Source organism: Marinifilum sp. N1E240, from assembly GCF_009295825.1.
Lineage (GTDB): Bacteria > Bacteroidota > Bacteroidia > Bacteroidales > Marinifilaceae > Marinifilum_A > Marinifilum_A sediminis.
Map to the genome: position 1 here is coordinate 616291 of NZ_WHKF01000001.1, position 115343 is coordinate 731633.

A 115343-nucleotide genomic window follows, 5' to 3' on the forward strand; every position below is an offset into this window, starting at 1 on the left:
CATCAACATCAATAAATGAAGTGACATGAGGCGAAACTTGTTTAGAATTGACCATGTATTGCGCAATTAATTTACGCATACGATCCATTTCAATAATTTCCACATTTTCACCATCATAAGATTTCTGAACAGGAGCAACAACTGAAGAACTTACAGGAGCAACAATAGGCTCTTTCACTATAGGAGTCGACTTTTTATCTTCGATAAATTGCAGAATATCCTTTTTTGTAATTCTCTTGTGTTCCCCCGAACCTTCTAAGGAATTCAATTCTTGTAAACTGATGTTTTCTTCTTGAGCAATTTTGCGGACTAAAGGAGAAATGAACGATCCGTTCTCGGTTTTGCTTGTTAGTTTTGGTTCCGATTCTGAATTCGAAATTTCCTTCGGAATTTCAAATACTATTTCTTCTTCAACTGGCTTTTTTACAGAAACAGTAGCTTCCTCTTCATTTAGATCTTCTCCTTCAGGTACTATAATTGCGACTATCTCACCAACTTGGGCAACATCTCCCTCTGCAACAAGGAATTTTGCGATTTTACCACTTTGTGGTGCAGGAATTTCAGAGTCAACTTTATCAGTTGCAATTTCCATTAAGGATTCTTCTTCTTCTACAAAATCACCCTCTTTTTTTAGGAATTGAGTAACGGTTGCTTCAGTGATTCCTTCCCCCATAGCAGGAATCAGAATTTCTATTTTAGCCATGTGTGATTGTTTTTTTGATACCTATGAAGATAGGCAAAGCCGATGGATATTTAAAATTGTTAATCACAGAATCTAAATACAAATCGGAGTTAGTGTTGTTTATGATTGTGTTTATTTAGTCTAAATACTATGCGAATTTAATAAAAATGCAGAAAAAGACAAACGTATCTTAAGATTCTATTTATCGATAAGCAGATAGTAAAAAGTTATAAGATGAAAGCAAAAAGTTGGTGGGGCTATTAGGAACCTTACGAATTACTGAATTTTTAGAATTGTTTATTTTAAATTCTGATCAAAAGGAGTTCTATGAAGAATTGATCTACCTAAAGTAATTTCATCGGTATATTCCAATTCGTCACCAATGGAAACACCTCGTGCAATTGTAGTGATATTCAGTTCGAATTTGTTCATCTTTTTGTAAAGAAAAAAGTTGGTAGTATCGCCTTCCATTGTGGTGCTTAAAGCTAAAATTACTTCTTTCATTTTACCTTCTTTGGCTTTTTTAATAAGGGGATCAATTTGCAAATCGCTAGGACCAACACCATCCATTGGTGAAATAATGCCACCTAATACATGATAAATTCCATTGTATTGCTGAGTTCTTTCTATAGACATTACATCTCGAATACTTTCTACAACACAGATTGTTTCGTGATCACGTTTTGGATTGGCACAAATGTCGCAAACCTCAGTATCTGAAATGTTATAGCAGGAAGTACAATGTTTTATTTCATCGCGAAGTTGGGTGATGGATGCGCCAAAACGATGTACATCTTCCTTGGGTTGGTTTAGCAAATGTAAAACCAAGCGCAGAGCTGTTTTTCTTCCAATGCCAGGAAGTTTTGAAAATTCAGCAACTGCATTCTCAAGCAATTTAGAAGGAAAATTAGTGTAGCTCATCTGTCATCAATTCGTTTCTGTCACCAAAAGTAACAATTTATACGAAAATCGTAGGATTTTCTCTAATCCATGGGATTTGATTAAATCAACGCTTTGCCTATTTTTGAGATTCATTCTAAAATTTAGCCTGTGTCACCAATTACCATTCTATCTGTAGTTGTTGGGTATTTTGCCCTTTTACTGTTGATTTCATATTTCACCGGAAGAAAAGCTGATAACAAAGGATTTTTTGTGGGTAACAAACAATCGCCTTGGTATGTTGTGGCTTTTGGAATGGTTGGCGCTTCCTTATCTGGTGTTACTTTTATTTCGGTTCCTGGCTGGGTAAAGTCTATTGATTTTACATACATGCAAATGGTTTTGGGATACATGTTAGGATATATAGTCGTAGCTAATATTCTATTGCCGCTTTATTACAAATTAAATCTTACTTCAATCTATACTTATTTAGATGGGAGATTTGGCAAAATAGCTTATAAAACCGGTGCGTCTTTTTTCTTACTCTCACGAACCATTGGAGCTTCTTTTCGGTTGTTTTTAATGGCAAATGTATTGCAAATTACAGTGTTCGATGCCTGGGGAATTCCTTTTGCCGTAACAGTAATCATAACAATTTTACTGATTTGGCTGTACACTTTTAAAGGTGGGATTAAAACGATAGTATGGACAGATACTTTACAAACGCTTTTCATGCTATTAGCTGTTGGTGTGAGTATTTATTTGATAATGGATAAACTTCAACTCGATATATCTGGCTTAAGCGCTATGATTAGTAAAAGTGAATATTCGCAAGTATTTATATTTGATGATTGGCAAAGTAAACAGAATTTCTTTAAGCAGTTTTTAACTGGAGCCTTTATTACAATTGTAATGACTGGATTAGACCAGGATATGATGCAAAAAAACTTGAGTTGTAAAAATTTAGGTGAAGCCAAAAAGAACATGTACTGGTATGGATTTGCTTTTATACCAGCAAACCTATTATTTTTAGTATTAGGAGCTCTTCTTATTCTTTTTGCTCAACACGAAGGCATTGCCATTCCTGAAAGAGGAGATGACTTGTTTCCGATGTTAGCAACTCAGCATTTAGGACCTGTTGTAAGTCTTTTCTTTTTAGTCGGTTTAATGGCTGCGGCATACTCAAGTGCCGATTCGGCTTTAACTTCCTTAACAACTTCCTTTACGGTTGATATTTTAGGAGCAGATGAAAAGGATGAGGCAAAAACTCGAAAACTGCGTCGACAATCACATATTTTATTTTCAGCTTTATTACTTGTTGTAATAATGATTTTTAGAATTATAAATGACGATTCGGTAATTGCAGCCATATTTACTGTTGCCGGATATACTTACGGTCCTTTACTTGGTTTGTATGCATTTGGCTTGTTTACTAAATTAAAAGTAAAGGATCAATTGGTTCCATATATTGCAATTTTGTCACCTATTGTCTGCTACATTTTAAAGGATAATTCTATGGACTGGTTTGGCATTTCAATTGGATTTGAATTGCTAATGATTAATGGACTATTAACCTTTATTGGTTTGTTGTGTATTAGTAAAAAAGCAAATCAAATTTCTTGAAACTTGTATAAGTTTTTCTTTTTTGATGCGATGGTTTATTATTCATATCGAAAAAATTCGATTGTAAATATTTATCTTTTTGTTTATCAGGTCGACTTTTCCTAAATTCAAACTTTACGAATCAAAACTCCAAAATAATGAGAATTTTTCTTCTAAGCTTATGCCTTGTTTTAGTGACATCTTGTTATGACAAAACTGAGGTCGTGTTTAATCAATCAGATAAAGATAATTCTGAAAACATTGCATTAACAAATGATAATAAAATCCTTTCGAGTTTGCCTTTTACTTTCGAAGATTTGGATTATTTGTATTTTCCAATTGGTTATTCTGAAGAAAGTTTTCGTAAAAGTGTAAGGTTGAAAGGATCTTATTCAGGGAGTAGTGGATCATATAAAATGGGTTATGTAAGTGGGAATTATTTAGGAGGGATATTGGATAATTTAATGATCAGATCCAAAGGGAAACAGGAATTTAAATTGCTTACCAATAAAACTCTTAAGATTGATGGAGTTAATTACCTGTATCGTTTAGATACCATTCATGCAAAAGATCGATTTGTATATCGGGTTATTGAAAATGATACAAGCATGGATAACATTCTTGATGAAAATGATATGGCTGTATTGTATTTATCGGCATCGGATGGTAGTAATTTTAAAAGATTAAGTCCATCATCGGAGCATTTGAAAGATTGGAGTGTTAAACCCGTATCAGGCTTAATGTACTTTAGAACAATGATTGATTTAAATAAAAATGGAAAATTCGATAAAGGAGATGGAATCAATTTATACGAATACAATTTACTAACCGAAGAGGATCCAATCGTAATTTTTAACGATGAGGTTTATGAAGAACTAATAAAATAAAAAGCACAGTATTTTTTATCCACTGCCCATGAATTAATTCAAGGGCATTTTTATTAATATTTTCAATATCTTAGATAGGTTCATAAAACCTATCACCAATGAGAAAAATCTTATTCCTCGCTATCATTTGTTTTGCTTTCAGTAATGGAAATCCTACTTACAGAATATTTAAAGAGAACGGTAAACCGATCCGTTATCAGAAAATGATTAAGCAGATTGCCGATGTCGATGTGGTTCTGTTTGGAGAACTGCACAACAATGCCATTGCTCATTGGCTGGAATTGCAGGTTACAAAAGATTTGTTTGAGTTAAAAGAAGAAAGTCTGGTGCTTGGAGCTGAAATGTTCGAAACGGATAATCAGGAACTTCTTACGGCTTATTTGAAAGAAAAGTTATCGGTAGAGGAATTTGTAGATACTGCTCGTTTGTGGAAAAATTTCAAGACCGACTATAAGCCATTGCTAGATTTTGCAAAAGATAACAATCTGCATTTTGTAGCAAGCAATGTTCCAAGACGATATGCATCTAAAGTATTTAAAGGTGGATTTAAAGTACTTGAAGAACTAAGCGATGAGGAAAAAGCATGGATAGCTCCTCAACCAATTGCTTACGATGCAGAATTGCCAGGCTACAAGGCAATGAAAGAAATGGACATGCACATGAGTAGCGAAATGATGGATAATTTCCCAAAAGCACAGGCAATAAAAGATGCTACTATGGCACATTTTATATTGGCGAATTGGAAGCAAGGTCAGCAATTCCTCCACTACAATGGAGCTTATCATTCAAATAACTACGAAGGTATTGTTTGGTACTTGAAGCAGGCGAATCCAGATTTGAAAATTGCAACAATTTACACCGCAACAGCCGATCAACTTAAAAAAATGGATTCCAAACTAAAAGGCAAGAACAATTATGTGATTGTAGTTCGCGAGGATATGACAAAGACTTATTAAGAAACCCGGTTGGTATAATTTGTTACGTGTTCTAAAAATATTTAAATCAAGCCTTGATAATATTTTAAGCGTGATGTTTGTGTATGGAGCTGAAAACATGAAGTATAGATAAAAAATATTGCTGAGTTTTCCAATTAAATTGTTATATTAAGTTAGTGTTTTTAATAAATGAAAACTAACTGTACCGACCCCTATTCTTCTGATACAAGAGAACTGACTAGTTTAAGTTGGTAATCTGTGTATAACCTAAATATTGTTTGTAAAAGAGCACCGAAATTAAGGATGTGGTTATGAAATCCAATAAACAGAAACCTAAAGAAGCCGAACAAAAATTAATAGTAGCCTATCAAAAGTTAGAAGAGAGCGAGGAACGATTTAAGCTTGCTATGAAAGCTACAAATGATGGATTATTCGATTGGAATCTTAAGGACAATTCTATTTATTTTTCGCCGGGTTGGAAAAAGATGTTGGGATATGAGGATCATGAGCTTTCAAATGTTTTTTCTGTTTGGGAAAATTTAACCGACCCTGAAGATGTTAGAAAATCATTAGAATTAACCCAAAAGCTTATTGCAAAGGATATTGATCGTTTGATTCTCGAATTTAAAATGAAACACAAGGCAGGGCATTGGGTCGATGTTTTATCACGATCTGAGGCTATTTTTGATGCTACCGGGGTGGCTATAAGAATTGTTGGAACACATACCGATGTAACAGAACGTAACAAGGCTGAAATTAAACTAAAGGATAGTCAGAATTATTTGTCCGCAGTTTTTAATAACACACAGGATGCACAACTTTTATCAGAATATGAGGGGTACAAAAGGTTTATTGTTGTGGCAGCAAACAAGTCTTATATCAATACTGTAAATCGGTTTGGATTAAATGTATTGGAGCAGGACTTGGTTGGGAAAAATTTGAAAGAAGTGCTCGTGGATATCTTACATCTTGATGAAGAGGTTTTTGAATATACCCTCAACTATTATCAAAAAGTTACAGATACTCAAAAACAGATCAAGTATATCGAAAGTATCGACCTAAATGATAAACCTTATCATTCAGAAACATCATATACTCCTATTCATAAAGTAGAAGATGAAACAAAATTTGTTCTTTTCACTTCTCATGATATTACAAAAGAGACTGAATCGTATAAACTACTAAGAAAAAGCGAAGAAACGCACCGCCTAGCCATGGAAGCAACTACTGATGGATTGTGGGATTGGGATGTGCCAACCGGTCATGTTTATTTTAATCCGGCTTATGCAAGAATGTTAGGCGAGCAGGATATCGCACCCAAATATGAATCGTGGGGAGATAGAATTCATCCTGATGATAAAGAGTTAATATTACGAAGTTTGAATGAACACATGGTGGGAAAGAAAGAGTTTTGGCAAGAGGAACACCGCCTAAAAACAAAATCGGGTAAATGGAAATGGGTGTTGGGACGTGGAAGTGTTGTAAAGCGGCATACCAGTGGGCAGGTATTGCGCATGGTAGGAACCATGACAGATATTTCGGAAAGAAAGAAGACAGAATCAGAAATGATTAAAGCCAAGAACAGAGCTGAAGAAAGTGACCGTTTAAAATCAGCATTTTTGGCGAATATGAGTCACGAAATACGCACTCCAATGAACGGTATTTTAGGTTTTGCCGATCTATTGAAAGGACACAAATTAAGAAAAGATAAGAAGGAAAAGTATATTGATATTATTGAAAAAAGCGGAAATAGAATGTTGAATATCATTAATGATATTATTGATATTTCGAAGATTGAATCCGGATTAGTGGAGGTGGAATTAGCTGATTCAAATATCAACGAACAAATGGAATATATCCATACATTTTTTAAGCCCGAAGTTGAAGAAAAGGGAATAAAACTAAATTATAAAAATGAATTATTAGATAATGAGTCGATTATTACGACCGATAGGGAAAAGTTGTTTGCAATTTTAACCAATTTGGTTAAAAATGCGATTAAATACACGACAAAAGGCACTATTGAGTTTGGTTATAATAAGAAAGGTGATGAACTTGAATTTTATGTGAGAGACACTGGTTACGGAATCGCTTCAGATCGTATTGATGCCATTTTTGAACGCTTTATTCAAGCTGATATTAAGGATGTAATGGCACGACAGGGTGTTGGTTTGGGTTTATCGATTACTAAATCGTATATTGAGATGTTGGGGGGTAAAATTTGGGTTAAAAGTGAGGAAGGAGTAGGCTCTATCTTTTATTTTACGTTGCCATATCAATCACATTCGAATAGTAAAGCAATTGTTAATGTCGATAAACGAAGGAGTGTTCAATAGTTTAAAAAAGAATGGTATTTGGTCAATAATTGTTTAGCTTTTATTGTTATCATAGAGTGTTGAAATTACTATTATAAGAAACAGCTCCACCAAGCTGTTTCTTATTTCTATGCAATTGTAAATGTATAATTAGTATAAAATTGATTGAAGATCTTCATCTAACTTTAGGGTTTTACGTCTACGGACTTTAATGTTCAAATTATCGATTTCTTCACAAATATTATTAAAGGTTTCCTCATATACTTTTGGAAAAACAATTGATGAGTTTTCAAGATGAGGAATCAGATTTTCATTTATAATTTTGCGAACCGTATTTTTTTGAATAGAGGGAGTTATCACACTTCTTGTTTTAGAATTATGTTTGTTAATTTTAGAATAGGCATCTTCTAGTTTAGCTGTAGATTCTGAAAATTTATTAATTCTTTCCGCAATACCTATTAAACGATCAGTTTTGGACTTAAATTTATCGCTTTGAAGGTTGGCTAATAGGGTATTACTTAGGGATATTTGTCTTTCGAAACTCAATTTATGCAGCATTAAATCATGCGAACTGGTTAACTCCCAAAGGTCCATTGCATCCTTAGCCATTTCTTTATCGGGCAAGTAAGTGTTTGCTTTCACAAACTTTTTATAACAAACAAAATCATCATTGGCAATTTCGTTTTCTACTCTTAAATTTTCTTTTAGAACATCCTGGCAGGTTTGCTGGATGGCAAAATTTAGGCTTTCTTTCTCGGTGGTAAGTTCTTTAATAATATTGCTAATGATAAGATCTGATGACCAATTTTTACTGTTAAGCTCTGTAAGTATATAACTAGCTAAAGTTTCAATTTCATTGCTATCGCAATAACTCAATATGGACTTGTCCATTAAAATCATGTTTTGTGAATCGAATTGCCTCATGTTAGTCAAACTAGGATTAATTCTTTTCTGGTGAATGTATAATATTAATATTTCGGGTAATCGATACTCAATTTAAGAAAAATATACATAACAATAAAAAATAATTATTTATCAATTTATGATTTGTTAGGACAATATCTTGGCAGAAATGGTCGAATCTCAATAGGAAGAACACTTGAAAATACTAGCTTTTATATGGGAAATAAACAGTATAGTAAGGATGTGTTGAAATATAGCCAACTTAAAATTATGAGTGGAATAAAATATTAACACCGCATAAACAAATACTTGATCGCGACATTTCAAGGAGGGGTACAAAAAATTCTAGATTCTAGAAGAATTAAAAAAGGGAAGTCCTCCAGTGATGCTATTTATGAGAACAGTCAAAATATGACTGGATATCTTAAGATCGGAATTTCTATCAATCCGTTTGATTAAAGAATTCAAATAAAAACAACCTCACTTCAAGAGTAGGGCTGTTTTATTTGGTTTCGATTTACAGGTAAGATTATACCTTATAAACTTTTATTAATTTTTGAAAGTGTTTCGTTAATTTCAAATACTCTTCCCCTAATATTGGTGTAGCCCATTTTTGAAAGTCTTTCGGAATGCATTGCTAAATATTTCTTTGCATTTTCTCTTGTGTCAAAAGAATAAACTCCACCTGCAGTTCTTGCCTTTTCATCCTGCGTCCAGTATTTCCAAATAAAACCAGGTTCTTCGTTAATACTTCTAGCTAAGTCTCCTAACATTGCCGACATTTCCTCTCCGAATGGTCCTGCATGTGGAAAATCTACGTACATAATTACTGCCATTTTTTTCTAAATTTTAATTGTAAAACTATAATTTTTTAATTTGAATATTGCTCCATGTGAAATAGGATATTAAAAGCCTAGCCATCTTGATTTAGACTCAGGCTCTTCTCTTGGCGTGGGTGCCAACTCCATGTCCGCATAGCCAATTGGAATAATACCAGCAATTTTTCTGTTATTAGATAATCCTAGAATACTCTTTACTTTTTCAGAATGATTCAACCTACTTCCAATCCAAACTGTAGCCAAACCTATATCATTTGCTTGTAAGAGCAGATTTTGGATAGCTGCAGAACTTGCTTTTAAAGCTTCTTCTCTTTTTACATCATCATCAAAATTTGGGTAGCTAACAATTATGTGATATGGAGCACCACCAAAATTTTCAGCATATTTCAACATCATTTTTTTCTTTTCTTCAGGAATATACGATGCAGTAGGAATATAATCTTTTGCAAAGTTGTAGAACTCATGACAGATTTTTTCACGGAATTCACCTTTGATAATTGTGAATTCCCATGGTTGACTGTTACCTGCCGATGGAGCCATACTTGCTGCTTGTAACACTTCTTTTATTAATTTGGTATCAGGTTCTATATTCTTGTACTTTCTAATACTTCTTCTATTCCGAATCACCTCTAACATTTCCTTCATCTCTAATTTCTGTTTTGATATCACACAAAAATATCTTTGTAATTTTCTGCATTCTAGTGTGTTTGTAATTTCGATTTCAAAATTAAGGAAGAATAGTATACTTTTGCTATGTGTTTCCCTTAGGAAACTAGTTACTTAAAGGATACTACTCTGTAATGATTAAAATAATGAATAAGAAAAGTGATCAAATAATATCGGAGCAATGTCGTCAGCAGATAAGAGCTCTTACAGATACAATGGAACTGTTATCAGGTAAGTGGAAAATCGTAATATTGGGAACTTTATTGCGGAATGGCACTCTACGATTTATGGAATTGAAAAGAGTTTTGGATGGTATTGCACCTAAAAAACTTTCTAAGGATTTACAAGAGTTAGAATTAAACCAATTAGTAAGAAGAGAGGTGAAAGATACAAAACCAATTACAGTGGAATATTCATTAACAGATCATGGTAGAACTTTAGATGTATTTATAGGAGAAGCAATTCATTGGGGATTAGAGCATCGTAAAGAGATTATAAAGTAGGATAGGAATTTATATTGTGTCCATCGTGACAAAGAGTTTAATGATGTTCTTGCAGATCCTGTAATCCCTAATGATGATTTTAAATTGATTATAAAAATTTACTGAATTGAACTTGCAATAATTTGCACTAGTTTTTTTTTTGTACAAAAAAGAGACGCATTTGCGTCTCTTTTTGATATTATTCATACAAAGTATCTATTATGCCTCAGACTCTTCGGGCACATAGTTGTGTTTTTTGTAACTAAAGAAAGCTGCAATACTTAGTGCTAATACAATAATTACAGTATAGTAAACCCATGTTGGCACCGGAACCGGATCCCCTTTTGCGTAAGAATGTAATCCTGCCAAATAATAGTTTACCCCAAAGTAGGTCATTAAAATGGCACTGTATCCCCAAACCGATGCAATATTAAATGCATAAACCGATTTTAATCCAGGAATAAAACGCATGTGTAGTATAAAGCTGTAAACTAAAATACTTACAAGTGCCCAGGTTTCTTTTGGGTCCCAGCCCCAGTAGCGTCCCCATGATTCATTTGCCCAAATACCACCAAGAAAAGTTCCAATGGTAAGGAAATACAAACCAATAGTCATGGTCATCTCACTTATTCGACTTAGATCGTTGATATTGTTTGTTATACGATCAATGTTTACCTTGTTTTGTAAATTGTATAATACCAGATTGATAATTCCTAAAATAGCCGCTAAAGCCAGAAACGAATAGCTCGAAGTAATAATTGCTACGTGTATAGTCAACCAGTAAGATTTTAGTACAGGAACCAGATTGGTTACTTCGGGGCTCATCCAACTAAGATGAGCAACAAATAAAGCTAAACCAGCTAAAATTGCAGTGGCAGCTAAAGCAAAATCTGATTTTTTCACAAATATAAATCCTGCTAATAGGCAACCCCAGGCAATAAAGGTCATGGTCTCAAAACCATTACTCCAGGGAGCATGACCTGAAATGTACCAGCGAGCAGCCAAACCTCCGGTATGAAGAATAAATCCGACACCTAATATCAGCATGGCAATTCGAACCATCCACTTAATTGGAAATCCGGGTTTCATTAAATGCACGACAAGAAAAATGATTAGGAAGAATCCGACCATTAAGTAAATAGGGAAGAGTTTCTTAAAAATGTTGATGTTGTTGTATTGAATTTCGATATTCTGTTTGGTTGCCGATGGCATAACCTCGCTACCAAATTTTTGTTGATATTTTTTAATACCCGAAATGTAGCTATCTGCTCCAGCCAAGTCGTTATGATTTAAGGCTTGCCCCAGCATGACGATAGATTTTTTAATGAATAAGGAATCATCGCCTCTAACATCAATCTGTGCTGTTGGGTTGTACCATTCTCCCATACTATCATTTGGATTAGGGAATATTTTAAGGAATTCACCAGTAAACACCATGTAGGTAATGTTAATTCGTTCGTCAACTGATATAATTTCTTTATCGTACCCTTTGCGCTGTGCAGGTTTTTTTGAGTAAGCATCTTGTACCTTCTTGCTTAGCTTGTATTGACCTTTTTCATCTAAAAAGTCGGTAAATGAGGCATATTTTCCACTTACACCTAGCTCTCGAGCCAACTCGCTATTCCCAACTTTAATCATTTGCACCTGTTGCCACTGTTGAGGGCTGGCAATCATACTCAAAAATACTTGTTCGGCAGGATATCCTTTAAATTGTCCTTTTTTAGTGATTTTTCTAATTACTTCGCTTGCTAAAGTATTTACGGGTTCGAATCGTCCACCTTTGTCTTGGACTACAATTTTACCAAAGCTTTTAGCCTGTTCTAAAGGTACAACTTTTAGATCTTGAGCTGATGCAGGTAGCAAGCTTCCACTCATAATGCAGGCTATAACGGCAAGTGTTTTAATTTTTCTTGACTGACGACCCAAAAGTTTGAATCTAGTATATGGGTTAAATAATGACCAAGCCATTCCCAACATCAATATACCATAACCAAAATAGGTAACCATCATTCCCCAAAGATCATGATTTACCGAAAGAATTGTTCCTTTTTCATCCGTATCATACGATGCCTGGAAAAAACGGAATCCTTCATGTTTCAAAATATTATTCATATAAATACGATAATCTTTCTCTATGGATTTTCCTTCGTCGTAAAGAGTTACTTCACTTGCAAAAGATGAAGGACTGTTTGAACCAGGATATCTTTCCAAAATAAAATCGTTTAATTTGATAGAGAAAGGAAGATCAATAATTTTTGATCCATAAGCAACAGAAACATTCATATCGTTAAAAGCAATGGTGCTGGCATTTCCAACGTAATCTTTCTGTCCTTTCACCATTAACTCTTTACTTTCATTTCCTTTTTTTACATCAAATACCAATATGTTTGGAGCATTTTTATCTTCTCCCTGTACATATCTGTAAATTGCTGCAGGATAAAAATTCTTAATTACTAATTTGGTTCCACCAATATCATATAGTTTTCTTGGCACAATGGAATGCCATTTTTTTGCTTCCATTGGAATTGGATCTCCGCCCATCATACTAACTTCCTGCATAGGCATTGGTGACATCATGCGTAAACTATCCGTATAATCGATAAGAATTGCATTGGGATGAGGATTCGTGCCAAAAGCCAGTAAATGATCTCCAACCATTCTGTTTCCTCGGTACTCTATGGTAAAATTTTGCATTCCCGACATGCCTGCACTTCCTACGGCAACCATCTCTAAAACTGGAGCACCTTTGGCATCTTGAACCAAAGTGGTTTGAGCATTTGGAATAAAAGTTCTCAGTTTCAATTCTACCTCTTCGTTACCAAGCTTAAGTGTTTCATCGTATTTTACTTCCTTAACTGTAGAGAAACTAATTTTTTCGCTTTCGCGGATATGTTTACCATTTTTATCAAGAATCACATCTATATAGGAATCCATACTTGTGATTTTGTTGGTAGTTTGTCCTTCACGAATGTGCATGTTTCCTTCATAGCCAACATATCGTGTGATAGCAGAACCAATAAATATGACAATAAATGAAACATGAAATAAAAAGATTGACCACTTTTCTCTTTTGTATAGGTTGTATCTAAAAATATTGGCGACCAAATTTGCTACAATTAGTGTAAGCATAATTTCAAACCAAAGAGCATCATAAACAAGGGCTCTTGCAGCAGGTGTACCAAAATCATTTTCGATAAAAGTTGCCGCTCCAATCGAGAAGGCAAATAAAATGATGAGAACACCCATCATTTGCATAGAGAAAAGAAAATTCAGAAACTTCTTCATCTGTTTAGTATAGTTATATGAATATTTAGTGTGCTTACGCGGATAAACAAGTTGTAAAGATCTTGTAAATTGGAGTTCAAGATACGCTTTTCTTTATAAATTCAAAATAAGCAATTGGCTAAGCTTTTAGCTTAAATTTTTATTGTTTTTTTTATTGAAAGGTGTAACTTATTGCTAATTAGAGATTCTTTAATTTAAGATGACATATTCCATTATTTACATCGGAATATGTCTTTAAATTTTTAGAAATGAAGGAATCAATTAGTATTCTTATTAAGACTAAAAATAAATTGATTTTTTTCATATTCTGTTTCATCAATATGAAATGATTGAAAACCAAGCGTAGAAAAGGATAAAAAGGTATTAAAATTTAAATATAATGAATTCAAATAATCCCTTAATCTTGAAATAATTCAAGAATTCGGTTAGTATTGCAGTGTTATCACTTAATTATTGAATTGAAAAACAGATTTTTAATTTAAAATCTAACCTAGCTATGAAAAAACTATTTCGCCTATTTTTAGTCCTGTTTTTGGGCTTGGTGCCAACTGTATTAATGGCTCAGCTTACCTTTACAGGGGAAATCCGTCCGAGAACAGAGTATCGTCACGGATTAAAATCATTGTTTGATTCAGCAGATGATGCTGCTTTTGCAACTTCACAAAGAACTCGTTTAAATTTAAATTACGGAGAAGAGAAATTCCGTGTTGGTTTATCGGTTCAGGATATACGTACCTGGGGTGACGTGAAGCAATTAAATATGTCTGATAAAAACCAGTTGATGCTTCATGAAGCATGGGGAGAGCTTATTTTTAATGAAAACTTTTCATTGAAAGTGGGGCGTCAGGAATTGGTTTATGATGACTCTAGAATTCTAGGTAATGTAGGTTGGGCTCAACAAGCGAGAAGCCACGATTTGGCATTATTAAAATTCAAAACTGATGAGAAAGGGAAATTTCATTTAGGTTTTGCTGTGAATAACGATGCTGAAACATTATCAAGACAACTTTACACAACTAATTACAAGAGCATGCAATTCGCATGGTACAACAGAAAATCAGAGAAATTTGATTTTAGCTTGTTGTTCATGAATGTTGGACAGGAAAGAGATGCGGATGCTACAGATGCTGTTGATCGTGATACAAGATACAGTCAAACTTTCGGTACGCACATGAATTACCGTCCTGGTAAAATTTCTTTTACAGGTTCTTTATATGCACAGTCAGGTAAAGATGCAGGGGATAATGATTTAAGTGCTTACATGTTTAATGTAGGTATGAAATTTCCTGTTGCCGATACTTGGAAAGGTAATGTTGGAGTAGAAATGCTTTCAGGTTCTGATTATGATGGAGCTAGTAATTCTCGTTTAGATTCAGATAATGACTCATTTACTCCACTTTTTGGAACAAATCATAAATTCAATGGTCATATGGATTACTTCTATGTAGGTAATCATGTTGGAAGTGCAGGGTTAACAGATATTTATGGTGGATTGAATCACTCAAAAGGACAATGGTCTTTCGGATCAACAATTCACTTGTTCTCAACTGCAGCTGATTTGTATTTAGGTTCTGAAAAACAAGATAAATATTTAGGTACTGAGGTTGATCTATCAGTTGGATACAAATATTCGAAGAGCGTATTGATTAAAGCTGGATACTCTCACATGTTCGCAACCGATTCTATGGAAGCATTAAAAGGTGGTGATAGTGGAGAAATTCAGAACTGGGGATGGGTAATGTTAGTATTCAAACCAAATTTCTTGAAAAAATAAGGCAAACTCCATACATCAAAACTTTTGCTAATGGTAAGATTATTTAAATTTTTAACACCACCTCCAAAATGGAAGCTTCCGGTATATGTGTCGCTTGGAATATTTTTCGGGTTGGGATTTTATGTGCTTTATTTATCTAAAGCCGCATCCTACCTGTCAGATGCTCCCGAGACATGTGTGAACTGCCACGTTATGGCTCCTCAGTATGCTACCTGGGGTCACAGTTCACATCGTGAAGTTGCCACTTGTAACGATTGTCATGTTCCACACAACAATGTATTCAACAAATACTTTTTTAAAGCGAAAGACGGTTTGCGTCACGCGAGTATGTTTGCATTGAGAATGGAGCCTGAGGTAATCTTTATTTTGGATGAAGGTAAGGAAGTAGTTCACAATAACTGCGTCCGTTGTCACAGTCAACAGCTGACTGATCCGAAACTGGCAGCTAAAGTGCCAAACCACGCTCACAATACTCAGGATAGAGTATGTTGGGAATGTCACCGTGAAGTTCCTCACGGAAGAGTGAACAGTTTATCTAGCGTTCCGAACGCAAGAGTTCCACTTCCTGAAAGTCCGGTGCCAGACTGGTTAAAAGAGTATTTGAAAGAAACAGAATTAGAAAACGAATAAAACTTAAACTAAATATACTATGAAACCAATACAAGAATCTGTAGGCAAAAAACCAATGTTGGGATGGCTTATCTTCCTGGTAACTTTGGTTGTTGTATTCCTACTTGGGTTGTTAGCTTCATCGATTATGGAGAGAAGGGCAGAATCTGTATATGCCTATACTCCTCAGGTAAAGTACGATCAGTGGGAACCACGTAACGAAGTTTGGGGCGAAAATTTCCCAAAAGAATTTCAATCTTACTATGAAACTGCTGATACTATGTTCCGCAGTAAATTTAACGGTGGAGCAATGATCGATATGCTTGAAGTTGATCCTCGTTTAGTAGTGCTTTGGGCTGGATATGGTTTTGCTAAAGACTACAACCAAGGTCGTGGTCACTATTATGCAGTGGAAGATCTTAGAAATACTTTAAGAACAGGTGGTCCTGTTGATGATAAGACTGGTCCTATGCCATCTACTTGTTGGACATGTAAATCTCCTGATGTACCTCGTTTGATGAACGAAATTGGAGTAGCAGAATACTATAAGGGAAAATGGTCTTCGAAAGGTCACGAAGTAGTTAATCCTATTGGTTGTGCAGATTGTCACGATGCTGAAACCATGAACTTAAGAATTTCTCGTCCATATTTAATCGAGGCTTTCGAACGTCAGGGAAAAGACATTAATAAGGCAACTCATCAGGAGATGCGTTCATTGGTTTGTGCTCAGTGTCACGTTGAGTACTACTTTAACAAAAATCGTGTTAAAGGATCTGCTTTTGTTCAGTTACCATGGGATAAAGGTATGGGCGTTGAAGAAATGGAAGAGTACTATGATGAAATGGATTTTAAAGATTGGACTCATAAGTTAAGTAAGGCTCCAATGTTGAAAGCTCAGCATCCAGGATACGAAGTATATCTAAAAGGTATTCATGCGGATCGTGGTGTTTCTTGTGCTGATTGTCATATGCCATACAAATCAGAAGGTGGACAGAAATTTACAGATCACCATATTCAATCTCCTTTGAATAATGTTGCTAATTCATGTCAGGTATGTCACCGTGAGGAAACTGATAAGTTGATTGAGAATGTTTATACTCGACAGGATCAGATTATTGAGAACCGAGATAAGCTTGAAGAATTGTTAGTACGTGCTCACGTTGAAGCTAAGAAAGCCTGGGATTTAGGTGCCAATGAAAATGAAATGAAGCCAGTATTAAAAATGATCCGTCACGCACAATGGCGTTGGGATTATGCAGCTGCTTCACATGGTGGATCTTTCCACGCTCCAACAGAAATTGGTCGTATTATTACTACTGGTGTTGATCGCGCACAGGAAGCTCGTATTGCTTTGGTTAGAATTTTCCACAAGTATGGTTTTGATGGAGAAGTTCCTTATCCAGATATCGCAACAAAAGCAAAAGCTCAGAAGTTTATTGGTTTAGATATGGATAAACTAAATGCTGAAAAAGAAACATTCAAGAAGAATCTTCTTCCGGAATGGGATAAAAAAGCAAAAGAACGTGAAGCTACTTATCAGGTTAAAAAGTAATAATTTACAGTTCAAATTATAGGTTCAAATATGCCGTCCAATTTAGGGCGGCATATTTTTTAATAACTAAATGGTTGAATTAGGATAAGATATGTATTCCTGGTTTTATTAAAGTCAGATAGAAATTGTATATACTGTTTAGAATTGTTTTTGAGCTACCATAATTCAAAAATTGTTGCGATCTTAACGGAACTTGTTGAAAAAAGAAATACGATCATATGAATAAACCTACCAAACCATTTTGGCAAACACCCTGGGGGTATGCCGAAGCTTTTTTGATTGCCTTTGGCTTATTGGTCATTGGATTCTTTCTTGAAATTGCAATTCAAACTTCCTCTGACACGCAAATAAGGTATCCTTTCAATTTGATATTAGGAGGAGGTTTTTTACTTGTCTTAATGTCTTTTTACTTTTTCATTAGAAAAACAAAGCTGTATCAATTCCTATCTGGAATTCCTGCTTCAGTGGGGGCGATAGTTGCCTTAACTTTTTTGGTGATTATAATGGGGATCTTACCTCAGGTACCCATGCAAGAAGAGAATTTGATAACTAAACTAAGTTTGAATCAACTGACCACTTCCTGGCCATTTCTTTTAATCAATTTCTACTTGTTGATTGTTTTAGGATTGGTAATTATCCGTAAATGTATTCCATTTAAATTAAAGAACTGGGGTTTTGTTTGTAGTCATTTGGGTTTATGGATAACTGTATTTGCAGCAGGACTGGGATCTGGTGATTTAATGCGCCTAAGAATGGATTTGCACGAGAATAAAACCGAATGGAAAGCTTACGATGATAAGGGCAACTATTACGAATTACCTTTAGCCATAAAGTTAAACGATTTTATTATCGAGGAGTTCAATCCAAAAATGGCTGTGGTTGAAAATACAACCGGTAATTTGTATGAGCCTACCAAACCATCAATGATTATGATTGAAGACGAACTTACGTGTCAATTGCACGATTGGTCGGTGAAGGTAGATGAGTTTTTGGTATTGTCGGGAAGGGCAGGAGATAAGTATCACCCATTGCACGATTTTGGTGCTGCTCCGGCTGCAAAGGTTCAGATTTATTCCAATTCAAATGATACCATATCTGGATGGATATCCTGCGGAAGCTTTAACCGTCCTCATGAATCATTAAAGATTAACGACGACTATTCTCTGTTGATGACGGTTCCTGAACCGAAGAAATTTTCATCGGAAGTAACCATTTATACACCCGATGGATCAAAGGAAGATCAGGTGTTGGAAGTAAATAAATCGCATACGGTAAACGGATGGAAGATTTACCAATTGAGTTACGATGAGAAGATGGGTAAATACTCTACTTTGAGTGTAGTTGAGGTGGTAAAAGATCCCTGGCAAATTTATGTGTACATCGGTATTTTCATGATGATGATAGGATCTATTTATATGTTTTGGCGTGGAAATAAAGTAACAATTAGCAGTGAGTAGTAATACTACTGATAACTGTTTACTGATAACTGTAAACTGAGAAAGATGATTTGGAATTACTTTTTATTGACAGCAGGTGTAAGTTCTGCAAGTTGGATTTTATCTGCTTTTGTGCCTAAAAAAGATGTGATAAGAAATGCACTGGTTCTTATCGGCATACTGAGTATGGCGATCTATATCGGCTTTTTATGGACTAGCTTGGAGCGTCCACCATTGAGAACATTGGGAGAAACAAGATTGTGGTATTCACTTTTTGTATCCATTATAGGTTTGATTACTTACTTTAGATGGAGATATCTTTGGATGCTTTACTATTGCTTGTTTATGTCTCTGTTATTTTTGTTCATTAACTATTTACACCCAGAGAACTTTTCTAAAACCTTAATGCCAGCCTTGCAGAGTCCTTGGTTTGTACCTCATGTGGTAGTATATATTATTTCCTATGCGTTTCTCGCGGCTTCTACATTGGTTGCCATATACGGATTATACCAGATTAAAAAGGAAAAGTTTGACAAGAACTTAATGTTTGTTGCCGATAATTTGGTTTATCTGGGATTTGCCTTCCTTACTTTAGGCTTGTTATTCGGTGCTCTTTGGGCAAAAGAGGCTTGGGGACATTATTGGACCTGGGACCCGAAAGAAACCTGGGCATTCATCACCTGGATGGGCTATTTGGTATACATCCACCGCCGATATCAAATGCCATCGAAATATGTATCATCTCTTTGGATATTGGCTTTGGCATTTGTGATACTAATGGTGTGTTGGTTTGGAGTAAATTATCTGCCATCTGCTCAGTTTAGTGTGCATACTTATAGTCAGCAACCTTAGGTTTACTTTAACAGAAAACGAATTTACACTGAGGGTATCTGATGGTATCGAAAAAACGCCAATTCAATTGAATTGGCGTTTCGTATTTTATATAGAGTGTTTACTATTATTTTAGACCAGCTGGTCCTTGATAAGTTGCACTTCCTAAGCCAAGAATTGGATAGAAAATGAAAGGTAAAAAGATCAAACCAAAGGTGAAGCCTGTGCCTTTTCCAAAACTTTTAGAAAGTAGGTTTACCATCCAAATCAACCAAATTAAATTAATTCCTGGTAAGAAGATGATTAATAAAATCCACCACCATGGCTTACCAATAATTTCTAGTGTAACAATTGCGCTATAAATTGGGATTAAACATGCCCAACCCGGTTGATTAGCTTTGGTATTGATCTTCCATGCTGAAGCAATCATCAAGACAACAAATCCAAGGTAAAAAAGAATTCCTATTATCGATAGCATCTTATAAAACAATTAAATTCCTACTCGTAAGGCTTTTCGGATTCGCCCCGTTCTGTGGTTTCTGGTCTCCATTAAAATTAGCAGGCGCGAAAGTAATAAATTTAATTATTATGCTTGGTAATGATTTGTTGATTTATCTTAAATTACTGTATTTATGGACCCTTTAGTTGATAAAGTCAGATTCCCATATAAGTAAAAACGCCGACTCAATAGAATCGGCGTTTTTAATATTTTCAATTATAAGCTTGTGACTTGTAGCTGATAATTTATTCTTCAATTTTGTGTAATACCATTTTCTTGGCAACTTCGATAGCTTGATCCAATCCTTTAGGGTCTTTACCACCAGCTGAAGCGAAGAATGATTGTCCACCTCCACCACCTTTGATTTCTTTGGCAGCTTCGCGAACAATATTTCCTGCATGCAGGTCGTACTCTTTCACTAAGTTATCAGAGAACATGATGGTAAGATTTGCTTTTCCACCCAAATCGGCACCAGTTATGAATACCAAATTGTCAATTTCTCCTTTCAATTGGAATGCGATATCTTTTAAATCTGCGGCACTTGAAACAGTTAAGGCTTCTGTAATAAAGTTCACACCTTTAGTTACTGATACATTTCCTTTAAGATCATTTTTCATCACCTTTAAACGATCTTTCATGAACCCATCCAAATCTTTCTTCAATCCTGAATTTTCAGACATGATGTCTTCAATGTTCTTAAGTAAGTTTTGGCTTGATTTAAATATCTTTTCGATATTACGTAAAGTGTTCAACTTATCGTTGATATAATTTTCAGCCTTGTCAGCAGTTATAGCTTCGATACGACGAATACCAGCCGAAATAGCACCTTCTGATGTTATTTTGAAGAGCCCAATTTGTCCGGTAGCATCAACATGAGTACCACCACACAACTCAACAGAATCGTTATATTTTACTACACGAACCAAATCGCCATATTTCTCTCCAAATAAAGCCATAGCACCCATATTTACCGCTTCGGTCATCGGAATGTTATTCTTTATCTCAACAGCAATATTTTCTCTGATTTTTTGGTTTACGATTGCCTCCACTTTTGCAATTTCCTCTTCGCTTACTTTCTGGAAGTGCGAGAAGTCAAAACGCAAATGATCAGGATTTACCAATGAACCCTTCTGCTCAACATGATCACCCAAAACTTCACGAAGTGCATGATGCATTAGGTGTGTTGCTGTATGGTTATTTGCAGTTAAGGTTCTGTTTTTATTACTCACAGCAGCTTTAAATGTAGCTGTAGGATCGGTTGGTAATTGTTTAGCAATATGAACAATTAAACCATGTTCCTTTTTGGTATCGACAATAGAGATTTTTTCTCCATTCGATTCAATATATCCAGTGTCTCCAACTTGCCCACCACTCTCACCATAGAAAGGTGTAATGTTGAATACCAATTGGAATAAATCTTTTCCTTTTTGTGTGATTTTTCTGTAACGGGTAATTCTTACATCAGTTGAAAGGTAATCGTAACCGATAAACTCTTCAACATCATCTTTCAGGATTTCAACCCAGTCACCAGTATCAACAGAAGTTGCAGAACGTGAACGATTCTTTTGTTCTTCCATTTCAGCATTGAATTCTTTACGATTTACAACTAAATCTTGTTCCTTAAGAATCAATTCAGTTAAATCTAATGGGAATCCGTAGGTATCGTACAATTCAAAAGCAAGTTTGCCTGATACCACTTTAAAATCGTCTGCTTTTGTCTTTTCAATAATTTGATCCAACAAACGAATGCCATTTTCTAAAGTTCTAAGGAAAGAGTTTTCTTCTTCCTTAACCACTTTCTCGATTAAAGTTTGCTGCTTGATTAGCTCCGGGAAATGTTTGCCCATTACTTCAATCATTACAGGAATCAAACGATACATGAAAGGCTCCTTAAATCCTAAGAAAGTATATCCGTAACGAACCGCTCTACGCAGAATTCTACGAATTACGTAACCTGCTTTGTTGTTCGATGGTAAAGTTCCGTCGGTAATAGCAAAAGCAATAGTTCTAATATGATCGGCAATTACACGCAGTGCAATGTCAATTACTTCATCTTTACCATATTCTTTACCACTCATTTTAGCAATGGCTTGAATAATTGGTTGGAATACATCTGTATCGTAATTAGAGGTTTTACCTTGCATCGCCATACACAAACGTTCAAATCCCATTCCCGTATCAACATGTTGATGAGGAAGAGCTTCTAGTGAACCATTCGCCTTACGGTTGAATTGCATAAATACAAGATTCCAGATCTCAATCACCTGAGGATGATCCATGTTTACAAGATCTCTACCAGATGTGATTTTTCTTTCTTCATCGCTTCTAAGGTCGATGTGGATTTCTGAACAAGGTCCGCAAGGTCCTGTTTCACCCATTTCCCAAAAGTTATCTTTCTTGTTTCCATTTATAATATGGTTTTCAGGAAGATATTTCATCCAGTAACCTGCAGCTTCATTATCGCGATCCAGATTGTCTTCTTTGCTACCTTCAAAAACAGAGGCATACATTCTGTCAACAGGAAGTTTATACACTTCAGTTAAAAGTTCCCAGGCCCAGTCGATGGCATCTTTTTTAAAGTAATCACCAAACGACCAGTTTCCCAACATTTCGAACATAGTATGATGATAGGTATCATGACCTACCTCTTCTAAATCGTTATGTTTTCCCGATACACGAAGGCATTTTTGGGAATTTGTAATCCTGTTATACTTGATTGGTGAATTCCCAAGGAAAATATCCTTAAACTGGTTCATCCCTGCGTTTGTAAACATTAAAGTAGGATCATCTTTAATTACCATCGGTGCCGATGAAACTATTTTATGTTGTTTTGAATTGAAAAAATCCAAAAATGCTTGTCTGATTTCGCTAGAATTCATGAGTCTATTATGTTTTAAATAGATGAGATTTCAATACTTAGCTTGCAAAGTTAGATTAATTCCTTAATTTTGTTGACTTAAATGAGCAAAAATTTAGGCTTTTTCTTTAAAAATTAACCTAAGAACACTACATGGCGAAGACGAAGTATCAGTTTAATCCTGAGTCTATTAGCTACGAAAAGGTAGAAATCAACATTAAGACTCGAATTGTTAACGGTCTTAAACACATGGCTTCCAGTTCAGTACTTGCAATTGTAATGGTGGCAGTCTTGTTCTATTTTTTCGGATCTCCCAAAGAAAGATCACTTCAAAGGGAAAACCAAAAGCTTCTTACTCAATATAACCGGTTGAATACCGAATTGCAACAAGTGCAAACCGTACTTGGTGATTTAGAACAGCGAGATGACAATATATATCGTGTGATTTTTGAAGCGGAACCTATTCATTCAAATATCCGAAAGGCTGGAGTGGGAGGTGTTAACCGCTACAAGCAGCTCGAGAATATGGAGAATGCTGATCTGGTTATAAAAACGACTAAAAAACTGGATCAATTATCGAAATCTTTATATGTTCAAACTAAATCTTACGACGATGTTGAAGAGATGGTGAAGAATAAGTTTAAGTTGCTTTCAGCTATTCCTGCCATTATGCCATTGGCGATAAAAGATTTTGGAAGAATATCTGCTGGTTATGGATGGAGAATTCACCCAATTTACAAAACGAAAAAGTTCCACGATGGAATGGATTTTACCGGAAAAATTGGAACACCTATATATGCTACAGGAGATGGAGTTGTTAAAGTTGCCAAAAAGGAGAGAGGTTACGGAAAAAAAGTAGTTATCGATCATGGATATGGTTATACTACAGTTTATGCTCACCTGGATAGTTACAGAGTAAAAAGGGGACAAAAGGTGAAAAGAGGTGAAATTATAGCCGAACTTGGAAATACTGGAGTTTCAACAGGACCTCATTTACATTACGAGGTTAGAAAAAATAGAAAAACTTTAAATCCGATTAATTATTATTTTAATGATATTACAGCCGATGAATATGACAGTATGGTAGCCTACGCTGAAAACACCGGTCAAACAATGGATTAGTTCTACCGATAAAAAATAGGAAAACATAAAAAAATGGCACAGAAAATCATATTCTGTGCCATTTTATTTATTACTTTAGGTAATAAATTATTCCGTTATAATTATTTATCTCTTCATGAGATTTGAAATTTTATAAAATCAAATAGAGTGCCTTATAAAGAACAGAAAATAGAAAAGCTATATTATTCGATTGGAGAAGTGGCTGAAATGTTTAAGGTTAACACATCTTTGATTCGTTTTTGGGAAAAAGAATTCAATATTATAAAGCCCAAAAAGAATAAGAAAGGCAATCGTTTTTTTACTCAGCTTGATATTGAGAACTTTCACTTGATTTTTCATCTGGTGAAGGAGAGAGGAATGACATTAAAAGGTGCAAAACAGAAGCTAAAGGAAAATAAAGAGGATACCGAGAATAATTTTAGCGTGGTAACTCGTCTGCAAGAAATAAAAGATCTTCTGCTTGAAATTAAAGAAGCCCTATAATCATTAAATTTATTAAAATTGAGAATACGAGATATTGTTTCATCTATTGAGCAGATTGCTCCCATGTCGTATCAGGAATCATATGACAATTCTGGCTTAATTGTAGGAGACTACAATCAGGAAGTAAGTGGTGTTGTGATCTGCTTAGATGTTATAGAGAGTGTAGTGGAGGAAGCAATTCAGTTGGGGGCGAATATGATTATCGCTCATCATCCTATTGTTTTTAAGGGATTGAAAAGGTTTAATGGAAACAATTATGTGGAGCGTACAGTAATGTTAGCCATTAAAAATGATATTGCAATTTATGCAGCTCACACTAATATTGATTCAGTTCGTGGTGGAGTGAGCGAAAAAATTTGCGATTTAATAGGATTGAAAAACAAGAAGATTCTTTCTCCAGTGAGTGAAGATTTGAAGAAACTAGTAACATTTGTTCCTGTTGATCATGCAGATAAAGTTCGAGAGGCTTTGTTTATTGCAGGTGCTGGGAATATTGGGAACTATGATGCTTGTAGTTATAGCACAGAAGGTATTGGAACCTTTCGAGGAGGCGAAGATGCTAAACCTTTTGTAGGAGAAAAGGGAGAAGTGCATCAAGAGATAGAAGTACGATTCGAAACAATATTTCCAAAACATTTAAAAGGAAAAATTATTGGTGCATTATTAGATCATCATCCATATGAGGAGGTAGCTTACGACATTTATGCACTCGAAAATAACAATTCTCAGGCAGGATTAGGAATGATTGGAGAGCTTGAAACTCCTGAAAATTCAGTGGATTTTTTGAAGCGAATCAAGGAAATCTTCCGTTCTGGTTGTGTGAGACATACCGAAATTGTAAAAAAAGAGGTAAAAAAAGTTGCTGTTTGTGGTGGAAGTGGAAGCTTTTTGCTACATAAAGCTATGTCAGCAAAAGCAGATATTTTTGTTACCGGAGACTTTAAATATCACGAGTTTTTCGATGCTGAGGGCAAATTGATAATTGCTGATATTGGACATTATGAAAGTGAACAATTTACTCGAGATATTTTTTATGAGATAGTTACAAAAAAATTCCCTAACTTTGCGGTTCATATTTCTGAGATAAATTCGAATCCAATAAATTATTTGTAAACATATGACAACAAAAGATCCAAAAGCTTCAGATTTTAAGGATATTTCAGTTGAAGAAAAATTACGCACATTGCATGAAATGCAATCTGTTGATTCTGAGGTAGACCAAATTAGAACGCTAAGGGGAGAGCTTCCTTTGGAAGTGCAGGACTTGGAAGATGAGATTGCCGGACTTGATACCAGAATCGCGAATCTAAATAGTGAAGTAAAAGAGCTTGTTGAAACTGTTGCGAAGAAGAAGCAAGAGATTAAAGAAGCTGGTTTGCTGATTAAAAAGTACGAAGCTCAACAAATGAATGTTCGTAATAATCGTGAGTTCGATTCTATTTCAAAAGAAATCGAATTTCAGAACCTTGAAATTGAATTGTGTGAGAAGCGCATCAAGGAGTTTACTGCGGAGATGAATAACAAAAAAGCTTTAATCGAAAATTCAGAATCGAATTTCACAGAGAAAAAAGCTGATTTGGAATCTAAAAAAGGAGAATTGGATGAGATTGTATCTGAAACTCAAAAAGAAGAGGACAAATTAATTGAGAGGTCAGAATCTTTCCAAGGTAAGATTGAAGAAAGATTGCTTACTGCTTATTCAAGAATTCGTTCTAATGCTAGAAACGGATTAGCTGTTGTAACAGTTGAACGTGATGCTTGTGGAGGTTGTTTTAATAAAATTCCACCACAGCGTCAAATGGATATCCGTTCTCGTAAGAAAATTATTGTATGTGAGTATTGCGGACGTATTTTAGTTGATAAGTATATTTGCGATTACGATCACAGTTTGGAGGAAGCTGATAAAGCTGCTGCAGCTGCTAAGCCAAAGAGAAGAACTCGTAAAAAAGAATAATACGATTTCAAGATATTATAAAAGGGTCATCTTACTTAAGATGACCCTTTTTGTTTAAATGATAAGAGTTGATTAAAATCATATCAAAAGAGATGATTTCACCTATTGATTTTAAAAATATTTCCTATATTGCGCACACAAATTCAAGCCATTAGTTTGAAATGAGATTCAAGAAAGAATTAAGAAAAAGATACCCATGAATTCTTCAAGGATGTTTCCATAACATCCACTGCTAAGTCATATCTGTACTTGGCATTTATTTTCAGATGACAATTTTATGAATATATAGGATGCTTTTTTAGTATCATAAATTATTCAAGTGTATAGATTTAGTATTGCAATCAGAATAATTGATTCAATAATTCGACTAATTTACGCGTAAAAGCAATTAAATCATTCATTTAATTGTCTCAAAGTTGTATTTTTAATCCACGATATAAATAAACACAAAATACTATCATGATAACGACAAAAACTGAATTTCAGCAAATGATTTTGGAAGGAATTCCAGAACAATTGCCAGCTCCTCAGAAGTACGATCCTGAAATCAATCACGCACCAAAGCGTAAGGAAATCTTAAATGGAGAAGAGAAAAAGCTTGCATTAAGAAATGCATTGCGTTATTTCGATCCTAAAGATCATGCAGAATTGATTCCTGAGTTTGTTAAGGAATTGGAAACCTACGGTAGAATTTACATGTATCGTTTGCGTCCTACCTATGAAATGAAAGCTCGCTCTATTAATGACTACCCAGGTAAATGTGATCAGGCAAAGGCAATCATGCTAATGATTCAAAATAATTTGGATTATGCAGTTGCTCAGCATCCACATGAGTTAATTACTTATGGTGGAAATGGTGCTGTATTCCAAAACTGGGCTCAGTATCGTTTGTGCATGAAATATTTGTCAGAAATGACTGATGAGCAAACCTTGGTGATGTATTCAGGACATCCAATGGGATTGTATCCATCTCATAAAGATGCTCCTCGTGTTGTTGTTACCAATGGTATGGTGATTCCTAACTATAGCAAGCCAGATGATTGGGAAAAAATGAATGCTTTGGGAGTTTCTCAGTATGGACAAATGACTGCAGGTTCTTATATGTATATCGGACCACAGGGCATTGTTCACGGAACAACTATCACAGTACTAAATGCTGGTAGAAAAATTAGTGAAAACGGAGAGGGTTTAGAAGGTAAACTTTTTATTACTGCTGGTTTAGGTGGTATGTCTGGAGCTCAGCCTAAGGCTGCTAATATTGCTGGATGTATTTCTATCACAGGAGAAATCAATCCAAAAGCAACCACTACACGTCACTCGCAAGGTTGGGTTGACGAGAAAATTGATAATCTGGATGAGTTGATGACAAGAGTTTGTAAAGCGAAAGCTGATAAGGAAGTTGTTTCAATCGCATATCAAGGTAATATTGTTGATGTTTGGGAGCGTTTTGCTGAAGATGATGTAAAAGTTGATTTAGGATCGGATCAAACTTCATTACACAATCCATGGGCTGGTGGTTATTATCCTGCTGGGGTTGGGTTTGAAGAAGCCAATGATATGATGGCAAATAATCCTGAGTTATTTAAAGAGAAGGTTCAGGAATCACTTCGTCGTCATGTTGCAGCAATCAATAAGTGTGTAGATAAATTTGGAACTTATTTCTTCGATTACGGAAATGCATTCCTTTTAGAATCTAGTCGTGCTGGCGCTGATATTATGGCTGAAGGTGATAAATTCAAATATCCTTCTTACGTTCAGGATATTATGGGACCTATGTGTTTCGATTATGGTTTTGGACCATTCCGTTGGGTATGTGCAAGCGGCAAACCGGAAGATTTGGCTGAAACGGATCGTATTGCAACTGAAGTATTGGAAGAAATTCGCAAAAATTCGCCTGTGGAAATTCAGCAGCAAATGGCTGATAATATCCGTTGGATAAAGGGAGCACAGGAAAATAAATTGGTTGTTGGATCTGAGGCTCGTATCTTATATGCTGATGCAGAGGGTCGTATCAAAATTGCTGAGGCTTTTAATAAAGCAATTGCAGCTGGTAAGATTGGTCCTGTTGTATTAGGTCGCGATCATCACGATGTATCAGGTACTGATTCTCCTTTCCGCGAGACTTCAAATATTTATGATGGATCAAGCTTTACATCAGATATGGCAATCCAAAATGTAATTGGAGATTCATTCCGTGGTGCTACTTGGGTATCTATTCACAATGGTGGTGGAGTAGGTTGGGGTGAAGTAATCAACGGTGGATTCGGTATGTTACTGGATGGAACTGATGATGCTGATCGCAGATTGAAAAACATGTTATTTTGGGATGTAAACAATGGTATTTCTCGTCGTTCATGGGCAAGAAATGAAGAGGCTGTGTTTGCAATTAAACGTGCAATGCAAGCTGAGCCGAACTTAAAGGTAACTCTTCCTAATTTTGCAGATGATAAATTGATTGACGGAGCTTTCTAGTCAACTTAAAATATAGAATTTAAAAGGAGACCTTGTGTCTCCTTTTTTGTTATACTTGCATTTGATATATTATGAATTATGGGAAAATTAGATCTGGAAAAACTACAGGAATTACAAGATGATCAACAATCATTTTTCATCTACTTTTCAGCACCTAATTGTGGAGTATGTGAAATTCTAAAACCAAAAATATTTGAAATGTTCCAGCAGTGTTTTCCTAAATTGGAGGCATATCACGTTGATACGGCATTGCAGCCTGAATTAGCTGCTCAATTAGGTTTGTATACTAATCCTTCTCTATTGGTCTTTATTTCCGGTCAGGAAGTGTTAAAACGTAGCAGAGTTATTGGTGTTGATGAGGTGGAAAAATCCTTGGAAAGATATTATAAAATGATTTTTTAACAAATGAGCAATGCATAGTACCAACCTGATACTATGCATTTGTGATTTAATCTTTTAATATACCCCAGTATTTAGCATTACCAACGGACATGCTTCTTCTGTTTCAATGCCGTGAGCATTTGCTTTTTTATAAAATTCAGGATTTTCTGTTCCAGGAGGAAACAATATTCTTTCTGGTTTTAAGCCAATAATATAATCGTAGAATGACTCCTGGTTTTTCGGAGAAAGATAAATGGCTACCGTTTCTACTTTAGATTCACAAGGTCGTCCTGTTTGAATCTCTACATCCTCTATTTTACCTGATCTGTTTCCTACTGCAATGGTTTCTATGTTGTGTTTACGAAGAAGTTTAATGCATTTGTAGGAATATCTGTCTTCTTTAGTACTTGCTCCAATAACTACTGTTTTTCTCATATCATTATATTTTAACGTATTCAGATATGTGAATATACTAAATGAACTTGATTCGTACTCAATAAATGCATTTTAACTTTAATTATTTATTTAAAAATCATCTTTAGCATTACCGAATAGTTTGAAGTTGTATGTAACTGTTACTATAGGTTTACCAAATATTGACATTTTGTATCCATTAACTTTCTCGCCTTCGGTTCTGAAGAAGATGTTATATGCATTTTGACGACCAAGTACATTGTAAACAGCTATTGTCCAAGAACTATGATTTAGTTTTTTGGCTTTTAAATTTCCATTTATGGTTGCTGCTATATCTAATCTTACATAGTCAGGCATTCTCATTGAGTTTCGATCCGAATAGTGTACCTTATCTGTGCCTGCAAAGTTATAGTAGGCAACAGGGGCTGTAAAAGGTCTTCCTGTACTGTATGAGAAATTGGTTGATACATTCATTCTTCGACCTAATTTGTAATTGGCAACAAATTTAAAATCGTGAGGTTTATCGTAATTAGCAGGAAAGTAATCACCATCATTAACTTTTTCTTCATCAAATTCACTATCTATTTTATGCAATATTTTTGAATAAGTGTAATTAACCCACCCTGTCAATTTACCTCTTTTCTTTTGAAACATTAATTCTAAACCATATGCTTTTCCTTTGCCATTTAATACGTCGGTTTCAAGGTGTTCGTTCATTACCAATTTGGCTCCACCTTTGTAATCCAAAACGTTATCTAATTTTTTATAGTAAGTTTCAATCGAAGCTTCAAATTTATTTTGGTTTATTTTTCGATATAATCCTATGGAGTATTGATGACTTTTTTGAGGTTTCAAGTATTTGTCACTAAGTTTCCATATATCTGTTGGAGTCATTGATGCAGTGTTTGAAATCATTTGAACATACTGACTCATTCCATTGTAACTTGCTTTTAAAGAACTATTGGATCCAAGTCTTACGTTTGTAGAAATTCTAATTTCAGGCTCAGAATAAGTTGATATGAATCCTGATTTATGGTAGGTTGATCCATCCATTGATTCAAGGTTTCTAGGTTGACCTTTTATGTAATTGTATTCAGTTTTTGGACCAAGATTTCCATAAAAGGAATAGCGTAGACCAACTGATAGTGACATAAAATGAGAAAGTTCAAATTCATCACTAATATAAGCTGCCATTTCTAAGGCTTGTTCGCCTTCAAGTTTCTTTGCATTTATTAAAGACTCAGGATTGCTTGGCTTTTGATCTCCAGGGGCTAAGTCGTAATAGGTACTATTGATTCCAAAATCAATTTTATGATTCAAGCTAGATAGATAGGAAAAATCTGCGTTAAAAATATACTGATCGAATTTATATTTAACGGAGTAAGATTGACTCTGTTCTTGTCTTGATTCTGTAGTGTAATCATATTTACTAATTGCTGCTGAAAAAGTGGAAAATAATTTTGGACTAAATATATGTTTCCACTTAATTGTAGATGCAATAGTATTGTATTCAAACTTATCTTCTTGATAATAATCAAATTTATCATGGCTGTAGTAGCCAGATAAATATAGACTGTTTTTTTCATCTAAGTCCCATGAGAAATTTCCTTGAAAGTCATAGAAGTTTGCACTACTTTTTTGAAGTTTTTTGTCATCCAAAAGTTTAAGAACCCAGTCAGAATATGTTGTACGTCCAGCAAGTATAAATGAACCTTTGTCTTTTTTTAGTGGTCCCTCTATTGTTAGTCTTCCAGATACAGGGCTAATTCCACCGTTAACACTATATTTTTTTCTATTACCATCCTTTAAACTAAGGTCCATTACTGAAGATACCCTACCTCCATATTTTGCTGGGATTCCACTTTTATAAAGAGTGATGTCCTTAATGATATCTGAATTAAAGCCTGAGAAGAATCCAAAAAAGTGAGAGGTATTATTTATTGGAGCTTGGTTTAATAAAACTAAATTTTGATCTGTATTTCCGCCTCTAACGTTAAATCCACTTGAAGCCTCACCTACACTCTGTACGCCAGGTAATAATAATGTACTTTTTATGATATCTGCTTCACCCATTCCTAGAGGTAATTGCTTTAATGCTTTAACAGTAATTTTCTCCATTCCCATTCTTAGGTTACGAACGGGATCTTCAGTTTTAGCCGTTACAACTACTTCCTTTAAAGAGGTAGGTTTGTTTTTCATTTCGACGTTCAATTTTCCATTAGAATGAATTACGATATTACGAAATGTAGTTTTCATTCCAACAGATCGATATTCTACTTTATACTTTCCAATAGGGATTGAAATTGAGTATTGCCCATATTGATTTGTAACAGTTCCTTTTTGGATATCCTTAATGTAAATTACGGTACCAATTAAAGATTCTCCACTTTCAACATCTGTAATTTTCCCACCAAAAGTTACCTTAGTTTTATTTGGATTGTGGGCTCTATCACCAATTGTAAATAGTTTATATTCATTACCAATTTTATTGTTTATCTGTTTTTTTATTATTGGTGATTTATAAAAAATAGTATCGATTTCTTTTATTTTGTTTTTTGAAAGATAATTATTGTATGCTTGGGCATAATTAGTCTTTATGCGATAGTTTTTAGTAAAAACAACTTTGGTTTCTTTTATTATTTGATAATTCAAATTACTTTTTTTTCCAAGCCAGTTAATTATTTTTTTGACATCTGTATTTTTAAAGTTTGGATTAAAATTTTGATCTTCAACCCAATTAGATATGTAGTAAAATTTATAGGTGGAAGATTTTTCTATTTTTGAAATAATCTCATGGAATGAGATTGAATCTTTTTGTAGTGTGATTGATTGCCCTATTACTGTCAAGTGAAATGACACAATTAGCAATGTGATAAGTATTTTACGCATAGGATTTGATTTATAAAGTTTCTGCGTATTTGATTAATTCAACGAATCGATCATGATTAGGCTTTTTAAAGTTTATTTCCAGAGACTTCAATTTTTTCTTCAACTGTTTATTCTTTTCGGGAAAGAGTGATAAAAATTTCTTTTTTGAGCTAATGTTATGAAATTGCTCGTGTTTTCGTAGGTATAGAATTAGTTTCTGTTTGTATGTAGTTAAACTATTGTCTTTCCCTTTTCTTACTGTGTGTTTAATTAATAGTTGGAATTTGTGATTATAAGGAATTTCATAAAAACCACTAGAAATATTATTTGATCTAATTAAATTAACAAAATGATAATGTTGATTATTTAAATTTATAGAGAAGGAATCAATTTGTACTTTGTTTATTTTAATGTATGAGTTTTTAATTACTTCATCGTTTAAATTAACAATTACTTCATCATGGAATAAATCGTAATATATTATGCTAGTTGGATAAGTTCTACCTTTACTAAAAATAATTCCAGAACCATGGCTAGAATTCAAATAAGGATTAGCTTGGTTGTAGTTATGATATGGTTTATATTCTTCTCCTGAAATATAATCATATTTTGTATGCATATGTTCATTGTAAAATGATTTAATATCATTTTTTCTAAAAGCATATGATTTACTATGATTTTGAGAAACAGTTATAAATGAAGAAAAAAGTAGTAATGTCAAAATAATTAGCAACTCTTTCATTGTTTGATTTAATATTATATGGTTAGTGTGATTACAAAAATAACTAATAATTTATTGTATGAAAATTATTAATTAGCAAATATTATTATTTATTTTATATTTTATCTTTAATCTGTAATATTTTAATTGTTGATCTTGTATTTTAAGTTTAGTTGTATGTATTTCTATAAAATGAAAATAAAATATTTATTGTTATTATTGGTTGTTCCAATATGGTCTTGTATGGACCCATATAATGTTGATGTTAGTAATTCTGAAAATTTATTAGTGGTAGAAGCTCTAATAACGGATGAAACCAAATCACATGAGGTTAAGTTATCAAGATCTATATCTAATATAGGAGAAATGCCTAATCCAGAGGAAAATGCTACTGTAACGATTCTTTGTGATAATGGAAATGAAGAAGTTTTGCAAGAAAAAGCTCCTGGTGTTTATAAAACTGATAGTATAAAATTTAAAGCAGTTGTTGGCAAATCGTATAAGTTAAAAATTAAAACAGAAAATGGTGATGTTTACGAGTCGAACGAGTGTGAGATGTTAGAACCAAGTAAAATAGATCGCCTTTATTATAAGAAAGGTACGACAATTGATGTAAATAACAAGGAAGTAGAAGGTATTCAATTTTATGTAGATGGTGAAAGCTCGGTTGACTCATATGTTAGATGGTTATATGAAGAGGATTGGAAGTTTTCTATTACGCATCCGCAATATATTGATTTTGATGAAAATAAAGAGTTAATTTATATACCAGTGGAAAATTTTTATTGTTGGAAAAATTCAATTTCTAATGAAATTATTGTTCAGTCATTAGAAAATCAGAATTCTACTTCGATAGATGGGAAGAAAGTTTGTTTTATTCCTTCTGGAATTAATGACAAGTTTAATATTAAATATAGTATTTTAATTAAGCAGCTATCCATATCCAAAGAGGAGTATAATTACTGGAATAAATTGAAAGAATCAACAGAGGATGTTGGTGATATTTTTGGGTCACAACCATATTCAACAGAAGGCAATATTAAAAATATTACAAATAGCAAGGAAACTGTATTAGGGTATTTTCAAACAGGTGCTGTTACATCTAAGAGAATATTTATTACCTGGGAAGATGCAGCTGAAATCGGATTAAAAGATGTTATAGTAATTCCATATTGTCATCAGGATACTGTTGATGTGGACAATAATTATTTTCATAATTTGTATGATATATACGAATATTATGTGCTTAATGGTGATTTTAGAATTCATGATAAGCCTATGGAGCGTGATGCGTTAATTATTGTAGAACCAACGTGTGTTGATTGTTCACTAACAGGTTCACTTAAAAAACCAAAGTTTTGGGAGGATTAATTATGGAATCTAGAAAAAAAATGAGATATATTAAGTGGTTTGCAAGTATTATATATTTATTATTTTGTAATATATTAATTGTAAAAGCACAGGAGAAAGTTGCTTTAACCACTGATAGGGATATTTACATTGCGGGGGAGGATGTCTGGTTTGGTTTAGGTGCATTAGAGCCGTGCTCAAATAATAATTCACAATTGAGTAATGTATTATATCTAGAATTGTTAAATAAAAAACATGTTCCTATTGTCCAATTAAAATATTGTATTGAAGATTCATTTGTTCAATCAAAATTTCAATTACCTGACAGTTTGTCAAGTGGTAAGTATTATATACGAGTTTATACTCGTTGGATGAGAAATAGAGATGTAAGTTTATTTGCTACAAAATCACTCGATGTAATAAACCCATTTGTAAAAAATAGCATGCCTAAGGGAGATCATTATCATTTGGGAGATACTGTTTTTTGTTATGTTGAAGGTGGAAAAATAGTTCCAGATATTAGAAATAAAGTAATTCTTTATGCTTGTGATAAAAAAGGAAATCCAATAATGTTAAGAGGTAGTATTCAGGATGGTAGGTCTAATATTTTACATGAGTTTGTAACTGAAGAATCTGGATATGATGTAGTAAATATTATACCTAATAAATTAAATAAATATATACTATCCTATGGTGATGAAAAAGTAATTTTGCCACCAGTTTCAAATAATAAGTATTTATTACAATTAAAAGATTCATATGATGATATTGTTTTCAAAATTAATGGATTTTGTGATGATAATATGAGATTGGATATTTTAAGTACAGGAGGACATTATCTAAGAACTTATGAAATACCAAATAATGGTATTGTCAGACTTGCTAGGAATGAATTCCAAACAATTGATATGTATGCTTTGCTAGTTGATGATTCGAAAAAGATTTATGCATTTCGTGGATTTTCGAATTTATATAAGGAGAATCAATTAAGTATATCTATGGATAAAGAGAAATATGGATTGAGGAGTAAAGTAAATGTCTCGATTAGAAATGTAAGTGCATTAAAACATTTATCGGTTACAGCTGTAAAAACTTGTTTGCTAAATAAGACTTTTAATAATATTAATGCACTGTCTGCTGATGATAAAATGTTATTGAAAGATAAGCCTGATTTATTTTTAAATGATAGTATTATATTGCCGGAGATAGAAGGGGAATTATTAGAAGGAAAGATCATAGATTTAGATACAGGCAATGCTATAACAAACGAAAAGTTTATGTTGGGATTTGTTTCGAATAAACCTGCTTTAGAGTTTTCTAAAACGGATTCGTTGGGTAGATTTAGATTTGTTTCAAATCGATATGGTGATGAAGAAATGGTAATTCAACCTAAATCAACAGATACAACCAGTCTGAATTATAAAGTAATACTGGATGATGATTTTTCAACAGTATATTCCAATGAACAAGTTGGAGATCTTGTTATGGATAGCATACAAATGCAGAGTTTAAATGAAGCAATTATTAATATGCAGATTAATTCGATATATGGAGAATATAAGACAGAGCTTGAAATAAGTGATTCTATCATTAAGAATAACTCCTTCTATAATAATCCACATTATATTGTTAAAATAGATAAGTACATTGAATTGCCTACAATGGAGGAGGTTATTCGTGAGCTTGTGCCTCTTACAAGCTTAAGGAAAAATCAAAAAGGATATGAATTTAAGGTGTTTGAGGATTATTCATTATATCCCAAATATGCTAAAACTTTGGTTTTTGTTGATGGTATTCCTATAAAAAATACCCAGAATGTATTTGATATTAAACCACAAGATTTGGAACGAATAGAGGTAGTAAATCTACAGTCTTTTTTGAAAGATGAAAATTTAGGATACTTGTTGTGCTTCTATACTAAAGATGGTAATATGGCGGATATGGAGTTTGATAATCGAATTTTCAGACAAGTGCACAAAGGGTATAATTCTGAGTACGAATTTAAAAGTCCTGATTATTCTGATCCTAAATTAAAAGAATCTCGTTTGGCTGATTTTAGAAATGTATTGTATTTTGATACAGTTGATGAAAGCAAGAATGGAGAAAATTATGATTTTAGTTTTTATACCTCTGATGATCAATCAGAATATACTATCGTTGTAAAAGGAATAGATGAGAATGGAAATTGGGCTACAGGTAGAGCTAATTTTGAGGTGACAAATTGATTTCACTTACTAATTGATAAGAATTTAAAAAGCCTTTTGAACTAATGTTCAAAAGGCTTTTTTGTATGAAAATTTTGTAAATTACTTTTCAATAAGAACGGTTGCATATGCTGAAATTCCATCTTCAGTACCTACAAAACCTAATTTTTCTGTTGTTGTAGCCTTTATTGCTAAATCATCTGTATCTATTTCCATTACTTTAGCAAGTACTTCTTGCATTTCTGGAATTAGTGGTTTAATTTTTGGTTTTTGTAAGGCAATAGTAGAATCAATATTTCCAATTGAATATCCTTTTTCTGCGATTATTTTAACGGTCTTCTTTAACAATATTTTACTGTCAATACCTTTAAAATCGTTAGAAGTATCAGGAAAATGATAACCAATATCACGCATATTAGCTGCACCTAGAAGGGCATCGCAAATCGCATGTATTAAAACGTCTCCATCAGAATGAGCAATGCATCCTTTACTATGCTCAATTTTAATGCCTCCTAACCAAAATTCCTCACCTTTGGCTAACTGATGAACATCGTAACCAAATCCTACTTTAATCTTCATTACTTAATAATTTTATCAAGATTGGCAGTTAAACTAAATCTTAAAGTATTTTTTAAAGGATTGTTTTGAGTTGTTGGGATTAGGTAAGAAAAATCCAAATCAAACATGTTTAGTTTAACTCCTAAACCTGCAGTAAAGTATTTACGATTACCTTTATCTTCATGCTCGTAGTAGTATCCTGTGCGAAGAGCAAACTGCTCTTGATACCAATATTCCAAACCAAGTGACCATGCCACTTCTTTAAATTCTTCACTCATCCCGTTAGGAGCATCGCTAAAAGAGCTAAATATACCACTAACAACAGATTTATCTGAAGATTCACTTCCAACAATTACACCGCCATTATTGTCATCTTCATCTAAGTTTCCACCTGATGGAGTTGGAACCAATAATTTATTCATATCGGCGGCAATAGTTAAGCTATTGTAGCGATCCAATTCAAATTTTAAGGCAGTACCCAATTTTAAATTAGTTGGTATAAATTCTTTTTCATCATCGTTGGTATAGCTAATTTTTGAACCTATGTTCGAGATATTAATACCCCAGGACCAAACCATATCTCTACGATTTCTTCTAAATTCATTTTGATAGTATACAGAAATATCCGCAGCAAATGCATTACCAGCCTGAGTTTCTAATCCAGCAACATATTGCGATTGAGTTAAATCAGATCGAATATATCTGAATGCAATACCTCCTGATAGTTGATCTGTTAACCTTCTTGAATAAGCGATGTCAAATGCCCATTCATTAGGGTTTTTAGCTACAGGAATATCTTCTGCTCTTTCCAAAAAGGCAATTTCACCTAATGAAAAATAACGAAGTGAAGCACCAATTACTTGATTTTTATCTAAACGATAATAACCTGTAAGGTAAGCAATGCTCATATCGTCAACCAGATCGCGTAGCCATGGTGTATAAGAGGCAGAAACACCATATTGTCCATCGATCATTGCATATTTTGCCGGATTCCAATGCATGGAATTTACATCCGGCGATGTAGCTACACCAGCATCTCCCATTGCACCAGCCCTTGAATCGGGAGTAATGGTTAAAAAAGATACGGCAGTTGAAATGTAATTGGCTCCTGAAGTAGAAGTCTGGGCCGAGGTTTTACTAGTGTTAGTAAAAAGCAAAAGGCCTAATAAGCTTGTGATTAGAGTTAGTCTATAATTCATAACATATTTATATAATAGTCTGCAAATATAATTCAAATAACTACAATTACTCTTTTTTATTATTTGAGGATCACTAATTTTTGAAATTTATTTACTGTTTTTCCATTATCGGCTCTTACTTTTACACGATAGAAGTAAACGCCACGACCAATGGAGTTTCCAAAATCATCTTTCCCATCCCATTGTATTGGTCCTACTCGCTTGCTTGTAGCGTTAAAACTTGTTTCGATGGTTTTGATTAATTTACCTGAAACGGTTAAAATTTGTATTAAAACATCCAGATCGCTTGAAGTTTTGTTGTGTTCAAAATAAAAGCCTGTATTTGTAGTAAATGGATTAGGGTAATTCAGAACATGCTTAATTACTAAATCAGCGTTTTCAGCGACAACAAATTCTAAACTGCTTTCCGAAGAATTATTAACATTGTCCCAAACTTTTAATTGAATTTCATGTTCGCCTGTCTCTAGTTCGCTAAGTTGATAGGTAATTTTACCCTTTTTATAATTGTCTAAATCAGATTCATAAAAATCATTAAGATCAATTGCTTGATCTGTGTTTCGATCAAGAATTGCGATGATATCGTGTCCAATTGAAGTGCCGGTTGTATTGATTCCACTTGAATCTCTAACAACAGCAAGAAGGAGTGGGTTAAGATCAGTTATTCCACCTGGAGTAAATTGCTCATCATTCATATACAATTCGATATCAGGACCTAAATTATCATTTGATGCGTTAGGATTGGTACCACCAACAACAATTGTATTGGTAAATCCGGCAGCATCCGAATTGCCATCAGTAGCATAATATGAAATTTTTCCATAGCCAAACTGATAGTTTATATCCTTTGGAACAAAGAATGTAAATTCAAAATTGCCATTGTTAACGCTTGCTTTCCCTTTGTATAAAACATTAGATTGTTCGGAATACTCAAAAGGATTTCCATCGTTACCCTTAGTTATTTTATCAACTTTTTTATCCAGAACTGTTGGGTACAGGGTTCCATTAAAACTATTTAAATCACTACCTGTACTTGCAATAATTTTGCCTGATATTTTAATTTCGCTCAAAGCTTTTAGAGTATCAACTGCTTGCGAAATATCAACATCGTTGATCATAGATGTAATTGCATTGTGTTGAGGGTAATTTAATTTTAAAGCAGGATCACCTAACAAAGTAAAATTTCGCTTATTAATTCCCGAAGCAGTAGCATTTTTTGTATTTCGCATAATATCGCCTAAACGATAAAATTCACCTTCTTCATCTTTCTCAAATACGAAATTGTAAAAGTTTTGATTCAGGCTGAAGTTAGGAGATGAAAAGACAAGGCGAGTAGTCGTGAAAAGTCCAATACCACCGCCGTTATCTCTCAGAAAAACGATCTCACCGGCTGATAATTTTTTATAATTATCGAACCTGCTAAATTCACAAGTCGCAGTCATGAAAAGAGGCAATCGATCCGAATTTTGCCATGAAAGAATATCATCGGTCATAAGAATGTGTTCATGGGCTAAACCATTTTCATTTCCATGCCCAGTATAATTTATGATCAAACTTCCTTTATTAACATTTTCGTTAATTTCAATATTAACATCAGGATATTCCTGACCAGCTGAACTGGTTATTTGTTCGTAATCGTCTAAAAAAATACGTTGAACTTTATATTGTGGATAATTGTCTTCCACCTGTACAGCCAAATAATTGGCATCTCTCATATGAGTATTGTTGTCCTCATCATCACCAATAATACAAATAGCAGTTTGCCAATCTCCTTTTGTATTGTTATTGTAATTTGTGATTTTTGAAGTAACAATTTGTGCTTCTTCACTTGTATTAACAGGTAATCGACCAATTCCTATGTCAACTAAACCGCTTGCTTCTCCTTCGTTGTCATCCAATAGTCCAAAAAAATCATCGGTAACAAATGATTGTGTTGGACTGAGAGAATTTTCCGATTGGTAGGTTAAAATTTTATTCGTGTTGCTTTCACTTGACAATTTGTTATCGAAAGAACCATCACCAAATAGAAGTAGATATTTAATCATATCCGATTCATTAGTAGATCTATCGTAAAACATCTTTACAAAATTTCTAATCGCCGCAACATCAGGAGCACCTGACGAAAATTCATTAAAAATACTTTCCTGATCAATAACACTAACCTTTAGATTGTCGTTATTTTTATGGTAATTGGCTATTTGCTCGGCATAACTCATAAACCTTGAATTGCTAATGATTAGCATATCCAACTGATCTAATGAGTGTAAGTTTTGATTTTGAATGCTGCCTACAATTTCAGGGTTAGGAAATTCACCATCTGGATTCAGAACAACAAATTCTTTTAGATTGGTTGTACTGGTGTTAAATTCTCCTACAGTACCAGCTATTGATAATTGTATTTGTTTGATATTGCTATGATCTGTAATATCCCAAACCAGAGTTGATGCCTTGCAATTTTGAATCTGAAATTTAGAAATAAGTCCTGCGCCAACAGATTCTTTATCTCGAAAAGACATTTGAGAATCAGTAAAAATTAACTCTCTTCGTGCATTTACTCTTAAAAAATCTAACCAGCCAATTGATGAAGCCGAACTTTTTTGATAGTTAATAGAGATGCTAAAGTTATCAGAGTTGGGAATAAATTCGGTAAAAACCTCTTCTTTAAGGGATGCATAATTTGCGGTATAGCTACCAGTATTGACGGCTGTAAGATTGACTTCTCCTATGTTTTGAGATCCGGAAATTAATTCAAATTTTGTTGTTGATGATGATCGAGCTGCCAGGTTAACTCCTATTTTTATTGGAGAATTGGCTTTTAAATTAGGAAATGAAAATTCGAAATGATGTTCTGTCGAGACATCAAATTCGGTTCCCAACCACAATCTACCTGATTCTAAAAGATTGGTTTTATCCACATCAAAAACACGGTAATCGTTAAAAGAATTAACAGTAGTATTAAATGTACTTTCGGAATTGTTAATGGGTATGATTGATGGATTGCCTTTGTCCGAAGTTAAAAAATAGAATGATTTATCTGAGTATAAGTGATTTTTATGAATAAATTCAGATTTACTATTATCAAAGGACCATGATCTTGGACCAGAAGCATAAAACAGAATAAAATCACCAGAATTAAAAACTCCATCATTACCATTATTCATATATATTGGAACAAGAGGAAGATCATCGATTGTTTCTTCTGAGTTGATTTTTGAAAGCATACCTCCATATCCATAAACTCGCACTTGTGCAGGATTGCTTATGCCCATATGTATTAATTGGTCATAGGTGATTTTATGAACAGCACTTGTATCAACAGAAATCTTAATCCAATTTCCAGAGGATAACACCGAGTTCATAGAATAAGTTTTAGCTTTTGGGCTGGATTTACTTTGTGTTTCTTTGTTAAACTTTATTTTAAAAGCAACTAGTTTTTCAATTTTTCCGTTTACCGGATTTTTTCGAAATGGTATAAATTGAACTTGTTGGTATGTGTTTTTTCGAATAATAACAGATAGAATTTTAGGTGTTATAATATTCGGAAAAGATTTATTTCGTAAAATTTGTGCTTCTTCGGAACTTAACGGATCGAATTGCGTATCCAATAACTCAACAGAGAATATATCTCCAATTGAACCAGTTCTTTGAAGATGAGAAAACATAGGCAACCAATTGTTTGTCTCGTCAATTGAAGCTCCTTGAAAGCGTAAAGAAGTGATTTTTTCTCCTTTGGGAGAGAAAATATACGCTTCTTGCCAGGATAATTTGAATTCTTTGCTTGTTTGTCCAAAAGAGTTGAGACAAAACAATAAAGTAACAATAAGGATTTTGTAACGCATACTGAGTTTTACCTTTAGAGAATTTTATGACAGAATTAATGCAAAATAAACAAAACTTTATACAAAGGCTATTAATCTGTTTATGATATAAAAATGATTCAAAATGAATATTAATTGAATAAGATTTAGTTAAATGTGTTTTGAATCAAATGGTTAGAGTTGTAATGAAGTGTTTGTATTGATTTGATTAGAGTAAGAAGTTAAATAAAGAAAATGATGTGTAAAGAAAAATGTTAAATATTTAGTGTAAAAACTAAAAATAGATACAATAAATTTCATACACTTTTAGTTATATTTGTTGAGTTAAGTATTTTTGAAGATAAACTACATTCAATCTATTATGAAACTAAAATCTAGCATAGTTATTGCTGTTTTTGCTACAAGTTTAATGATCTTCCCATCGTGTTCGAAGGTTAAAAATCTTGTAGGTAAGGGAGAAAAATCTAAAACCACAGGTTGGGCATACAACGATCCTGATAACGGAGGCTTTGAATATCATAGCGGTTATGAGCAGAAAACTGGTCCTGGCTTAAAATTTATACAAGGTGGTACATTTACTATGGGTAGAACTCAGCAAGATGTAATGTACGATTGGAATAATGTTCCAAGAAGAGTTACAGTCCCTTCTTTTTATATTGACGAAACTGAAGTACGTAATGTTGATTATTTGGAATACTTACACTGGATTCAACGAGTATATGTTTCATATCCTGAAGTTTATAAAAAGGCATTGCCTGATACATTGGTTTGGCGTAACGAATTAGCGTACAACGAACCGTATGTAAATAACTATTTGCGTCATCCAGCTTATGCTGAATATCCTGTAGTTGGAGTTTCGTGGGAACAAGCCGTTGATTTTTGCGAATGGCGTACTGATCGTGTAAATGAAAGAATTCTTATCGATAAAGGAATTCTTAATGATGACCCAGCTCAAAGAGATGAAAATAATTTTAATACTCAAGCATATTTAGCAGGACAATACGAAGGTGCCGTAAATAAAAATCTTCCTGATTTAGATCCAGATAATGAAGAAAGATCAGTTCGTTGGACGGATGGAATTCTTCTTCCTAAATATCGACTTCCTTCAGAAGCTGAGTGGGAATATGCAGCAACTGCATTAATTGGAAACTCAGAAGAGGAAAGAATTACTGATAAAAAGATTTTTCCATGGAATGGTCACTGGGTTAGAAACGAGAATAAGAAAGTTCGTGGTAAAATGATGGCTAACTTTGCTCGTGGTCGTGGAGATTATATGGGAACAGCAGGAGCACTTAATGATGGTGGAGATGTTACTGTGCCGGTAAATTCATTTTGGCCTAACGATTTCGGTCTGTATTGTATGGCTGGTAATGTGAGCGAATGGGTTGCTGATGTTTATCGCCCAATGTCACCTGAGGATATTGCTGAATTTAATCCATATAGAGGTAATGTATTTAAAACACCTGTTCGTGATGAAGAAGGTAATATTGCCGAGAAGGATAGTTTAGGACGCTTGCGTTACAGAACACAAACCGATGAAGAATTAGTAGGTAGAGAGAATTATAAAACAGCTGATAACAGAAACTATAGAGATGGAGATGTTTCATCAAGTATCGTACCTGATTATGAGTGGAATAACCCAGAGCATCAAACAAAAGGTTCAAGTCGAATGTATGTTCAGGGTAGAGGTCAGGATGGTAGTGACTTTAGTTCTATGGTAACGGACAATTCAAGAGTTTATAAAGGTGGATCATGGAAAGATAGAGCTTACTGGATGGCACCAAGTGCTCGCAGATTCATGGATCAGAAAGAAGCTCGTGACGATATCGGTTTCCGTTGTGCTATGACTCGAGTTGGTAGACCAACCCAAAAATAATTTGAAGTAGTTATTCAAAATAATTCAACCCCATTCTTTTTAAGAATGGGGTTTTTTATTTGATTTTATTAATTTCGTTCGTTGAAACTTTATTGAATACATCCATATGTCCAAATCATATATTTACAGTCTTTTCGAAAAATATCCGGTAGTTGTAACCGATACTAGAAAAATAGTTCCAAATTCAATATTTTTTGCTTTAAAAGGAGCAAATTTTAATGGTAATAAATTTGCAGAAGCCGCTATTCAAAAAGGATGTAAATATGCTATTGTAGATGAAAAAGAACACGTTAGAAGCGAAGCTTGTATTTTGGTTGAAGATGTTTTAACATGCCTGCAGGAATTGGCAAAAGAACATAGACGTTCATTAAACATTCCAATACTTGCAATTACAGGAACTAATGGAAAAACAACTACAAAGGAGTTGGTGAATGAAGTTTTAAAAAGGAAGTTCAGTACTTATGCGACTCAAGGAAATTTAAACAACCACATTGGAGTGCCGTTAACATTGTTGGCGATGACAAAAGAAACAGATTTTGGCATAGTTGAAATGGGTGCAAATCATCCGGAAGAAATTAAGTTTTTGTGCGAAATTTGTGAACCAAACTTTGGTTTGATTACCAATGTTGGAAAGGCTCATTTAGAAGGATTTGGCTCGTTTGAGGGTGTAAAGAAAACAAAGAAAGAACTTTACGATTATTTACAAGGCAAAGGAAAAGTTTTTGTCAATAGAGATAATCAACATTTATTAGGAATGTTGAATGATCAGGAAATTTACTCCTACGGAAATTCGGAGGAAGCAAATAGTAAAGCAAGATTTTTACAAGCTGAACCATATCTAATTCTAGAATTAAGATCTGCTAAAATTGGTAAGTTGTATATCAAAACCAAATTGATTGGTGGATATAATTATGAAAATGCATTAGCAGCAGTTACAATTGGGCGATACTTTAATATCGAAGAGATTGTTATAAAAGAGGCATTGGAAGCTTACGAGCCAAGTAATAACAGGTCTCAACTAAAGAAAACAGACAGGAATGTTTTGTTTTTGGATGCTTATAATGCTAACCCAAGTAGTATGAATGTTGCCATTACAAATTTTGCCAATTTAAAGGTGAAAAATAAGCTCGTTATTTTAGGTGATATGCTGGAGTTGGGTGATGATTCGGAAAAAGAGCATTTGGCACTTATTGATTTGTTAGATGAAAAAGGTTTGAAAAAGGTTTATTTGGTAGGAAATATTTTTTCCAAAGTGAATACCAGGAGCAATTGTAAAACTTTCAAATTAGTAGACGAGCTAGGTACTGAATTGAAACAAGAGGAAGTAAAAAATTATTATATCCTGATAAAAGGATCGCGGGGAATTCAATTGGAAAAAGTTATAGAGGAGTTGTAGATATGGGGATAGCATGGGTTTATTTGATTGTGGCAGGACTTTTTGAAGCGGTATGGGCAATAGGCTTAAAATATGCGCAAGGTTTTACAAAATTGTGGCCTAGTGTGATTACAATTGTAGCAATGGGAATAAGCGTTTATTTCCTGGCTTTGGCTGTCAAGAATTTGCCAGTTGGAACTGCTTATGCCGTTTGGACAGGAATTGGAGCCTTATCAACAGCAATTTTAGGAATTGTTTTATTTGGAGAACCAGTTCACTTTTCTCGGATTTTCTTTATGCTACTATTACTAATTGCTATTGTAGGTTTAAAATTTACATCACATGCATAAGTTAGCATTGTTAATGCTTAAAATTTAAATCAGAAAATACTTTCTTACTTTTTAAATAATAATCTATAATGAGGCTATTCTGATAGATTTCAGGATGATGTTCTTTGCTTACCAAACGCAAGGATTGCTTTCTTTTCAGATTGTATTTTTTTAGCAGAGAATAAAAGGACATATGTGCCTTAAATACTGCGGTAAAATTGGAAACCTCCCCGCTCAGTAAAAATTTAAAGGCAGCAACACCATCCAGTATCATTCTTGCCAAAAAGGTGAATAAGAGTTTATGCGATGGTAAATTCTTATATAGCATTAGCAAGTTGTTGCGAAAATTAAGGAATAGCTTGCGTGAACTATGGTTCGGTAAAGTTGCTCCTCCTACATGAAAAACTGTAGAATTTGTATCGCAGATAATTCGATAACCAAGATTCTTTATTCTCCAGCAAAGATCAATTTCTTCCATATGTGCAAAGAAATCAGAATCTAAACCACCTGCTTGCTTATAGACTTCAGCTCGAACGAACATGGCTGCACCACTTGCCCAAAAAATATCAATGTTTTTATCGTATTGTCCCGTATCTTTTTCTATTGAATCCAGAATACGTCCTCGGCAAAAAGGATAACCCAAATAGTCAATAAATCCACCTACAGCTCCAGCATATTCAAAATCTGTTTTTTTGTGATAGGCTTTAATTTTAGGCATTGCAGCCGCAATATCTTTATACTTTTCAAATTGTGTATAAATGGAATCTAACCAATTTTCGGTTACCTCAACATCGGAATTTAAAAGCACAAAATAGGAGTGAGGCAATTGAGCCAAAGCTCGATTGTATCCTTCCGCAAAACCGTAGTTCTTATCCAATTGTATTCTTTGTAAATTAGGATAGTTATCCTTTAGAAATGATATAGAATGATCGGTCGAGGCATTGTCAGCAATAATAACATCAGCCCATTCTCTATTGGAGTGAGTTGTTACCGAAGGAAGAAATTTTTTTAATAATTCCTTGCCGTTCCAGTTTAATATTACAATTGCGATGCGATTCATATCTTATTTTAAAGTAAAAGGTTCGAATGTAGGGAAGTTAAATTATTGCTTTTTATGCTTCCAGCGTTTATGCGACCAAAGCCAGTAAGCAGGATTTTTGTTGATTATTTCCTCTAAAACACGAGTGTGTTTTTCGGTAATTTCATTTTCAGCAGTTTCTTTAGGATTATCGAATAAAGGAATAAACTCTACTTCGTAATAACCACGCTTAACTTTTTGCATGTTTATAAATACAACTGCTTGATCAAGTTTTTTAGCGATTCGTTCTGTTCCTTGTAAGATTGGAGTTTCCTGATTTAAGAATTGAGTCCAGTAGTTGATGCTCCTTTTATTAGGTGTTTGATCTCCGATAAATACAGTAAAAGTTGCTTTATTCTCTCTTCGATACGATAACATTGTTCTCAAAGTATCGTTTTTAGCAAGAGTTTTAGCCCCAAATTTTTCGCGAATTTTGATGTACATTTTATCAAAAGTTCTGTTGTGTAAAGGTTTATAAATTGGCAATACATTTTCATATCCCCAAATTGGGAAACAAGTCATCCATTCCCAATTACAATAATGACCTAGAATGGCAATTACACTTCTATTTTCATTTACATATTTATCAGAAATTTCCAAATTTAAGAATTTACATCTTTTTTTAATCTCATCTTCGCTCATAGACCAGAGCTTTATAGTTTCAAGAAATAAATCACAAAAATGATGGTAAAATTCTTTTCGTAAACGGATAATTTCTTCTTCCGATTTGTCAGGAAAAGCATTTTTCATATTGTTAGTCACAACAGCTTTTCGATATCCAATAATTTTGTAAACTATAAAATAAACGAAATCAGAAACAATGTAAAGAACTCCGAGTGGCAGAAAGCTTAGAAGTTTTAAGAAACCGTATACGATGTATGAGAGGAAATTTATCATTAACTATGTCTTAATTATTTTCTGAAATTACAAAAAAAGATGATTGTTTTACTTGAGCATATGCTTTTGAACAACAGATTTAAATTCTTCCTGTACCAATCCATTTGAAGCAATGATTTCTTTTCCAAAAATATAATCGCTTCCGCCTTTAAAATCACATACTGCTCCACCTGCTTGTTTTACCAGGAAGGATCCGGCAGCAACATCCCAGGCTTGCAAACTGTATTCATAAAAAGCTTCGAATCTACCGCAAGCTACATAAGCCAAATCGGTAGCGGCAGAACCGGGTCTTCGAACACCATGCGAGTTTAGAATAAAATATTCCAATGTTGCCATGAAATTTTTTAATAAATCGTAGTCGTAATAAGGAAAACCTGTTGCGATTAGCGAGGCGTCAACAGTTTTTGCTTTGGAAACACGAATTGTATTGCCATTTAAAAATGCGCCACCAGCTCCTTTCCAGGAGTAGAAGCACTCATCTAAACTAATTTCGTAAACAACTCCTAATACAATTTCATTGTTTTCCTGCAATGCTATACTAACTGCGAAGGGTGAGAAGCCATGTATGTAATTGGTTGTTCCGTCAAGCGGATCAATAATCCAATTGTAACGATCGGCGCGAAAAGTTTCGGTTCCTTCCTCGGCAATAAAACCAGCTTCGGGCAGAATTTCCTTTAGCTCTTTTACGATTAACTCTTCGGATGTTTTATCAACATAGGTAACAAAATCGTGCATGCCTTTCGTCTCAACTATATCCGCTTTTATTTTGCTTTGTTGATCTTTAATAAAGGATCCTGCCTTTTTGGCAATATCCTTGGTTTTTAAACACAGTTCCTCTAGCATATTCATGATAGATGATTTTATTGAATAATTGGTTTAAAACTAAATTGGTTCGTATTTAGCAATTCGGCTTCCACATTGCCTTTTTCATTAATTTCTTTCAGGCTCACCATTGCCAACTGGTTACTTAAATTCAAATTGTAAGGAATTTCCACTTTAATATAGTTCTCGGTGAATCCATACATTTTACCATGATCGTTATATCCTTCGAAAAGAACTTCTGTTTCTTGATTTAAATGATTCTGATAAAACGCTCTTAACTTTTTGCCTGATAATATTTGAAGCATTTTAGCTCTCTGTTTTCTTTCTTGTACAGGAACCGATTCCTTAATTTCCAATGCTTTGGTTCCTTGTCTTTCCGAATAAGGAAAAACATGAAGTTGACTTATAGGCAATTCGTTAATGAACTTGTACGCCTCATTAAAATCCTCTTCACTTTCACCTCGACTTCCAGCAATTACATCAACACCAATAAAGGCATCGGGCAAAAGAGTTTTTATTTTTTCGATACGCTGAGCAAAAAGTTCTCGGTCGTATCTACGTTTCATCAATTTAAGAACTTTGTTCGATCCTGCTTGTAATGGAATATGAAAATGATTTACAAATTTCTTCGAACTGGCAACAAAATCAATAATATCATTACTCAGTAGGTTGGGCTCTATCGATGAAATTCGAAATCGTTCTATGCCTTCAACTTTCTCTAGCTCTTTTATCAGTTCAAGAAAAGTTTCATTGGTACTTTTACCAAAATCACCAATATTTACGCCGGTTAAAATGATTTCTTTTGCACCTTGCTCTGCAACTTTTTCGGCTTGCTTTACTGTTTCTGAAATGCTACTGTTTCTGCTTCTTCCTCTGGCAAAAGGAATAGTACAGTAGGTGCAGAAGTAATTACAACCGTCCTGAATTTTCAGAAAACAACGGGTTCTGTCACCCATTGAGTAGGAAGAGTGAAAATCTTTTACCGATTCAACTTCGCAAGGCTGAAGTTCACCAGTTCCGTTTTTTTCAAGATGATCGATGTATTTGTGGATATTGAATTTTTCGTTTGCCCCCAATATCAAATCTACACCAGGAATGGCAAGGATTTCTTGTGGTTTTAACTGTGCATAACATCCAATAACAGCAATAAAAGCGTTTGGATTTGTTTTAATCACTTTTTTGATTGCTTGTCGGCACTTTTTATCAGCCTGATCGGTTACCGAACAGGTATTGATAACGTATATATCAGCTTTTTCTGTCATCTTCACCGTTTCGAATCCCATTTCTTTAAATGATCTTCCAATGGTTGAAGTTTCAGAAAAATTCAATTTACATCCCAATGTGTAAAATGCAACTGTTTTTCCTTCCAACATATTTTCTTCCCTTCTGCTGATTGTTTTTTTTTGATTTTCAGATAAAAAAAGAACCATTTCAAAATGAATTGAAATAGCTCAAAATTATCTAAATTAAATGATTTGCAAATCTACAAAAAGAAATACGTTTTTAACTAATAAGGAGCTCATTAGTCTTGTATTCCTTGTAAAGTTGATGAACAATACCATCGGTTACACCAATTTTAGGTACATGAATTCGCTCAGCCTTCGCCCATTCCATAACGCTTAAGAATATGGTAGCCGCAGGAATAATAACATCAGCACGATCGGGATTCATATCGTAATTAATCATTAAATCTTCGTATGAATACATTTTCAGATCGTAATAGATTGATTTTAATTCTTTGTAACTAAGGTGTTTTTCCTTTTTTGGAGTAGCAAGTTTAACCAATCGATTGATATTACCGCCCGAGCCAATAATTTCAATGTTCTCGCAATTTGGACAAATGTCTAACAGACATTCTTTAATCCGAATAAATTCTCCCTTTGGAACGCAATCTTTTAAAATTTTAATTGTACCCACATTGAATGACGCCGAGAAAGTACAGATTCCTTTTGAAAAAAGTGTGATTTCGGTACTTCCACCACCAACATCAACATAAAGGTAATCTTTGTTGGGTTCTAACTTGTCAGCAATTTTATTATCAAAAATTATATTGGCTTCTTCTTTACCATCTATAATATCAATTTTAATATGACTTTCATCTTCAATTTGTTGAATAATTTCCGCACCATTGGCAGCTTCTCGCATTGCTGAAGTCGCACAAGCACGGTAATTTACCACCTCGTGTACTTCCATAAGATTACGAAAGGCTTTCATTGCTTTGATAAGTTTTTCGCCTTTTGTTGGAGAAATAAACTTATCAATAAAGGTGTCGGTTCCCAATCGAATTGGAACTCTGATTAAAGATGATTTTTTAAAATGCGTATTTCCACCTTCCTCAAATACATTCATAAACAGCAGTCGGATTGCGTTAGATCCGATGTCAATGGCGGCAAATTTCATAATTTTCATACGCGGTAAATTTCATTTAATGGGATAGAACTCATTTTTTCAAATGAGTTCCAATTCTCTATTCAAATTAAAATAAATTTAGGAGGAATGCAAGAGTCATTGTTACAGTAAATTACTTGCAAGTTCAGCTAAGTGACTTCTTTCTCCTTTAATAAGGTTCACATGAGCGAAAATATCCTGACCTTTCATTCTGTCTGATAAATATGCCAACCCGTTCGATTTTTTATCCAGATAAGGGGAATCAATTTGTTCAATATCTCCAGTGAATATCATTTTTGTTCCTTCGCCTGCTCGGGTAATAATTGTTTTGATTTCGTGAGGTGTAAGGTTTTGTGCTTCGTCTACAATAAAGAATGTATTAGATAAACTTCTACCACGTATGTAAGCCAGTGGTGTTATTTGTAATCTATCATCTTTTAAAAGTTCATCAATTTTAAGATACTCTTTGCTGTGAATATTAAATTTGTGTTTTATTACACTCAAGTTGTCGAACAATGGTTGCATGTAAGGACCAATTTTTTCATTAGCATCACCAGGTAAATAACCCAAATCTTTATTGGCTAATGCAACAATGGGTCTTGCTAAAAATATTTGATCGTACATATCTATTTGAGCAAGTGCGGTAGCCAAAGCCAGAAGCGTTTTTCCAGTACCAGCTCGTCCGGTTAATGCAACCAAGGAAATTTTCGTGTCCAAAAGAGCATGCATTGAAAAAGTTTGTTCTGCATTTCTAGGGAATATTCCGTAAGCATTGGGTTTCTCTACTCGGGTAATTAATTTTTCTATTGGATCAAAATGTGCCAGGGCACTCGATGAAGCTCCTTTCAAAATGTAATATTCATGTCCGTTAGGTATACTTTCGTTAAATTCATCTTCAGGAATACCTTCATTGGATTTATATAGAGTGGAAATTTTTGCATCATCGAAATTTTCAAGAGTAGTAATTCCTAAACTAATCACATCATCTAAATCTTGTACCTGATCATTTTTGTAATCTTCAGCAGGAATTCCAAGTGATTTTGCCTTCATTCTTAGGTTGATATCTTTTGATACCAAAATCACCTTTTTACGTTTGTATTGTTTGAAAATGTGCTCGGTAATTGCTAAAATTCTATGATCTGGAATATTCTCTTGAAAGGATGTTTTCATTTCCTGAGAAAATTCTTTTCCCGTTTCAATGAATAAATTCCCTAGTCCTTTTCCCAGGTTTACACCATCAGTAAAAAGCTTATCTCCTGATATTCTGTCAAGTTCTCTGCTAAATTCTCTGGCGTGAAAATTTATTTGATCGTTTCCTTTCTTAAACTTATCAAGCTCTTCGAGAACTGTAATAGGAATAATAACATCGTTTTCTTCAAAATTATAAATCGAGTTAAAGTCGTGAAGGATTACATTGGTATCCAAAACGAAAATCTTTTTGAGTTTAGCCATAACTTAAGATTTTAGAGGTTAATAACGACCAACAATTGATCGATTTGATGCTTAGAATTCAGCTGATCAGAAAAGAATGAGGTTAAACTTCTGGTTATTAGAATAAATCTATAAAAGGTAAGATGGATTTTTTTAGATTCAATTCCTGACAGCAATTATACTTTTAATTTAGCAATTTTTGAAGGAAAATTACGATGTAAAATACTTTTTTAAAAAATTTTATACTTCTTTGCAAAAACAACAATTTCTGTATCGAATTTATTATGAATTACCAGGAAACTTTAGATTATATGTTTACTCAGCTGCCTATGTATCAACGTACAGGAAAAGCTGCTTATAAGGCGAACTTAGATACTACTTTGGCTTTAGATAACTATTTCAATCACCCACATACAAAATTTAAGACTGTTCATGTAGCTGGAACAAATGGAAAGGGGTCAGTTTCACATTCTGTAGCTTCAGTTTTACAAGAATCTGGATTAAAAGTTGGCTTGTATACATCTCCTCATTTGCGTGATTTTCGAGAGAGAATTAAAATTAACGGTGAGCTTATTACAGAAGATGCTGTTATTGATTTTATAGAAAATAATAAAGAAAAATTTGAAGAGTTACATCCCTCTTTTTTCGAAATGACAGTGGCAATGGCTTTTGATTATTTTGAAAAAGAAAAAGTAGACATCGCAGTAATTGAAGTAGGATTGGGAGGAAGATTGGATTCAACAAATATTATAGCTCCTCTTTTATCGGTAATCACAAATATTAGCAAAGATCACACAGCCTTTTTAGGAACGGAATTGGTTGATATTGCAAGAGAAAAAGCAGGTATAATAAAAAAAGATATTCCTGTGATTGTTGGAAAAAAACAACCTGAAATTGCTGATTTGTTTTGTGCTATAGCTGACGAAAGAGATACTGAACTTTATTTTGCTGAAGATATTTACACATTAGTGAGTGCTAATTCTCAAAAAGAAATTCAGAAGTTGAATTATATGTCTGGTTTAAATGATAATCAGATAGAACTGTCGTGTGATTTATTGGGACAATATCAGCAAGATAATATAAGAACGGCAATTTGCACTTGCGATGAATTGGTTAAGTTAGGAATTGAGATTAGACAGAGTGATTTGAAAAAGGGTTTGGAAAATATTGTAAAAAATACCGGACTTTTAGGTCGTTGGCAGATTCTTCAGAATAATCCTAAGGTTATATGCGATACGGGACACAATGTTGCCGGAATTAGAGAAATATTAGAGCAAATTGAGAGAACTGAATACAGAAAACTAAGTTTTGTATTTGGAATGGTAGATGATAAGAATATTGAAGAAGTATTGAGTTTGATGCCAAAGGAAGCAACTTACTATTTTACCAAAGCTTCGATTCCAAGAGCATTGGATGAAAATGTTCTTAAAGAGCAGGCAAAAAAGTTTGGATTAGTTGGAAATGCATATGCTTTGGTATCAGAAGCCTTGGAGAATGCAATTGCAAATTCTTCTGATGAGGATCTAATTTTTGTTGGTGGAAGTACATTTGTAGTTGCTGAAGTTGTTTAAACAAAAATCACTTTTTTATTGCAGCATAAAATAATCTGCTTATATTTGCAGCCTCAAGGGCGATTAGCTCAGTTGGTTCAGAGCACTTGGTTTACACCCAAGGGGTCATAGGTTCGAATCCTATATCGCCCACTATTTCAGAAGGTTAAATGTTGTTTTAGCCTTATATCCCCAGCGCCATATATTCAAAATAGAATTACTAATTAAAAAAAAGTATTAAAGAAATTTTTCTTTAATGAAAACTTCTTTACTTTTGTTTTGATTTTAGGTGTAAGCAAAATACTATGGTTCAAATTTCTAAAAAAAATATGCAGGGGGTTCCGGAGCCTACAATTAGGCGCATGCCATCCTATTTAGCATTTGCAGAAGGTTTATCGAGAAAAGGTCAACAATTTGTTTCGTCAACACAGATTGCGAACTACATGAATATTGATCCTACTCAGGTAACCAAAGATTTATCGTATACTACAATTGTGGGTAAAACCAGAGTTGGTTACGAGGTAAAAGCAATTGTAGATGTTTTATCCGATTTCTTAGGGTTTTCGGTTATGGATAATGCTTTCCTTGTAGGTGCAGGTTCATTGGGTTCCGCATTACTTCATGATAGTGGATTAACTCATTTTGGTTTAAATATTGTTGCTGCCTTTGATGTTAATCCATCAACAATAGGTCGTAAAATAAACGATGTTGAGGTTTTCCATATAGATCAATTTAGAGATTTGGCTCAGGAATTAAACGTTATAATGGGAATTATAACTGTTCCTGCTGAGAATGCTCAAACTGTTGCCGATTTAATGGTTGCATGGGGAATAAAAGCAATTTGGAATTTTACTCCGGCGCGAATTAAGGTTCCTGAGGATATAATAGTACAGAACACGACCTTGTATTCTAATTTGGCTATTATTTTTAACAAGTTGCACAACGAACGAAAAGAATCTTAATCAGAAGATATAGGGTATAAAAAAAGGGCCGTGAATTTACTTCAAAGCCCTTTTTTATATTATCTGATGTTGAAATCTTTTTTAGGCATTCTCCAGAATACGAAATGCACAATCTAAAATTGTAGTATCGTCTAGTTCAACAATTCCACCATTAGGACCTTGTTCAACATGTATTCCCGTACTTTTACCTTTTTCAAAATTTCTTCCACCAAAATAATTTCTAACTGTTTCAACGTTTAACTGTAAATCTTCTGCAATCCTTTGCATACTGCCGTCTGGCAAACGATCCTTAATCTGTCTTAGCTCATTAAATGTGATTGTCTTAGTCATATGCTGTAAAGTTTATTAAGGGTTAGAAATTTATTTGCCCTTTAAATTTAATGAAAGAATTTCTTAAATTAAAATTATTAGAATGTTAATTCTTACAGCATTGACTAAAAAGTTAAGGTAAAACTAGTTCTTTCGTTTGGTTCAGATTGAGCTGTTATAGTACCTCCGTGTAGTCGTAATATTTGTTTTGAAAGGCTAAGACCAATTCCCGACCCTTTTGGTTTGGTTGTAAAGAATGGAATAAAGACTTTGTCTAAAACTTCCTTAATAATTCCTTGCCCATTATCACTTACCTGAATTGATATCCTTCCTCGTTTATTCATAAAGGCTTTCATTTCAATTTTTGGATTCGAAGTATTTTCAAGAGCATGAATCGAATTTTTAAGTAAATTGATTAAAACCTGTTCTATTAATTGTTCGTCTGCAGATAATTCTATTGATTCCGGATTGATACTAATGTTGCACTCAATATTATTTCTTCTGATTTCTTCTTCCATTAATCGGTGAATGTTATCAAAAAGTTTTTGTACCTGAAAAATGCCAAAGCTTGGCTTAGGAATTTTAGTTAGGTTTCTATAAGTATCAACAAAATGAAGTAAACCAGAACTTCTTTTGTGAATGGTTTCAAGAGCCATTTTAACCTCATTAAGAGTTTCCAGATCGTCGTCCTGGAATTTATTGGTATTGTTTTCACCAAAGTCATCAAGTATGGTTGTAAGCGTTGTAGACAACGATGAAATAGGTGTAATAGAATTCATGATTTCATGAGTCAATACACGAATTAGTTTTTGCCACGATTCTATTTCTTGCTCTTCAAGCTCGTATTGAATGTTTTTTATTGAAACCAAAATTACCTGACGGTTGTTAATTTTGAACTCAGTAGCGTAAACGGCTAATTTCAGAATATCTTCGTTATCAACAACTTTAACAAGAGTGTTTTCACCATGTTTTAATTTTAGCAATGCATCAACAAGTTCAGGATTAAAGGATTTAAGATCCTGAATTTTTTTTAGATTGCTAATTTGAAATAACTTTTTTGAAGCATTATTAATCATCTCAACCTTACCGTCGCGATGAAATGCGATCAAACTGATACCAATGTGTTGAATTACGGTTTGCAGATAAAAGTAATGTTCCTCTTTTTCTGCACGAATTTTTTGAAAATCAGTAATAACTGCATTGAAAGATTCCTGCAATTTATCAAAAGAACTTCCTAATCCTTGAACCTGGAAATTTCGAGTAAAATCGGAATATCGAATAGATTCCAGAAAGTTTTTAAGTAATCGGTTGGTTTTTTCTACATATCTGATAATTTCATAAATCTGATATACTATGGCAATCATAGTTAAGCTTGCCGTAAAGTATAAGCTTTTCTTTGCGACAAGATAAAACAGGAGAAAGATTGTTGCAGAAAGGACAATAATTCTAATAATAAAATTAATTCTAAAGCTTTTATAAACCATATTTTTCGAGTCTTCGGTATAGTGATGTACGCGTCAGTCCAAGTTCACCTGCCGCTTTTGAAATGTTTCCTTTATTGGTTTTAAGAACTTTTTGAATGATATTTTTCTCTACCTCTTCAAGGTTATAAGAATCGAACTCAACATCATCTTGTTGTCCTCTTTCTGTACTAATTTGAAAATCGCTAGGTTCAAGGTTCTTATCATCAGCCATAATTACTGCTCGTTCCATTTGGTGTTGTAGCTCTCTCACATTACCAGGCCATTCGTAGTCATATAATTTATTTAAACAAGCTTTGGTAAGGGTGTTGATTCTTTTTTTGTACTTTTTCGAATAGATATCCAAAAAGTGATTCGCTAGCAAAGGAATATCTTCGTATCTCTCACGAAGTGCAGGTAAGCCAATTTCTACGGTATTGATTCTATAAACTAAATCCTGACGATATTTTTCTTCGGCAGCCATCTGTTTTAGTGGCATATTGGTAGCACAAATTAATCTGATATCAATAGGAATAGGTTTATTTGATCCAACACGAATAACTTCTCTTCTTTCAAGTACGGTTAATAGTTTTGCCTGCATTGGCAAGCTTAAGTTTCCTATCTCATCTAGAAATAGAGTACCTCCCGAGGCAATTTCAAATCTTCCAGGTCTATCTGTTCTGGCATCGGTGAATGCACCTTTTACATGTCCAAAAAGTTCACTTTCAAAAAGGTTTTCGTTTATCGCCCCAAGGTCTACACTTATAAAAACTTCATCTCTTCTGCTCGAATTACGGTGTAATGCACGAGCTACCAGTTCTTTTCCTGTTCCGTTTTCACCCAAAATTAAAACATTTGCATCAGTTTTAGCAACCTTAGTGATCGTTGAAAAGACTTGTTGCATTTCTGGCGAGGTACCTATAAAATCATTAAATGGTTGGTCGAGAACTGCATTTAATTCTTTTTGTTTGGTTTTAAGTTCGCTTACTTCTTCTTTCGATCTTCGTAGTTTAATTGCAGAAGAAATTGTAGCTAATAATTTTTCATTTTGCCAAGGTTTCAAAATAAAATCAGTAGCTCCAGCTTTTATAGCTTTTACTGATTTTTCGATATCACCATATGCCGTAATAAATAAAACAACTGCTCTTATATCAATTTCAAGAATTTTGTTTAGCCAATGATAACCTTCTTGTCCACTAATTGCATCTTTAGTAAAATTCATGTCAAGTAGTATAACATCATAGCTCTCTTGTTTCATTAATTTAGGAATCAATTCTGGATCAGATTCTGTATGGATTAATTCAACATGTTGTTTTAGGAGTAATTTTAATGAGAATAATATATCCTCATTGTCATCAATAGCTAATATTTTTCCGTTTTTTTGACTCGTCATAATATGTGAAAATTTGTGGGTTCAGGATTTTATTTTTAAATCTGGACTCAAGTTATAATTATTAATTCGAAAATAAAAAATCGATGTACGAATTCGTACATCGAATGTCTTGTTTTCGTTCACACTTTTTAACATTTCAGAAGCCTGAAATTACTTAATTGATTGTTAGACAGAGTTAAATTCTTTTTGGCATGAAAGTGGTAATGATTGAGGTGTGTTTGAAAAAGGTATATAACAAGTCAAAAAAATATGGATAGAATTATTGAAAAAAAGCCGTGGTACCTACAGCGGAAAAATTGGTACATGGCTGGTGGCGTAATTGCTATAATCATTCTTTACACCGCTTTTTTAGGAACATCAGGTTTGAGCCTGCGTGTGGATAAAGAAAAAATCTCCATCGCCGATGTTAAAACAGATTTTTTTCAAGAGTATATTTCACGAACGGGTACGGTTAATCCAATAACAACAGTTTATTTGGATGCAATTGAGGGCGGACGTGTTGAAGAGATATTGCTTGAAGAAGGTAGTATGGTTCAAAAAGGTGATGTGATTTTAAGATTGAGTAATTCGGAGCTAAACCTTCAAATTTTAAATTCGGAAGCTGGATTTACCGAGCAAGTGAATCGTTTGAGAGATACCCGATTAAGTATGGAACAAGATCGTTTAAATATTAAGCGTAGTTTGTTGGAGATTGATTTAAATCTTGCAAAAAATAAAAGGCTATTTAATAGGAATAAGGTATTCTTCAAAAAAGATTTAATTTCAAAAGAAGAATATGAAGCTTCGAAAGATGACTATTTTTACTATGAAAAATTAAGAGATCTACTTTTGGAGAGACAGAAAACGGATTCTTTATCTCGTACAATTCAAATTGAAAGGTTGGAGGGGAACTTGAGAAAAATGGAAGATAATTTGGATTTAGTTCGTGAGAAACTTCAAAACCTTAATGTTAAAGCTCCGGTAAGTGGACAGTTGGGATCACTTAATGCTGAATTGGGTGAGTCGAAATCGAAAGGTCAGCGATTGGGGCAGGTGAATGTTTTGGATAATTACAAGATAAATGCCTTGGTTGATGAGCTTTATATTGCCAGATTGAATAAAGGATTAAATGCAAGTTTTCGTTTCAACGGAAAAGATTATAAATTAAAGGTATCTAAAGTTTACCCAGAAGTACGCAGCGGACAATTCGAAATTGATTTGAAATTTAATGGAGGATTGCCTGATGGAATTAGAACAGGTCAGACTTTTAGAACTAAAATTGAATTGGGAGAACCAAGAGAAGCATTGTTAGTGCCAAGAGGTGGCTTTTTTCAAAGTACAGGTGGACAATGGATTTTTGTTGTTGATCCATCGGGTGAATTTGCAGTGAAAAGATCAATAAAACTCGGAAATCAGAATCCAAAATATTACGAAATATTAGAAGGTTTAGAGCCAGGAGAAAAGGTAATTACGAATTCCTATGAACTTTATGGCGATTCAGAAAAACTTCTTTTAAAATAAATGCATGATAAAAATTCTACTCAATACAGTTTTTAGAAGTCTTTACAAGCAAAAAGCCTATTCAGCAATTAATATTGTTGGTTTAGCAGTAGGTGTAACTTGTACGCTTCTAATTCTGATTTGGGTTGATTATGAGATTAGTTTTGATGATTTTCATGAAGATATTGATCAAATTTACACGGTAATTGAGCATCAAAATTATGCTGATGGTGAAATTTTTTCGGTTTATTCTACACCTGGTCCTCTTGCTGAATCAATAAAGAACGATTATCCTCAAGTTGAATATTCTTCCAGGTTGGTTAGCACATGGGGGCAGTTGGCATTGTCAGCAAATGGAAATAATTTTATTGAGAATGGAGGAAAGGTTGTTGATCCGGATTTTTTCAAGATTTTTTCATTCCCAATACTTGCTGGGGATAAGAACAATCCATTGAGTGGAGACACTTCAATTGTTCTAACCAAACGAATGTCGGATAGACTTTTTGGTGATATTGACCCAATTGGATTAACCGTTGAGATCAACTCAAAATATCGCTTTCAGGTAAGTGCAATTGTTGAAAACGTACCGTCGAATTCGTCGATTACATTCGATTTTTTTCTCCCGTTTAGTTTCTTTGGAGATTTGTGGGAGTTTGATTTAAGTGATTGGGAAGCAAATACCTTTCATACTTTTATAAAAGTTAAAAAAGGTGCCAATGGTAAGTTATTGGGAAATCAACTAAAGAATTACGTAAGGTCAAAAGTGCCTTCTTCAAATGTTGATCTGGATTTACAGGAATTTAAGAAGTACCACTTGTATTCTATAAACCCTAATCGGGCAGGTCCTATATGGTATGTGCAAGTATTTGTGCTGGTCGCAATTTTGATATTACTAATTGCCTGTTTTAATTATATGAATTTGGCTACAGCCAGATCGGAGAGAAGGGCTCGAGAGGTTGCAATGCGAAAGGTTGTGGGGGCTCAACGAAAAGGATTAATAGGTTTATTTTTAAGTGAATCGGTAGTATTTACAACTATTGCTTTAGGTATTGGAATTGTTTTAGTAGAATTATTACTACCTACATTTAGTGATATTACTAATCGTACTCTTTCACTAAACCCAGGTAATATTAAATTTCTATTTGTAGTTGTAGTTATAGTAGGTTTAACGGGAGTTGTGTCAGGTAGTTATCCAGCTTTATTTTTGTCTTCATTTGTACCCATTCAGGTTATTAGAGGAGAGGCAAGACATGATTCTGCAACATTACGTAAAATACTGGTGGTGATTCAATTTACCATGTCAATTGCATTGTTTATTTGCACTTGTGTAGTGTATAAACAGTTAAATTTTCTCCAGAAATCGGATATTGGATACAATAAAGATAACATTGTGTATGTTGAAATGGTTGATCGGTTTTACGATTATTATCCTGATTTAAAGGAGGAATTGGTGAAAATTCCAGGAGTAGAATGGGTTACATCAGCCAATCAAATGCCTATTAATTTTAGAAATTCTACTTGGGATGTTAGCTGGTCAGGAAAATCGGAAGATTCTGATGATGTTCTCTTTTTGCTTTCATTTGTCGATTTTGATTTTATCGAAACATTCGAAATGGATGTCATTCAGGGAAGAGGTTTTACTAAGGAATTCGAACCGGATAGTTCTACTTTTATAATTAATGAATCGGCTGCCGATAAAATGAATATGACCTACACAATTGGTGAAGAAATTAGTTTGTGGGGAAATAAGGGAGAGGTTATTGGAATTGTGAAAGATTTTAATTTTAACAGTTTGCAAGTTGGAGTTGATCCATTAATAATGATGAGAAAGCCGAGTGCTTTTAAATATATAGGAATCCGTATTGGAGATGATAAGCAGCCAATTTTAAATCAGATAAGAAAAACATGGCTGAAAAAGGTGCCGGATGTGCCTTTCAATTATCGTTTCCTTGAAGATGATTTCAGCTATTTTTATCAGGCAGAATCACGTATGGGAAAGTTATTTGCATCCTTTACCATTATTGCTTTTATCATTTCTTGTTTGGGATTATTTGGATTGGTGTCCTTTGTTACCGAACGCAAAGCGAAAGAAATGGCAGTTCGAAAAGTATTTGGAGCCAATCTCGAAAATATTTTTCAGGTAATGTTCAGGGAATTTTTAAAATGGATAATGTTATCTAATGCAATTGCATGGGTGTTGGCATTTTTTGTAATGGAATGGTGGTTAAATGGATTTGCTTATAGAATTGATATAGGAATAGGCATTTTTATATTGGCTGGTTTTATTTCCATGCTGATCACCTTTTTAACAGGATATAGACAAATTGCAAGCTTAAGTACTAGTGCTCCTGCTAATATATTAAAATATGAATAAATAATACTAAAAATAAGGCTATGATTAAAACTAAGAACTTAATTAAGGTTTTCCGCACCGATGAAGTGGAAACAACTGCTCTTAATAATGTTAATTTAGATATTAATAAAGGTGAATTTGTTGCCATTATGGGACCATCCGGATGTGGTAAATCAACTTTATTGAATATTATCGGCTTGTTAGATAATCCTAGCAATGGAGAGTTGCATTTTAATGGTTTTCAGGTTGAAGACTATACCGAAAGGCAAAGAACTAATCTGCGAAAAGAGAATATTGGTTTTGTATTTCAAAGCTTTAATCTGATTGATGAATTAACTGTATTTGAAAATGTGGAACTGCCTTTATTGTATATGAAAGTATCTTCTTCGGAACGTAAAAGAAGAGTGAATGAAGCACTCGAGCGTATGAGTATTGCTCATAGGGCGAAACATTTCCCTCAGCAGTTATCTGGTGGTCAGCAGCAAAGAGTTGCCATAGCAAGAGCTGTTATTTCAAATCCTAAATTGATTTTAGCCGATGAGCCTACTGGAAATTTGGATTCGGCAAATGGAGAAGAGGTAATGAATCTTTTAACTCAGTTAAACGAAGAAGGAACAACCATTGTAATGGTAACTCACTCACCATCTGATGCAGACAGAAGTCATAGAATCATTCAATTGTTCGATGGTCATGTTGTGACTGAGAATATGAGGCAGAAGCTATAAGAGTTCAGTTAGTAACTGTTTGTAGTAATGGTTTACTTGTTGAAAAATAGCTAAATAAATAGAACGATTATCTTCATTTTTTTACTGAAAAGAACGTCTATGTTAAAGAATTTTTTAATCACGATACTCCGGAATTTTATCCGAAACAAGTTTTACACGACTTTAAATATCATTGGTTTATCAGTTGGATTGATTTGTGCTATATTAATTGTACTATTTGTCCAAGATGAGCTTTCATACGATAAATACAATGTTAATCATGAAAGAATAATTCGATTATCATCAGATTTTACTATAAATGGTAAGCGCGATCTTGTTGCTACTTCAGCTATGCCATTTGGACCTACATTTAAGCAGGAATTTCCCGAAGTTGAAGAGTTTGTTCGGATTCAGGGTTCTGGTCGTCAGCAATTTAAATATGAAGATAAGGAGTTTTATGAAGAAAGGATCGCTTACGTTGATTCGAGTGTATTTAAGGTTTTTAGTTACGAGCTAATTAAGGGAGATCCGGAAAAAGCATTAACAGAGCCAAACACTATTGTTCTGAATGAAACACTTGCTAAAAAGTACTTTGGAGATGAGGAGCCTGTTGGTAAAATTTTACTTGTTGGTGAAAATAGACCTTTTACTGTTAAGGGTGTAATGAAAGATATTCCTTCCAATAGTCACTTCAAGTTTAATGGTTTTTACTCCATGAAAACATTGGAAATCATAAGAGGAGCAGAAGATTTTAATAGTATTGAGCCCATACGATTTTGGAGTTTTAGCAATTACACATTTTTGCTGTTAAAAGAGAATACTAGCAGTAGTGCTATTATGGAGAAGTTTCCGACCTACTACGAAAAGTATATGAAAACATTGGGCGATCAATTGGGAGTTACCTATAAATTGGTCATTCAAAATTTAGCTGATATTCATTTAAAATCCGAATTGCAATGGGATGCACCGACGGGTAATGTAAAGTATATATATATATTATCTGCCATAGCCTTTTTTATTCTTTCCATTGCAGGAATTAATTATATGAATATGGCTACTGCCAGATCTACAAAAAGAGCTAGAGAGGTTGGTATTCGTAAAGTTGTAGGTGCATATCGGGAAACTTTGATAAGACAATTTATAATGGAGAGTTTGTCTTTAACGATTTTGGCATTAGCTATTGCCTTAATTGTTGTAGAGCTGATTCTTCCAATGTTCAGTAATCTTGTAGATAAGGAGTTGGTGTTGACATTTGCTGAGACTCCTGAGATTATATTTTTCTGTGTGGGAATTGCAATAGTGTTAGGTATTGTATCTGGTAGTTATCCTGCATTTTATTTGTCGTCATTTCATCCTGCTGTTATTCTTAAAGGATCAACAAATCGTGGCAAATCGGGTGGATTATTAAGGAAACTATTAGTGATATCTCAATTTACAGTGTCCGCAATAATGATTAGCGGAACCGTAATTGTTGGACTGCAGTTGAAATATATGAATAATAAAGACATGGGATTCAGTAAGGAAGATATCCTAGTGTCTGTAGTTAGAGATTCTGTTTTACGAACGCAAATTGATCCTTTAAAAGATGAATTGAAGAAAAACCCAAATGTTAAAGCTGTTGCAACTTCAAGCTCATTAATTGGCTTTGGAGGTTCCAAAACAGTGCATATGTTCGAAGGCAAGGAAGGCATGGAACAGTATGCGTTAAATTTCAATGTGATTGATTTTGATTACTTTGATTTAATGGAGATGAAAATTTTGCAGGGACGAAAGTTTGATAGAAAATTTGCATCGGATACAAGTTCAGCTTTTATAATCAATCAGGCAGCAGCCATAAAATTTAATTGGAATGAGGAAGCTTTAGGTAAGAAATTGCAATTTGGAGTTGAAATAGAAGGAACCGACGACGATGATGGAATACGTTTAGGTGAAGTTATTGGAGTTATGGCTGATTTTCACTACCAACCTTTGCGTGAAATGATTGAGCCTATTAACTTTTTAGTGAGTGAAGATCCACAGACCCGAGGCGTATTGCATGTTAAAATCAATTCTGAAAATAGAGAGGAAACGGTGGAGTATGTTGAGAGTATCTGGAATGAATTCTGTCCAAATATGTCATTTAACTATTTTTTTCTGGATGATAGGATGAAAGATGTTTACGATTCTGAGGAAAGGTTAAGTTGGATATTTTCCATTTTTTCTCTGATAAGTATTTTGATTGCATCTCTTGGACTATTTGGCTTGTCGTCGTTTATGGCAGAACAAAGAACCAAAGAATTAGGTGTTCGTAAAGTGCTAGGGGCATCTATTGGAACCTTGGTTTATCTGCTTACCCGAGAATTCATGCGATTAATTTTAATTGCGAATATTATTGCAGTTCCTATTGTTTACTGGGCTATGAACATGTGGTTGAACGATTTTTCGTATCGCATTGAAATTTCCTGGTGGATTTTTATAATAACAATTCTAACCTCGTTATTTATTGGTTTGTTTACGGTGTCATGGCAATCGTATAGAGCTGCCTCGTCGGATCCTGTAAAAGCCATTAAGTATGAATAATAATTAACCCATAATCTAAACTTTTAACTTATGAGAGAAATTTGTGTGCCAATTCCATTTACTGATGATAATCAGGTGGCAGAAGTTGAGGTGAAATTTAAAGACAAAAAAATAAATGTACAGTATCGCCTCGAGTCTTTTTCCTGGGATGTTACGGATGAAATGAAAGCCGAAAATGATGATCAAATAACGGAGAATCTTTTGAAAATTTATAAGCTGAAACAACTTATTGCGGATTATGATTCTGATTGGGAACTGATTCAAATTTTCACACCTACCGAAAGTTCGAAATATATCCAGGTATTATTCCGAAAAAAGTAAGCTTAATTTTTTTTGTTTGCTGCTGTAACTTTAGTGTATTTTGCGCGTCTTACCAACGAAACAAAATTAAAAAGTGGCAAGCATGAAATATTTATCTAAGGCTTTAGTATTCTTTTTTCTAGTAATTAACTTTCAATTTGGTGGATTAAATCTTAATGCTCAATCGTATAATTGTTATCTATATGGATCGATTACTACGGTGGATGGAGATGTTTATGAAGGACCTATTCGCTGGAACGATGAAGAGGTATTTCTCACTGATGTTTTTAATTCAGAAAAAATTGAGAATCCTTATTTAAAATATTTGGATAAGGAGATTAGAGACGATAAATATAATGGAAAAGGGAAATCTCGATACGGTTTTGAGGTGTCCAGAGGAAATTATAGAGATGTTCAATACGCTAAATACATTAGGAAATTTGAATGTCGGTTTGGTGATATTGCGTCCATTTCAGTTACCGGAGAAAAATCTGTTAATTTGGAGTTGAAAACTGGAAAGTTTATCAACTTATCTGGGGGATCAAATGATTTGGGAAATAAGGTTTGGGTTCTTGATAATGAGCTGGGCTTGATGAAAATTGATTGGAACAGAATTGATGTGGTAAATTTTTTCAGACCAAGCATAAAGCCAGTAGAAAATTTTGGAGAGCCAATTTATGGAAAAATAACTAGTACTATTGGTGAGTTTGAAGGGTTCATACAATGGGATCACGATGAAAGATTGTTAAGGGATAAATTGGATGGTTGGAGTAGAGATGGAGATATTAGTATTCCTTTTAGCAAAATTAGCAAGATCCAAAAAATAGAAAGAGGTAGCCGAATTACTCTACCATCAGGTCGTCAACTTGAACTAAAATCTTCGAATGATGTTACCCGCAACAACCGAGGGATTATTGTTACCATACCGGAAGTCGGACGAATCGATTTTACTTGGGAGCATTTTTTGTCTCTTGAACTGATGCCAATACCTCAAAATGTAGTTACTTGTTTTTCCGAGTTTAAAGATTCTGATCGTTTGTATGGAAAAATCACTACTCACAATGACAAAACGTATGAAGGAGTAATTGTTTATGATTTGGATGAGGCTATGGATTCCGAAATATTAAATGGTTTAAACGACAAACTTGATTTTTCCATTCCATTTCGAAATATTAAAAAAATAGAACCAAAATCTTATAATTATTGTCTAGTTGAACTTAAGAATGGAGAAAATTTATTTTTAGGCGATAAGACTGATGTATCTGGAAAGAATTTAGGTATTTTGATTTTTACAGGCTCGGAAGAATTCCAATTTTTTAAATGGGAAGATGTTAAAGTGTTGGAAATCTTGTAGATGTAAGGTGTTTTAAGAGTATTGTTTGTCTGAACCCTGATTGGATTTTTATTCGATTAGGGTTTTGCTTTTCTAAATAACTGATTTGGGATAAATTACCCTTGTTTAAATATTCTAAAACAAAAACTATTCATAACTTGAGGGAAATTAGTTCAAAATGTATTGAAATAAAATAGGGGTAATAATTAATATGTTGAAATTTTTCCCCAAATTTGAAACTTATTTATTTTTCTCTCGTCAAAACAAGAAGTTCTTTTATTGATAGAAATATTGTTTTTATCTAAGCTGTTGGGAAATTTGACTGATTAGAAAACTGTTTGTTATGAAAAGGTACGGAGCAAGTTTACTCTTATTAGTATTATTACATATTATTAGCTTTAGCACATTGGCTCGCGATTTTTATTGGATCGGGGGCTCTGGTAATTTCAATGATATTCAACATTGGAGTGATCAGCCTGGAGGTAAGGTTAATTCAGGTGCTTTGTTGCCAGATAAAGACGACAATGTATATTTCGACCAATATTCATTTCCAGACCCTGGGGCCACAGTAACAATTACTAATGTTGCTAGATGTGCAAATATGCATTGGGGCGATGTAAAAAATATGCCAACGCTTACTACAGATAGTAACGAGGCTCATTATCTTGTCATTTACGGAGGAGTAACTTTTAATAATAATATGATTCTTAATTTGAATCGTCCATTATATTTTAGAGCCAGTACAATTGGAAATGAAATTGATTTTGGCGGGAACGTATTTGATGGTGATTTAGTTTTTGAAAATAATGGTGGCTGGAGAATTACGAGTGAAGTAGATATCATAGATAATGACATCTATTTTAATCAAGGAACTTTAAGCATTGAGGCAGATGTGAATTGTGGAAGGTTTATATCTGAGAATTCGGTATCAAGAGAATTGTTTTTGAATTCATCAAACATAAACCTGAATAAAAGTGGCAGTTCGGTTATATCAATACAGACTGAGAATTTAAATATTACTCCTGGTGATTCTAAAATAAGCATTCTTTCAAATAATTCTTCAATTGAAACATCAGGTACAAAAAGTATTGAGTTTAATGATGTTGTGTTTGAAGGAAATTCCGGGATTGTTTCAACATCCGCTCTTCAGGCATCGTTTAATGAGTTGACTTTTAGACAGAATGGTCGTCTTCAAGGACAAAATGATTTTCAGGAATTAGAATTCACTCAGGGTTTTACCTACGAGATTGATAGCGATGGAGTACAAAATGTTCAAGATGTATTTATAGCAAAAGGAGAGTGTTATGCTTATATAACTATTAATGGAGCAAATTCCGGAGGTTTTATTTCAGCGGAAAATGTAGATTTAAATTATCTGAAAGTTAAGAATATATCAGCTAGTGGAGCTGCGGTTAATTTCAATGCAACTAATTCTTACGATTTAGGTGGTAATACAGCCTGGATTTTTGGCGATCCTTCATTTGCTGATTATACATGGACAGGTGCTACTGATAACAATTGGGGAACTCCAAGTAACTGGAGCGATAATTGTGTTCCTTCCAGAAATAATAATGCAATTATACCAGCTGGTTCAACCGTAGAAATAGATGTGCCTGCTGAATGTAAGTCATTGGATATAGATGATAATGCAACTTTAGGTGGATCTGGTGTTTTAGATATTTATGGATCATTAACCGCTACAAATTCTACTTGGGCATACGATGGCGAAACTTGTTTTAAAGGTACAGCTGTAGGAAATACAATTTCCATTAATGCTACAATGGCAGGTTCTATGGTTGTTGATGGAACCGGAGAATGGAGTTTACTTACCGAATTAAATATTGACAATATTTTAAATATAAACTCAGGAACCTTTAAAGCCAATGGAAATGTAATTTCTATTGATCAGTTTAATTCCAATTCCATGTTGCCGCGTACTTTTGACATTACGAATACAAATGTTAAAATTAATGAAGGAGTAACAAAAGCTTGGAGTGCTGAAGGTAGTAATTTTATATTGGTTCAAACGGGATCGGTAATTACATTAACACAAAGCGGAGCAGAGTTTTACAATAATTTGCCTGATGGGGTTATTTATGGAAAAGTGGTTTTTAACCCACTTGATAATTTAGTCTTTTTAACCAATGGTGATGATACTTCATATCCTGAATTTGAAGAGCTGAAATTTAATGGAAGCGCAAATATTGTAGGTAACCATCAATATTCAAATCTGATTTTATCAAAAGGAAATGAATATACTTTTGAAGAGGGAAGTGTTCAGAAAATACTTGTTGGTGATGGTTTTAGTGCACATGGTACTTGTTCCGAGAACATTACATTAAAAGGTAATGGTGGTGTTGCTTACCTGCAATGCGACGTTAATTCAACAGATATTGTAAGAATTAGAGTTGAGAATGTAAATGTAACTGGTGGTTTTGCCGGAGTGTTGGAAGCAAGAGAATCAATAGGAGTTACTGGTTATGATGGCTGGGTATTTCCAGATGATTTGATGGGAGGAGATGTTTACTGGACTGGTGATGTAAATGATGATTGGTTTGAGGCGGGAAACTGGGATATCGGTTGTATTCCTACACGTAAGGATAATGTGTTTTTTGAGGATGCAAAAGTTACAGGAAGTTCTGTTGTAAAAATATCTATTAAGGGTAAGATTGCAGAATGTAATGATATGACCTGGAAAGATGCTACAGGAATGACATTTAACGGGGATCAGCCATTGAATGTTTTTGGTAGTTTTGACTTAACAGGAATGACAGATGGTCAAAATAATTTCTCTGGTGAGATTAGTTTTAAATCAGAAGAGTCTGAAATTATAAAAACAGGAATAATTCAACTTTCGAGTGATTTAAAGTTTGAAGGTAACGAACAAGAAGATGGCAGTTGGAATTCTGGCACATGGACATTAGATGCTGATTTAATCACCATTGGATCTATTGTACTTGAAAATGGAAATTTAGTAACAGCAAATAATAATATAGAGACAAAAGAATTTCTATCTAATTTTGGTGTTGATAATATAAGAAGTTTAGATTTAGGATCTTCTACTGTTAGTTTGGAACGAATGGAGGTTTCTGCTGAAGCTTTCACATTAAATTCTGGAACTTCATTAATTGAATTCAATGTTGCTGGAGAATTTGTTATTTCTCAGGGGGATGAGATATTGAATTTTTACAATGTTACCTATGATGAAAGTGATGGAAATGCTTATTTAGATGTGTTTGCTAATGATGTTAGTTTTAATGAAATGGTATTTAATGGAAATACTTATTTCCGAAAAACAAATACTACAAAAATCGGATTTACTGCTGAAAGTATTCGAACGGCAGTTGGTAAAACCTATGTTTTTGAAAGTGGACAAACCTATGTATTAGGTAATGTAATTGCAAACGGAGCTTGTGAAGGTACTATTGATATTACTGGTTCTGATTCGGATGCTGCAATATTTAAAGCAAAAACTGGAGTTGCTGATATTGAGGTGAATTCTGTGAATCTTCTAAATATTAATGCAGATCCTGTTGACGTTTTTGTAGCTAAATCTTCTCTGGATTTAGGTAATACCACTGGGTGGAAATTTGAAGATGAGCCAGTCGGTGATGACTTGTATTGGATTGGTGGAACTGGAAATTGGGATGATCCTGATCATTGGGCAACATTTCCAACGGCAACAGTAGCAGATGGATGTGTGCCAACAGCAAAAGATAATGTATATTTTACCGAATATTCGTTTACTGATTTCGATCAAATTGTATATACAGGAGCAGGAGACATTCGTTGTCGTACAATGGATTGGACGGGATCTGAAACAGCTCGACCTAATTTTGAGATGGGAGCTACCGATATTTCTGGTGTTTATATTTACGGATCACTAATATTGAATTCTCAGGTTGATATTGACTTATCACCAATGGTAGATTTCTATTTTAGAGCTACAGAAGCTCAGAATATTAACACTTTTGGTTATGTATTTCCTAATAATGTTGAATTTGATGGAAAAGATGGAGTTTGGAATATGTTAGCAGATTTTCAGACCGAAGGAGATTTATTTATCCGCCATGGAAAGCTTGTCGCGAATGGAAACTTGCTAGAATGTAAGAGTTTAACATCTACAGATACACCAGAGGGAATTAATTCAAGAGGACTGGATATTGCAAATTCCAATGTAATTATTAACGGTAGTGAAGATGGATCGGGAAGATCAGTTTATATTAATTTAGCTGATGAATTTTATGATCAAGGATTTGAACTGATAGCCGATAATAGTACTGTGAAATTGGCTGATAATGCAGAGCTTGTCTTAGTAGGAACCGGAGCTCATAGTATTAGTTTTAATGAATTGATATTTGAAAACGATGGTGAATTAGAATCTGGATTCTCTGGTTTGGATGTGTATGTTTCACATTTGTTGTTCAAAGGGAATGGTAATATAAATGGTAAAAACAATAGATTTGGAACACTTGAGTTATCAAGAGGTTTCGAGTTTAAATTCGAGAAAGGAAGAACGATTACTACCGATAATTTATTAGTAGAAGGGAGTTGTTTTGCACCAATTTATCTGCATTCTTCAAAAGAAGGTGTTGGTAACGAAACATTTATTGTGTCTAAGAATAATGTAGTTGGTAATTTTCTTGAATTAAAAGATATTCATGCTGATGTTTCGAGTGGAGTAAGTTATACTGCAACAAATTCGTTCAAACTTGGAAATGTCGTTGGCTGGAATACTGATGAGACAATTGCACCAATAGCTTTATATTGGACAGGTAATGGAGTTGATGATAGTTGGCACAATCATGAAAACTGGAGTAGGGCTGCAGATGGAAGTGAAGAAGGTTGTATTCCAACTCTTAACGATGACGTATTTTTTACTGAAAACTCATTTCTGGGAAGTAAGTTAGTGGAAATTACTGCTGACGCACGTTGTCACAATATGACGTGGGAAGATGATATCGATCCTGATGCGAATTTTTCAATAAATTCAAAACTACAAATTGGTGGATTCATGGATCTTGCGGAAAGTATGACTTTGGATATGCAAGGTGTTTTTGAGTTTATCGGTGATGGAATTTTAGGAGATAAGATTGTCGATTTTGCAGAAAAATCAATGGATGGAGATATTAGATTTCAAGGAAACGGACAATCGTGGATTTGGAAATCAGGATTGATTACATCAGGTGATTTATTTATTGAGGCAGGATATGTTTCTACTCAAGGTCATAATTTTACAGTGAGTAAATTTAGTTCACTTTCATTAGATGATTTTGATGCAGTTCGTAAATTTGACATGTCGAATTCTTTGGTTACGGTAAGTTCTGATGAAATTACCGGCTGGAATATGATAATGAATACCACTGGAGGATTGGAATTTATAAGTTCAGATTCTAAAATTACTTTTACCAATGGTGGTGGAATTTATTGTAGAACAGATGGTGATGTAAGTTTCGGTTTTGTTGATTTCTTTAATAATGGTGTTATTAATATTACTAGTTCTTCAGATTTAGAACATGGACATTTTAATTCTGTTCGATTCTTAGAACAAGGAAAAATATTTGGAAAAAATTCATTCTCAAATCTCGAGTTTACTTTAGGATATGAGAATAACACAATTGAATCAGGAAAATTGATTACCATTGAATATGATTTAAAGATGGAAGGTGTGCGTTGTTCTTATGTTTTTCTAAAAGCAAGTACACCAGGATCTCCTGCATTTATTAATAAACCATCTGGTATTTTTGAAAAAATATACAATGCATCACTTACTGATATTCAGGGAACTTCGGGATCGGGACTAAATCACTTGGTAAAATACAAATACGATAATACACGCAGTACAGGATTTGAAGAATATGTTGATCCAAGTGGAGAAGAAAATCCACCATCATTTGAAGATAGTTTTGATTTGCCTAAAGAAGAGTGGTGTAGTAATGTTGCTGTTCTTGATCATGTTAAAGGATTTCCAATTAATAATTCCACAACATTTCAATGGTATTATAGTATTGATGGAGCCGCCGACCCTTATGAAGAGATGGATGGAGAAACAAATGCAGTGATTGAAGTTACTGAAAATGGATTTTATAAAGTTGAAGTAATTTATGGATTAACCAATGAAGCTACTCCATGTATTATTGAATCTATAATTGAAGTTTCACTTGGAGAAGTTTCAACAGTTTCATTGGAAATTACCGCAAACAATGTAAAATGTTTCGGAGAAAATAATGGTCATGTTGTTGCAAAAGTTAAATCAGTTCAATATCCGGAATATCAATTTTTCTGGAAAAATGAAGATGGTGTTGAACCAACTAATACTACAAATAAAACAGAGTGGGAAAATACTGCAATCAATTTGGCACCTGGAAAATATTACGTAACTGTTGCTGATGGTAAAAATTGTGAGTTCGATACCATAGTAAATATTTTCGATGCATATGAATTATTGATAGATGATATCGATACCAAAGATTTAACTTGTTTTACTGTTCCGGAAGGAGAAATAAAAATTTCTGCCTCTGGAGGAACAGGAAATTTATCTTATTATCTGGATGGAGAAATTCAAGCAGATGAAAATTTCACAGATTTGTTTTCTGGAGATTATAAAATTTTCGTTCAGGATGAAAACAATTGTAAAACAGATGAAGTTGATATTACTCTAAATTCAAATCCTGAAATTGAGCTTTCTTTAAATGGAATGGACTTAAGATGTTATGGGGAAAGTAATGGAGAATTTTCACCAACGATAACTGGCGGTGTTCCTGACTATTCCTATTCATGGTCTGGACCTGATGGATTTTCTTCAACAGATTTAAATATTTTTGGTTTGTCTGGTGGTACATATAAATTAACAGTAACAGATGATTCTGGTTGTATTGCGGAAGATGAAAATGACTTATCTGAACCTCAGGAACTCATTGCAGAAGAGTTAGTTATCGAGCCGACAACTTGTCATGGTGAAGCAACCGGTGAGCTGTTTGTAGTAGGTGGACAGGGTACTCCAAACTACAGGTATTTACTTGATGGAGTGGAAGATGCAACTGGAATATTTAAAGGTTTAGCCCCTGAGAATTACGAATTACGTATCATTGATGCCCATGGGTGTATATATGATCAGGATATCGAAATAACAGAGCCTTCAGAAATAAGATTTCAAGTTGCAGATAAAGTTTTACCATCTTGCGAAAAAACTGAAGATGGAATTATTCACATAACTCCGTTTGGAGGAAATGAAGGTTATACTTTTTCATGGACAGGTCCGAATGATTATAAATCTTACGATCAAAATATTGAGAACCTTATCTCTGGTGAATATCATTTAGAAATTACGGATAAGAAAAATTGTTCCTCATCGGATGTTGTTGATTTGGATCTCGGTCTTACTCTTCAATTAGGATTGGTAGTTGAACAACATGTGAAAACAGCCGGTACAAATACTGGAATTTTGGCTCTTGAAATTTTAGAGGGAACAATTCCTTATACATTTACAATTAGTGGACCTGGAATTTCAATAGATAGTCCGGATAATTTTGATGATCATTATTATTTGGAAGGAGATTTACCTGCAGGAGTTTACACGGTTATTGCTAGTGATGCATCAGGATGTGCGACAGTGGAAAAATCCATTATTATTGAAGAACCGGAAGGGTTATTTGCTTATGTTGAGCAAGTTAAGTCTACTGGTTGTACTGGAGGATCAGACGGAGAATTGACGGTTGTAGTTGCCGGAGGTACAGGAACTTATGCTTATTCATGGACAGGACCGGGAGGGTTTTCTGCTTCCACAAAAGATATAACAGGATTAGTAGCTGGTGTTTATAGTGTGACAGTTAGTGATGGTGGAAATATTGCGAATGCTAATTTTGAAATGTTACCAGCTGATCCAATTGTTGCAAATGTTGCAAGTTTTAATAATGTAACTTGTTATCAATCAGCTGATGGAATGATTGAATTGGCTATTGAAACTGGTGGTGTTGATTATACTATTGAGTGGACTAGTGATAATGGATTTTTATCATCAGCCAAGCGAATTTTGGATTTAGAACCGGGTATTTACGATTATAAAGTGACCACTGTTGGAGGATGCTTTGTAGAAGGTAATCAGATAATTACAGAACCTGATCCTCTTAGTATATCAGTGGAAGCTTTTGATATTAGTATTGAAGGAGAAAGAGATGGTAGTGTAACTGCTAATTTTGGAAATGGAACGGCTCCATATACAGTATTGGTCTCAGGACCAAATGGTTATTCTTTCTCAGAAATTGGCAATACTTCTGGAACTTTAACTGTTACCGGATTGGAAATGGGAATTTATGAAGTTGCTGTTATTGATGACAATGGATGTAGAATCGAGGATTCAAAGAAAGTACATGAACCGACCAAACTCTTGTTGTATACAACATCGGTAGTAGATGTTGTTTGTCCCGGAGAAAATACTGGATCGATTACTATAGGTGTTGAAGGAGCTAGTGATCCTGCAAATCTTACATTTACCTGGAAAGGTGATAATTATTTTAGAAGTAATGATCAGGATATTAGCAATTTAAAAGCTGGACAGTATGAGTTAACTCTATATGATTCAGGAGGCGAGCCTGGTTATGAAGAACAACGACTTATCGTCCATATTGTAGAACCTGATATACTGAAAATAGAATACAATTTGGTTAATATCTCTTGCCCGGGAATGAATGATGGGTATATTAATATTCAACCACAAGGTGGTACACCTGGCTATTCATGTGTTTGGACGGGGACTGGTGTTTTGCCTAATGATGAAGATCAAAAGAATTTAGCACCAGGTATTTATACAGTTGTAGTTACTGATAATAATGGATGTATTTCAGAACCTAAAGATATTGAGGTTATTGAGCCTCCAGCTTTAGTTGTGTCCGTTGAAGATTTTAAAGAGCCAACCTGTTATGGTTACGAAAATGGTTGGATTCATTTGAAAATAGAAAATGGTACAGCGCCTTATCTCGTCGAATGGGATAATTATGGTAGTATAACTCAGAATATTGAGGAACTGGAAAATGGACTCTATAATTTTACGGTAACCGATGATAATGGCTGTAGTGTTACTGATAATATTACGCTTAATGAACCAGATACTTTAATAGCTGAAATTAATGATTACACTGATGTATTGTGTCATGGCGATGGAACAGGAAGAGCTTATGTTGACATAAGCGGCGGAACTCCTGATTATACTATTATTTGGTCTGATAGTCAGGATACTCAGGAAGCTACCGATTTAAAGTTAGGGACTTATGAGGTTTCTGTCACAGATACACAGGGATGTACTGATGTTTCGAGTATAGAGATATTTGAACCTGAACCATTAGCAATGGAGGTAGAGGTAATTCGTCCAACCACTTTCGAGTCGATGGATGGAGGATTAAATATAGATGTAACTGGAGGTGTACCTAATTACATGTTGGATTGGGTAGATCAGGATTTAAACTCCTATACTGGAGCGGACATTAATGATTTAGAAAGAGGTACTTATCAATTGACAATAACGGATCAGAACAATTGTCAGATTGATTCAACCATAGTACTTGAATATCTGTTCGAACGAAGAGTAAGAATTCCGAAAGCATTTACACCAAATGCCGATGGATATAATGATTACTGGGATATCGAACGAATTGAATTTATACAAGATCTTAAAATAGTTATTTACGATAGGTGGGGTAAAGCAGTTTACAAGTTTAGTGGTACCGGTAATGATTACAGGGGTGAGCCTTGGAAAGGTGCCGATGGAACTAAAAAATTACCAATAGGATCGTATTATTACGCCGTTGAGTTGGATGATGAGAAACCAATAATGGGTACTGTGACTATTTTAAGATAATGAAACGAACTTTTAAACCTGAGCCAAATATTCTAATGAGAAAAACATTAATTGTTTTAGGAATCCTCTTGTGGGGACTTTCTCAAGGAAAAGCCCAACAATTGCCTTTGTATAGTCAATATGTAGAGAATGGTTTTCTTCTAAATCCAGCAATGGCAGGAAGTAGAATGTATTCACCTTTGCGATTGAGCTTAAGACAACAATGGGCTGGAGTTGAGGGAGCACCAGAAACTCAAGCATTAAGTTTTAATAAAAATTTAGGAAATAAGTGTACCACTTGTAATGTAGTTGGTAATCCGCTTGCACGAAGAAATAAGCAAAGAGGAGTAGGTGTTGGTGGTTATTTTTTTAACGACAAATCCGGAGCTGTTTCAAGAACAGGATTGGAATTGTCTTACTCTTACCATTTGCAATTAACCAGAACGCGCTTAGGGCAATCAGGAACGAAGTTAGCCTTTGGTTTAGGTGGTGTTTTTTATCAATACAAGTTCGATGGAAGAGATATTCCTGTAAATGACCCTTTGTATACCGGAACAGACGAAGTTTCTTATGTGCCTGATGCTAATTTTGGGGTGTATTTGTACAACGATAATTACTTTGCAGGACTATCAGCGGTTCATTTGTTTGAATCTTCGGTTAGACTTGGTGATAATATAAGCAATGATGGTGTAATGTTACGTCATTTTTATGCTACAGCTGGATATACTTTTCACTTACGAGATTTGATTGACCTGGAACCATCGGTTATCGTTCGAAAAACGATGGATTCGGATATGTATTACGATGTGACGATGAAATTGTACATTAATCATTTTTGGATGGCTGCTTCGTATCGTACTAATGATCAAATTGTGGGGATGATTGGAGTAAATTACAATCAGTATTACATTGGTTATTCTTACGATCATTATACCGATAATTTGATTGCAGATAGTAGTAACGGTACCCATGAGATAACCTTGGGAATTAATTTTGATATCCCAAATAAAATGAAGCGCGAAACCCGACAAAGGGAACGAAGAGCTGCAGACCGAAATTTCAGTCGAACTAAAACCAGGAGAATTAAAAGACAAAGTAAGAGTTATATCTTCTTTTAAAAATATTTAGTTGTTAAATTAAAGTCCGGTATAATACATAAATACCGGATTTTTTTTATCTTCAAATTTGTTAAATTTCTAAAGTATGAAGAAAATAGGTTTTATTGTAACCGCAGTTTTACTTACTCTTATTATCATTTCCTGCGATAAGGATGATGATTACAATATTAATCCTGATTTTAGACTTTCTTTTTCAACAGATACTGTTGCCTTTGATACACTATTAACTGGATTTGGATCTACTACAAAACAGCTAAAGATTTACAACAAGTCTTCATCAAAAGCTAAACTTTCCAGAATTTTTCTATACAATGATAATTCTCCTTATCGATTAAATGTGAATGGTGAGCCTTCTGTTCAGTATACCGATATCGAAATTAATGCGAATGATAGTCTTTATGTATTTGTTGAGGTTGATTTACAGCCAACAGGTATAGATGAAGCAAAGAAATTGGAAGACATTTTAGTTTGTGAGATAAATGAAAATCTCCAGGGAGTCATTTTAGAGACATATGCACAAGATGTAACTGTAGTTGATACGGATGTAGTCAGTTCTCAAGATTGGTTGGGAAATAAGCCCTATTTAATCAAGAATGCTATTTCTGTTGCCGAAAATGTTTCATTAACTATTCATGAAGGAGTATCGGTATATTTTCGCAAAAGTGGTAGTCTTAAAATTAATGGTCAACTAACAGTAAATGGTACATCTGAAAATCCTGTTTATTTCGGGAGTTCAAGATTCGAAGAATTGTATGATAATGTTCCTGCACAATGGGATGGATTGTATTTTTCTGAAAGTAGTTTAAACAATTCATTGCAGTACTTTACCATTGAAGATGGAATGAATGGATTGAATTTTTCAGGCGATAAAAATCAGGAGAATTCGTTGACTTTAAGCTTTGGAACGATTCGTAATTTTAGTCAAAAAGGAATTTCACTAAACAATGTTGATGCTTTGATGCATGATTTAGTTGTATCAAATTGTGGTGAGGAGTGCTTAAATGTAGAAGGTCAAAGCAAAGTAGAAGTCTATCAATCAAGTATGTTTAATGCATGGATTTATGGAGTTCGTGTTGATAATGTAGTAAATTTAGATTTAGCAGAAGGTGGTTCATGCAACATTGGGAATAATATTATATGGGGATCGCATAGTAATGAATTGAGTATGCAGAACATTTCAAATATAGAAATTGATAATTGTATTTTGAGGTTGTCAGATGCGCAAGCAAGCGAATATGCATCTTCATTAACAAACTGTTTACTTAATGAGAATCCTTTGTTTATTGATTCTGAAAATAATGATTTCAACTTGGATGCTGATTCACCTGGTATAAACAATGGAAAAATTGCAATTGGATTACTTTATCCAATCGATAAAAATGGAGTAAACAGAAACAGTGATGCTGCTCCTGATATTGGTGCCTTCGAGTATTTACAAGCAAATGAGTGATGAAAATTTATGCCCTACTATTTCTAATTACAAGTTGTCAAATCGCACTTTCCCAATCAGTTATTGATGGTAAGGAGGAGGATAAGCGTGGTGATGTAAGAGTGATTTTTTACAATGTTGAAAATTGTTTTGATTGCTTTGATGATAGTTTAACGCTTGATAATGAATTTTTACCGGAAGGAGAACGACACTGGAACTGGGATAAGTACAAGCAAAAGACAAATAAAATATCCAAAGTAATTCTAGCCGCTGGTGGATGGGAGTTTCCGGATATCATAGGACTTTGCGAAATTGAGAATCGTTTTGTCTTGGATGGAATATTCAAAATAGGGCATTTGAATAAAATCAACTATCAAATCATTCATCGCGAATCACCCGATCGAAGAGGTATTGACGTTGCATTAGTATATCAATCGGAAGTATTTCAACCTTTAGATACCAACTTCTTACAATTGAAGTATAAGGGAGAGAACGTCTCGACAACAAGAGAAATTTTATACGTTAAGGGAAAATTGCACACCTCTGATACGATCCATTTATTTGTGAATCATTGGCCATCGAGGTGGGGAGGTCAATTGGAATCTGAAAACAAAAGAATATCAGCAGCTACATTATTAAAAACCACTATAGATGCGATACTGTTGGATGATACTTCGGCAAAAATCTTGATTATGGGAGATTTTAATGATCATCCAGATAATGAATCTCTTAAGAGTATATTGAATGCAAGATCTCCAATTGATGAGATTTCGGATAATAACTTATACAATTTAGCGGAATCTTTTGTGAATAGTGGAAGTATAGGAAGTTATAAATATCAAGGAAAATGGGGAATGCTAGATCAATTTATTGTTTCGGGTGCTCTTCTTAATAAACGAGGAATATTGTATTGTAAAACGGATGCAATGAGTATTTTCGCACCTGATTTTTTACTGGAAACCGATGAAACACATTTTGGGACAAAGCCGTTGAGAACATTTTTAGGCTATAAATATCATGGTGGTTTTAGTGACCACTTACCCATAGTGCTTGATTTATGGAGGAAGTAAAAAAAATAGCGGTAATGTAATATTACCGCCATCTTTCAAGTATATTTAATCTTCAAGGCTTTCTATAAGAGCTGCCAGATTTTTTTCGTAAAGTTTACTTCCGGTTTTAGGATCGAAGTTAGAACTTGGTCCGGCAATACAACCACCTTCGCAAGCCATTACTTCAACAAAATTACCGCTGGTTTTTCCTGTTTTACCAAATGCTTTCAGCATTTTAATTTTCTTTTTATCCAAACCATTTACAATAACTGGTTTGATATTTACATAGGGTTTAACCTCAAGTACCGATTTGGCAACACCACCACTGGCTGCATAAGCTCTACCATGGTTTAAAATGCTTTTATCTAAGGTTAGAGGGATTTCTTTACTGATTTCGATATTCCATCCATTAAACAGTGCTGAAAGCTCTTCAAAAGTCATTACGTAGTCTACATTTGGATCTTTCATTCCTTCGCGACGTTTGGCTATGCAAGGTCCGATAAATATAATCTTGGCATTTGGATATTGTTTCTTTGCAATTTCGGCAGCATAGTACATCGGACTTTTTGTTTCCGAAACATACTTCTGGATTTCAGGAACGTGTTTTTCTACAGCCGAAACGTATGCAGGACAGCATGATGTGGTCATGAATGGAGCTTTATCTTCCAATCGCTCCAACAATTCATCAGCTTCGTTTACCGTAGTTACATTTGCACCTTTAGCTACTTCTAGAACATCATTGAATCCAAGTTGTTTTATAGCTCCTAAAACGGTATCGGTTGTTGATTTAAATTGACCAATTACCGCAGGAGCAACAATTGCTATAGCTTCAGTATTTTCATCTTTAATGGATTTCATCACATCAACAATCTGAGAATTCTCCATGATAGATCCGAAAGGACAGGCTGTGATACATTTACCACAGTCGATGCATTTGTCTTCATTAATTTGTTCAATACCATATTCATCTTTTGAAATTGCACCGACAGGGCATGCGTTTTCGCAAGGAACTGGCATGAATATAATAGAGTGATAAGGACAAACATTCATACAAATACCGCAATTGATACAAGTTTTTGGATCAATTTGAGCTTGCCCATTTGCATTCCAGCTTATGGATTGCTTAGGACAGTTCATCATACACGGATGAGCAACACAACCTTTACACAGGTTGGTTACGATGTAGGAATTTTTTACACAGGAAGTACAAGCTTCATCAACAACGGTTAGTATTTTGTCGATAGGATTTTTTCTTTCAAGTGCTTCTTCAGCGTATGATGCAAGTGTTTTTAATTCATCTCGGTCATCTTCTAATTCAAATCCTAAAAGAGGGATTAATTTTTCTTTGATAATAACTCTTTCTTTAAAAATACAACAACGATCAGAATCAGGTTTTCTTCTTGGAGCCATTTCCAGCGGAATGCGATCAAGTCCCTCAGTAAAATTTCCTTCGTTAAAAAGCTCTGCCATTTTTGATAGCAAATCTCTTCTGATAATCATCGTATTGTCTACGTAGGCCATTTAGTATTATTTTAAATAGTTAGCTTGCTGTTTCAGGCGGCAAAAGTAAATATTATGCAGAACACGATATCTGCTGTTTAGCATGCAAAGGTTGTATAACAGCAAAAAAAACTCGGGATGATTCCCGAGCTGATTTTTTTATTTTTTGTTGATAGGTTCAAGTCCCATCTCTTTTCCTTTTTCAAGCATGTATTGAAATGCTGCTTCCCGCTCATTTGGTATAATTCCATCTAAAATAGCATCTTTAATTGCTACTTTAATGTCTCCAATCATTTTGCAGGGAGATAAGTTAAAAGTGTCGATAATTTCCTGCCCATCGATAGGAGGTTGAAAATTACGAACAGCATCTTTCTCTTCTACCTCTTTTAATTTTCGGCGTACCAATTGGAAATTTTCAAGGAATCGTTTTACTTTTTCTTCATTTTTTGAAGTGATATCGGCTTCGCAAAGTTTCATTAAATCTTCGATATCATCTCCGGCATCGAAAAGTAGTCGACGAATAGCAGAATCTGTAACAACTTCTTGAGCCAGCACAATTGGTCTCATGTGAAGCAATACCATTTTTTGAACGTATTTCATTTTTTCATTCAATGGCAACTTCATGTTTTTAAAGATTCTAGGGATCATTTTTTCACCTACAAAATTGTGCGCATGAAAAGTCCATCCAATTCCTTTTACAAATTTTTTAGTATTGGGTTTGGCAATATCATGCAGTAATGCCGACCATCTCAACCATAAATTGTCTGAAAAGGGAACCAACTGATCCAATACTTCCAATGTGTGATAAAAATTATCTTTATGGCTAATACCATTTCTGGTCTCTCTTCCTTTCAATTTCTGGAACTCTGGAAAAATGAGTTTTAACAAGCCACACTCTTCAAGTAACTTAAATCCAATCGAAGGTTTATCCGAAAGAACAATTTTATTGAGCTCTTCAATAATTCTTTCCTTTGATATGATATGAATTCGATCTCTGTTTTTCTTGATTGCCTCAAAAGTTTCATCAGAAATTTTGAAGTTCAATTGAGTTGCAAAACGAATGGCACGCATCATTCTCAAAGGATCATCTGAAAAGGTAATCATAGGATCCATTGGTGTTTTAATAATCTTATTATTCAGATCATCAATTCCTCCAAATGGATCAAGAAGTTCACCAAAATTATCTTTATGCAAGCTTAAAGCTAAAGCATTAATAGTAAAATCTCTTCGTTTTTGATCATCCTCCAAACTACCATCTTCAACAATCGGATTTCTGGAATCGCGGTTATACGATTCTCGTCTGGCACCCACAAATTCAACTTCAATATCTTTAAATTTGAGCATTGCGGTACCAAAATTTTTAAAAATAGAAACTTTTGGTTTTCCGGCTTTTGCGGCGACTTTTTGTGCCAATTCAATTCCACTTCCAATTACAACTACATCAATATCTTTTGATCCACGTTGTAAAAAAATATCTCTCACGAATCCACCAATCACATAGCTTTCCAGGTTTTCCTGACTTACTATTTCTGATATAATGGAGAATATAGGATGCTTTAAATGTTCTTTCACTTCTTAATTGTCAATTGCTCGTAACAGAGCGTTATTATTCCCTTAAGTGGTTTTTATGACAAACCGACGGGTATTTTCGCTGACAAAATTACAATTATTTGAGTTGATATTGAAAAAACTATGAATATTTGCTTTTGGCATACAAATTGTCAAATAAAAATGTATAGATTTGTATATACATAGAAATGTAAATTAATTAGTGATTCGTTATGGTAGAACATTTAACAAAAGAGAGTTTTAAAGCAAAGGTATTCGATTTTGAACAGAATAAAGATTGGAAATTTGAAGGAAGCAAGCCCTGTTTAGTTGATTTTTACGCTGATTGGTGTGGACCATGCAAAACCATTGCTCCTATTTTAGAAGAGTTGAAAGCGGAATATGGTGATTCTCTTAATATTTATAAAATAGATACAGAAAAAGAGCAGGAATTATCTGCAATGTTTGGTATACAGAGTATTCCATCTTTATTGTTTATTCCGCAAGATGGTCAGCCACAGATGGCTCAAGGTGCCTTATCAAAAGATTCATTTAAGCAGGCATTTTCCGAAGTTTTGGGAGTGAAGGAAAAATAAGAATTGTGATTTTATTAACAAATGAGTATTTAAATCATTTGTAGCTTTAAGGCGATAACGAGAAGTATGAAAAGGTAGATTTTATTCCTACCGTAATTTTTGAGAATATGAAGAAGTTGATTTTGATTGCTTTTGTGGCGTTAATTACAGGAAATGTATTTGCTCAGGCAAGTTCTGATCATGATGTAATTCAATTGAATGATTCTAGTTTTAAAGAACTTGTGTTTGACTACGAAAATGGTAAAGAATGGGCTTTTAAGGGTGACAAACCAGTAATCGTTGATTTTTATGCAACCTGGTGCGGACCATGTAAGAGAATTGCCCCGGTATTAAAGCAATTGCAGAAGGAATATGGTGATGACATTCAAATTTACAAGGTAGATACCGATAAATCACCTAAAGTGTCAGCGGCGTTTGGAATTAAAAGTATTCCTAGTTTGTTGTTTATTCCTAAAACTGGAAAACCAACAATGGCACAGGGTGCATTGCCAAAAGAAACTCTTGTAAAAGCTATAAAAGATGTTTTAGGTGTTAATCCACCTGAATCTTTAAAATAGATAATAGTAATAGTTTGGGTTTTAGAGAAAGTCGGCAGTTTGCCGGCTTTTTTGTTTTTGCTAAAAATCCAATTACCTTTGACGCGAAATCACAGTGGGGTGCCAGAATATAGGCTGAGATCATACCCTTATATCAATATGCTAAGCTAAGTTTTATTGATATTTAACCTGATCCGGGTAATGCCGGCGTAGGAAAATTGCGAATTAACTCTTCGCCACCCTGATCTTATCAATACCTCATTGCAATATTTATTATAACCTATTAACTTTTAAACGATGTTTACAAGAAGAATGAACTCTGTTTTTTTCGGAGTATGTGCGTTATTAGTATTGCAATTTGTAAGTTTTATTGGATTTTCTCAAGTATCAGTTACAGGGAAAATTACCGATAAAAACGGAAATTCACTTCCGGGAGCAGCAATTGCAATTAAAGGAACTTATTTAGGAACTGTAGCAAACTCGTATGGAGAGTATCAGTTCAATAATTTAAAAGAGGATAACTATAAATTGGTGGTTTCCTTTTTAGGCTTTGAGGATCAGGAAAAAACGGTAAAGCTTAATGAATCGAAAGTTGTAAACTTCGAATTAAGTGCTTCTGCCATTCTGGCTGATGAAGTGATTGTTGCCGCAACCAGAGCAGGAAATAAAGCTCCGGTAGCTGTTACTAATTTGTCAGGAGATGATGTTAGAAAACAAAATACAGGACAGGATATTCCATATCAATTAAGCTTAACACCATCTTTGGTGGAGTCATCGGAATCGGGAAACGGAGTGGGATATTCTGCTCTTCGAATTCGAGGAACAGATGCTTCACGAATTAATGTTACTGTTAATGGAGTGCCTTTGAATGATTCTGAATCGCAAGGTGTTTTTTGGGTGAATATGCCTGACTTCGCCTCTTCTGTTGATAACATTCAGATACAGAGAGGTGTTGGAACTTCAACAAATGGAGCAGCTGCTTTTGGAGCTACCATTAATTTCCAGACAGAAACCGTAAATACCAAACCTTATGCTGAGGTTCAGAGTGTTGGTGGATCCTTCAATACTTTCCGAAATACATTTAAGGCAGGAACGGGTCTGATTAATGGAAAGTTCAGTTTCGATGCTCGTTATTCTAAATTGAAATCGGATGGATATGTTGATCGTGCTTTCTCTGATCATGAATCATTCTTTGCAAGTGGTACTTACTACACGGAAAGAAGTATGTTGAAGTTCAATGTTATTTCAGGTGATCAAAAAACAGGTATTAGTTGGTGGGGAAATCCAAATATAAATACTGATGATCCAGATGATGTAGAAGATAGAAGGTACAATCCGGCCGGAGAATATACCGATGAGAATGGGATTACAAGGTATTACGATAATCAAACCGACAATTACAAGCAGACACATTATCAATTGTTCTATTCTCAGGAATTGACTTCGAATCTGAATATGAATGCAGCTTTGCATTATACAAAAGGAAAAGGATATTACGAGCAGTATAAAGAAGATGAAGAATATGATGAGTACGGTGTTACAAATCCCGTGGTAGGAGGAGAAATGATTTCTGAAACCGATTTGATTCGTCAGAAATGGTTGAAGAATGACTTCTATGGATTAACCTATTCGATGAATTATCGAAAAAACAGTATTGATGCATCATTTGGTGGAGCTTGGAATCGATATGAAGGAGATCATTTTGGAGATATTATTTGGGCTCAAAATGGAGGAATTGATAATGACTACCAGTGGTATTTTAATGATGGAAAGAAAACCGATTACAATGTATTTGCCAAACTTAATGTAGAGTTAAGCGAGAAGTGGAATGCATACGGAGATGTTCAGTATCGACATATTTCTTATGAAATGGATGGTACTGATGATGATTTAAAGCCATTGGTTCAAGAGCACAAGTTTGATTTTATCAACCCAAAAATGGGGTTGTATTACACCATTAACGATAGAAATTCTGCTTATGCTTCATTTGGGGTAGCTCATCGCGAACCTACCAGAGCTAACTATAAAAATGCCAAAGAGAAGCCTGAATTGATGCCTGTAGATGAAACTTTGTTTGATTATGAATTAGGATATACTTTTAAATCTGTGAAAGCAACTTTCGGTGTGAATTTGTATTATATGTATTATCGTGATCAATTAGTTCCTACTGGTGTGAAGAATCAAGTTGGTGATGATATCATGGTTAATGTGGATAAGAGTTATCGAGCCGGTATTGAGTTGATTTGGGGTGTTCAGATTTTGCCAACTTTGAAGTGGGATGCCAACCTTACATTAAGTAAGAATCGTATAGAAAATTTTATTGAGTATTCTAAAGATTATGATGAAAATTGGGTGGAATTTGATAAAGTTACAGAGTTAGGAAAAACTGAGATTAGCTATTCTCCAGAAGCTGTTGGGAGTAGTATTTTAACCTGGACTCCTTCTGAAGGATTTGATGTAAGTTTTATCAGTAAATATGTAGGAGAACAGTATTTTGACAATACTTCAAATACAGAGCGAAAGTTGGATGATTACAATGTTCACAATTTGAGATTCAACTACAGAATCAATCCAACTTGGATGAAAGAAATTGCTTTTCAATTGAGTATTAACAATGTGTTGGATGCAAAATATGAAAACAATGCTTATGGCGGAAATTGGTATGAGCAAGGAGTTGAAAACACGTGGAGATATTATTATCCTCAAGCGGGAACAAACGTTCTTGCAGGTGTAACATTAAGATTTTAAAATGTAATATTTAGAGACGCACAGCAGTGCGTCTCTATTCAAATAGAAAATATGGATTGGATTATAGATAACATTATAGAAATCATCGGAACTATTGCCGGATTAATTTTCCTCTATCTTGAAATAAAGCAAAACAAATGGTTGTGGCCTGTAGGACTATTAACATCGGTGATGTATATCTATGTGTTTTTTGTAGCCAAGTTGTATGCAGATATGTCTCTTCAATTCTACTATGTTTTTATCAGCATTTATGGTTGGATCATTTGGTCACACGGATCAAATCAGAGTAAGAAAGAATTACCCGTTACCCATCTAAGTCGTAAATTATTCCTGATACTTTTTGGCGTGAGTATGGCAATTTATGTGTTTATATCATACGTTTTAGTCAATTTTACCGATGGTTCAGTTCCTTATTGGGATGCATTTACAACAGCTTTAAGTATTGTGGCTACTTGGATGCTGGCACGAAAAATTCTGGAACAATGGTTGGTTTGGGTAGTCGTTAATTCGGTTTCATTAGGATTATATATTTATAAAGGATTGTATCCAACTTCCATTTTATTCTTTTTCTATACCGTTTTGGCTGTCATTGGTTACCTGCAATGGAAAAAAGATATGCTTCGCTCTCAAGCTATGTCAGGCAATTAATTATTTTTGCATGACATTTCATTTTTATTACCACTTGAAATAAGCCTAAAGCATGCAAAAAAAAGCTGTTATTCTTGCCAATGGAGCCTTTCCTACTCACGAAATTCCCTTAAAAGAATTAAAGGAGTCAAAATACATTGTTTGTTGCGATGGAGCAATAAATAATTTGGAGGAAGCCAAAATTGAACCTTATGCCATTGTAGGTGATTTGGATTCTTTAGATCCGGATTTAAAGTGGAAATATAGAGATATCATTCATCATTTCTCGAATCAGGATAATAATGATTTAACTAAAGCTGTACACTGGTGTTTAGATCACGGATTTAATGAAGCTGTGATTATTGGTGCTACAGGAAAGAGAGATGACCATATGATTGGTAATGTTTTTTTATTGCCAATGTATGTTAAAAAAATAAGGGTTAAAATGCTTACAAGCTATGGTGTATTTACACCAATTACTCGCTCTAAAAACTTCGAAAGTTTTACACGACAGCAAGTTTCTTTGTTTTCTCCAAATCCTGAGACTTTAATTACCACAGCCAATCTTAGGTATGCCTTAACCAATGAAAAAATAGAGATGATGTGGCAAGGAACCCTAAATGAATCGATGGGAGAAAGCTTTCGTATCGATTTTGAAGGAGGACCTTTGATCGTATTCCAGGAATATGAATAAGTTACTTCAGGGATGATACATTCTCATAGCTGGTGTATTCATTAGTTCTCTCACTCGAGAGAGAAGAGTTCTCGCGACCGAGAGGTAATACATCTCTCGCCCGAGAGAGGTGTTATCTCCCACTTGAGAGAGGGAGTCTAATCTTAAGCAGGTGTTATTCTATTCCTTATAAGTAGAGACAGTTCCCTTGTTTAAGGAAGAATTGAATCTGTTTTCAACTCGAATGGAATTGCCATTGGTAAATTCAGTCAACTTTGTTAATGTTTTTTGTTGTTACTAAGCCATAAATACGATTTAATGCATATGTGTTTAGTCTGATATGTAGTTGATTATGTTTTTTGTTGGAGATTGAGTTTAAATAAAATTTTCAACTGGCATATGAAAAAATCCTGTTTATATTTGCAGCAGAAAATAAATCCTATCAAATCAATGAAAAATTTAAACACTCTGTTATTACTACTAGTACTCCTCTTAGGAATTCCAGAAATTAATGCACAAAAGAAGGAATCACCAGTTTCAATTAAGTTTGGTGGTTATGTACATTCTTTGTTTACTTACGATACTCGTCAAACGGTTTCAGCTAGAGAAGGGCATATTCTTCTTTATCCTAAAAATGAAGAATTAGATGCTGCTGGAAAAGACATAAATGAAGGTGGCGTTTACAATATGGCAGTTATTCAATCGAGAGTAAATGCTAAAATTACCGGACCAGAAATTTTAGGAGCCAAAACCAGAGGTTTATTGGAAGCTGAATTTATTGGAAATGGCGAATCGGATGTAAATGGAATGCGTTTGCGTCATGCTTATGTGAATTTAGATTGGGGAAAAACATCTCTCTTAATTGGTCAAACATGGTCGCCTTTATTTGTTGCCGAAGTATTTCCTGCAACTGTGGGTGCCAATGCTGGTTTACCATTTAAGCCATTTGCACGTAACCCGCAAGTTAGATTAACCCACAAGACGGATAATTGGAAATTTTTGGCTGCTATCGCTTCGGAGCGCGATTATACAAGTGCAGGACCTGATGGTTCAAGCAATAAGTACTTGAGAAATGCAGGTTTACCAATTTTTCAGGGACAGGTTCATTATTATGCAGGAAAGCACTTGTTTGGTGCCAGTGGTGAATTCAAAACTCTAAAACCATCAATGAAGAGTACTACTGTAGATTCTGAAGGAAATACATTGAAGTGGAAAAATGATGAAACTATTTCTTCCTGGGCTTTAATGGGCTATTTTAAATTGAATTTCGAACCTGTTACTTTCAAAGCACAGACTACATATGGAACAAATCTTACTGATGTATTGATGTTGGGAGGATACGCTGTTAAATCATTGAATCCAATCAGTAACGAAGCATCTTATACCGGTATTAAAGTATTGGGTACATGGGCTGAGTTATCATACAAGAAAAATGGCTGGGAATATGCATTACTTGGAGGATATTCAAAAAACATGGGTGCTGAGGATAATGTTGTTGCTACAAATTTGATTTATAGCCGAGGTAAAGATATTGGTGAATTGTATCGTATAGCTCCTCGAGTTTGCAAAAAAATCAACAATCTAAAATTCGAATTAGAGACAGAATACACAGCAGCAGCTTATGGTGATGTTACCGAAAAAGCTGAAGTTGAAAATACAAATTGGGTTGGAAACATGCGTGTTTCTTTAGGAGTATACTACTTCTTTTAAACCAATATGAAAAAATATAAAAATGGCGGGTCAATCGACTCGCCATTTTTTGTTTTTATATAGGAATTGTGAAGTAAAATGTGGTCCCCACGTTTAATTTTGATTTCATGTAAATTGTACCTCCTAGCATTTCCATCAAGCTTTTACTGATGGCTAATCCTAAACCTGTTCCTCCGTATTTACGAGTATTCGCATCGAGTTCTGCCTGTCGGAATCGATCAAAAATAATAGCTTGCTTTTCTTCAGCAATTCCGATACCAGTATCCCGAACAAAAAATTCTACATGTTTATCTTTTATCAGATAACCAATCTCAATTTCGCCCATATGTGTGAATTTTAACGAGTTCTCAAGTAGATTGGTAAACACCTGTTGTAATCTAATGCTATCGGTAGTTATTTCTAATATTTCAGTCTTTTCAGGAGGGCTAATGATAAATTTTATATTGTGATCTCCATTTTGCTCTACCAGAGCATTGTAACTAGATTGAACCGAATCAATAATATCAGAGATTTTACATTTTTCCTGTATGATATTAAGCTGGTTGGTTTCAATTTTTGAAATATCTAAAATATCACTTATTAGACGAAGTAAACCATTCGTATTTTTTTGAATGATTGCAATGTATTTTTTTCTTTTTTCATCTACAACATTATCTCCTGAGAGCAATTCTGTAAAACCGAGTATGGCATTCATGGGGGTTCTAATTTCGTGCGACATATTGGCAAGAAAGGCTGATTTTAATCTACTGGATTCTTCTGCAACCTGAAATGCTTTTTCCAGTTTCTTGTTACTTGCCTTAATCTCTTCAAGGTGTACTTTTTCTTTTTGTTCCCTCATTTTTCTCAAATGGATGTTAATTGTCATCACTATAATAACAATGGTAAGAAGAATGAGAATGGTTAGAGTTAGGATCACAATTTCCTTGTTTTCTCGAACAAAACTATAGGGAACATTTAAAACGTTCGAATTGCGTGGAAGATCTCTTTTTTTGATATCGAATTCAATCATTTGATTGTAATCGAAGGTGTATTGATATTCTGCTTTCAGAGCCTGTATGTCATCTACAGAGGTTCCGGAAAGAACTTTCTTAGCCAAATTGCAAACTTGCTTTCCTTGCATTCTACCTGTTATAAGAGATCCTCCAATTGCACCTCGGTTCATGTAGAAATCCCACACGCAGTAAATGGGTACTTTGCAATAGGGAACCGATTCACTAAAACCACCTTCATAAGTGTAATAGTTACCATTTATTTCTCTATTGTAAAGTAAATAGAGTACCACACTGTTTTTATTAAGCTGAGAGAGTTTTAATTGTAGATCTTGCATTGTATTAGGCTGAATTATTCTGTATCGAATAGGTTCACCCATATGTTTAATATCTGTGATTAAGGCATCCGCAAGAGTGATTCCTGTTGTACTTTTATCGCAAACTACAACAATCTCGGAATAATTTGGATGGTATCTTTCAATAAGATCTAGGGTAGCACAGAAACTAAAATTCTCAAAAACTCCAGTATATCCTTTGGGAGGATCAATTATTGAGTTTAAGCCAGAAAAAATTACAGGAACAATACCAAATATTTCATCTCTGTTTTTAATGAGAAAATCGTAAGCATTGTTATCAGTAGAAATAATTAAATCGAACTTGGTATTGGCATATTTTTGCTGATATTTTTCCTTTAACAATTCCAAGTGAGGTTCTGAAAAAAACCTTTTGGTATCCATGTATTCAATAAACACAGTTGATGAAGGATCCGCTAGAAATTCGTGCTTAATACTATTTACTAGCGAATCTGTCCAGCTTAATCCGTTGTGATAGGAATTCAGTACTAAAATGTTTTTGCGATTATCGGCATTCGCAGATATTAAACAAAATAAAAAGAGAAGTAGTACAATAAACCTCTGATTGATTTTCATATACACTTGAATTGGGTTTGGTAATAGTTGCCAAATCAATTTAAGAATTATATACTTTAATTAAAAGGTTTAGTACTTTATTATTTAATTTAGAGTTAGAGCAGTTGTAGTTGTTGAGTAGGATACTTACGGTATAAACTTCTCCTTTTGAGTTTTTTAAATACCCGCAATAACTTCTAATACCAGTCATAGACCCTGTTTTTGCTTTCCAATTCAATTCTATAGCCGTGTTTTTCCCAAATGATTTTAATGTGCCCGATTTACCTGCAATAGGTAAAGAAGATAAAAATGCCTCTTGGTTAGCGCTACTATGCATGTAAAGAAGAATTTGATTGAAATAGCTAGCAGAAATGGCGTTAAAATGAGACAATCCACTACCATCGTATAAGGATTGATAGTTAGATTTAATGCCGTGTTCGTTCCAAAAATCTTTGATGGCATTTACACCATTTTTCCAATTTGCTTTTTCATTCTTTTGTTTTGCTATTTCAAAAAGCAGGTGATCGGCAAAAAGATTTACACTTTTTTGATTTGTCCAGTAAACAATTTCCTCAAGCTTTGGAGAATGAATAGAAAACAATTCTCTTCGTTTTAAGGCTTTAATTTCAGAATTGTTCACAAGAATATTTGATGTACTCAATTCATGCTTTAAATCGTGTAAAAAAGATATTTCGGGCGATTGAAGTGCTCCTTTAACAGCAAATTTCTGTCGGTTCTGAGGAATACTTCCTTCAATTCTTCTTTGAGTATTGGTATTGCCACCAAAAATATAAGCCAAGTCTCGGTTTATGGTGGAACTTACCACTTCATTTTCAAACTTCAAACCAGTTTTTTCCGGAACAATTCTATCTATTTTGGTAGGACTACCTGCCTTTCCTGAATTAAAAAACAGGGTATACATGTTATCCTTGTAACTTAAAGAATGAGGAACTGCACCATAGTAATTTCCGATGTCTTCCCATATCCAGGTGGATGGAATGCTCGATTGAAAATAATCCGTGTCGACGATTATTTTGCCTTGAATTTTTCTAATCTTACGCTTTCTTAGTTTCTGTACAATGGTTTTGCACACATCTTGTCTTTCCTTAAAATATTTCGAATTCAAACTAGGATCACCAAATCCTTTCACTATTAAGTTGCCTTTTACAATTCCAGATTCAATTGTACCATCCGTAACAATGCTGGTTTTAAAACGAAAATCATTACTTAAGACTTCAAGTGCTGTGGCTGTAGTAATTAATTTTTGCGATGAGGCAGGTGTGAGAACCATATTCCTGTTTAAGGAAGCCAGTTCTGATTCGTCCTCAGTGTTGGCGATTACAATACCAATGCTGGCAGCTTTAAAGCAAGAATCAGTAGCAAATTCGTTTAAAATATTCTGAATTTTGTTCGAATTTGATTTTTGAGACGAACACGAAATTCCGAAGCAGATAAAAACCAATATGAGAAATAGTTTATTCATCCATTTCAGTTAAGATTTTCTCAACTTCTTTTTCTGTATTGGTAAGTTTTGTTTTGCAAATTACCAATAATTCCGAAACACGTTTTACCTTTTCAGATAAATCATCCACATCCAATTCTTCATTTTCGATAAGTGCAATGGTTTCTTCTATTTCGTTAATTGCGTCTTTATAGCTGATTTTCTTTTTTGCCATTTTCGTGTTTATTTTTTTGATTTAATCTTTACTACTTCACTCTCTATGGAACCATCTTTAAACCTGGTTTCAATGATATCTTTTTCCGAAATTGATTTAATATCCTTAATGATTTTACCATTTTTCAAACTCAAGGTATAACCTTTTTGCAAGATATTCTCAGGATTTAGATATTTAACAGATTGCTGGAACAGTGATATTTGATGTTCTTGATTTTCCAATAATCTTCCCACTCGAATACCAATTTTGCTCTTTAAGTTATCCACTTTCTGATTTTCCAAACTCAATTGCTGTTCGCTAGCAAATTGTAGCTTGTTGGTGAATTTTTGCAAACGATAATCCTGACCTTTTGTTAGTTGCTTGGTAGAACTCAATAGTTTTTCATTCGCTAGTAGCAATTGATTCGATTTACGTTCTAAAATTCTCTTGACATTGGGAGAAAATTGGTTGCTTAAATAGTGTAAGTTTTCAGATGCACTAAGTAAAATTTCATTTATCGATGCCAGAAATTCATCCTGCAAATTTTCATGATATGCCTGACGTTCATCAAAGCAATCGATTAAAAATTCTGCAGCTGCAGTTGGCGTTTTTACCCTAACATTTGCTACAATATCAACTATAGTTTCATCTCGTTCGTGTCCAATCCCTGATATCACAGGCAAGGGAAACTGAGCAATATTAAAAGCCAACCAATAATTATCAAAACAATTTAAATCGGCTTGCGATCCACCACCACGAATAATTACTACTGCATCAAACAGGTGTTCATATTCATTAATTTTGTCCAGTGCTTCAATAATCGATTCTTCAGCTTTATTTCCTTGCATAATTGCTGGAAAAAGCTTGTAGTGAAAGAAATAGTCTGAGGTGTTATTTTCCAATTGATCTGTGAAATCTTCGTAACCAGCTGCTGTTGGCGAGGAAATTACTGCAATTGTTTTTGGGATTTCCGGAAAAGCAATCTCCTTATTCATTTCTAACACGCCTTCTTGTTCCAAGCGAGCTAAAATCTCTTTTCGTTTTCTTGCAATGTCACCAAGAGTGTAGCTTGGATCAATATCCTTAATATTTAGTGTGTAGCCGTAAATTTCCTGAAACTCGATTTTAACCTTCACCAAAACCTTAATGCCCGAAGAAAATCTCTGTCCGGTGCTGGTTTCAAAATAAGGTTTAAGCATTCTAAATGTGTAGGACCAAATTGTAGCTCTCGCTTTGGCTAGTATCTGATCCGAATCTTCATCCTTTTCAATTAGCTCCAAATAGCAATGTCCATTCTGATTGTATCTAAGTTCACTTATTTCCGCAACAATCCAAATCTCAGAATCGAAAGCATCATTTAAAATGTTTTTGATTTGATTGTTAAGATTGAATAGACTGATTCCTTTTGGACTCATTTGATAGATATTGGAAGTTTAACGTCTCATTTGATTGCGAAGAAAAGCATCAGGATCATTTTTAAATCGTTCAGGATCTTCATTCATGAGTTTATCTTTTTGAGCCTCCATTTGCTTTAACTTCATTTGCTGCTGTTGATCCAATTTTTCTTGGTTGATTGCAATCCCATTTTTGTATTCTACAGTAAAAAGAAGATCTCCTTTTTCGGAATAATGTTCCCATTTACCTACTTTTTGGTTGTTTACATACACACCTCCAAATTCAATTATTCCATTAGGATAATGAGCTTGAAAGCCACCATTTAGCATTCCGTTTTCATACATAGCTTCAAGATAGCACTCTCCATTCTCGAAATATCTTTTCCAAAGTCCATGTTTTTTGCCTTTTTCAAAACTGATTTGCTCTGAAATTTGACCATTCTTAAACCAAATGAAACTTTCTCCCTGTTTTACTCCTTGCTTGTAGGTTTCGCTTGCTCGTACAGTTCCTTTTTTATCAAAGTAATTCCAAATACTATCTTTTTTCGAATTGATAAAATTTCCTTTGGCAGTTAGTTGATTGGATTCATTGTACAAACTTGTTTTGGCTTTTTTTCCATTTTCTGAGAATAATAAGATAGCTTTAAGAACCCCATTTTCATGAAATCGTTTCATTTCGCCTATAGGATAGTTATCCTTAAAAGTTCCTTTATACCTGGTTTTACCGTTTGGATATTGTTTTTCCCAAACTCCTTGTTTGTTACCGTTATTATCGGTTTGATTAAGGCTTTGAGCTATAGATATTATAGGAAATGCAAGAAGAGCAATTAGAATTATTTTTTTTATCATTTTGTGTGATTTATTCAATTTAGAGAAATAGAATTTACTATTTCGATTGAGTCTATACAAAACTAATAAAAGAAAGCAGGCGATAAAAAAATCATTGTCCTTTTCCTATAAAAATCAAGGCTTATAAGCACTTTAGTTTTAAAATATGTTGTATATCAGTTGGTATATTTTTTGGATCGTATTGATATTTCGTATTTTATGAATCGGGAATTGTATGAAATGATGCAATTATGTTTGTTTTAGTTGCTGAGTTAAAAGGAGTTTTAGGTGAAGAACTTCCGATAAATTACCGCAGAATTTTTCTCTTTATTGAAAAGAGAGAATTAATAAAATTGAAAAAATATAAGCATAACTAATAAATTTGGTTCTATGGAAACAATGGATTTTCCTTTTAATTTCGATGAAATGCCGATTGCGGCAAAGTTTATCTCCGAAAGTTTCTCCAGAGATATTAAGGATTTTCAGAAAGTTTATCCTGTATTCGACGATGTTTTCAAGGCTCGTTTTACCGAACAAATACAAAAAGCAAAAGAGATAGTTTGTTGTGGTCCGGAGGGGATGAAAATCCAAAACATAAGGATTGGTGTTTTTGGGAAAATTCAAAGTTTAAATACCTTAATATTGGAGACTCAGGACTATTTTCCTGTTTCAAGAATAAAGCAATTCGATTATATAGTTGAAATAATAGAGAAGAAAAATTTGAGTTCTATACTTTCAATTGTCCCTAATTTAGTACAACAATTAGAGGCGAATATGCCACATCAAAATCAGGACATTGCACAATCTATCATCGATGGAATTCAATCCATATATCAGGTTTTGAAATTGGATAGAATAGAATTGAACCGATTGTTGAATTCAAGAGGATTGCTAAAAGAGGAAGTTTTTAGAATTTTGAATCATCTTTGGGCAACCATGCAAGATATTTTGGAGATTGGGCAGAGCTTATATCGAAAAGACGATCCGATGAAATGTGTAGAGTACGAATTGAATTACATTAAAATGAAGGTGAAAACTTTTTGGATGCATTCTGCACCCGATACGGTAGCGTAAGTTTCATTAATTAGGATAATTACAAAAAAGGCGATCGAAAATTTTTCGATCGCCTTTTTAATATCTAATAGAAGTTAAATTACTTCACTTCTTCAAAGTCAACATCAGTTACTTCGTCATCAGACTTAGCCTGACCACCTGCCTGAGCTCCAGCATCAGGACCTGCCTGACCACCTGCTTGAGGATCTTGCGCCTGAGCGTTGTACATTTCTTGAGAAGCTGCCTGGAATACAGTGTTCAACTCTTCAATAGCTGCATTACATGCGTCTACATCCTGAGCTTTATGAGCTTCTTTCAATTTGTTCAAAGCATCTTCAATAGGCTGTTTCTTATCAGCTGGTAATTTATCACCAATCTCTTTCAACTGCTTTTCGGTTTGGAAAATCATTCCGTCAGCTTTGTTCAAAGTATCGATTCTTTCTTTTGCCTTGTTATCTGCTTCTTCGTTAGCCTTAGCTTCTTCACGCATTCTTTCGATTTCAGCATCAGATAAACCTGAAGATGCTTCGATACGAATGTTTTGCTCTTTACCAGTTCCTTTATCTTTTGCAGATACGTTCAAAATACCATTCGCATCGATATCGAAAGTAACTTCGATTTGTGGAATACCACGTGGTGCTGGTGGAATACTATCTAAGTGGAAACGACCGATTGTCTTGTTTCCTGAAGCCATTGGTCTTTCTCCCTGAAGAATGTGAATCTCTACAGATGGTTGGTTATCAGCAGCAGTTGTAAAAGTTTCAGTTTTCTTAGTAGGAATAGTAGTATTCGACTCAATTAATTTAGTCATTACACTTCCCATAGTTTCAATACCTAATGATAGAGGAGTAACATCTAAAAGAAGAACGTCTTTTACTTCACCAGTTAATACACCACCTTGAATTGCAGCACCAATCGCTACTACTTCATCAGGATTAACACCTTTTGATGGAGTTTTACCAAAGAATTCCTGAACTTTATTCTGAATAGCCGGGATACGAGTAGAACCACCAACTAAGATTACTTCGTCAATTTCAGAAGTAGAAATACCAGCATCTTTAAGAGCTGTTCTACATGGCTCGATTACAGCTTGAATTAAGCTATCAGCCAATTGCTCGAATTGTGCACGAGAAAGAGATCTAACAAGGTGCTTAGGAATGCCATTTACAGGCATGATATATGGCAAGTTGATTTCTGTGCTAGTAGAACTAGAAAGCTCAACTTTTGCTTTTTCAGCAGCTTCTTTCAAACGCTGAAGAGCCATAGGATCCTGACGTAAGTCGATTCCTTCATCTTTTTTGAATTCGTCAGCCAACCAATCGATAATTACCTGGTCGAAATCATCACCACCAAGGTGAGTATCACCATTGGTTGATTTTACTTCGAATACACCGTCACCCAATTCAAGAACTGAGATATCGAAAGTACCACCACCAAGATCGAATACTGCAATTTGCATGTCTTGATCTTTTTTATCAAGACCATAAGCCAAAGAAGCAGCAGTAGGCTCGTTGATAATACGTTTCACATCTAAACCAGCAATTTCACCAGCTTCTTTAGTTGCTTGACGCTGTGCATCGTTAAAGTAAGCAGGAACAGTAATAACAGCTTCAGTTACTTCTTGTCCAAGATAATCTTCAGCTGTTTTCTTCATTTTCTGAAGTGTCATTGCTGAAATTTCTTGTGGAGAATATTTACGATCGTCGATCTCAACACGTGGTGTGTTGTTATCGCCTTTGATTACTTTGTAAGGAACACGTCCAATTTCTTTTGCTACTTTGTCGTGGCTTTCACCCATAAATCTCTTAATAGAGTAGATGGTTTTAGTTGGATTTGTAATTGCCTGACGTTTTGCAGGATCTCCAACTTTTCTTTCACCACCTTCAACAAAACCAACAATTGATGGAGTTGTTCTTTTTCCTTCACTGTTAGGAATTACTACAGGCTCGTTACCTTCCATTACAGATACACAAGAGTTGGTAGTTCCTAAGTCGATTCCAATAATTTTACCCATTTCAGTATTTATTTAATGTTCTTATTTTATTCAGTTAATTGATGGATCATTTTCAAATCCGACAGGTAGTAATCAAAGCCTGTGCCATTCGAAAAATTGCTGTTTGGTGTGCAAATCTGACACTGATTGCTGAAAGATCATCCTAAAACCTGACAGAATTGCTGACAAAAAGACAGAAAGTTTAATTGTTAATTATAAATGACGAATTATTAATTCCTCATTCATTTACTCCTTGTTTCCTTTATTCTTTTGTCTTGTTGCTTTTACCTTATTTTATACCTTTGCATATTAATTTAAAGTAGTTGGGACAATTTGATCCTTACTTTACTATTGTCCAAAATTTTATAGAAATGTCAATTCACAAAGAATCGGTCAAGAGAGTAACCACACATGTGCTCTCAGAAATGAAATTGAAAGGAGAAAAAATCTCCATGCTTACTTCCTATGATTTTTCAATGGCAAGTATTGTTGATAAAGCAGGAATAGATGTTATTCTTGTTGGAGATTCGGCTTCAAACGTAATGGCAGGACACGAAACAACTTTGCCAATTACTTTGGATCACATGATTTATCATGGAGCATCTGTTGTAAGAGCAGTGCAAAGAGCTTTGGTTGTGGTTGATCTTCCTTTCGGAACATATCAGGGAAATTCGAAAGAAGCCTTGTATTCTTCTATTCGAATAATGAAGGAAACAAGTGCCGATGCTGTGAAATTGGAAGGTGGTAGTGAAGTTTTAGAATCGGTTTCTCGTATTCTGTCAGCAGGAATTCCTGTAATGGGACATTTAGGCTTAACTCCTCAGTCTATCCATAAATTTGGAACTTATGCCGTTCGTGCAAAAGAAGAAGAGGAAGCTCAGAAATTATTGGAAGATGCTAAATTGCTAGAAGAAGCAGGTTGTTTTGCAATTGTTTTGGAAAAGATTCCTGCAGGTTTAGCGAAGAAGGTTGCTGAAAGTGTTTCTATTCCTATTATTGGTATTGGTGCTGGAAATGGTGTTGATGGACAAGTGTTGGTAATTCATGATATGTTGGGAATTACACAAGAGTTTTCACCACGATTCTTAAGAAGATATCACAATTTATTTGCAGAGATTAAGGGAGCTGTAGAAACCTATATAGGAGATGTGAAATCGAAGGATTTCCCTAACGAAAGAGAACAATATTAAAGTTCAAAGTAATAAGTGTAAAGTTGATAAGTCAACCATTGACTGGTTACTAATGACAAAATAGAAGATGGCAAGAGAAAAATTAGAAATATTATACGAAGACAATCATTTGATTGCAATAAACAAGCGATGTGGTGATATTGTACAGGGAGATAAATCGGGAGATGAACCTTTAAGCGAAAGGGTGAAAGCCTATATCAAGAAAAAGTACAATAAACCAGGTGATGTTTATTTAGGTGTTCCTCATAGAATTGACAGACCAGTTAGTGGTGTGGTTCTGTTTGCAAAAACAAGTAAGGCATTAACTCGTCTTAACGATATGTTTCAGCAGAAGGGCGAGGCTATGAATAAAATCTATTGGGCGATTGTTCAAACTTGTCCTAGGATTGAAGAGGAAACTTTAACTCATTACTTGTTAAAGAATCAGGAGAAGAATCGCACCAATGTTTTCGATAAGCAGAAGAAAGGTGCAAAAGAAGCAACTTTGGACTACAAGTTATTAACACGATCGCAGAAGTATTTCTTGCTTGAGGTTAAATTGCATACGGGGCGTCATCACCAAATTAGAGCACAGCTTTCAAGAGTAGGTATGCCTATTCGTGGTGATTTAAAATACGGAGCTCCACGTTCTAAAACAGGTGGTGGAATTGGATTACACGCTCGTGAAATTTCATTTATACACCCTGTAAAGCAAGAGCCAATAAAAATAACCGCTCCAGTACCACAAAAAGACAATTTGTGGAGAGAATTGGAAACTATGGTTATTGCATAGATATAAAAAAAGGATGCCAATTGGCATCCTTTTTTTATTCGTTTAACATTCCCTTTTCAAAATATAAGGGTAGTAGTTCTTTAATGTTTTCTACAATTCGAATTTTCTTTTCACCACAAAGAATCACTTTTATTGGCTGGTTGTATCTGTCTTCAGTTTCGAGTAAAACTTGACGGCACGACCCGCAAGGAGGAACAGGAGTATCCAGAAAACTGCCATTGGTTCTCGATGTTATTGCAATTGCCTTAACCGCAACATCAGGAAATTTTGCATTGGCATAAAATACAGCTACTCGCTCAGCACACAATCCTGAAGGATAAGCAGAATTTTCCTGATTGTTTCCTTGTACAATTTCACCATTTGCCAATTGCAGAGCGGCACCGACATTAAATTTTGAGTAAGGTGCATAAGAACGATGCGCTGCTTCTTTTGCATTTTTTACCAACACTTGATCTTCTTTCGAAAGTTCGTCAATCGAATCGTATTCAAATACTGTTGTTATGATTTGAGTTTTTTTCATGCTTAAGTATTTAGTGCAGGGTAATTAACAGTTCAGACAACTCGAGCCAAGAGCTAATTACTCTATATAAATATACAATAGTTTAGATAATATTTATTTAAATATCATCGTTTGCTTATCAACGGAATATTCTGTGAATAAAAAATTGTTAAGAAATAACAATCAATAACAGGAATGTTATATTTTTATGGTTGCTTAGGGAATCGCGGCTAATATATACATAAATTTGCGGATTTCCCATTATACACACGATTCACTTTACCAACTTATGAAGAAGATAATTCTCAGCACTATACTATTGATATCAGTTATAACGGCTGTGTCTGCTAAAAACTATACCAGAAAAGAGTACATCCATAAGTATAAGGATTTGGCAGTTCTCGAAATGGATAGAACGGGAATTCCTGCTAGTATTACAATGGCTCAGGGAATACTAGAATCGCGAAATGGTAATTCTGATTTGGCTCGTAAGGCGAATAATCATTTTGGGATTAAGTGTCATGATTGGGTTGGTCCGAGTATGAAGTTTGATGATGATAAAAAAGGAGAGTGTTTTAGAAAGTACGCTAAAGCTTACGATTCGTATAAAGATCATTCTAAATTTTTAACCACTCGTTCGCGTTATGCTTTTCTGTTTAAATATCGATCGGATGATTACAAGCGTTGGGCACATGGCTTAAAAAAAGCTGGTTATGCTACGGATCCAAGATATCCACAGAAACTGATAAGTATAATTGAGGCTGAGCATTTGTATAAGTTAGACAAAAGAGGAGCTGGAAAAGATTTCTTTGTTGATTTACCAGATGCAACCGAATTGGCAGATATCGATGGAGATTTGAGTATCGATCCGTTCGGAGCTCGCCTGGAAATGGCAAATGGAATTCATTATATTGTGACTAAAAAAGGAGATACATTCTATAGTATTGAGAAGAATTTGGGTGTAGAAAGAAAGAAATTGCTTCGTTACAATGACCTTCCTAAAAATTATATTCTTCAAGTTGATCAGAGATTATACTTGCACAATAAGCGATCAAAAGCAGCTCGTGGATACAATTTTCATAGAGTAAAAGATGGTGAATGCCTGTATGATATTGCTCAGCAGTATGGCGTGAAATTGAAGAAATTGTGTAAGTACAATGGAGTGAAAAAGAATTATGAAGTAGAAGTAGGAGAGAGAATTTGGCTTCGTCGTAAGAAAAGATAAAATCATTTGGTAAGCCGATTCAAAGTTGTGATTCCAGTGAGAATACGCAAAAATCCGATTTAGTATGAGTCGGATTTTTTGCGTTATGAAATAGGGAAGTCGACTTAATGTATGGATAACAATAACATACTTATTAGCTAGGAAATTAAACAAGAATCTTGTAATTTCATCAGGTATAAGAACATACACATAAATAAAATACGGAAACACTTATCGTGTCCGGCTAACTCATCTTAAAATCAACCTTATGAATGCCTTTACTAACCGCCTGAAACAGGGGTTTGCTATTCTTACACTTGTAGGATTATTGCTACCTGCCCAAACTGTTTTAGCTAAGAAAAAAACAAAAGAAATAACAAAAGATTCCCTAATCAATTCTAGTCTTGTTAGTGGTTTAAAATTTCGTGGAATTGGACCCGCAACAACTTCAGGACGAATTTCTGATTTTGCTGTGAATCCAAAGAATCATAGTGAATACTATGTGGCAGTTTCAAGTGGGAATATTTTTAAAACGACTAACAATGGAACAACCTGGAAACCGGTTTTTGATAAGTATGGATCGTACTCTATAGGTGTGGTTACTATGGACCCGAATAATAGCAATGTAGTTTGGACAGGAACCGGTGAAAACAATCATCAACGTGCCTTGGGGTATGGCGATGGAGTTTATAAAACTATGGATGGCGGTAAAAGCTGGAAGAATATGGGTTTGAAAGAATCTCGTCATATTGGAGGAATTGTAATTGATCCGAGAAACTCGAATGTTGTTTTTGTAGCAGCCGAAGGTTCTGCTTGGGGACCAGGAGGAGAGCGTGGTTTGTATAAAACTACCGATGGAGGAGAGAACTGGAAAAAAGTATTGAATATTAGTGAGAATACAGGGGTTAATAATGTAATTATCGATCCTGTAGAACCGGATATCATGTACGCAACCTCGGAACAGAGAAGACGCCATGTTCATGCTAAAATTAATGGTGGACCGGAATCAGCAATCTATAAATCGACAGATGGAGGAGAGAATTGGAGAAAATTGAAATCAGGATTGCCTTCTGTTGATAAAGGGGGAATGGGAATCGCTGTTTCTCCGGTAAATCACAACTATGTTTATGCAATTATAGAAGCAGCAGAAGGAAAAAGTGGCTTTTTCAGATCAACAGACCGTGGAGAGTCTTGGAGTAAAATGAGTGATCACGCAAGTAGCGGACAGTATTACAATGAGATTTATTGTGATCCTATTGATGTTGACAAGGTGTACTCTGTAGAAACCTTTTCGCATGTAACCGAAGATGGTGGCAAAACATGGAAACGTCTAGGACTTAAAAATCGTCATGTTGACGATCATGCCATTTGGATTGACCCGAGCGATACCATGCACTTTATTATTGGTGGCGATGGAGGTATCTACGAAAGTTTTGATGCCGGCGAAACCTATGTGTTCAAATCCAACCTATCGGTAACTCAATTTTACCGTGTTCAGGTTGACAACGCATTGCCGTTTTATAATGTATATGGTGGTACTCAGGATAACAATACTTTAGGTGGACCATCAAGAAATAGTAGCAGAAAAGGGGTAACCAATGCAGAGTGGGACCCTATTCTAGGTGGTGACGGATTTTGGGCACAGATTGATCCTGAAAATCTGAACATTGTATATTGTGAATATCAGTATGGGAATTCGTACCGTTACGATAAAAAGAGTGGTGAGAAGATTAATATTAAGCCAAGAGAGAGAAAAGGAGAGGAAGCTTACAAGTGGAACTGGAATGCTCCAATGATATTGTCGGCTCATAAAAATACCCGTTTATACGTTGCAGCCAATAAGGTATTCCGTAGCGATGATCGTGGAAATTCGTGGGAAGTGATTAGTGAAGATTTAACAACCGGAAAAGATCGCGATTCATTTAAAGTAATGGGAAAATACTGGAGTGCTGATGCAGTGAAAAAGCACGTATCTACTTCTCAATTTGGAACAATTGTTTCGATGGCAGAATCTCCATTAAACGAGAATTTACTGTATGTTGGAACCGATGATGGATTGATTCAAGTGAGTTTAGAAGCTGGAAAAACATGGAAGAAGTTCGGTATTTTCCCTGGCATTCCTCAATACACTTACGTGAGCGATTTAATGCCATCAAAGCACAATGAGAATGTTGTATTTGCATCTTTCGACAATCGTAAACGAGATGATTTTAAGCCTTACATTTTAAAGAGTACCGATAAAGGAAATACCTGGACCAATATTGCAGGAAATTTACCTGAAAACGGAACGGTTCATACCATTGAGCAGGATCATATCGATCCATCCTTATTATTTGTAGGTACTGAATTTGGTATCTTTTTCACAAAGAACAATGGTAAAAATTGGGTGCAGTTAAAAGCTGGTATTCCTACCATTGCAGTTCGCGATTTAACCATTCAGGAGCGTGAAGGTGATTTAGTAGCAGCAAGTTTTGGTCGTGGATTCTTTATTCTAGATGATTATTCAACGTTACGATCTGTTAATTTGGAGTTGATAAAAAAAGATGCTCAATTATTCCCTGTAAAAGATGCCTTAATGTACATTCAAAAAGGTGGAAAGGGAAGTATGGGACATACTTATTTTACAGCTCCAAACCCTGAGTTTGGAGCCACTTTTACTTATTATTTGAATGAAGTGCCAAAGACAGCGAAACAAGAACGAAAGAAGAAGGAAAAAGAGCTAATTAAAAATGGAGCATTCATTCCACAACCAAGTTGGAAGGAAATGGAAGCTGAGAAAAGAGAGGTGGCACCTTATCTGGTATTCACAATTTTGGATAATGATGGGGAAGAGATTCGAAAAATTAACACGAAAGCTAAAAAGGGAATTAATCGAATAAACTGGGATCTAAAATTTCCATCGCTTCGACCGGTAAAGAGTACTAAATTTAAGCCAACTGGTAAAGCTTCTTCGGGAATGTTTGTTATGCCAGGAGAATACCAGGTAGAAATGGGTATTGTAGCAAAAGGAGAATACAAGGAATTGGCTGATCCTGTTAAATTTAACGCAGTGACCTTAAATAATACGACTCTTCCGGCTAAGGATAGAAGCGAATTGGTGGCTTTCCAGCAAAAAGTGGCTCGCATGTCGAAAGCCATTCAGGGAAGCAGACAGTTAACAGAATCGTACAAAGCTAAATTGGCAGCAATAAGAACAGCATTAATAAATACTCCTGGAATCGATAAAAGTGTTTCGGCAAAAGCGGAGCAGTTGTTTGAGGATATCAATGCAATTGATTTCTTGTTTAATGGGGTAGAAGCCAGAGCGAGTTGGGAAGAGGTACCACCTGCACAAATTCCAATCTCTAAACGAATTAATACTATTGTAGGAACACATTGGGCAAGTACTTCAGGAGTGACGCAAACGCAAAAAGAGCAGTTCGAAATTCTGAAAGAGGAATTCCCTGCAGCTTTAAAGAAATTGCATCAATTGGCAAATGATATGGAGTGGGTAGAAGCGGAATTGGAAAAACAAGAAGCACCATGGACTCCTGGAAGAATTCCAACTTATGAAGTAGAATAAAAATCAAAATAGCTATGAACAAATTATTAATTGGGATAGTCACATTATTAGTACTCAGCGGATGTGTCATGACACAAACTGTTGTAAAGCCTCCGGCCAATGTAAATGTGCCTGAACATGCGCTTTTTATTTCACAATCGGGAACCGAGTCGTATGTTAGTCAGACTTTAATCGATTTGGAAAACAATGAAATGGTAGTGTTAACTTACAACCATTCAGATTTGGTCAACATCACACGTACAGGAATTTTCCTTAATCCTAATGATTACAAAGGAAAAAGAATTAAAGGAACCGATGCTCCTTTTAAAAAGGAAGTGAGTCCTCCAATGCAGGATGACAAAAAAGAGAAAGGACAGGAAAATAAATAATCAAAAAGAGTCTGCAAAATCAATTTGCAGACTCTTTTCTTTTACAAACTATTATAAATATTATTCTCCCAGTTGATCCTTCGTTCTACTTAGTAAAAAAGTGTCTGCTAGTTGAATTGCAGTAATTATAAGCAATACAAAAGCGATAGGGTATTTAAATTTCAACACAAAATCGAGTAGCACATTCGCCTCGCTGGTTCTAAAATAAAATAGAAAGGCAACAACAAAGGCAAAAATCACAAACAATCCAAGACACATCATCGAGTGTTTGAGCAAAGCTTCGCGTATCGATTTGCGTTTTTCTACTACCTCGGTTACCTTATCTGCAAAATCCATAGGAATATCGATTTCAAAATCCTCTTCCAGACTTTCCTTAATCATGCTGTCTATCAAGTTCAATTCTTCTATATTGAACTCTTCCTCTCTGTATTCTCCTTGATTACTATGCATACTCGTCTTTTTTAATGCTTAATCAATTCGCTTTTACTAATTAATTCTTTCAACATTTTACGCGCTCTAAAAATATAGTTTTTTACCGTTCCCTCAGGTAATCTGGTAATTTCAACTATCTCTTTATAGCCCATCTCTTCCAAATGATACAAACTCAAAACCGTTTTGTATTGCTCCGGCAATTTGTCAACCATTTTGCGCACATAAACTTTCAATTCCTGCTTCTCTGCAATTTTATGCGGATGCTCATCCGTCATCATGTCCTCGTGCAAGAATTCACGCTCACTATCATCTATATCAATTCCTGACTTTTTTTTCTTCAAATGATTTACCGAAACCCTGTAGGTAATAGTTGCTATCCATGTCGATAGTTTCGAATCACCTCGAAATTCAGGCAATTTCTGATGTACTTTTACGAATACCTCCTGACACACATCCTCCAAATCTTCTTGTTGGTTCAACAGTCGTGCAGCCACGTGAAATACCAGGCGCTCGTACTGCTTCACCAAAAACCGAAAGGCTTGAGGATTGCCATTACAAATTTGATGTATCAGCTCAGTTTCCTTCATCTTCTGTTCGAGTAGACAAGCATTGGATTAAATAGGTTGCAATAAATTCAATTAATTCTGAATATTTTTATTTGGGCATTCCCCTTCGGGTCGGGCTATTCACTTCAACTCCTCGCAAAAAGCTGCGGGGTTTCCGTTGATATCCCTAATGCAATTTCCTTTTATCTAGGCATTTCTAAAGTTATAGTATTTTTTGAATGGTACATGGTTTTTCGTGCTCCGACTTTAAGTTCGGGGTACGAATTATACTTTTAAATTTGAATAAGCACAGAGCGCAACATGTCTAGCATCTTTAAGATGCTTGACATGTAATATAAAATTTAGTAGAAGGGGTTAGGGGATGAGGTATTTTTGAGATTTCGCTTTCCGACTTAAAGTATTTTTTCCTTAAGGCAAAAGGATGAGCTTTCGAAAATGTGAACATGCCAAGCACCTTAAGGATGCTTGACAAGTAATAAAAAAGAGAAGAAGTTAGAGTATGAGTTTTTATATTGAGAATTCGACTTTAAATCAGAATTCCAAATCAAGCGATCGAAAAAAAAAATACAAGAACCTGCAACATTTTAAAACCCACTCTGGTCTAATGAGCAAAATACATTCAGAAACTTAAAAATTATAATATGAATATTGGTGAATTATTAATGGCTGCAGTGGTGTTCTTCGCTATCATCACATTTGTGAAAATATTGTCTTCACACTTTTTAAAGAGAAAAATTATTAAAACGGGTCATTTCGAACGTGCAGAAATCTTAGATCAAAACACGGAAGTGGAAGTAAAGAAGCAGGTACAATACGATCAGTATCCTGCATTAAAGTGGGGATTGGTAGCATTCTTCGGAGGTCTGGGTTTTATTCTAATGGAGGTCTTGTCATCGTACAATCCAATGTTTAAAGAATATGATAGTGCTATGCCTTACGGAATCTTCTTTGTATTCACATCAATAGGTTTTTTACTGTACTATGTAATCATGAGCAAAAAGACCAAAGAACAACAGTAAATATTCTTTACCCCACTATATAAAACCTTACAGGGCATTTTGCTTTGTGGGGTTTTTGTTTTTACAATAGTGCTGTACGACGCCCTATATTGTAATCGTAGTGTTCAATTTCCTCAAACAGGTGTGAGTTTTGGCGTAAACAGACCAGATTTTCTCTTATTTCCATTAAATGTTGATTATTCCTGCTAACATTTTTAATGCTTGTGCGCCGCACTGATGGCAAAATAGTACACACTGATACCTGAAACCCTTGCACGCGTACTGTAATAGTGCGCACTGATAACTAAAATTTGTGCACGCATACCGCAATTTCGTGCACGTATGACTAAAACTTGCGCACATATGACAAAAAGATGTGCACTTATGGTTAGAATCAACGCATGCATAAGGAAAAAACTAGCCATAGAAGATAATTGGTAAAAATAAAAACGCCTCCTATATCAGAAGGCGCTTTACATTCTAACCTAAATCTAACTTAAAAACAATATTTATTCTCTTCAACTAATTTCTTCGCAATCAAACGGCGTTCTTCTTTGCTGTTTAAACCGCTGTGTTTGGTAAAGCGTTTCAATCCCAAAAGCATCATGCGCAGTTCATCACCCGATGATATGCTGTTGGCAGCATCTTTTGCATTTTTGTGAATGCGGTCGGCAGCATCGTAAAAGAAAACCTTACACATGGCAATTTGTTCCTGGCAAGCTTCTTCACCTTTGGTTTCTACTAACTTTTTCACACGAAGCAGAAGCGATTCAGCCTGATAGCAATCTATAATGATATCAGAGATATTCATTAGTATTTCCTGTTCTTCGCTTAGTTTCTGCATGAACTTTTGAGCAGCAGCGCCAGAAATTAACAAAGCACACTTTTTGAATCCTAACGAAAGTTTGGTTTCAGGAGCTAATAAACGGGTATCCTCTTCACCAAAATCAGGAATAGACATCAGTTCCTTAGCTACATTTTGAGAAGCACTTAGTAATGGCAATTCATTTTTGAATGCTTTTCTTAATAGAAAGTCGACAGTAAGCATACGATTAATTTCGTTGGTTCCCTCAAAAATTCTGTTGATACGAGCATCGCGATAAGCACGTTCCATAGGTGCTTCGGCAGAATATCCCATGCCACCATAAATTTGAACACCTTCATCAACTACATAATCCAATGCTTCGGAACTGGCAACTTTCAAAATGGCAGCTTCGGCTGCAAATTCCTTTTGAGCTTGAATAAGTGCTTTCTCCTTTGGCATGCCTTCTTCCATAAGATGAAGCATGGTATTTTGCACATCGTTACTGCAGCGATAAATAGCAGATTCAATTGCATAGGTTCGAATAGACTGTTCTGCCATTTTGTATTTAATAGCTCCAAAATTGGCAATCTCAGTTCCAAATTGAATGCGTTCATTGGAATAAGTAACCGAATTGGAAATTACTTTTTTGGCAGCTCCTAAAACAGCTGCTGCCAATTTAATCCTTCCATTATTCAGAATGTTTAATGCAATTTTAAATCCTTCACCACGCTCTCCTAAAAGGTTTCCCAATGGTATCTTGCAATCTTCGAAAAACATCATACAGGTCGAAGATCCCTTTATGCCCATTTTTTTTTCTTCTTGTCCAAGACTAATTCCCGGGAAGCTTTTCTCTACAATAAATGCGCTCAGGTTTTTGTCATCATCAATTTTGGCAAAAACGGTATAAATATCTGCAAAACCGCCGTTGGTAATCCACATTTTTTGTCCGTTAAGAATGTAATGCGATCCATCGTTGGAAAGTTTCACCTTACTTTTCCCTGAATTGGCATCAGAGCCTGAACCTGGTTCGGTCAAACAGTAGGCTCCTTTATATTCGCCACTTGCCAACATTGGCAAGTATTTTTCTTTTTGCCCCTGTGTGCCATAGTAGAGGATTGGTAAAGTGCCAATACCTACATGTGCAGCATAAGCCACAGCAAATGAACTGTAAGTTCCCATTATCTCAGTGCTTAGCATTGAGGTATTCATATCCTGACCAAACCCGCCATATTCTTCAGGTACCGAAATGCCTAGTAAGCCCAGTTCTCCAGCCTTATCCATTAGAGAAGTCATTAAGTCTTCTTCCTGGCTATCGATTCTATCCTGAAGTGGGAAAATTTCTTTTTCCTGAAAATCCCTACAGGTATCCATGATCATCTTTTGCTCTTCCGAAATTTCTTCCGGAATAAAAATATCTTGTGGCATTGTTTCCTTTACCAGGAATTGTCCGCCTTTTACAGTTTTAATCTTTTCCATATGGTAAGTGTTTATGCGGTTTATAAAAGTTCAAAAATTCCGGCAGCCCCTTGTCCTGATCCAACACACATGGTAACCATGCCATACTTTTGTTTTCTCTTTCTCATTTCATGTAATAATTGAACCGAAAGTTTTGTTCCTGTGCATCCCAAGGGATGACCTAAGGCAATGGCTCCACCATTTACGTTGGTGATTTCTGGATTCATATCCAATTCTTTCATTACCGATAAAGCCTGAACTGCAAATGCTTCATTTAGCTCAATTTGCTCCATCTGATTCATTTTCATTCCTGCTCGTTTCAACACTTTTGGAATGGCTTCAACAGGACCAATTCCCATGTGTTTTGGCTCTACACCCGCAATAGAATAGGATACAAAGCGAGCAATAGGTTGAACATTCAGCTGTTTCAACATCTTTTCAGATACAACCAAAACAAATGCCGCACCATCAGAGGTTTGTGATGAATTACCGGCAGTTACAGTACCACCCTGAGCAAAAACAGGTCGTAGTTTTGATAATCCTTCTACGCTAGTGCCAACTCTTGGTCCTTCATCAGTTGCAACAATATGCTCTTTGCTTTCAGCTTTATCTTTACTATTTACAAATGTCTCGGTAACTGTAATTGGAACAATTTCGTCGGCGAATCGGTTTTGAGAAAGTGCTTCCAGTGCTTTACGATGGGAGTGAAATGCAAATTCATCTTGTTCGGTACGAGAAATATTAAATTTTTTTTGAAGAGCTTCTGCTGTGATTCCCATGTTCCAATACCAATCGGGATTCGATTTAGAAATTCCTAAATTTGGAACCAATCGCCAACCACCCATTGGCATCAGCGACATCATTTCCACACCACCTGCCAAAATACAATCTGCTAATCCAGCCTCAATTTTCGAGGCAGCAATAGCAATAGTTTCTAGTCCAGAGGAACAATATCTATTCACGGTCATGCCAGGAACACGAATATTATCTAATCCCATTATGGCAATCATTCTTCCAATATTTAAGCCTTGCTCTGCCTCAGGTGTGGCATTTCCCACAATTACATCATCTATCATCAAAGGGCTTAAATTTGGTGTATTTTTCATGATATGTTGAATCACTCGTGCAGCCATATCATCTGGTCTGATGAGGCGAAGTTTGCCTTTTTTTGCTTTACCAACGGCGGTTCTGTATGCAGCTACTATATATGCGTTCATAATCTTGTTTTTTGAGGTTAGTAAAGAGTTTAATTGCGAAGAATTTTACCTTTTTGTAGTAAACTTTGCATGCGTTCCAAGGTTTTCTTTTGTTGGCAAAGTTTTACAAATGCCATCCTTTCTAAATTTAACAGATAGTTTTCTGAGACTCTTGTTGGTTCGCTTAATTCTCCACCACTAAGCACCTTACCCAATTCAATGGAAAGCAATTTGTCGTATTCTGATATGTAATTTCCAACCTCCATTCCATCTGCTCCAGAATAAACCAAAGCCAGACCTTCACTTCCCAATACAGTTATGTCTTTGGTTGGTAGAGGAGGAGTGTAGCCTTTTTCCACCATTAGTAAAGCAGCTTTTTTCGCATAGCTCAATTGATGTTTCTTACTTACAATTACTTCATCAACATCCTTGCGCAAGTATCCCAATTCGAATGCTTCATATGCCGAAGTCGACACTTTAGCTTGTCCTATGCTTAAGAATTTATCACGGAAACGGTTTGTTCTGATATCACCTGGAGTTATTTCTTTTGATAGTCGGTAGGCAAACTCTTTGGTACCACCTCCAGCGGGTATAACTCCAACTCCTAATTCCACCAACCCCATATAAGTTTCAGCATGAGCAATTACCTTATCGGTATGCATGCAAATTTCACACCCTCCACCTAAACTCATTCCATGTGGTGCAGCAATTACAGGAACGGGTGCATATTTAAGTTTTAACATGGTGTTTTGGAAAGTACGTACCACCATATCTAATTCCTCAAATTCTTGTTCAATGGCTAACATAAATACTAAACCAATATTGGCTCCAGCAGAGAAATTTTCTCCTTCGTTAGAGATAATCAGAGCTTTATGGTCCAATTCTGCCAATTCCAGTGCCTTATTGATTCCTTGAATGATTTCGCTACCGATGGTATTCATTTTTGTATGAAACTCAAGATTGATAACACCATCTCCTAAATCAATTATGCTTGCCCCTTCGTTACTCCAAAGGGTGTTTGAAGGTCGAAGATTATTGAGTAGTAAGAGTTTTTCTGTGCCTGGTATGGTTTGATATTGGTTTGTATTAACATCGTAGTATTGTTTGTTGCCATTTTTCAGTTGATAAAAACTTAAGTCATCCTGAACCATGTTATAAACCCAATTGGCAGCTTTAAATCCCATTGCTTCCATTATTGGGAGTGATTCTTTAATTCCTATGCTTTTCCATATTTCGAATGGACCCATTCCCCAGGCAAAACCAGAACAAATGGCTTCATCAATCTTATAAAGCTCATCACTAATCTCAGGCATTCGGTTAGAAACATAGGCAAACAATCCAAAAAATAGCTTCTGATAGAATTTATTTACTTTACTATTTCCCTTTAGTAGTACTTTGAATCGATTGTTAAGATGAGGAACGGCTTTTGCAGCTTCGAATTCTGCAAATTTGATTTTTTGTTTGTCCTGATATTCAAAATTCGTCAGGTTAAGACTCTTGATCTCACTTTTTCCATCAACCTTTACTTTTTTGTAGAATCCTTGTCCGGTTTTTGCTCCCAGCCATTGGTTTCCCATCATTTGCTTTATGAATTCAGGTATTTGAAAAACATCAATACCTTCATCGTTTGGTAATGTTTTCTGTAAGTTTTGAGCAACAAAAACGAGTGTATCTAATCCAACTACATCACAAGTGCGAAAGGTTGCTGATTTAGCTCGACCGATTATTGGACCAGTGAGTTTGTCTATCTCTTCAACCGAAAAACCAAATTCATCTATTAAATGAAAAACCGACATCATCGAATATACTCCAACACGATTGGCAATAAATGTAGGTGTATCCTTACAGATAACTACAGATTTGCCTAGGAATCGTTCACCAAAATCAGTCAAAAAATCAATAACTTCCTGACTTGTTTTAGATGATGGAATAATTTCTAATAGCTTTAAATATCGTGGTGGATTGAAAAAGTGAGTTCCACAAAAGTGAGCCGAGAAATCTTCCGATCTTTCATGAATTAACATTTGAATGGGAATACCGGAAGTATTACTTGTAATTAAAGAACCGGGTTTTCGGTATTCTTCTATTTTAGAGTAAAATTCTTGTTTGATTTTTAAATTTTCAACAATCACTTCAATTATCCAATCGCAATCGGATATTTTGTGTAAATCATCTTCAAAATTTCCAGTGTTAATTCTATCAGAAAATGTTTTTAGATATAGAGGTGCAGGTCTTAATTTAATGGTTTTGTTATACAGTTCATTCACAATTCGATTCCGAACTTTTGGATGACTGAGAGACAAACCTGCATTGTTTTCATGCTCATTTAATTCTTTTGGAGGCATATCAAGAAGAAGAACTTCTACGCCTACATTTGCAAAATGACAGGCAATTTGGGCTCCCATAACTCCTGCGCCCAAAACTGCAACTTTTCTTATTTTACGAGTCATATTTTATTTATTATAGTGTGTGAATTGAGAATAGATTTACTCCGATTCTTCATAAGCATAGATATCTTGTATCAAATGATCGTATTTAGTTTTTAAAACTTTACGTTTTAACTTGAGAGTAGGAGATAGTTCATCGCTATCGGGAGTCCAAACATCCGGTACCAATCGGCAGGTTTTAATTTTCTTAGGTCTATCTAAATTAATATTGGTTTTTTCAATTTCTTTCCAAATTCTCATTTGAATTCGTTCACTTTCAATGATCTTTTCAGGACTGCCAAATTCCAGCTTTTTACGTTTACAGTACTCTTTCAAAAATTCAAAATCGGGTGATACAATTACCGCTGGAAATCTTCGGAATTCACCTATAACAATCGCCTGATCAATAAAAGGAGATTCCTTTAATTTGTTCTCTATTACCTGGGGGGCAATGTAAATTCCACCTGATGTTTTGAATATTTCTTTTTTTCGATCTGTGATTTTAAGGAATC

At 34.6% G+C, this 115343-nt stretch carries 84 protein-coding genes, 1 tRNA gene and 1 riboswitch (2 of these 86 only partly in view); of the genes, 47 read left to right on the top strand and 38 right to left on the bottom strand.

Annotation, left to right across the window (positions count from 1 at the left end; translation table 11 throughout):
• Nucleotides 1–703, bottom strand: partial view of a dihydrolipoamide acetyltransferase family protein gene (locus GCQ56_RS02735; protein WP_152732856.1) — the 5' portion only. It extends 602 nt beyond the left edge of the window; the window shows 703 of its 1305 coding nt (coding positions 1–703); its start codon is at nt 701–703; the stop codon falls past the left edge of the window.
• Nucleotides 704–979: 276 nt separating this feature from the next.
• Nucleotides 980–1603 carry a recombination mediator RecR gene (gene recR, locus GCQ56_RS02740; protein WP_152732857.1) on the bottom strand — a complete coding sequence of 208 codons (624 nt, stop codon included), beginning with the start codon at nt 1601–1603 and terminating at the stop codon, nt 980–982.
• Between the two features lie 129 nt (nt 1604–1732).
• On the opposite strand from recR, the gene GCQ56_RS02745 reads away from it, so the two are divergent.
• From GCQ56_RS02745 to GCQ56_RS02760, 4 genes are all read left to right on the top strand, one after another.
• Complete coding sequence (locus GCQ56_RS02745) at nt 1733–3184, top strand: sodium:solute symporter (protein ID WP_299992950.1); 1452 nt, start codon at nt 1733–1735, stop codon at nt 3182–3184.
• A 137-nt stretch (nt 3185–3321) separates the two neighbouring features.
• Complete coding sequence (locus tag GCQ56_RS02750) at nt 3322–4050, top strand: hypothetical protein (protein ID WP_152732858.1); 729 nt, start codon at nt 3322–3324, stop codon at nt 4048–4050.
• Between the two features lie 98 nt (nt 4051–4148).
• The gene (locus tag GCQ56_RS02755; protein WP_152732859.1) at nt 4149–5006 is read left to right on the top strand and encodes a ChaN family lipoprotein; all 858 of its coding nucleotides are present in this window, start codon (nt 4149–4151) and stop codon (nt 5004–5006) included.
• Nucleotides 5007–5296: 290 nt separating this feature from the next.
• Nucleotides 5297–7321, top strand: coding sequence for a PAS domain-containing protein (locus tag GCQ56_RS02760; protein WP_152732860.1), 2025 nt, complete (start codon nt 5297–5299; stop codon nt 7319–7321).
• Nucleotides 7322–7450: 129 nt separating this feature from the next.
• Here GCQ56_RS02760 and GCQ56_RS02765 read toward each other — a convergent pair whose 3' ends face one another.
• The 3 genes from GCQ56_RS02765 to GCQ56_RS02775 form a co-directional block, all read right to left on the bottom strand.
• Complete coding sequence (locus tag GCQ56_RS02765; RefSeq protein WP_152732861.1) at nt 7451–8191, bottom strand: hypothetical protein; 741 nt, start codon at nt 8189–8191, stop codon at nt 7451–7453.
• Between the two features lie 548 nt (nt 8192–8739).
• On the bottom strand, nt 8740–9039 hold the full coding sequence (locus GCQ56_RS02770) for a monooxygenase (RefSeq protein ID WP_152732862.1): 300 nt from the start codon (nt 9037–9039) through the stop codon (nt 8740–8742).
• Nucleotides 9040–9108: 69 nt separating this feature from the next.
• Nucleotides 9109–9786, bottom strand: coding sequence for a nitroreductase family protein (locus tag GCQ56_RS02775; protein ID WP_370452662.1), 678 nt, complete (start codon nt 9784–9786; stop codon nt 9109–9111).
• 68 nt (nt 9787–9854) lie between these two features.
• Here GCQ56_RS02775 and GCQ56_RS02780 point away from each other — a divergent pair, with 68 nt between their 5' ends.
• Nucleotides 9855–10211 carry a helix-turn-helix domain-containing protein gene (locus GCQ56_RS02780; RefSeq protein WP_152732864.1) on the top strand — a complete coding sequence of 119 codons (357 nt, stop codon included), beginning with the start codon at nt 9855–9857 and terminating at the stop codon, nt 10209–10211.
• A gap of 198 nt (nt 10212–10409) precedes the next feature.
• Here GCQ56_RS02780 and ccsA (GCQ56_RS02785) read toward each other — a convergent pair whose 3' ends face one another.
• Nucleotides 10410–13475 carry a cytochrome c biogenesis protein gene (gene ccsA, locus GCQ56_RS02785; RefSeq protein ID WP_152732865.1) on the bottom strand — a complete coding sequence of 1022 codons (3066 nt, stop codon included), beginning with the start codon at nt 13473–13475 and terminating at the stop codon, nt 10410–10412.
• Between the two features lie 496 nt (nt 13476–13971).
• On the opposite strand from ccsA (GCQ56_RS02785), the gene GCQ56_RS02790 reads away from it, so the two are divergent.
• From GCQ56_RS02790 to ccsA (GCQ56_RS02810), 5 genes are all read left to right on the top strand, one after another.
• A complete protein-coding gene (locus tag GCQ56_RS02790; RefSeq protein WP_152732866.1) occupies nt 13972–15249 on the top strand; it encodes an alginate export family protein in 1278 nt (425 codons plus the stop codon).
• Nucleotides 15250–15279: 30 nt separating this feature from the next.
• Entirely contained in the window at nt 15280–15879 is a 600-nt protein-coding gene (nrfH, locus tag GCQ56_RS02795) for a cytochrome c nitrite reductase small subunit (protein ID WP_152732867.1), read from the top strand.
• A gap of 19 nt (nt 15880–15898) precedes the next feature.
• Nucleotides 15899–17410 carry an ammonia-forming cytochrome c nitrite reductase gene (nrfA, locus tag GCQ56_RS02800; RefSeq protein ID WP_152732868.1) on the top strand — a complete coding sequence of 504 codons (1512 nt, stop codon included), beginning with the start codon at nt 15899–15901 and terminating at the stop codon, nt 17408–17410.
• A 218-nt stretch (nt 17411–17628) separates the two neighbouring features.
• On the top strand, nt 17629–18867 hold the full coding sequence (locus GCQ56_RS02805; RefSeq protein ID WP_152732869.1) for a cytochrome c biogenesis protein ResB: 1239 nt from the start codon (nt 17629–17631) through the stop codon (nt 18865–18867).
• Nucleotides 18868–18912: 45 nt separating this feature from the next.
• On the top strand, nt 18913–19698 hold the full coding sequence (gene ccsA / locus GCQ56_RS02810) for a cytochrome c biogenesis protein CcsA (protein WP_152732870.1): 786 nt from the start codon (nt 18913–18915) through the stop codon (nt 19696–19698).
• Between the two features lie 106 nt (nt 19699–19804).
• Here the strand turns inward: ccsA (GCQ56_RS02810) and GCQ56_RS02815 are convergent, their stop codons facing one another.
• Both GCQ56_RS02815 and alaS read right to left on the bottom strand, forming a co-directional pair.
• The gene (locus GCQ56_RS02815) at nt 19805–20155 is read right to left on the bottom strand and encodes a DUF5684 domain-containing protein (RefSeq protein WP_152732871.1); all 351 of its coding nucleotides are present in this window, start codon (nt 20153–20155) and stop codon (nt 19805–19807) included.
• Between the two features lie 266 nt (nt 20156–20421).
• Nucleotides 20422–23055 (bottom strand): alanine--tRNA ligase, encoded by a 2634-nt coding sequence (gene alaS / locus GCQ56_RS02820; protein WP_152732872.1) that lies wholly within the window; start codon nt 23053–23055, stop codon nt 20422–20424.
• A 131-nt stretch (nt 23056–23186) separates the two neighbouring features.
• On the opposite strand from alaS, the gene GCQ56_RS02825 reads away from it, so the two are divergent.
• The 6 genes from GCQ56_RS02825 to GCQ56_RS02850 all read left to right on the top strand — a co-directional run bounded on the left by GCQ56_RS02825 (nt 23187) and on the right by GCQ56_RS02850 (nt 29466).
• Nucleotides 23187–24155, top strand: coding sequence for a M23 family metallopeptidase (locus tag GCQ56_RS02825; protein ID WP_152732873.1), 969 nt, complete (start codon nt 23187–23189; stop codon nt 24153–24155).
• A 147-nt stretch (nt 24156–24302) separates the two neighbouring features.
• Nucleotides 24303–24638 carry a MerR family transcriptional regulator gene (locus tag GCQ56_RS02830; RefSeq protein ID WP_299992944.1) on the top strand — a complete coding sequence of 112 codons (336 nt, stop codon included), beginning with the start codon at nt 24303–24305 and terminating at the stop codon, nt 24636–24638.
• An 18-nt stretch (nt 24639–24656) separates the two neighbouring features.
• Nucleotides 24657–25751 (top strand): Nif3-like dinuclear metal center hexameric protein, encoded by a 1095-nt coding sequence (locus GCQ56_RS02835; RefSeq protein ID WP_152732874.1) that lies wholly within the window; start codon nt 24657–24659, stop codon nt 25749–25751.
• 4 nt (nt 25752–25755) lie between these two features.
• Nucleotides 25756–26592, top strand: a complete 837-nt coding sequence (locus tag GCQ56_RS02840; protein WP_152732875.1) for a zinc ribbon domain-containing protein — start codon at nt 25756–25758, stop codon at nt 26590–26592.
• 459 nt (nt 26593–27051) lie between these two features.
• Nucleotides 27052–29064, top strand: a complete 2013-nt coding sequence (locus GCQ56_RS02845) for a urocanate hydratase (protein WP_152732876.1) — start codon at nt 27052–27054, stop codon at nt 29062–29064.
• 78 nt (nt 29065–29142) lie between these two features.
• Nucleotides 29143–29466: a co-chaperone YbbN gene (locus tag GCQ56_RS02850; protein ID WP_152732877.1), complete on the top strand. Its 324-nt coding sequence runs from the start codon at nt 29143–29145 to the stop codon at nt 29464–29466.
• A gap of 54 nt (nt 29467–29520) precedes the next feature.
• Here the strand turns inward: GCQ56_RS02850 and GCQ56_RS02855 are convergent, their stop codons facing one another.
• The 3 genes from GCQ56_RS02855 to GCQ56_RS02865 all read right to left on the bottom strand — a co-directional run bounded on the left by GCQ56_RS02855 (nt 29521) and on the right by GCQ56_RS02865 (nt 33469).
• The gene (locus tag GCQ56_RS02855; protein WP_152732878.1) at nt 29521–29880 is read right to left on the bottom strand and encodes a CoA-binding protein; all 360 of its coding nucleotides are present in this window, start codon (nt 29878–29880) and stop codon (nt 29521–29523) included.
• A gap of 90 nt (nt 29881–29970) precedes the next feature.
• Nucleotides 29971–32748: a TonB-dependent receptor gene (locus GCQ56_RS02860; RefSeq protein WP_152732879.1), complete on the bottom strand. Its 2778-nt coding sequence runs from the start codon at nt 32746–32748 to the stop codon at nt 29971–29973.
• A gap of 10 nt (nt 32749–32758) precedes the next feature.
• Nucleotides 32759–33469 (bottom strand): hypothetical protein, encoded by a 711-nt coding sequence (locus GCQ56_RS02865; RefSeq protein ID WP_152732880.1) that lies wholly within the window; start codon nt 33467–33469, stop codon nt 32759–32761.
• A 222-nt stretch (nt 33470–33691) separates the two neighbouring features.
• Between GCQ56_RS02865 and GCQ56_RS02870 the strand changes: the two genes are divergently transcribed.
• Together GCQ56_RS02870 and GCQ56_RS02875 are read left to right on the top strand one after the other, a co-directional pair.
• Complete coding sequence (locus GCQ56_RS02870; RefSeq protein ID WP_193323697.1) at nt 33692–34819, top strand: DUF4249 domain-containing protein; 1128 nt, start codon at nt 33692–33694, stop codon at nt 34817–34819.
• Nucleotides 34820–34839: 20 nt separating this feature from the next.
• Nucleotides 34840–37023, top strand: coding sequence for a hypothetical protein (locus tag GCQ56_RS02875; RefSeq protein ID WP_152732882.1), 2184 nt, complete (start codon nt 34840–34842; stop codon nt 37021–37023).
• 81 nt (nt 37024–37104) lie between these two features.
• Here the strand turns inward: GCQ56_RS02875 and ispF are convergent, their stop codons facing one another.
• From ispF to porU, 3 genes are read right to left on the bottom strand one after another with little or no spacing between them, the layout of a single operon-like run.
• Nucleotides 37105–37581, bottom strand: a complete 477-nt coding sequence (ispF, locus tag GCQ56_RS02880; RefSeq protein ID WP_152732883.1) for a 2-C-methyl-D-erythritol 2,4-cyclodiphosphate synthase — start codon at nt 37579–37581, stop codon at nt 37105–37107.
• Nucleotides 37581–38759: a type IX secretion system outer membrane channel protein PorV gene (gene porV / locus GCQ56_RS02885; protein ID WP_152732884.1), complete on the bottom strand. Its 1179-nt coding sequence runs from the start codon at nt 38757–38759 to the stop codon at nt 37581–37583. Before porV ends, ispF begins: the two co-directional genes overlap by 1 nt.
• 59 nt (nt 38760–38818) lie before the next feature.
• Complete coding sequence (gene porU, locus GCQ56_RS02890) at nt 38819–42595, bottom strand: type IX secretion system sortase PorU (protein ID WP_152732885.1); 3777 nt, start codon at nt 42593–42595, stop codon at nt 38819–38821.
• A 340-nt stretch (nt 42596–42935) separates the two neighbouring features.
• Here porU and gldJ point away from each other — a divergent pair, with 340 nt between their 5' ends.
• The 3 genes from gldJ (at nt 42936) to sugE (ending at nt 46175) form a co-directional block, all read left to right on the top strand.
• A complete protein-coding gene (gene gldJ, locus GCQ56_RS02895) occupies nt 42936–44450 on the top strand; it encodes a gliding motility lipoprotein GldJ (RefSeq protein WP_152732886.1) in 1515 nt (504 codons plus the stop codon).
• Nucleotides 44451–44556: 106 nt separating this feature from the next.
• Nucleotides 44557–45846, top strand: a complete 1290-nt coding sequence (gene murF, locus GCQ56_RS02900) for a UDP-N-acetylmuramoyl-tripeptide--D-alanyl-D-alanine ligase (RefSeq protein ID WP_152732887.1) — start codon at nt 44557–44559, stop codon at nt 45844–45846.
• An 8-nt stretch (nt 45847–45854) separates the two neighbouring features.
• Nucleotides 45855–46175 (top strand): quaternary ammonium compound efflux SMR transporter SugE, encoded by a 321-nt coding sequence (gene sugE, locus GCQ56_RS02905; protein WP_366139674.1) that lies wholly within the window; start codon nt 45855–45857, stop codon nt 46173–46175.
• A 10-nt stretch (nt 46176–46185) separates the two neighbouring features.
• On the opposite strand, the gene GCQ56_RS02910 is transcribed toward sugE, so the two are convergent.
• The 6 genes from GCQ56_RS02910 to GCQ56_RS02935 all read right to left on the bottom strand — a co-directional run bounded on the left by GCQ56_RS02910 (nt 46186) and on the right by GCQ56_RS02935 (nt 52791).
• Entirely contained in the window at nt 46186–47214 is a 1029-nt protein-coding gene (locus tag GCQ56_RS02910) for a glycosyltransferase family 2 protein (RefSeq protein WP_152732889.1), read from the bottom strand.
• Nucleotides 47215–47256: 42 nt separating this feature from the next.
• The gene (locus GCQ56_RS02915; RefSeq protein WP_152732890.1) at nt 47257–48129 is read right to left on the bottom strand and encodes a lysophospholipid acyltransferase family protein; all 873 of its coding nucleotides are present in this window, start codon (nt 48127–48129) and stop codon (nt 47257–47259) included.
• Nucleotides 48130–48177: 48 nt separating this feature from the next.
• Nucleotides 48178–48978, bottom strand: a complete 801-nt coding sequence (locus GCQ56_RS02920) for an inositol monophosphatase family protein (RefSeq protein WP_152732891.1) — start codon at nt 48976–48978, stop codon at nt 48178–48180.
• A gap of 11 nt (nt 48979–48989) precedes the next feature.
• Nucleotides 48990–50381 (bottom strand): tRNA (N(6)-L-threonylcarbamoyladenosine(37)-C(2))-methylthiotransferase MtaB, encoded by a 1392-nt coding sequence (mtaB, locus tag GCQ56_RS02925; RefSeq protein WP_227005969.1) that lies wholly within the window; start codon nt 50379–50381, stop codon nt 48990–48992.
• A gap of 73 nt (nt 50382–50454) precedes the next feature.
• Nucleotides 50455–51360, bottom strand: coding sequence for a phosphatase (locus GCQ56_RS02930; protein ID WP_227005970.1), 906 nt, complete (start codon nt 51358–51360; stop codon nt 50455–50457).
• A gap of 102 nt (nt 51361–51462) precedes the next feature.
• Nucleotides 51463–52791: a PhoH family protein gene (locus tag GCQ56_RS02935; protein ID WP_152732892.1), complete on the bottom strand. Its 1329-nt coding sequence runs from the start codon at nt 52789–52791 to the stop codon at nt 51463–51465.
• A 263-nt stretch (nt 52792–53054) separates the two neighbouring features.
• Between GCQ56_RS02935 and GCQ56_RS02940 the strand changes: the two genes are divergently transcribed.
• The 3 genes from GCQ56_RS02940 to GCQ56_RS02950 all read left to right on the top strand — a co-directional run bounded on the left by GCQ56_RS02940 (nt 53055) and on the right by GCQ56_RS02950 (nt 55282).
• Nucleotides 53055–54341, top strand: coding sequence for a folylpolyglutamate synthase/dihydrofolate synthase family protein (locus tag GCQ56_RS02940; RefSeq protein WP_152732893.1), 1287 nt, complete (start codon nt 53055–53057; stop codon nt 54339–54341).
• A gap of 57 nt (nt 54342–54398) precedes the next feature.
• Nucleotides 54399–54473, top strand: a tRNA-Val gene (locus GCQ56_RS02945).
• A gap of 176 nt (nt 54474–54649) precedes the next feature.
• Entirely contained in the window at nt 54650–55282 is a 633-nt protein-coding gene (locus tag GCQ56_RS02950; RefSeq protein WP_227006005.1) for a redox-sensing transcriptional repressor Rex, read from the top strand.
• A gap of 81 nt (nt 55283–55363) precedes the next feature.
• On the opposite strand, the gene GCQ56_RS02955 is transcribed toward GCQ56_RS02950, so the two are convergent.
• From GCQ56_RS02955 to GCQ56_RS02965, 3 genes are all read right to left on the bottom strand, one after another.
• The gene (locus GCQ56_RS02955) at nt 55364–55612 is read right to left on the bottom strand and encodes a DNA-binding protein (protein ID WP_152732895.1); all 249 of its coding nucleotides are present in this window, start codon (nt 55610–55612) and stop codon (nt 55364–55366) included.
• A gap of 104 nt (nt 55613–55716) precedes the next feature.
• Entirely contained in the window at nt 55717–56955 is a 1239-nt protein-coding gene (locus GCQ56_RS02960; protein WP_227005971.1) for a PAS domain-containing sensor histidine kinase, read from the bottom strand.
• A gap of 109 nt (nt 56956–57064) precedes the next feature.
• Complete coding sequence (locus GCQ56_RS02965; protein WP_152732897.1) at nt 57065–58444, bottom strand: sigma-54 dependent transcriptional regulator; 1380 nt, start codon at nt 58442–58444, stop codon at nt 57065–57067.
• Nucleotides 58445–58693: 249 nt separating this feature from the next.
• On the opposite strand from GCQ56_RS02965, the gene GCQ56_RS02970 reads away from it, so the two are divergent.
• The 10 genes from GCQ56_RS02970 (at nt 58694) to GCQ56_RS03015 (ending at nt 80621) form a co-directional block, all read left to right on the top strand.
• A complete protein-coding gene (locus tag GCQ56_RS02970) occupies nt 58694–59944 on the top strand; it encodes an efflux RND transporter periplasmic adaptor subunit (RefSeq protein ID WP_152732898.1) in 1251 nt (416 codons plus the stop codon).
• Nucleotides 59945–59948: 4 nt separating this feature from the next.
• A complete protein-coding gene (locus tag GCQ56_RS02975; RefSeq protein ID WP_152732899.1) occupies nt 59949–62297 on the top strand; it encodes an ABC transporter permease in 2349 nt (782 codons plus the stop codon).
• A gap of 20 nt (nt 62298–62317) precedes the next feature.
• A complete protein-coding gene (locus GCQ56_RS02980) occupies nt 62318–63001 on the top strand; it encodes an ABC transporter ATP-binding protein (protein ID WP_152732900.1) in 684 nt (227 codons plus the stop codon).
• Between the two features lie 99 nt (nt 63002–63100).
• The gene (locus tag GCQ56_RS02985; RefSeq protein WP_152732901.1) at nt 63101–65539 is read left to right on the top strand and encodes an ABC transporter permease; all 2439 of its coding nucleotides are present in this window, start codon (nt 63101–63103) and stop codon (nt 65537–65539) included.
• A gap of 30 nt (nt 65540–65569) precedes the next feature.
• Entirely contained in the window at nt 65570–65860 is a 291-nt protein-coding gene (locus tag GCQ56_RS02990; RefSeq protein WP_152732902.1) for a hypothetical protein, read from the top strand.
• An 82-nt stretch (nt 65861–65942) separates the two neighbouring features.
• Nucleotides 65943–67193, top strand: coding sequence for a hypothetical protein (locus GCQ56_RS02995; RefSeq protein ID WP_152732903.1), 1251 nt, complete (start codon nt 65943–65945; stop codon nt 67191–67193).
• Between the two features lie 322 nt (nt 67194–67515).
• Complete coding sequence (locus GCQ56_RS03000) at nt 67516–77025, top strand: gliding motility-associated C-terminal domain-containing protein (RefSeq protein WP_152732904.1); 9510 nt, start codon at nt 67516–67518, stop codon at nt 77023–77025.
• Between the two features lie 35 nt (nt 77026–77060).
• Nucleotides 77061–78122, top strand: coding sequence for a type IX secretion system membrane protein PorP/SprF (locus GCQ56_RS03005; RefSeq protein ID WP_227005972.1), 1062 nt, complete (start codon nt 77061–77063; stop codon nt 78120–78122).
• 85 nt (nt 78123–78207) lie between these two features.
• Nucleotides 78208–79572 (top strand): choice-of-anchor Q domain-containing protein, encoded by a 1365-nt coding sequence (locus tag GCQ56_RS03010; RefSeq protein WP_152732906.1) that lies wholly within the window; start codon nt 78208–78210, stop codon nt 79570–79572.
• Entirely contained in the window at nt 79572–80621 is a 1050-nt protein-coding gene (locus GCQ56_RS03015; RefSeq protein WP_227006006.1) for an endonuclease/exonuclease/phosphatase family protein, read from the top strand. Before GCQ56_RS03010 ends, GCQ56_RS03015 begins: the two co-directional genes overlap by 1 nt.
• 45 nt (nt 80622–80666) lie before the next feature.
• Here the strand turns inward: GCQ56_RS03015 and GCQ56_RS03020 are convergent, their stop codons facing one another.
• Together GCQ56_RS03020 and GCQ56_RS03025 are read right to left on the bottom strand one after the other, a co-directional pair.
• The gene (locus GCQ56_RS03020; protein WP_152732908.1) at nt 80667–82121 is read right to left on the bottom strand and encodes a monomeric [FeFe] hydrogenase; all 1455 of its coding nucleotides are present in this window, start codon (nt 82119–82121) and stop codon (nt 80667–80669) included.
• Nucleotides 82122–82259: 138 nt separating this feature from the next.
• Nucleotides 82260–83672 (bottom strand): CCA tRNA nucleotidyltransferase, encoded by a 1413-nt coding sequence (locus GCQ56_RS03025; protein ID WP_299992929.1) that lies wholly within the window; start codon nt 83670–83672, stop codon nt 82260–82262.
• A 209-nt stretch (nt 83673–83881) separates the two neighbouring features.
• Between GCQ56_RS03025 and trxA (GCQ56_RS03030) the strand changes: the two genes are divergently transcribed.
• The 6 genes from trxA (GCQ56_RS03030) to GCQ56_RS03055 all read left to right on the top strand — a co-directional run bounded on the left by trxA (GCQ56_RS03030) (nt 83882) and on the right by GCQ56_RS03055 (nt 90538).
• Nucleotides 83882–84244: a thioredoxin gene (gene trxA / locus GCQ56_RS03030; RefSeq protein ID WP_152732909.1), complete on the top strand. Its 363-nt coding sequence runs from the start codon at nt 83882–83884 to the stop codon at nt 84242–84244.
• A 107-nt stretch (nt 84245–84351) separates the two neighbouring features.
• Entirely contained in the window at nt 84352–84801 is a 450-nt protein-coding gene (trxA, locus tag GCQ56_RS03035; RefSeq protein ID WP_152732910.1) for a thioredoxin, read from the top strand.
• Nucleotides 84802–84888: 87 nt separating this feature from the next.
• Nucleotides 84889–85013: riboswitch (TPP riboswitch) on the top strand.
• Between the two features lie 64 nt (nt 85014–85077).
• Nucleotides 85078–87528 (top strand): TonB-dependent receptor, encoded by a 2451-nt coding sequence (locus tag GCQ56_RS03040; protein WP_227005973.1) that lies wholly within the window; start codon nt 85078–85080, stop codon nt 87526–87528.
• 51 nt (nt 87529–87579) lie between these two features.
• Nucleotides 87580–88176, top strand: coding sequence for a nicotinamide riboside transporter PnuC (gene pnuC, locus GCQ56_RS03045; RefSeq protein WP_152732911.1), 597 nt, complete (start codon nt 87580–87582; stop codon nt 88174–88176).
• A gap of 52 nt (nt 88177–88228) precedes the next feature.
• A complete protein-coding gene (locus GCQ56_RS03050; RefSeq protein ID WP_152732912.1) occupies nt 88229–88849 on the top strand; it encodes a thiamine diphosphokinase in 621 nt (206 codons plus the stop codon).
• Between the two features lie 429 nt (nt 88850–89278).
• Nucleotides 89279–90538 (top strand): DcaP family trimeric outer membrane transporter, encoded by a 1260-nt coding sequence (locus tag GCQ56_RS03055; RefSeq protein ID WP_152732913.1) that lies wholly within the window; start codon nt 89279–89281, stop codon nt 90536–90538.
• A gap of 55 nt (nt 90539–90593) precedes the next feature.
• Here GCQ56_RS03055 and GCQ56_RS03060 read toward each other — a convergent pair whose 3' ends face one another.
• The 5 genes from GCQ56_RS03060 to GCQ56_RS03080 are packed head-to-tail and all read right to left on the bottom strand — an operon-like array spanning nt 90594 to nt 96333.
• The gene (locus GCQ56_RS03060; protein WP_152732914.1) at nt 90594–92456 is read right to left on the bottom strand and encodes an ABC transporter substrate binding protein; all 1863 of its coding nucleotides are present in this window, start codon (nt 92454–92456) and stop codon (nt 90594–90596) included.
• Between the two features lie 40 nt (nt 92457–92496).
• Nucleotides 92497–93918, bottom strand: a complete 1422-nt coding sequence (dacB, locus tag GCQ56_RS03065; protein ID WP_152732915.1) for a D-alanyl-D-alanine carboxypeptidase/D-alanyl-D-alanine-endopeptidase — start codon at nt 93916–93918, stop codon at nt 92497–92499.
• The gene (gene xseB / locus GCQ56_RS03070) at nt 93911–94111 is read right to left on the bottom strand and encodes an exodeoxyribonuclease VII small subunit (protein WP_152732916.1); all 201 of its coding nucleotides are present in this window, start codon (nt 94109–94111) and stop codon (nt 93911–93913) included. The genes dacB and xseB overlap by 8 nt, the downstream gene beginning before the upstream one ends.
• A gap of 8 nt (nt 94112–94119) precedes the next feature.
• The gene (xseA, locus tag GCQ56_RS03075) at nt 94120–95505 is read right to left on the bottom strand and encodes an exodeoxyribonuclease VII large subunit (RefSeq protein ID WP_152732917.1); all 1386 of its coding nucleotides are present in this window, start codon (nt 95503–95505) and stop codon (nt 94120–94122) included.
• An 18-nt stretch (nt 95506–95523) separates the two neighbouring features.
• Nucleotides 95524–96333, bottom strand: coding sequence for a toxin-antitoxin system YwqK family antitoxin (locus GCQ56_RS03080; protein WP_152732918.1), 810 nt, complete (start codon nt 96331–96333; stop codon nt 95524–95526).
• 369 nt (nt 96334–96702) lie between these two features.
• Between GCQ56_RS03080 and GCQ56_RS03085 the strand changes: the two genes are divergently transcribed.
• Nucleotides 96703–97386, top strand: a complete 684-nt coding sequence (locus tag GCQ56_RS03085; protein WP_152732919.1) for a hypothetical protein — start codon at nt 96703–96705, stop codon at nt 97384–97386.
• A 79-nt stretch (nt 97387–97465) separates the two neighbouring features.
• On the opposite strand, the gene dnaK is transcribed toward GCQ56_RS03085, so the two are convergent.
• Nucleotides 97466–99379 (bottom strand): molecular chaperone DnaK, encoded by a 1914-nt coding sequence (gene dnaK, locus GCQ56_RS03090; RefSeq protein ID WP_152732920.1) that lies wholly within the window; start codon nt 99377–99379, stop codon nt 97466–97468.
• Between the two features lie 350 nt (nt 99380–99729).
• Here dnaK and panB point away from each other — a divergent pair, with 350 nt between their 5' ends.
• The gene (gene panB, locus GCQ56_RS03095) at nt 99730–100548 is read left to right on the top strand and encodes a 3-methyl-2-oxobutanoate hydroxymethyltransferase (RefSeq protein ID WP_152732921.1); all 819 of its coding nucleotides are present in this window, start codon (nt 99730–99732) and stop codon (nt 100546–100548) included.
• Nucleotides 100549–100615: 67 nt separating this feature from the next.
• On the top strand, nt 100616–101320 hold the full coding sequence (locus GCQ56_RS03100; RefSeq protein ID WP_152732922.1) for an RluA family pseudouridine synthase: 705 nt from the start codon (nt 100616–100618) through the stop codon (nt 101318–101320).
• Nucleotides 101321–101354: 34 nt separating this feature from the next.
• On the opposite strand, the gene GCQ56_RS03105 is transcribed toward GCQ56_RS03100, so the two are convergent.
• A complete protein-coding gene (locus GCQ56_RS03105) occupies nt 101355–101840 on the bottom strand; it encodes a cytidine deaminase (RefSeq protein WP_152732923.1) in 486 nt (161 codons plus the stop codon).
• A gap of 268 nt (nt 101841–102108) precedes the next feature.
• Here GCQ56_RS03105 and GCQ56_RS03110 point away from each other — a divergent pair, with 268 nt between their 5' ends.
• From GCQ56_RS03110 to GCQ56_RS03120, 3 genes are all read left to right on the top strand, one after another.
• Nucleotides 102109–103044, top strand: a complete 936-nt coding sequence (locus GCQ56_RS03110; protein WP_152732924.1) for a glucosaminidase domain-containing protein — start codon at nt 102109–102111, stop codon at nt 103042–103044.
• 247 nt (nt 103045–103291) lie between these two features.
• On the top strand, nt 103292–106585 hold the full coding sequence (locus GCQ56_RS03115; RefSeq protein ID WP_152732925.1) for a VPS10 domain-containing protein: 3294 nt from the start codon (nt 103292–103294) through the stop codon (nt 106583–106585).
• Nucleotides 106586–106599: 14 nt separating this feature from the next.
• Nucleotides 106600–106953, top strand: a complete 354-nt coding sequence (locus GCQ56_RS03120) for a hypothetical protein (protein WP_152732926.1) — start codon at nt 106600–106602, stop codon at nt 106951–106953.
• Nucleotides 106954–107013: 60 nt separating this feature from the next.
• On the opposite strand, the gene GCQ56_RS03125 is transcribed toward GCQ56_RS03120, so the two are convergent.
• Both GCQ56_RS03125 and GCQ56_RS03130 read right to left on the bottom strand, forming a co-directional pair.
• Nucleotides 107014–107403, bottom strand: coding sequence for a hypothetical protein (locus tag GCQ56_RS03125; protein ID WP_152732927.1), 390 nt, complete (start codon nt 107401–107403; stop codon nt 107014–107016).
• An 11-nt stretch (nt 107404–107414) separates the two neighbouring features.
• Nucleotides 107415–107972 (bottom strand): RNA polymerase sigma factor, encoded by a 558-nt coding sequence (locus GCQ56_RS03130; RefSeq protein WP_152732928.1) that lies wholly within the window; start codon nt 107970–107972, stop codon nt 107415–107417.
• Nucleotides 107973–108592: 620 nt separating this feature from the next.
• Here GCQ56_RS03130 and GCQ56_RS03135 point away from each other — a divergent pair.
• Nucleotides 108593–108970, top strand: coding sequence for a DUF6249 domain-containing protein (locus tag GCQ56_RS03135; protein ID WP_152732929.1), 378 nt, complete (start codon nt 108593–108595; stop codon nt 108968–108970).
• A gap of 475 nt (nt 108971–109445) precedes the next feature.
• Here GCQ56_RS03135 and GCQ56_RS03140 read toward each other — a convergent pair whose 3' ends face one another.
• The 4 genes in view from GCQ56_RS03140 to GCQ56_RS03155 are tightly spaced (at most 36 nt apart) and all read right to left on the bottom strand, a layout consistent with a single transcriptional unit that may run on beyond the window.
• The gene (locus GCQ56_RS03140) at nt 109446–111230 is read right to left on the bottom strand and encodes an acyl-CoA dehydrogenase family protein (RefSeq protein WP_152732930.1); all 1785 of its coding nucleotides are present in this window, start codon (nt 111228–111230) and stop codon (nt 109446–109448) included.
• A gap of 20 nt (nt 111231–111250) precedes the next feature.
• Entirely contained in the window at nt 111251–112426 is a 1176-nt protein-coding gene (locus GCQ56_RS03145) for an acetyl-CoA C-acyltransferase (protein WP_152732931.1), read from the bottom strand.
• A 29-nt stretch (nt 112427–112455) separates the two neighbouring features.
• Nucleotides 112456–114855, bottom strand: coding sequence for a 3-hydroxyacyl-CoA dehydrogenase/enoyl-CoA hydratase family protein (locus tag GCQ56_RS03150; protein ID WP_152732932.1), 2400 nt, complete (start codon nt 114853–114855; stop codon nt 112456–112458).
• A 36-nt stretch (nt 114856–114891) separates the two neighbouring features.
• Nucleotides 114892–115343: the 3' end of a long-chain fatty acid--CoA ligase gene (locus tag GCQ56_RS03155; protein WP_152732933.1), read on the bottom strand. It continues 1333 nt past the right edge of the window; the window shows 452 of its 1785 coding nt (coding positions 1334–1785); the start codon falls outside the window, past its right edge — the gene reads right to left on this strand; it ends in the stop codon at nt 114892–114894.

Bases quoted from the DNA above. Each gene is read 5' to 3' on its own strand.
- recR (WP_152732857.1), bottom strand. From the start codon at position 1,603: ATGAGCTACACTAATTTTCCTTCTAAATTGCTTGAGAATGCAGTTGCT.
- GCQ56_RS02750 (WP_152732858.1), top strand. From the start codon at position 3,322: ATGAGAATTTTTCTTCTAAGCTTATGCCTTGTTTTAGTGACATCTTGT.
- GCQ56_RS02755 (WP_152732859.1), top strand. From the start codon at position 4,149: ATGAGAAAAATCTTATTCCTCGCTATCATTTGTTTTGCTTTCAGTAAT.
- GCQ56_RS02760 (WP_152732860.1), top strand. From the start codon at position 5,297: ATGAAATCCAATAAACAGAAACCTAAAGAAGCCGAACAAAAATTAATA.
- GCQ56_RS02765 (WP_152732861.1), bottom strand. From the start codon at position 8,191: ATGGACAAGTCCATATTGAGTTATTGCGATAGCAATGAAATTGAAACT.
- GCQ56_RS02770 (WP_152732862.1), bottom strand. From the start codon at position 9,039: ATGGCAGTAATTATGTACGTAGATTTTCCACATGCAGGACCATTCGGA.
- GCQ56_RS02780 (WP_152732864.1), top strand. From the start codon at position 9,855: ATGAATAAGAAAAGTGATCAAATAATATCGGAGCAATGTCGTCAGCAG.
- ccsA (WP_152732865.1), bottom strand. From the start codon at position 13,475: ATGAAGAAGTTTCTGAATTTTCTTTTCTCTATGCAAATGATGGGTGTT.
- GCQ56_RS02790 (WP_152732866.1), top strand. From the start codon at position 13,972: ATGAAAAAACTATTTCGCCTATTTTTAGTCCTGTTTTTGGGCTTGGTG.
- nrfH (WP_152732867.1), top strand. From the start codon at position 15,280: ATGGTAAGATTATTTAAATTTTTAACACCACCTCCAAAATGGAAGCTT.
- nrfA (WP_152732868.1), top strand. From the start codon at position 15,899: ATGAAACCAATACAAGAATCTGTAGGCAAAAAACCAATGTTGGGATGG.
- GCQ56_RS02805 (WP_152732869.1), top strand. From the start codon at position 17,629: ATGAATAAACCTACCAAACCATTTTGGCAAACACCCTGGGGGTATGCC.
- ccsA (WP_152732870.1), top strand. From the start codon at position 18,913: ATGATTTGGAATTACTTTTTATTGACAGCAGGTGTAAGTTCTGCAAGT.
- GCQ56_RS02815 (WP_152732871.1), bottom strand. From the start codon at position 20,155: ATGCTATCGATAATAGGAATTCTTTTTTACCTTGGATTTGTTGTCTTG.
- alaS (WP_152732872.1), bottom strand. From the start codon at position 23,055: ATGAATTCTAGCGAAATCAGACAAGCATTTTTGGATTTTTTCAATTCA.
- GCQ56_RS02825 (WP_152732873.1), top strand. From the start codon at position 23,187: ATGGCGAAGACGAAGTATCAGTTTAATCCTGAGTCTATTAGCTACGAA.
- GCQ56_RS02840 (WP_152732875.1), top strand. From the start codon at position 25,756: ATGACAACAAAAGATCCAAAAGCTTCAGATTTTAAGGATATTTCAGTT.
- GCQ56_RS02845 (WP_152732876.1), top strand. From the start codon at position 27,052: ATGATAACGACAAAAACTGAATTTCAGCAAATGATTTTGGAAGGAATT.
- GCQ56_RS02850 (WP_152732877.1), top strand. From the start codon at position 29,143: ATGGGAAAATTAGATCTGGAAAAACTACAGGAATTACAAGATGATCAA.
- GCQ56_RS02855 (WP_152732878.1), bottom strand. From the start codon at position 29,880: ATGAGAAAAACAGTAGTTATTGGAGCAAGTACTAAAGAAGACAGATAT.
- GCQ56_RS02860 (WP_152732879.1), bottom strand. From the start codon at position 32,748: ATGCGTAAAATACTTATCACATTGCTAATTGTGTCATTTCACTTGACA.
- GCQ56_RS02865 (WP_152732880.1), bottom strand. From the start codon at position 33,469: ATGAAAGAGTTGCTAATTATTTTGACATTACTACTTTTTTCTTCATTT.
- GCQ56_RS02870 (WP_193323697.1), top strand. From the start codon at position 33,692: ATGGACCCATATAATGTTGATGTTAGTAATTCTGAAAATTTATTAGTG.
- GCQ56_RS02875 (WP_152732882.1), top strand. From the start codon at position 34,840: ATGAGATATATTAAGTGGTTTGCAAGTATTATATATTTATTATTTTGT.
- ispF (WP_152732883.1), bottom strand. From the start codon at position 37,581: ATGAAGATTAAAGTAGGATTTGGTTACGATGTTCATCAGTTAGCCAAA.
- porV (WP_152732884.1), bottom strand. From the start codon at position 38,759: ATGAATTATAGACTAACTCTAATCACAAGCTTATTAGGCCTTTTGCTT.
- porU (WP_152732885.1), bottom strand. From the start codon at position 42,595: ATGCGTTACAAAATCCTTATTGTTACTTTATTGTTTTGTCTCAACTCT.
- gldJ (WP_152732886.1), top strand. From the start codon at position 42,936: ATGAAACTAAAATCTAGCATAGTTATTGCTGTTTTTGCTACAAGTTTA.
- murF (WP_152732887.1), top strand. From the start codon at position 44,557: ATGTCCAAATCATATATTTACAGTCTTTTCGAAAAATATCCGGTAGTT.
- GCQ56_RS02910 (WP_152732889.1), bottom strand. From the start codon at position 47,214: ATGAATCGCATCGCAATTGTAATATTAAACTGGAACGGCAAGGAATTA.
- GCQ56_RS02915 (WP_152732890.1), bottom strand. From the start codon at position 48,129: ATGATAAATTTCCTCTCATACATCGTATACGGTTTCTTAAAACTTCTA.
- GCQ56_RS02920 (WP_152732891.1), bottom strand. From the start codon at position 48,978: ATGAATATGCTAGAGGAACTGTGTTTAAAAACCAAGGATATTGCCAAA.
- mtaB (WP_227005969.1), bottom strand. From the start codon at position 50,381: ATGGTTCTTTTTTTATCTGAAAATCAAAAAAAAACAATCAGCAGAAGG.
- GCQ56_RS02930 (WP_227005970.1), bottom strand. From the start codon at position 51,360: ATGAAAATTATGAAATTTGCCGCCATTGACATCGGATCTAACGCAATC.
- GCQ56_RS02935 (WP_152732892.1), bottom strand. From the start codon at position 52,791: ATGGCTAAACTCAAAAAGATTTTCGTTTTGGATACCAATGTAATCCTT.
- GCQ56_RS02940 (WP_152732893.1), top strand. From the start codon at position 53,055: ATGAATTACCAGGAAACTTTAGATTATATGTTTACTCAGCTGCCTATG.
- GCQ56_RS02950 (WP_227006005.1), top strand. From the start codon at position 54,650: ATGCAGGGGGTTCCGGAGCCTACAATTAGGCGCATGCCATCCTATTTA.
- GCQ56_RS02955 (WP_152732895.1), bottom strand. From the start codon at position 55,612: ATGACTAAGACAATCACATTTAATGAGCTAAGACAGATTAAGGATCGT.
- GCQ56_RS02960 (WP_227005971.1), bottom strand. From the start codon at position 56,955: ATGATTGCCATAGTATATCAGATTTATGAAATTATCAGATATGTAGAA.
- GCQ56_RS02965 (WP_152732897.1), bottom strand. From the start codon at position 58,444: ATGACGAGTCAAAAAAACGGAAAAATATTAGCTATTGATGACAATGAG.
- GCQ56_RS02970 (WP_152732898.1), top strand. From the start codon at position 58,694: ATGGATAGAATTATTGAAAAAAAGCCGTGGTACCTACAGCGGAAAAAT.
- GCQ56_RS02975 (WP_152732899.1), top strand. From the start codon at position 59,949: ATGATAAAAATTCTACTCAATACAGTTTTTAGAAGTCTTTACAAGCAA.
- GCQ56_RS02980 (WP_152732900.1), top strand. From the start codon at position 62,318: ATGATTAAAACTAAGAACTTAATTAAGGTTTTCCGCACCGATGAAGTG.
- GCQ56_RS02985 (WP_152732901.1), top strand. From the start codon at position 63,101: ATGTTAAAGAATTTTTTAATCACGATACTCCGGAATTTTATCCGAAAC.
- GCQ56_RS02990 (WP_152732902.1), top strand. From the start codon at position 65,570: ATGAGAGAAATTTGTGTGCCAATTCCATTTACTGATGATAATCAGGTG.
- GCQ56_RS02995 (WP_152732903.1), top strand. From the start codon at position 65,943: ATGAAATATTTATCTAAGGCTTTAGTATTCTTTTTTCTAGTAATTAAC.
- GCQ56_RS03000 (WP_152732904.1), top strand. From the start codon at position 67,516: ATGAAAAGGTACGGAGCAAGTTTACTCTTATTAGTATTATTACATATT.
- GCQ56_RS03005 (WP_227005972.1), top strand. From the start codon at position 77,061: ATGAGAAAAACATTAATTGTTTTAGGAATCCTCTTGTGGGGACTTTCT.
- GCQ56_RS03010 (WP_152732906.1), top strand. From the start codon at position 78,208: ATGAAGAAAATAGGTTTTATTGTAACCGCAGTTTTACTTACTCTTATT.
- GCQ56_RS03015 (WP_227006006.1), top strand. From the start codon at position 79,572: ATGAAAATTTATGCCCTACTATTTCTAATTACAAGTTGTCAAATCGCA.
- GCQ56_RS03020 (WP_152732908.1), bottom strand. From the start codon at position 82,121: ATGGCCTACGTAGACAATACGATGATTATCAGAAGAGATTTGCTATCA.
- trxA (WP_152732909.1), top strand. From the start codon at position 83,882: ATGGTAGAACATTTAACAAAAGAGAGTTTTAAAGCAAAGGTATTCGAT.
- trxA (WP_152732910.1), top strand. From the start codon at position 84,352: ATGAAGAAGTTGATTTTGATTGCTTTTGTGGCGTTAATTACAGGAAAT.
- GCQ56_RS03040 (WP_227005973.1), top strand. From the start codon at position 85,078: ATGTTTACAAGAAGAATGAACTCTGTTTTTTTCGGAGTATGTGCGTTA.
- pnuC (WP_152732911.1), top strand. From the start codon at position 87,580: ATGGATTGGATTATAGATAACATTATAGAAATCATCGGAACTATTGCC.
- GCQ56_RS03050 (WP_152732912.1), top strand. From the start codon at position 88,229: ATGCAAAAAAAAGCTGTTATTCTTGCCAATGGAGCCTTTCCTACTCAC.
- GCQ56_RS03055 (WP_152732913.1), top strand. From the start codon at position 89,279: ATGAAAAATTTAAACACTCTGTTATTACTACTAGTACTCCTCTTAGGA.
- GCQ56_RS03060 (WP_152732914.1), bottom strand. From the start codon at position 92,456: ATGAAAATCAATCAGAGGTTTATTGTACTACTTCTCTTTTTATTTTGT.
- dacB (WP_152732915.1), bottom strand. From the start codon at position 93,918: ATGAATAAACTATTTCTCATATTGGTTTTTATCTGCTTCGGAATTTCG.
- xseB (WP_152732916.1), bottom strand. From the start codon at position 94,111: ATGGCAAAAAAGAAAATCAGCTATAAAGACGCAATTAACGAAATAGAA.
- xseA (WP_152732917.1), bottom strand. From the start codon at position 95,505: ATGAGTCCAAAAGGAATCAGTCTATTCAATCTTAACAATCAAATCAAA.
- GCQ56_RS03080 (WP_152732918.1), bottom strand. From the start codon at position 96,333: ATGATAAAAAAAATAATTCTAATTGCTCTTCTTGCATTTCCTATAATA.
- GCQ56_RS03085 (WP_152732919.1), top strand. From the start codon at position 96,703: ATGGAAACAATGGATTTTCCTTTTAATTTCGATGAAATGCCGATTGCG.
- dnaK (WP_152732920.1), bottom strand. From the start codon at position 99,379: ATGGGTAAAATTATTGGAATCGACTTAGGAACTACCAACTCTTGTGTA.
- panB (WP_152732921.1), top strand. From the start codon at position 99,730: ATGTCAATTCACAAAGAATCGGTCAAGAGAGTAACCACACATGTGCTC.
- GCQ56_RS03100 (WP_152732922.1), top strand. From the start codon at position 100,616: ATGGCAAGAGAAAAATTAGAAATATTATACGAAGACAATCATTTGATT.
- GCQ56_RS03105 (WP_152732923.1), bottom strand. From the start codon at position 101,840: ATGAAAAAAACTCAAATCATAACAACAGTATTTGAATACGATTCGATT.
- GCQ56_RS03110 (WP_152732924.1), top strand. From the start codon at position 102,109: ATGAAGAAGATAATTCTCAGCACTATACTATTGATATCAGTTATAACG.
- GCQ56_RS03115 (WP_152732925.1), top strand. From the start codon at position 103,292: ATGAATGCCTTTACTAACCGCCTGAAACAGGGGTTTGCTATTCTTACA.
- GCQ56_RS03120 (WP_152732926.1), top strand. From the start codon at position 106,600: ATGAACAAATTATTAATTGGGATAGTCACATTATTAGTACTCAGCGGA.
- GCQ56_RS03125 (WP_152732927.1), bottom strand. From the start codon at position 107,403: ATGCATAGTAATCAAGGAGAATACAGAGAGGAAGAGTTCAATATAGAA.
- GCQ56_RS03130 (WP_152732928.1), bottom strand. From the start codon at position 107,972: ATGAAGGAAACTGAGCTGATACATCAAATTTGTAATGGCAATCCTCAA.
- GCQ56_RS03135 (WP_152732929.1), top strand. From the start codon at position 108,593: ATGAATATTGGTGAATTATTAATGGCTGCAGTGGTGTTCTTCGCTATC.
- GCQ56_RS03140 (WP_152732930.1), bottom strand. From the start codon at position 111,230: ATGGAAAAGATTAAAACTGTAAAAGGCGGACAATTCCTGGTAAAGGAA.
- GCQ56_RS03145 (WP_152732931.1), bottom strand. From the start codon at position 112,426: ATGAACGCATATATAGTAGCTGCATACAGAACCGCCGTTGGTAAAGCA.
- GCQ56_RS03150 (WP_152732932.1), bottom strand. From the start codon at position 114,855: ATGACTCGTAAAATAAGAAAAGTTGCAGTTTTGGGCGCAGGAGTTATG.